Here is a 115,343-nt window from a genome sequence, read left to right as displayed (position 1 = left end):
GCCGCCCTCCTGGGCCTCGCGGCGGAGGCCAACGCCCAGGGCTGGTGGCACAACTACAACGACATCCTGCCGAGTTGGTTCCAGGTCTACGTGGGCCTGGAGGAGGCCGCCTCGGTGATCCGCACCTACGAGGTGCAGTTCGTCCCCGGCCTGCTCCAGACGCCGGAGTACGCGCGGGCCGTGGTGATCGCCGGACAACCCTCGGCATCGGCGGCCGAGGTCGACCGGCGCGTCGGTCTGCGGATGCAGCGCCAGTCGATCCTCTACCGCGACAAGCCGCCCAGGCTCTGGGTGGTGCTGGACGAGGCGGCCCTGCGTCGCCCGATCGGCGGCCGGGACGTGATGCGCGATCAGGTCCGGCACCTGATCGAGATGGCCGCCCTGCCCAACGTGACGATCCAGATCATGCCGTTCAGGTTCGGCGCGCACGCGGCCGAGGGTGGTCCGTTCCTGCTGCTGCGCTTCCCGGAGAGCGATCTCCCCGACGTGGTCTACCTGGAGCAGCTCACCAGCGCGCTCTATCTGGACAAGCGGGACGAGGTGGACGCGTACACCGAGGTGATGGACCGGCTGAGCGTGGACGGTATGCCGCCGGACAAGAGCGTGGATCTGCTCCAGCGCATCCTGAAGGAGAACTGACCGGCACGGTCGCCCCGTCCCTCGGCCGCCTCGGCCGGGGATACCCCCACCCGGGTGGAGCGCCCCGGGCGGGTCGTCACGCCAGCAGGTTGTCGAAGTCCCCGTCCTTGACCCCGAGGATGAGCGCTTCGATCTCGGCGCGCGTATAGATCAGCGCCGGCCCGTCGGGGTGGCGCGAATTGCGGACCGCGACGTCGCCGTCCGGCAGCGCGGCCATTTCGACGCAATTTCCCTGCGAGTTGCTGCGGCGGCTCTTCTGCCAGGTGACCCCGTCGAGCGCGGTCGCCGATACCCCGTTGTGCGTTGCCTGCATGACGCTTCTCCTGGACCTCTCGCCGAGCGACCCGACAGCGGTCGCCCGCCCCCGGTTGCGGCACGTGTCGTTCCTTCGTCCCGGTCCGTGGCAATTTCTTCCAAAACCGGTCCGACTTACGCATGCACGTGCATCTGACCATGCATTTGCAGCGTACAACGGCGATGATAGCGCAGCCGGAGTTCACCCACACGTGAGGGCTCATGCATTCCTCAAGGTTTCAAAGGAAGCGTAAAAGCTGCTTAAGCCGGCGGGGACGAAACGGGCGTAAGAATGCAGAAAACCCGTCGACGGGATCGACGGGTAAACGCTTGGCGCCGGGTGACTCGGATACCGCCCGCATTCGTTGCCGCCGGCGAATGTGAATTAAAACTCGCCGCTTCGCCGCAACACAATGTCGCCACGCAATGCGGTCCCCATATTGCGGAACGTGTGGATCAGCCGCGTATCTCGAACATGGCCCAGACGACCTTTCCGGTGCGTCGGCCCATACCGTTCAGCGGGAACCAGCCCCAGGAATCACTGAAGCAGCCCACCAGATACAGCCCGCGACCCGATTCCTCGTCCTCGCCGCCGGCCTGGGCCTCGGGCAGACTCTCGCCCGGATCCTGCACCGCGCACATGACACGTTCGCCCTTGCGCAGAAGCGCCAGTTGGATGTTGTGCGCGACATCCGTCGCGTCGTCGCGGCCCGCACCCAGGCCGTGACACAGTGCGTTCGTGACGAGTTCGGACACGACCAGGGCGAGGTCGTCCTCGAGACAGGCGGCGCCCCAGCCGGCGAGCACCGACTGCGTGAAGTCACGAGCGGCCTTGACCGACTCCCGACGTGCGGCGAGGGCTTGTATCGCGATATCGGATGTTGGGCCCATATCCCCGGCCAGAGGCTCCATCCACTGAAACGTCGACGTCCGGAACCCTGCGGGACTCGCGACGGTCATCCGTGCCTCCGAGCGGGTACTGGTCCCCGGCCTGTTGGGAACGCCGCCAGAGGACTCGCCTCACAGAGCGTCCATGCACATGCGCGTGCACATGCACACACTTCATTATGAGGATGCCGACCCCAACTGCAAGACCGGATGCACGTGCATCGACGATTTCTGCGTCTGCACCGCGCCGATGCACGTGCATTTCGATCGACCAAGGGCCGCTTTACACCCGGTTCCCGGACATTCAGGGAACCAGTCTTTTCTTTCTTTTGGTCCTACACCAGGAATAATCCGGACAACCTAGACACACGGTTGACGGACGCTTCCGCTGCGTGGCCGTCGAGTGGTCAGACCGCCGCACCGGACGGTTGCCTGGGCGCCCCCGTGTTCGGGTCGGTGGAGCCGTTGCCGCGCCCTGTGAATTGGATCACCAGCGCGACGCCGGCCAGCAGGAAGACCGCCGCACCCGGGCCGAGCAGCAGCCACGGCATGACCGAGACCTCGGTGTCCTTGTTGGGGATGCTGTCCGCCTTCTCGAACGTGTCGACGTTGGCGCCGATGTTCTCCACCAGGGCGTTGAACTTGGCCAGGATCCGGTCGGTCTCCGCGAGCCCCTTGCCGACCTTGGGGTACTGCGTGGCCAGCTCGGCGGTGAACTGCGGGACGGGCTTGCGCAGGAGCGCGGCCATCGACGGGATGGACTTGGTCTTCATCCCGACGGCCATCTTGCCCAGCGTGTCCAGGTCGTCGTGCGCCTGCTTGTACCCGGCGTCGGTGAAGGTCGGCCGGAACGCGGTGAACATCTTCTCGGAGGCCTTGGTCTTGCCGATCACGCCGGTGGCGAGGGTGCCCACCACCATGCCCAGGCCGACCACCGCGGCGATCACCAGGCACACCGTGCTCACCACGGCGCGCGATCCGACGAAGGAGAACAGCAGCCCGCCGGCACCCACCACGAGCAGCACGATGCCCGGGATCAGATAGAGATAGGTGACCGCGGTGTTCGGCGCGTCCGCGGTGGGGATGTCGTCGGCCTGGCGGAAGTTCCCGGCCTGCGCGTCCATGGTGCCCGCGAGCTTGTTGAACCGCGGCATGATCGTCGGGATCTCCTTGAGACCCTTGCCGACCTCGGGCGCGGTGGTGCCCATCAGGTTGATCAGCGAAGGTGTGGGGATCCCGGCCTGCTGGGCGAGTCCGGGCAGCGTCTCCGCCTGGAGCTGCTCCAGCATCTGGTTCATGGTGGCCAGGTCGGTCCGGCTCTGCTCGATGGCCTGCGGCGTGAAGGCGGGCCGGAAGGCATTGGTCAGGTCGTCGACGGCCTGCGTCTTCTTCGGCAGGCCGGCGGCCAGCGGGAAGATGATCAGGGCCGCACCCAGCAAGGCGATCAACACCAGCGCCACGTGGCGGTATGCACGCACAGCGGGTTCTCCCTTCGCTTTCCGTTATTCCTCGGATCGTATGGGTGATCGGCTCGATCCCCCAGGACCCGCACGGCGGAAAGCAGCTGTTCTCGTCGGATGTCACTCGGGCAGCCGATCTTCGCAAAGAGCAACCCGCCAGTCAGCTACCGGCAAGTAATGTCATGGGATCGAGATCTCCGGCACATCGGTCACTTCGCCCCCGCGATGCCATGGAAGGGTGCGGCGACACCGGCTAGCGTGCGCCGGCCGGCTCGTGCGAGCGGTGAGGTGTGAACGGAGGTCGCCGGTGGATCTTGAACCGACGGAAGATCAAAAGGCGGTACGGAGCGCCTTTTCGGAGTTCTTCACGGACCGATGTCCGATTTCCGTGGTACGCGCGGCCGAACCACTCGGCTTCGCGGCCGATCTGTGGCGGCGCCTGGCCGCGATGGGCGTACCCGGAATGGCGCTGCCGGAAGTCGCCGGTGGTGGCGGCGCGAGCCGCGCGGAGCTGATTCTGCTGCTGCACGAGGCCGGTCGGGTACTGGCGCCGGTGCCGCTCAGCGCACACCTGGCCGCGTCCCGGCTGCTGTTCGACACACCATGGTGCGCCGGGGTCGCCGACGGCACGCTGATCGCGGCGCCGGCGCTGCGGCCGACCGTGGACGGGCTGGCCCGACTGGTGCCCGGCGGCGCGGTGGCCGATGTGGTGGTGGCGCTCGACGAGGACGAACTGGTCGCGATACGGGGCGAGGCGCCGATGAGCGGGCCGGTCAACCACGCGGCGGCGCCGCTGGCCGACCGGTACGTGCGCGACGACCGGGGCGGGCGGGTGGTGCTGGCCCGCGGCGAGGACGCGGCCCGGCGACACGCCGCGCTGCGCCGGGAGTGGCAGCTGTATACGGCCGCCACACTGGTCGGGCTCGCCGAGCGGGCGCTGGAGTCGGCGGTGGCGTACACGCTGGAGCGCGAGCAGTTCGGCAGGCCGATCGGCGCGTTCCAGGCGGTCCAGCAGGGGCTGGCCGATCTGGTCGGGCCGATCGACGGGATCCGGCTGCTGACCGCGCGCGCCGCGTGGTGCGCGGACGAGGGCGACCCGGCCGAGGCGGGCCGGCTCGCGGTGATGGCGTTCCTGGCCGCGACGGAGGTGGCCCGGACCACGACCTATCGCGCGGTGCACTTCCACGGCGGATACGGCGTCACCCTCGAATACGACATCCAGCTCTACTTCCGGCGCGCCCGGGGCTGGCCGCTGGTCCTGGGTGATCCGGACGAGGAGTACCGGGCGTTGGCCGACGATCTCTTCGGAGCGGTGGGAGGCGTCTGATGGACTTTCGACCCAAGGAATCGGTCGAGGAGTTCCGGCGGTGGATCCGGGGCTTCGTCGCCGAGCACCTGACCGAGGACATGATCGAGCGGGCCCGGCGCACCGGCACCTTCCACGACTGGGAGTTCCACCGCGCGCTGGCCGCGACCGGGGTGATCGCCGAGGGCATGGCCGGGCCCGGGCGGGCCGGCGGGCGCGACCCGTTGGAGCTGTACGTCTTCTTCGACGAACTGGGGCTGGCCGACGCGCCGTTCTACGGGCTGGCCAACACCATGCTGGTTGCGGGGGTCGTGGAGCAGATCGGCAGCGCGTTCCATCTGGCCGAGGTACTGCCCCGGTTCCATCGGGGCGAGGCGATCGCGGCACTGGGCTACAGCGAACCCGGCTCGGGATCGGACGTCGCGGCGGCGGCCACCCGCGCGGAGCGGGTGCCCGGGGACCCGAAGGACGAGCCGGTGTGGCTGGTGAACGGGCAGAAGATGTTCACCACCCTCGTGCACGAGGCCGGCTATGTGATCCTGCTGACCCGCACCGACCCGGACGTGGCCAAACATCGCGGCCTGACCATGTTCCTGGTGCCGACCGACCTGCCCGGCATCTCCTTCCAGGCGGTGCAGACGATGGGCGGCGACCGCACCAACATCACCTACTTCGCCGACGTCCGCGTCCCCGACCGCTGGCGGCTCGGCGAGGTGCACGGCGGGTGGGAGGTGATGAAGGTGGCGCTGGCCTACGAGCGGGGCGTGTTCGGCAACATGAACCAGGGCGTGTCGCTGCTGCGCCGGTTCACCCGGTGGGCGGCCGAGACCGGGGCGATGGACGACACCGCGGTGCGCAAGCGGCTGGCCCGGATCGCGATCGACAACGAGATCACCGCGCTGCTCGCGCTGCGCCCGGCGCTGATCGCCAGCGCGGGCGGCCTGCCCACCACCGAGGGCTCGATCGCCAAGTTGTACGCGAGCGAGGCGTACAACCGGGCGGCGGAGGCGTGCCTGGACATGGCCGGACCCGAGGGGCTGCTGGGCGAGCCGGGCGACGCGTGGTTCGTCGACCACGCCGCGCGGGACGCGCCGGTGACCACGATCTACGGCGGGACCAGCGAGATCCAGCGCAACAACATCGCCGAGCACCGGCTGGGGCTGCCCCGGTCGCGATAGGTACGGCGGGACCCGCACGCGGGTCCCGTGCCGGGCGGGCGGGCCGCTCGCGGGCTCGCCGCCCGGTGTTTTACGGATATGACGGGCTCGGCGGGGGTACCGCCGAACGGGTGGCCGGAAGCGGGCGCGCTTCATGGCAGACTTCGGCACCGTTCACACCGGTGAGCGAAACGGAGTTTCTGCCATGCGGCCGCTGCACGACGAGGACCCTTCGAGCGTTGGCGCCTACCGATTGGTGGGCCGGCTCGGCGAAGGGACCACGGCTCGGACCTATCTGGGCGCCGCGCCCGACGACGCCCCCGTCGTCGTGCGGGTGATCCGGGCCGACCTCGGGCGTGATCCCGCCTTCCGCGCCCGCTTCGGCGAAGAGGTGGACGCCGCGCGGCGGTTGCCCGGCCCCGGCACCGCCGTGGTCCTGGACGCCGACACCACCGGCCGGCAACTCTGGTACGCCACCACGCACGTGCCCGGTCCGACGCTGGCCGAGACGGTCCGTCGGCACGGCCTGCTCCCCGGCCATTCGCTGCGCACGCTGGCCGGCGAACTCGCCGTCTCGCTCGACCTGTTGCACGCCGCCGGGCTGTACCACGGGCGGCTCGACCCCGGCGCGGTGCTGCTCGATCCGAACGGCCCCCGGCTGCCGCACGTCGGGATCGCGCACGCCTCGCTCGGCTCGTCGGTGACCTCCGACGGCGTGGTGATCGGCACCGTGCTCGACTCCCCCGGCTTTCGTTCGCCGGAGCAGGTACGGGATCTGACGGTGGGTCCGGCGAGCGATGTGTTCTCGCTCGGGTCGGTGCTGGTGTTCGCCGCGACCGGCGCGGGCCCGTTCGACCGGGGCGACGAGCGCTCGCCGGCCGATCGGGTCGCCGAGGGCGAGCCGGAACTGGGCGACGTGCCCGCGTCGTTGCGCGACCTGATCGCGGCCTGCCTGGTCAAGGACCCGGACCGGCGGCCCGCTCCGCAGGAGGTGGCCCGGGTCGCGGCCGGCACGCCCGGCCCGAGCTGGCTGCCCGCGGCCACCGCGACGTGGGTGGCCGAGCGGGTGGCCAACCCGTGGGAGCCGCCCGAGCCGATGCCCGGCAGCGAGCCGTACGCGGCCGACACCGTACCGGCCCCGCCGCCCGGCGCGACCCCGCCGGCCGAGCCCGAGCCCACGCCCACGCCCGTGCCCTCCCCCGCCGCGCCGCCCGCCCCCGAGCCGGAACCGGCGCCGGCCACCACCGCGGCCCGGACCCACCGCGCGGCCCGGACCGAACCCGCCGCGCCGCCCGCCGGGGGCGAACCGCCCACCCGCGCACACCGGGCCGCCGGCTCCTCCCGGGCCAAGTCCCGCCGCGGCTTCCTCGCCGTCGCGGCCGGCGCCGCGATCCTGGGCGGCGGCGGTGCGGCCTGGGCGCTGAGCCGGGGCGGCGACAAGACGCCCAAGTCCGCCCCGAAGCCGTCGGCACCGGCACCGAGTTCGGCGACGCACACACCCGGCCCGGCCGTACCCGGCGCGGTCCGCGAACTCACCGTCTGGACCACCGAGAGCCTGGTCCCCGCCGGACTGCTCGGCGAACTCGGCCTGGAATTCGGCAAAATGGGCACCACCGGCGCCGGAGTGCGGATCGGCACCCGGGTGCAGCCGAAGGCCGGCTACACCCAGGCGCTCGAACAGGCGCTGCGCGCCGGCCGCGGACCCGACGTGTTCGAACTCGACCTGCTCGCCCTGGCCCGGTTCAAGGCCGCCGACCTCGTGATGGACCTGACCCCGCTGCAGAGCCGGTTCGACGGCGGCAGCTGGTTCCCCGCCGTGCGGGCCGCGGTCACCTCGGGGGGCCGGATCATGGCGCTGCCCCTGGGCGCCGGTGTGCCCGTGGTGCTCTACGACAAGGGGCTGTTCCAGGCCGCGCAGGTGGGCGTGCCGACCGACCGGGTGACGTGGGTCGCGGACCTGGAGAAGTTGCGCCAGGCCAACGCGGCCAACCCCGACTACCGCGCGCTGTACGTACCCGGCGGGGCCTGGCCGGTGTTGGCCTCGTGCGTGTGGGAGGACGACGGGACCATCGCGGTGCAGGAGGGCGACGCCTGGCGCGGCACGCTCGACCTGCCCGGATCGGTCGAGGGGGCCCGGTTCTTCCGACACCTCCAGTCGTACGCGCCGGACGCGGTCGGGGCGGGCAACGACGACCCGGCGACCACGACCCGCGTCGCCAAGGGCGGGGTCGCGTCGGTGATCGCCGACGCGTCGCTGTACGACGCGGTGGTGGCGGCGAATCCGGCGCTGCGCCCGGTGCTGGGCGCGTTCGCGATCCCGGGCCGCACCGCGGGCAAGCCGGCCGCCGTCGGGGTGCGCGGCACTGTCCTGGCGGTGTCGGCGGCCAGCCTGTTCAAGGAGGCGGCGATCGACCTGCTCTCCCTGGTCGCCACCGACCGCTGGCGGGCCCGGATCGCGACGGAGGCCCGTCTGGTTCCGGTGCGCAGTGGCCTGGATCGAGCGGTGCCGTCGGACAATCCGATGATCCAGGCCGCACTGTCCGCGCTGCCCGTGGGCGGTCGGGCGTATCCGGTCGCCCCGGGGTGGTCGGAGCGTCCGCTGACCGAACTCTCCCGGCAGACGCTGGCGGGCACCGACCCGCTGGCGGCGGCGGCCGCGGCGAACACGATCGTGGCCCGCGAATTCGGCGTCGACCCCACCTGACGGATCTCCCCGGCGGCAACGATCACCGCGCGCCCTAAGGTTTGCGCAGGCATGGCATCCGGCCATGCCTGTCGCCCACTCTCGGAGGAGCCGCACCGTGTCGTCGTGGAACGAGGAACCACCCGCGTCGAGGGACGACGACCCGTCGGCCGAACCACCGCCTCGGCCCACGTACGCCCCGATGGCCGTGCCGCCGCCCCCGGGGCAGCCGGCCGGACCGCCCGCGCAGTACGCCGGCGGACCGGCGGGGCAACAGCCGGCGGGCCACCCGGCCGGCGCGGCCGCACAGTTCCCGGCCGGCCAGGCCCCCGGATACCCGGCGGGGGCGCAACCCCCGGCAGACACGGTGCCGCAACCGCCGGCGGGTGCGGCGCCGGGCTACCCGCCCGGCCAGGCTCCGCAATACCCGAACCAGGCACCCCAGTACCCGGCAGGGCAGCCCGCGCAGCCCCCCGGCCAGGCTCCGCAATACCCGAACCAGGCACCGCAGTACCCGGCAGCGCAATCCGCGCAGCCCCCCGCCCAGGGCGCGCCGTACGGCGCGGGCGCGTCGTACCCCGGGGCCGCCCCGCACTACCCAGGCGGGCCGCCGCAGTACCCGGGCGCGCCCGGCGGCTGGGGCCCGCAACCCCCGCAGCCCCCGCAGCCCGCCGGAGGCGACGGCACCTCCCGGCGCCGGGTGATCGTGGCCGGTTCGGTCGCGGCGGCCGTCGCGGCCGGCGGCGGGGTCGCGGCGTGGCTGCTCACCCGAGGCGACGACAAGAGCGCCGCCCCGCCGCCCGAGCCGAACCCGACCACCCCCGCACCGGTGCCGCCGGGGCCGCCGGCCGTCCCCGAACCGCCCACCACCGAGAGCGGCCCGTACACGCTCACCATGTGGCTGGACAAGATCTACACCCCGGGCGTCGACCAGGCGAAGACCAACACCGATGTGGCCGCCGCGCTGGTCAAGGCGGACCCGCTCGGCACCCTCCGCAGCGAGATCCAGGAGTTCGTCGATCCGGCGAAGCTGGACACCGCGCTCGCCACGGACAACGGCCCCGACCTCTTCCAGATGGACAGCCTGGTCCTGGCCCGCCGGGTCAAGCAGGGCACACTGCTCGACCTGACCCCGTACGCGAAGCGGTTGAACGCGGACTCCTGGCACCCGGCGGCCCGGGCCGCCTGCACCGTCGACGGCAAGCTGTACGCGCTGCCGATGGACGTGTACGCCCCGGTCGTGCTGTACGACAAGCGGCTGTGCGATCCGGCCGGGTTCGTGGTGCCCACCACGCGCGACGAGTGGATCACCCAGTTGGACAAGCTCAAGCAGCACTACGCGAGCGACCCGAAGTTCGAGGCGCTGCACCTGGTCGGCCGGGCCTGGCAGACGATCGCCGCGTGCCTGTTCGCGAGCGGCTGCGAGATAGCCGTGCCGCAGAACGAGCGCTGGGCCGGGCGCCTGAACACCGACGCGGGCCGCGCGGGCATCGCGTTCTTCCAAAAGCTCCAGTCCTATTCGAGCGCGCCGAAGAACGTCGAGGAGTACAAGGACCCGGCCGGCAGCATCATCGCCGTGCTCACCGCCGGCAAGTCGGCGATGGCGATCCAGCCGGACTGGGTGGTGGCCGAACTGCTGCGCACCTCCCCCGAGACGGCCCGCAACCTGGGCGCTTTCCCGATGCCCGGGACCACCGCCGGCAAGCCCGCGGCGGTCGGCGTGTGGGCCGGCGTGCTGGCCGTGTCGGCGAAGACCGAACATCCGGTGGGGGCGAGCAATCTGCTCCGGGTGATGTCCTCGTCGGTGTGGCAGGAGCGCTGGGCGAACGAAAACGAGACGATGCCGGCACTCGGCGGCCTGACCACCACCTCGGGCGCCGCGAACCCGGCTCGGGCCGCGACGCTGACCGCGCTCGCCCAGGGCAAGCCGTATCCGGCCGCACCGGGCTGGACGGCGGTTCCGATCAAGGACTTCGCGGAGAACGTGCTGGGCGGCGCCGACCCGGTCGTCGTCGGCGCCGACCAGGACGCGAAGATCGCGGGCACCTTCGGCCGATACCAGCCCTGACCCGAAGCCGGCGACCGCTCCTCGACCGGGCGGCCGAAGCCCGGCCGCCGTGTCACCCACACGGCGCAAGAAATCCTCAAGCGTAAGCCCGTCGCGGTTCCCCGCGGCGGGCTTACCGCATTACCCACCCTCCGCAGTCGGACCGGCGCATACCGTCGGGTCACTTCCCCTTCGGGCGACCGGCGGTTTCCGGCTTCGGTGGTACATGTCCGGCCTTCGGATCGCTCTCCGAGCACACGAGGATGCGGTCCGTCATGTCCGGAAGTCCCGATCCCTCCCGGGCCGATCTGCTCCGCGGCAGCCTGGAGGCCGTCGCGCCCGCCGCGCACGATCTGGTCTCGCACTTCTACGCGCTGTTGTTCCTGCGCCGCCCCGACCTGCGCGCGCTGTTCCCGCCGGCGATGGACCACCAGCGCGATCGCCTGCTCGCCGCGCTGCTCCGGGTCGGCGGGAGCAGCGACGAACCGCACGAGTTACGCCGCTATCTGCGCGGACTGGGCCGGGACCATCGCAAGTACGGGGTGCTGGACGAGCATTACGACGCGGTCGGCAGCGCGCTGATCGGCGCGCTGGCCCGCTACCTGGGCGAGCGCTGGACGCCGGAACTGCAGGCCGCGTGGGTGGAGGTGTACACGTGGGCGGCGGCGGTGATGATCGAGGCCGCCGCCGACGACGCCGAGGACGCGCCCGCGTGGTGGGACGCGGTGATCACCGCCCACGAGCCGCGCGGCCGGGACATCGCGGTGATCACCGTCGAGCCGGATCGCCCGCTGCCCTACCACCCCGGCCAGCACGTCACGGTGGAGACCCCGTGGTGGCCCAGGGTGTGGCGGCACTACTCGATCGCCAACGCCCCGCGCGTCGACGGCCGGCTGGAGCTGCACGTGCGCGCTGTGCCGGCGGGGTGGGTGAGCAGCGCGCTGGTACATCGGGCCCGGGTCGGCGACCGCATCCGGCTCGGCCCGGCGCGCGGCGGCCTGGTGTTGCGCGGCGAGACGCTGCGCCGGACGTTGTGCGTGGCCTACGGCACCGGCCTGGCGCCGATCAAGGCGCTGGTGGAGCACATGGCGCAGCGTCAGCTGGCGCACCGCGCGCATGTGTTCATCGGCGCCAAGTACCGGGCGGACCTGTACGACCTGGGCGCGCTGTCCGCGATGGCCGACGTGTACCCGTGGTTGAACGTGATCCCCGCGGTCACCCACGACCGCTCGTTCGCGGGCGACCAGGGCGCGCTGCCCGACGTGCTGGCCAGGTACGGCGACTGGGCGGACCACGACGTGTTCGTCAGCGGGTCGGCGGCCCTGGTCCAAGCCACCGCACACCGCCTGACCGGCGAATTGGGGGTGGCCCCGCAGCGCCTGCGTACCGAGAGCCTGGACGGGGCGGCCGGCGGGACGGTGCTGCTCCGGGGCCGCTGAGCTGCGGTGGGCGGGACCCGGGGGCGTAACGTACGGGTCATCAGGGTCGTGTCGAGTCGTGTCGATACGACCGCTTCGAGCCGCAGGAGCACCCGCATGGTCAGCAAGCCACCCGTGGACGACGTCGGCGACGAGGGGCTTGTGGTCGGGCCGCCCAAGGAGTACGCGGCCGGGCTGCCGGCCGTCGCCTGGTCGCTGCGCCACGCCGGCCGCCAGATGGGGGTCAAGCGCAGCCTGCTGACCCTGGTCCAGGTCAACCAGAAGCAGGGCTTCGACTGCCCCGGGTGTGCCTGGCCCGAGCCGGACCACCGCAGTGTCGCCGAGTTCTGCGAGAACGGCGCGAAGGCGGTCGCCGAGGAGGCCACGGTCCGCCGGGTGGGCGCCGACTTCTTCGCCGCGCACCCGGTGGCAGAGTTGGCCGACAAGTCGGACTACTGGCTGGGCCAGCAGGGTCGGTTGACCGAGCCGATGTATCTCGCCGAGGGCGCCACGCACTACGCGCCGATCTCGTGGGAGGGCGCGTTCGACGTGGTCGCCGAGGAGTTGGCGGCGCTGGACTCGCCGGACGCGGCGGCGTTCTACACCTCGGGCCGCACCAGCAACGAGGCCGCGTTCGTGTACCAGCTGTTCGTCCGCGCGTTCGGCACCAACAATCTGCCGGACTGCTCCAACATGTGCCACGAGTCGAGCGGTTCGGCGCTGACCCAGACGCTCGGGGTCGGCAAGGGCAGTGTCTCGCTCGAGGACCTGTACCGGTCCGACCTGATCTTCGTGGTGGGTCAGAACCCGGGGACCAACCACCCGAGGATGTTGTCCGCGCTGGAGAAGGCCAAGCAGGCGGGCGCCTCGATCGTGGCGGTCAACCCGCTGCCTGAGGCCGGTCTGCTGCGGTTCAAGAATCCGCAGAAGGTCTCCGGTGTGCTCGGCTCGGGTACCCAACTGACCGACGAGTTCGCGCAGATCCGGGTGAACGGCGACCTCGCGCTGTTCCGGGCGCTGAACCGGCTGCTGCTCGAAGCCGAGGACGCCGCGCCCGGCACCGTGCTCGATCGCGCCTTCATCGACGAATACGCGCACGGGTTCGAGGAGTTCGCGGCCGACGTGCGGACCACGCCGTGGGCCGACGTGCTGGAGGCGACCGGCCTGTCGCGCGAGCAGATCGAGCGCATCCATCGGCGGGTGCTGGACTCGCGGCGGATCGTGGTGTGCTGGGCGATGGGCCTGACCCAGCACAAGAACTCGGTGCCGACCATTCGCGAGGTGGTCAACTTCCTGCTCCTGCGCGGCAATGTGGGCCGGCCGGGCGCGGGGGTGTGCCCGGTGCGCGGGCACAGCAACGTGCAGGGCGACCGCACGATGGGCATCTACGAGAAGCCCGCGCCGGCGTTCCTGGACGCGCTGGAGCAGGAGTTCGGCTTCGCGCCGCCGCGCGCGCACGGGCACGACGTGGTGGACACGATCCGGGCGATGCGCGACGGGAACGTAAAGGTGTTCGTCGCGGTGGGCGGCAACTTCGTCTCGGCGACGCCGGACACCGCGGCCACCGAGGCGGCGCTGCGGGCCACCCGGCTGACCGTGCAGGTATCCACCAAGCTCAACCGTTCGCACGCGGTCACCGGGCGGCGGGCGCTGATCCTGCCCACCCTGGGGCGGACCGAGCGGGACCAGTTCGTCACGGTCGAGGACTCGATGAGCGCGGTGCACATGTCGCGCGGCAAACTGCCGCCGGCCTCGCCGCGGTTGCGCTCGGAGGTGGCGATCGTCTGCGGGCTGGCCGAACGGGTGCTCGGTGACCGGGTGTCGGTGCCGTGGCGCGACCTCGCGCGCGACTACGACCTGATCCGGGACCGGATCGAGCGGGTGATCCCGGGCTTCACCGACTTCAACCGCCGGGTGCGCGAGCCCGGCGGGTTCGTGTTGCCGCACGGGCCGCGCGACGCGCGGCGGTTCCCGACCACGACCGGGAAGGCCAACTTCTCCCGCAACGAACTCGCCGTATTGCGGGTGCCCGAGGGTCGGTTGATCCTCCAGACGGTGCGCTCGCACGACCAGTACAACACCACCATCTACGGTCTGGACGACCGTTATCGCGGGATCAAGCAGGGTCGCCGGGTGGTGTTCGTCAACCCCGTCGACCTGACCGCCCTTGGCCTGGCCGACGGCGCGCTGGTCGACCTGGTCAGCGAATGGCACGACGGGTCGGAGCGGCGGGCCGAGGCGTTCCGGGTGGTGTCCTACGACACCGCCGCGGGCTGCTGTGCGGCCTACTTCCCCGAGACCAACGTGCTGGTGCCGCTGGACAGCACGGCCGACGAGAGCAACACACCGACGTCCAAGTCGATCGTGGTCCGCCTGGAGCCGCACGCGCACTGATTGTTGGGCCCTTCGGGCCGGCTCGCGAGGGACCGCTTTTCTGCTCCCCCGCTTCGCTCCTCCGCAGAAAAGCGGCCCCTCGCTCGGGGTCGGCTGTCCCTCCGCGTCGCTCCGGGCCATCCGACCTGAACTTTGCGGCTCCGCCGCTCTCCGCGCTTCGCGCGTCGATCACGGGGGCGGCCCGAGTCGTGGGCGCTGACGCGCCACGGGGTCCGGCGGCGGTCAGCCCCGGAATCGGGCCGCCAGTACCGCCGCGAGGCGGCGGGAGGCGAAGTCGGCGCCGTGGACGAAGCGCAGCGCCGGGCCGAAGGTGGCGGCGGCGGGCGGGCCGGTGACGTACAGGCCGGGCACGGTGGTCTCGAACGACGCGTCGAGCGCGGGCAGTCCGCCCACCGTGGCGATCCGGCGCCGCACGGAGGGTGTCAGGAAGCCGAGGGCGGCCAGGTCGACCCGGTAGCCGGTCGCGGCGAGCACGTGGTCGGCGTGTACCTCGCGCTGGTAGCCGGTCCGGTCCCGCAGCCACATCCGCGCCCGCCCGTCGGGCTCGCGCCGGGCCCGGGTGACGGTCTGCGCGTCGCGAACCGGGACCCGTCCGTCCAGGCGATCGCGCAACCACCACGCGGCGGACGGGCCGAGGATGCGCCGGGCCAGGTCGACCCGGACGCAGGCGGGCAGCAGCCGGAACGCGGCCGGGCCCCGCGCGGCGGCGGCGATCGTCCAGCCGGCTCCCAGCGGCGAGTCCGGGGTGAGCCGCCGGGCCCGGGGCGGGGCTGCGAACCGGATGTGCTCGGCCCGGCCGAACACCCGGACCCGTGCGGCACCGCCCTCGTGCAGCAACGCGGCGCTCTCCAGGGCCGATTGGCCGGAGCCGATCACCACGATGTCCCGGTCCGCGCCGAGTTCGGCCAGGTCGGGGCGCTGCGCGGGGTGGGAGACCAGGTCGTCGCCGAGGTGTTCGAGCACGGCCGGCACGTAGCGGTGCGCGGCCAGACCGGTGGCCAGCACCACCGCGTCGACCGCCAGGTCCGGGCCGCCGTCCCGGGCGAGCACGAAGCCGTGCCCGGCCGGCTCGATGCCGGTGACGCGCTCGCGCTCCACGTCCGGGACCAGGCGCTCGGCGAACCACCGCCCGTAGGCCACGAACAACTCCAGGGGCACGGGCTGATCGCCCGTCAGCGGGCGTTCGCCGCGGGCGCGTTGGAAACAGGCCAGGGTGAATCCGGGCCTCGGCGCGGCGATCGAGGAGGCGTCGGGCCTGGATTTCAGCAGCATGCCGATCGGCATGTGCCGCCGCCAGCTCTCCAGCGGTTCGCCGAACACCCGGGCGCTCATCCCGAGTTGGCGCAGGTGGGCGGCGAGCGAGAGGCCGTAGGGGCCGGCTCCGACGATGGCCACGGTCATGGCGGTGCCCTTCGGATATTCGAGTGGATTATTGGCTTATTCGATGAAAAGTCGGTTCGCGCTGCTAGAAAGGTCCGGACGGGGAGGCGACGAAATGGTTGTCCGAGGAGTCGAGCTGGATCGTTCGGTGCCCGCGCTGCTGTTCAAGGTCGGCCGCTATCCGCTGCACCAGGGCTCGGTCGGCGCGGTGCGCTCGCTCGGGCGCGCGGGTGTGCCGGTGCACGCGGTGGTCGAGGACGCGTACACCCCCACCGCCCTGTCCCGGCACCTGAGTCGGCGGCACGTGTGGCCCACCACCGGCCTGGAGGACCCGCGGACGCTGGTGGAGCAACTGCTCGACATCGGCCGCCGGTTGCCCGCCCGCGCGGTCCTGGTGCCCACCGACGACGAGGCGGCGCTGCTGGCCGCCGGTGCCCAGGACCGCCTCGCGGAGTGTTTCCTGCTGCCCAAGATCGACCCGGACCTGCCCGCCGGGCTGGCGGGCAAGCGCGGGCTCTACCGGCGCTGCCTGGCCCACGGGGTGCCCGCGCCGGACACCCGCTTCCCCGCCGACCGCGAACAACTGATCGCGTTCGCGGCCGAGTTGGGCTACCCGGTGGTGGTCAAGAATCTCGCGCCGTGGGATCGGCTGCGGGCGCCGGTGGTGCCGGGCACCACGCTGGTCCGCGACCGGCGTGCGCTGCTCGCGCTGGTCGGCGAACCGCGCGGGGTGTTGTTGCAGGCGTACGTGCCGCGTGAAGCTGCGCAGGACTGGATCGTGCACCTGTACGCCGCGCCGGACGGTCGATGCGCGCCGGTGTTCACCGGCCTCAAGCTCCGCTCCTGGCCGCCGCACGCGGGGGTGACCACGTACGCCCGGGCGTTGGCCAACCCGGGTCTCGCCCGTCGTTCCGCGCGGCTGTGTCGGGCGCTCGGCTATCGGGGTCCGGCCGATCTGGACTGGCGGCTCGACCTGCGCGACGGGCGCTACAAGCTGGTCGACTTCAACCCGCGGGTGGGCGCCCAGTTCCGCATGTTCGAGACCGCGCGGGGCCTGGACGTGGTGCGTGCGCTGCATCTGGACCTGACCGGGCGGCCGATTCCCTTGGGTGGCCAGCGCGAGGGTCGGCGCTATGTCGCCGAGCATCTGGATCTCGCCGCGTTCGTGGCCTACCGGGGGCGCTGCGGCGTGGCCCGGCCACCGGGTCGGGCGCCGGGGTGGGGCGGGGTGGAGGCGGCCTGGCTGGCCCTGGACGATCCGCTGCCGGCGGCGGTCACGGCGGTGCGCACGCTCGCTCTGGCCGTGCGCCGGCGGTGGCACTGAGGAGAGTGGGTGGGTTCGATGGAGACGGGTCGGGCGATGCGGGTCCGCCGACGGCTGACCGCGGTGTTGCCGGTCGTGGTGCCGGTGCTGCTGCTCGCGGGGTGCGCGTCCGCGCCGCCGGCGGGGCCGCGGTTGTTGTTCGCCGACGACTTCGCCGGGTCGGCGCTCGCCGCCGAGCGCTGGGTGACGTGCTACGACTGGAACGTGGCCGGCTGTACCAACGCGGGCAACCACGAGCAGCAGTGGTACCTGCCCGAGCAGGTCCGGGTGCGGGACGGGCAGGCGATCCTGACCGCCGCGCGGCGACCCACCACCGGTTCGGACGGCGTGGCCTACCCGTGGGTCTCGGGCATGTTGTCCACCGGGCGGCCGAGTTGGTCGGGTCGGCCGAGGTTCACCTTCACCTATGGCCGGGTCGAGGCCGAACTGCGTTTGCCCCGCGAGCCGTTCTCGTTCCCGGCGTTCTGGCTGATGCCCGCCGCCAAACGCACCCCTCCCGAGCTGGACGTGGTCGAACTGATCGGCCTGGACGGCCTGGCCCGGGCCACGGTGCACTGGACCGGGCCCGACGGCCGGCCCGATGCACAGACGCACGCCTCCCCGGAGCGCGACTGGGCCGGCAGGTTCCACCGGTTCACCCTCGACTGGCGGCCGGATCGGGTGACGTGGTCGATCGACGGCGAGCAGGTGTTCGCCGTGACCGACCGGGCGCATGTTCCGCACGAGCCGATGGAGGTGTTGTTCACCCTCGCGATGGGCTACCCGGAGCCGGTCCCCGACACGGTGACCGGCGCGGAGATGCGGATCCGGGCGGTGCGGGTCTGGGAGCGCTGAACCCGCGCGCGCCGGCCCCGGTCGGGCGCTCACCTCAACCGGCCCGGCCGGCGACCGGGTCGGAGTGCTCGTGCCAGGGATCGGGCCGGCCGCGCCGGCGGGCCCTGATCCGGCGCCAGGCCCGCCAGCCGAGCGTGGGCAGCCCGTCCCGAAACGGCGCGACCCGGGGGCCGGCACCGGCCAGCCAGGCGTCCAGGCGGTCGAGCCCGGTGTCCGCGCGCACCATCAGCCGGGAGATCCGCCACGGATCGTCCTCGCGCGAGCTGTGCGCGTCGCGTACCGCCATCGCGGTACGAAAGCCCGCGTGCCGCACCGCGGCCCGCACGGCGGCGTCGTTGTAGCCGAACGGGTAGGCGAACGAGGTGACCGAGCGCTCCAGTTCGGCCTCCAGGCGCTGCCGCGAACAGGCGATCTCGCGGTGCATGGATTCGAGCGGGAGGGTGTCGAGTTCGCGGTGCGTGCAGCCATGCGCGCCGATGGTAAGGCCCGGCGCGTCGGCGATTTGGCGCAGTTCGCGCCAGGTGAGCATGGCGGCCGGCGGCAGTACCGGGTTCGGGGTGGGCCACAGCGCGTCGGTGGTGACGTAGAGCGTCACGGGCAGGTCGCGTTCGACCAGTTGCGGCAGCGCGTACCGGGCGAAGTCGGCGTAGCCGTCGTCGAAGGTGATCAGCACGCTCTCCCGGGGCAGGTCGCGACCGCCGTGCAGGGCCTCGGTGAACCGGTCCAGGCCGATCGGGACCCGGCCGCTCGCCGAGACCCGGTCCAGGTGTCGGCCGAACTGGGCCGGGGTGACGGTGAACGGCGCGATCCACGGCGGCGGGTCGTCCCGTACCGCGTGGTAGAGCAGGACCGGTACCGCGGCCTCGGATCTCATCGAAGCTCCTCTCGGGAGGTGTGCGTACGCACGACGGTGCGGATCAGCGCGGCGGTGGTGGTCAGGCCGGCGAGGGTGCCGATCACGCGCGGGGCGGAGAAGGCGCCGGCGAGCAGGTATGCCTCGGCGGTCAGCGCGCACAGCGCCGCGCTGCCGGCCGCCGAGGTCACCGCCGTGGCCAGGACGCTCGCGCCCTCGCCGGCGAGGGCGTAGCCGGGTCCGACGGCCAGGAAGGCGACCACGACCAGGACCCGCAGCGGGTGTTCGGCGGGCAGTTCGAGCGCGCCGAACGCCGACCACCCGGCGGCGGCGGGCCACAGGGCCCGGATCGGGCCGCTCATCGCACGGGCCCCGGTCGGGGGCCGATCCGGTAGATCACCGCGTCCCGGTCGCGCAGCAGCAGGGTGAATCGGGGCGCGGTGGACAGCGCTCGGTCGATGCGCCCGAGGGTGCCCGCCGGCAGCAGTCCGGTCTGTTCGCACTCGGCCCGCTGGCCGGCGGTCAGGAACAGGTACGCCGTGTCGCCCGGATACTCGTCGGCCAGCGCGCTCAGCCCGGCCACCGGGTCGCGCACCACCCCCTCGCGCAGCGCGGGCGTCTCCATCGCGAACCAGCGGTGTCGCTGTTGCTCGTAGTCGGCGTAGGCGCCGGGGAAGTTGTTGCTCGCCGCGACGATCAGGTCGCCGGGCGCGGACACCCGGGCCAGCCACTGCCGGGCGGCGATCTCGCCGTCGTCGAAGTGGTTCTGGCGCTCCTTGCCGTAGTAGCCGAACACGAATCCGGTGAGCAGCAGCGCGAAGAGCACGGGCAGCACCACCGCGCGCGGGCGCGGCCGGCCCCGGTCGCCGAACAGCGGCGCGAGCCGGCCGGCGATCAGGAACGCGGCGGCGGGCAGCGCGAACAGGTAGACCCGGAAGATGATTTCGCCGCCGTACGCGCCGGCCGCGAGCAGCGGCAGCGGCGCCAGGACCAGCGGCATGGCGGGCGAGCGGCGCAGGCGCGGACTGCGGATCGGCGCGACGGCGGTGAGCAGCGCGACACCGGCGGTCAGCGCCCGGTCCACCCGGGCGACCAGCACCTGGCCCGGTTCGGCGCTGCCCAGATTGACCATGCCGGCATGCGCGTTCGACTCGAAGTCGCCGAACTGGGCCCAGGCAGAACCGAATTGCTCGAACAGGAAGGGTCGGGCCACGGTCAGGTCCCAGCCGAGCACGACCACCGCGGTGAGCCCGAGCAGCGGGAGGGCGACGGGCCGATGGGCGCGCGAGCAGGCAAGCGCGGCCAGTGCGACGACGAGCATCAGCGGGGTGAGCTGATGCGCCGTCACCACGGCGAGCACCAGCGGCGCGCACAGTCCGACGGTGGCGAGCGGGCGCCGGTCGCGGTCCAGGACCAGCGCCAGGATGGTCACGTACAGGACGAACGCGAAGGTCTGCGGGGCGAAGTAGTCCTGGCCGACCCAGGCGGTGGCGAAGTAGATCCATACCGCCGCCCACACGATCCGCCGGTTGCGGGTCAGGGTGCGGTAAAGCAGGACCAGGGGGCCGATCAGCAGCAGGTCGAAGGCGAGCGGCGACCAGGTGGCCATGGTCAGCGCGTCGGGCGCGCCGGATGCGCGCACGGCCGTGGCGGCGGCGGAGAAGAACCCGGGCCACTGGTGGTAGGGCGCCAACTCGCCCGCGTCCGGCAGGGTTCGGCCGGTGCGCAGGAACTGGTCGACCACCTCGACGTGTTTCCAGGCCCACGCGTAGCGCAAGTGCTCGTAGAGCACCGCCGGTGTGGCGTGCAGCATGGTCACCAGGGCGCCGGTGTACAGCGCGTAGCGCCGGGTCCGGGCGGTGCGGTCGAGCAGGCTCACCGCGAAGCCGACGGTGAGCACGGCCAGTGCGCACCAGTACAGGGCGGGCAGCACGTCGAGCAGCCCGAGTCCGCCCATCCGGTCCACCGCGACCGGCATGCGCATCGCCAGGACCCACAGCAGTGCGGCGATCGGCAGGGCGAGCCGGCCGAACGCGCGGAACGCGAGCGCGGCGGGGGTGGGCAGCGGATCCCGGCCCAGACCGCGTGCCCGGCCCGCGGCGTAGCCGAGCGCGGTGGTGAGCACGCCCAGGACCAGCGCGGGGATGGTGGCCTTGGGCGGGCCGGGGTCCGGGGCGAGCGGGCGGACCAGGGCGCGCGGGATGGTCGAGGCCAGGTAGGAGCGTTCGGAGGCGAGCGCGCGGCCGGTGCCGGCGTGCCGGCTGACCACCGCCTTGGACAGGCCCTCGGCCCAGCAGCGGGCCCGGAAGTAGCGCCAGGTGGTGCGCGCGGCGGGCACGCGGTGGCGGACCACGGCGGCCGGTTCGTACCCGAGCACGCCGCCGCGGTGTCGGGCCGCGGCGCGGATGCACAGCTCGGTCTCCTCGCAGCCCAGCGGGCGGGTGCCGACGCGGCCCAGGTCGGTACGGAAGCCGCCGACGTCGAGCAGCACGCTGCGCCGGAAGGACATGTTGGCGCCGATCAGGTTCCTTACCGGCGCGGCCTGTTCGGGCATGCCCCGGTAGGTGCAGCCGACCACCCAGTCGAATTCGGCGGGGAACCAGATCGGGCGTGCGGTGTCCCAGTTCGGCCGGATCCGGCCGCCGACGCCGAGCACGTTCGGGTCGGCGTAGCCGTCGAGCAGGCGCATGGTCCAGTCGGGTTCGGCGACGGCGTCGTCGTCGAGGAACGCCACGACGTCGCCCCGCGCGCCCTCGACACCGGTGTTGCGGGCGCCGGAGAGACCGCGTCGGCCCCGGTTGCGCAGCACGGTGACGTCGGGGAACGCGGCGCTCGCGCGGGCGGCGAGTTCGTGGCAGTGGTCGGCGACCAGGATGATCTCGGCGGGTGCCTCGTCCTGGGCCCGGAGCGAGTCGAGCGCGGCGGTGAGGTCGGCCCAGCGTTCCATGGTGTACGCGCAGACCACCACGGTCAGGGTGGGGCGGGGCGGGGTGCGCTCGACGGCGGGGCCGGCGCCGCGGGCGCGGACCAGGGCCCGCCTGGCGGCGGCCTCCTCGGCGCGGATGGCCACCCAGGCCAGACGTCTGGTGCGCGGTGGGGTCTCCGTCATGCGGGCCTCCCGGAAACGGTGGGGAGCCAGATCCGGCGGGCCGCGAGCAGCACGAGCGCGGTCGCGGTCTGGGCGCCGAGCCAGGCGATGCCGGCGCCGAGCAGGCCGAGCGCGGGCAACAGGACGACGGTCAGGGTCAGTACGGTCGCCGCGAGGCCGGCCTGGATGGCGACCACGACGCGCATCCGGCGCAACACCCGGCAGGCGCTGATCGCGGTCGCGACCACCAGGTGCGGCAGCGCGGACAGGGCGAGCAGTTGCAGCAGCCCGGCGCCGTTGCGGGCGTAGCCGGGGCCGAACACCCGCAGCACCAGCGGCGCGCCCAGGACGAGGACGACGATCGCGAGCAGGAGCAGCGCCCCGGTGTGGCGCAACACCCGCCGGCAGCCGGCGGCGAGCCCGGCGGTGCCGCCGGCGGCCTCGACGAGCAGCGACGCCCCCATGTTGAGTCCGACCAGGTAGAGCGTGTTGGCCACCACCCAGGCCAGTGAGAAGTAGGCGCTCTCCCGGGCGCCGACGCGTTCGAGCACGATGATCGGCGGCACGGTGGTCGCCGCGAGCCAGCACAGCGTGCCGAGGTAGTCCGCCCCGGCGTACCGCACGAGCCTGGCTCCGGGCCGAAATCGCGCGCCGGGGTGGGGGGTTCGCTGCCGGGCCGGCGGGCGCGGGTCGTCGCCCGGGGCCGGACCCGAGGTGACGCGTGGGTCGGGGCCCGGGGTGACGCCCGCCGCCCGGGCGGACTTCCGGGCGGGCAGCAGGCGCGCGAACAGCCAGGTGTCGACAACCAGCAGGGTCGACACCAGGGCCAGCGTCCAGGACATCAGGATGCCGAGCGTGGGCAACAACGCGGCCAACGCGGCGACCAGGACCAGTTTGGCGATCGCGAAGCCGCTGTTCTTGCCCACCACCAGGCCGGGTCGGCGCAGGCCGGTGAGCGCGCCGTCCTGGAGCGCGAACAGCGCGTAGGCCACCGTGGTCGCCGCGAAGCAGCAGCCGGCCGCCGGTTCGCGCAGGAAGCCCAGGCCCGGCGCGCACAGCGGGATCAGCGCGAGGAAGCCGAGGACGGCCACCAGGGTCGCGCCGAACGCGGCGGCGTACGCGGCGCGGATCAGCCCGCGCCGGTCCGCGCCCGGTTGCGGCAGGAAGCGTACGAGCACGTTGGCCAGGCCGAGTTGGCCCAGCCCCGAGAGCAGCATCATCGCGGACACCGCCGCATAGGTGCGCCCCACCGTCGCGTCGCCGTACCAGCGGGTGGCGAGCGCCCAGTAGCCCGCGCCGAACGCCGAGGTCACCAGCGAACCGGCGGTCAGCACATGCCCGTTGCGCAGCAGCGGGTCCACCCGGGGTCGGGCGGATCGGCGCAGCCCGGCCTGGATCACCGGTCGGGCTCCGCCTGCTCCCAGGGCGTGCGCACGCCGTGCATCCGCACCCGCGAGCGCAGGTAGGCGAGCGGGCCGGCGGCCAGCGCGCGGCGCTCCAGCGCGGCCAGCCGGGCGGGCCAGGGGACATCGGGCCGCCCGGGCGCGCGGGTTCGGGCCAGCGCGTAGCGGATTCCGTCGGGGGCGCGTCTGGCGAGCGCGCCGAGGGTGCGCGGCTCGCGCAGTACGGCGGCGGTCAGGTAGGCGCCCAGGCCGGTGCCGTACCCGCGCACTTGGGCGGCCACCGCGGCCCGATCGGCCCGGTGTCGGTGCCAGATCAGCGCGCCGGGTTCGTAGCCGATCCGGTGTCCGCGCACGATGGTACGGAAGAAGGCGAGCAGGTCGTCGCCGCCGCACGCGGGGGTACCGGCGCCGGTGGCCGGGTCGAAGCCGCCCATCGCGCGCAGGACGTCGGCCCGGAAGGCCATGTTGGCGCCGGAGCCGAAGCGGCCGGCGGCGAACGGGAACAGCGGGTCGGCGGGCGGCGCCTGGGGGTCGTACAGGATCGGCTCGAAACCCTTGGCGAAGCCCCCGTGGTGATGGAGCATCAGTTGCGCGGGGGTGCGCAGTTCGGCGGGCAGGATCAGGCCGGTGACGCACGCGGGCCGGCCCGCGCGGGCGAAGCCGGCGACCAGGGCCGCGACCCAGCCGGGGTCGGCCAGGACGTCGTCGTCGGTGAACGCGAGCAACTCGCCCGTGGCCACCGCGATGCCGCGGTTGTGCGCGAGGGCCAGCCCGGGGCGCGGTTCGCGCACGTAGCGCACCAGGCCGGCGCAACCGCCCCGGACCACGCTCGCGGTGCGGTTGGTGGTGGGGGCGTTGTCCACCACGATCAGTTCGATGTCGGGGTAGGTCTGCCACAGCAGGGTGCGCAGGCACGCGGCGAGCAGTTCGGGCCGCTCGCGGGTGGCCACGATCACGCTGACCCGGGGTGTGCCGCGCGGGGCGGGTGGGCCGGGGGCGTGGTCGGGTGCGGCGGGGGCACCGAAGCGGGCCGTCGCGCAGGCGATCAGCCGGTCCGGGGCGGGGGTGGGCAGTTCGAGGTCGAGCAGGCCGACGGGGGTGCCGGCGTGCCGGACCAGGGCGAGCATGGCGCCGGCGGGGCAGTCGGCGGGGGTGCCGTCGGGGGTGCTCAACCTCGGCCCGGCGTCGGCGACGAGGTCGAGGACGCGGACGTGCGCGAGGTCGGGGGGTGGGGCGGGTGGAGCCGGGGCGGGCGCGGCGGGCCCGGCTGGTGGCGCGGACTCGGCCTGTGGCGCGGACTCGGCGGGCGTGGCGGCGGTCGGCGTGGCGGCCGTCGGCGAGGCCGGGCGCGGGATGGCGATCGGGGTCGGCGTGGCCGGTGGGCGCGGGCCGGGCAGCGGGGGGTTCGGTTCGGCCGGGCGCTGCCTCGGGATCAGCGGCCTCGGGTCGGGTTCGGGATCTCGGCGGGGCGTCAAGCGTCCTCCCCTGCTCGCTCCGGGCGGGCGCCGGCGTGCTCGCGCAGGACGGTGCGCAGCACCCGGCGTCCGTCGCGGAGCGCGTTGAGGTTGGATCGCCCGCTCCGGCGCGGCAGTTCGAGGCTGGGTACCTCGGCGATCCGCAGTCCGGCGCGCAGGGCCCGGACGATCATCTCGGCCTCGATCTCGAAGCCGGTCGAGCGCAGGTCCAGGTGTTCCAGGAAGCACCGGCGGAACGCGCAGAAGCCGTAGCACAGATCGGTGAGCCGATACCCGTACAGCCGGCTGACCAGGGCCATCAGCGCGTGGTTGCCGAGGCTGCGGACCGCGGTCAGGTCCAATGATCCGCCGCCGCCGACGAACCGGGAGCCCTTGACGAAGTCGTAGCCGTTGCTCAGGAAGTGCACGTAGTGCGGGATCTCGTGCGGCGACATGCTGCCGTCGGCGTCGATGGTGACGATGATGTCGCCGGTGGCGTGCCGGAATCCGGTGCGCAGGGCGCTGCCCTTGCCGGGGCCGCACTGCGGGATGACCCGGGCGGCCGGCAGGTAGCGGCGGGTGATCAGCGAGGTGGCGTCGGTGGAGTCCCCGTCGATCAGCAGGACTTCGTCGACGCCTTCGGGTATCTGCTGGAGCACCCAGGGCAGATTGCGGGCCTCGTTGCGGGCCGGCACGACCAGGGTGACCCGGTCCCGGGACACCGGGTCGGCCGGTGCCTGTCCGGCTCGTACCGGGGCGGCGCCGGGCAGTTCGGCAATCCGGGGCAATGGGCGTTTCGGGTGCGTCGCGTGCGTCGTGTCGTGCATGAACGGCCCCCTCCCGTCTGCCGCGTGCCCCGGAGAGCACCCGGCATCGGGCCGGCGGAACCGGCCCGAAATCGGTGACACCGGGTGCTGATAGCACGACACCCGGTCATCGCTGATCGTGGTTGGGTGGCGAAAGCAGGGTCAATCGGACCGAAGATGCTTTGCCAAGACGTTACGGTTGGGCGTTTTTCCCGTCGAATGCCAGTTCGGGGATTTTCTCGGCTTTCCGACGCCTTGTCGGATACGGCGCATCCGGTGGGAGCACCCGGGAGCGGGTCGGTGCGGGCGCCCGCGCGAAGATCGACGCGAGCGCCCGCGTGCGGTCGAGCGCGCTCAGCAACCGCAGTCGCACGAGCAACATTCGCCGCATTCGCAGCAGTTGCCACAGCAGTCGCATCCGTCGCAGCAGTCCCCACAGTCACACTTGTGGCAACACCCCTGCCGCTGTTGACCGGTGCACGGATCCTCGAAGGTCTCCCGGCAACACCACTGGCAGGTACAGCACAACCCGGCCCAGATCGCGCAGGCGACGAACACGTTGTGTCCGCCGGGCGGCGGCGGGGGCGGAGTGGGGCCGCCGGGCGGACCCCACGGGCTGTTCGGGTCGTACGGGCTGCCGGGCGGCGGCTGGGTGGGCGTCCGGTTCGGCGGCTGGTTCGGCCAGGACCCGTCGGGGCGTGCGGCGAGCCGGGGTTCGGCCCGCTCGCCGTGCTTGGCGCAGCCACTACCGTGCTTGCCGCCGACCGAGCAGGAGGGGTTCTCGACGGGGAAGCCCGCGTGCCGGAACGACCGGTCGATCGCCTCGTCGACCTCGTGCACGAGCAGCCGGTGAGCGAGCGCGCCCGTGACGAACTCGACCTCGGCCAGGGCCAGTCGGATACCGGTCGCCGCGTCGCGGCACAGCCGGTACGCCTCGTCCGGCCCGGTCCCGGTGGCCAACAGCGGGTTCCACGCGCCGGCCGCCCGGTCGGCGTGGATGTCCTCGACCGCGTCGAGCAGGTGCGCGAGCCGGCCGAACAACCGTCCCGCCTCGGCCAACGACTCGGCGTTGTCGGGCCGTTCGGCCAGCACCGCGGTGTGCGCGAACGCCGCGCCGGTGGCCGTCTCGGTCGGCTCGGTCACCACCAGCACCGACACGCCCGGTCCGGCCAGCGCCTCGACCTCGACCTGCCGGTCCACCGCCTCGACCATCACGGCCGTATCGAAGCCCACGTCGAGCGCGGTGCCCGCACCCTGCCGGGCCCAGCGCTCGGCGACCCGGCGCGCACCGCCCGCGACCGCGCGCCGCCGGTACACCCCGTCGCCGTCGTCGATGTGGTCGCGCATCTTCGCCGACGCGAGCACCAGGGACACCGCGCCCGCGAGCCGCGCCCCCTCGCCCATGGCCACCTCGGCCCGGCGCATCGCGCGCAGCGGACAGGGACCGGCCTTGCGCCGCCCGTCCGCGGTCGGCCGGGCGGACTGCGCCTCGACCAGGACCGAGATGATCAACCCGTCGTAGTTGGTGGCCACGCGCGCCGCCTGCCCGTGGTCGTCCCGCAGCGCCAGACACATGCCGCACAGGTGCGCCATCCACTCGCTCTGCAACTTCTCCGACAGTCGATGCCGGCACGGCCGGATGATCCCGAACAAGCCCTCGCCCCATTCACTGCGCCGATTCCTGGCCCCCTCAGCGCGGTCAGCCTACTGATCACCCGTCATCCCCGTACGGATCCGCCCGGGATCGGACCCCGGGGCGGCCCGAGGGCCGCGCTCGCGGCGTTCTAGGATCCGCAGCGTGACTGCATCGGTGCTGGTCGTATGTAGTGGAAACATCTGCCGCTCCCCCGTCGTCGAGGCCATGCTGCGCGACCGGTTGGCCGGGTCCGCGCTGCCGAGCGAGGTGTCCTCGGCGGGCACCATCGACTGGAACGCCCGGCCCATGGCGGACAACAGCGCGCTGGTGCTGATCGAGCACGGCATCGACCCGCCCGCGCACCGCAGCCGCAAGCTCACCGCCGACCTGCTGCGCGCCGCCGACCTGGTGATCGGCATGTCCCGCGAGCACCACTGGGCGATCGACGCGCTCGCCGCCGACGCCCTGCCGCGCACCTTCCTGCTCGGCGAACTGGTGCGCCTGGGCGAGGCGTTCGGCCCGCGCGGCGCGCTGCCGCTCGCCGACTGGGTGGCCGGGGTGGACGCGCGGCGACCGGCGAGCCGACTGGCCCGTCCCGCCGACGAACTCGACGACCCGATGGGCGAGCCGATCGAGTCGTTCCGGGTGATGGCGGCGCGGGCCGACGAGCTGACGAACCGGCTGGTGGCGCTCCTGACGACGTGATCCCGGGGCGTCCGCCTCGGGTCGCCGAGCGACTTCTTGTTCGAACAAGTGCGCTTTCCCCTCGACAACAAAAGGGCCTTGGCGCCCACCGACTCTTTGGCGGGACCGTAAACTCACGCCCCTGCCGCCGGAGCCGGCGGCACCGCATGGGGGTGGGCATGCACGACGCAGAGCACTACCGGAGCGAAGAGCGCGACGAGCGCGAGTACGGCGGCGGATTCGACGGCGGATTCGACGACTACGAGAACGCGGACCACGGCGGGGCCGGACGCCGGGGTGGTTGGATTTTCCTGGTTCTGGCCCTGGTGTTGGTCCTCGGCACCGGCTACGGGGCCTATTCGTTCCTGAAGGACGACGACGGCTCGGCCCCGACCGCGCGGTCGAGCGAGACCGCGGCTCGGGGCGAGCGGAGCCCGCTCGACGCCGCGCGATTATTCCTCGGCGAATGGCAGGCGGGCAATTGGACCCGCGCGGCCCGGCTCACCAGTGATGTGAGCGCCGCGTCCACGGCGCTGCCGGCCCTGAACGACGGGCTGAAGGTCACCGCCCGCACGCTGACCGTGGGCGAGCCCGCCCCCGCGCGGCCGGATGGGACGGTGCCGGTGCCGTTCACCGCCACGTTGACCCTCGGATCCGCCGGCGACTGGTCGTACACCGGCGCCCTCGACGTGGCCAAGAGCGCGGATCGCGGCTACCTGGTCGCCTGGTCCCCGGCCACCCCGCATCCGGAGCTGACCTCGGGCACCTCGCTCGAACTGGCGCCCAACCAGGGCGGAGTGGGCGGCGACGTGTTGCGGGCGAAGGACGGTACGGCGCTGTCCCCGACCGACAACCCGTCCCTGGCCGCGATCCGTACCGGCCTGGCGAGCAAGGCCAAGCCCGGCGAGCAGGCCAAGCCGGGCGGCGTGGTCCGGCTGGTCGACACGGCCACCCGGACCCCGGTCAAACAACTCGCCACGCTCGGCGAGCCGGTCACCGCCGCGCCCCGGGACGGCGGGATCCGCACCACACTCGACGCGAACCTCCAGACGGCGGCCGAGCGGGCGGTCAAGGGCGAGTCGCGGACCGCGTCGCTGGCGGCGGTGCGGATCAGTACCGGCGAGATCGTCGCGGTGGCCAACAACCCGGCCGCCGGCCCTAACAACGCCTTCCTGGCCACCACGCAGCCCGGCTCGACGTTCAAGATCGTCTCCGCCGCCACGCTGCTGTCCAAGGGCGCGGTCGGCCTCGACGAGAAGGTGGGCTGCCCCGAATCGGCCGACGCGGGCGGCATGCGGTTCACCAACTCCGAGGGCCGCGCGTTCCCGGAGGGCAGCTTCAAGCTGGCCTTCGCCCAGTCCTGCAACACCACCATGGCCAACCTTTCCGGCAAGCTCACCGGCGCGGACCTGTCCACCATGGCGCACGACTGCTTCGGCATCGGCGGCGACTGGAAGACCGGGATCGTCTCGTTCGACGGCCGGGTGCCCGCCGCGTCGAACGACACCATGAAGGCCGCGAACATGATCGGCCAGGGGCAGGTACAGATGAACCCGCTCACCATGGCCTCGGTGGTGGCCACCGCCAAGTCCGGCACCTTCCGCCAGCCGCACCTGCTCACCGACCAGGAGGGCCTGTGGCGGGCCCCGAACTCGTTGTCCCCCGCCGTGAGCGGGCAGTTGCGCACGCTGATGCGCGCGGTGGTCACCGAGGGCACCGCGCGCACCTCGCTCGGCGGCCTGAGCGGCGACGTGGGCGCCAAGACCGGCACCGCCGAGGTCGGCGGCGGTCGGCCCAACAACGGCTGGATGGTCGCCTACCGGGGGGACATCGCGGTGGCGGTCTGGGTCGAGGGCGGGGTGACCGGCGGGCAGTCGGCCGGGCCGATCGTGAAGGCGTTCCTGAGCGCGGCGGGCTGAGCGACGCGGCGGGCGGGCGTCGACGGGCTGGGCGACGGGCCAGGCGACGGGCGCGGCGGCCGGCCGGGCCGCGGCGCGGGCGGGCGTCGACGGGCTGGGCGACGGCCCGAGCGGCCGTAGTCCATCATGGGCAGGGTGAGCGAACACGATCTTGCCGACGAGGGCCCGGGCCGGGCCGAGACCTTCCTCGACCTGCTGCGGCTGGAGCAGATCGAGGAGAACATCTTCCGCGGCTGGTGCCACGCGGGCGCCCCGCTGCGCGCCTTCGGCGGCCAGGTCGCCGCACAGGCCCTGGTCGCGGCGGGCCGCACGGTGGTCCCGGAGCGGCACGTGCACTCGCTGCACAGCTACTTCCTGCGCCCCGGCAGCACCACGGCGCCGATCGTGTACCAGGTCGACCGGGTCCGCGACGGGCGCTCCTTCGCGACCCGGCGCGTGACCGGCGTACAGCACGGCGCGGCGATCTTCACCCTGTCGGCGTCCTTCAAGGTGGCCGAGGACACCCCCGGACACCGGCGCGCGATGCCCGACGTACCGCTGCCGGAGGACCTGCCGGACCCGTACGAGAAGTTGTCCGCCGAGGAGCGCGCGCACTACGAGGAGTCGCAGACCCGGCTCCTGATGGACCTGCGCTTCGTCCCGGAGGACCGCTCGCCGGGCACCCACATGGTCGACGGCATCCCGCACCAGCGGGTGTGGATGCGCGCCGCCAAGCAGCTGCCCGACGACCCGCTGCTGCACGTGTGCGGGCTGACCTACATGTCCGACCTGACCCTGGCCGGCACCGCCGCGAAGCCGTACATCACCAACCCGGCGACGCTCCAGATGGCCTCGCTCGACCACGCGGTGTGGTTCCTGCGTCCGTTCCGGGCCGACGAGTGGCTGCTGTTCGCCCAGGCGTCCCCGTCCGCGCAGGACGCGCGCGGGCTGGCGATGGGCGAGTTCTACAACCACGACGGCGTACTCGTGGCCTCGGTGGTGCAGGAGGCGGTGATCCGGCAGCGGTAGCGCCGGCCGCGCCGCTCAGCCCACCCAGACCGTCTTGGCGTTGCAGAACTCGCGGATGCCGAGTGCGGCGAGTTCGCGGCCGTAGCCGCTGGACTTGATCCCGCCGAAGGGCAGTTCGGGGTAGGACGTGACCATGCCGTTCACGAACACCGCCCCGGCGGCCAACTCGGCGATGCAGCGGGCCTGTTCGGCCTCGTCGGTGGTCCAGGCGTTGGCCCCGAGGCCGAACGCGGTGGCGTTGGCGAGGTCGATCGCCTCGTCGAGGTCGGCGACCCGGTACAGCCCGGCGACCGGCCCGAACACCTCCTCGGTGTACATCCGCATGTCCGGGGTCAGGTCGGCGACCACGGTCGGCGGGTAGTACCAGCCGGGGCCGGCCGGGCGCTCGCCGCCGCACCGGATCCGGGCGCCCTTGGCCCTGGCGTCCTCGACCTGCTCCATGACGTCGCGCAGCCCCTGCTCCTGGGCGAGCGGGCCGACGTCGGTGCCCTCGGCGGTGGGGTCCCCGACCCGGAGCGCCGCCATATTCGCCGTGAACGCCTCGGCGAACGCGTCGTACACATCGGTGTGCACGATGAACCGCTTGGCCGCGATGCAGCTCTGCCCGTTGTTCTGGGTCCGAGCCGTGGTCGCGGTCCGCGCGGCGGCCTCGACATCGGCGGAGGGCAACACCAGGAACGGGTCGGAGCCCCCCAGTTCGAGCACGGTCTTCTTCAACTCGCGCCCGGCGATCGCCGCGATCGACCGCCCGGCCCCCTCACTGCCGGTGAGCGTCGCGGCCACCACGCGCCGGTCCGACAACACCCGCTCGACCAGCTTCGACCCGATCAACAACGTCTGGAACGCCCCCTCGGGAAACCCGGCGCGGGTGAACAACTCCCCCATGTACAACGCAGTACGCGGCACGTTCGACGCGTGCTTGAGCAACCCGGTGTTGCCCGCCATCAACGCGGGCGCGGCAAACCGCATGGCCTGCCACAACGGAAAGTTCCACGGCATCACGGCCAGCACCGGCCCGAGCGGCTCATACCGCACATAGGCCCGCCGCGCCCCCACGGCATCGGCATCGGCCGGCTCATCCGCCAAAAACCCCGCCGCCCGCTCCGCATAGAACCGACAGAGCCGAGCACACTTGCCCACCTCGGCCCGAGCGGCACCCAGCGTCTTCCCCATCTCGGCGGTCATCACCGCCGCGACCTCATCCCGCTCCGCATCCAGCAGATCGGCAGCCCGCCGCATAAACCGAGCCCGAGACTCATACGAGTCCCCCCGATGCCCCCAAAACACCTCATCGGCCCGCCCGATCCGAGCATCGATCTCACCTTCCCCAATCTCGGCAAACTCCTCAATCGTCTCCCCGGTAGCCGGATTGACGGACGCGATGGCCATGGGTCCTCCAGGTAAAGATCACGACTGCGACAGGCGCTGAAACTGCTCACCCGTTACCCGCGTGACCTCGGCTGACACAACCGCCCGAATCATGTCCGCCGTGGCACGACACCCGCCCCGAGAACCGATGGCCGATCCGGATGGCATCAAGCCGGGGAGAGGCAGCGCTCGCGATGGTAGGCAAGGTGGGCCTCGTCGATCTCGTGCTGCGCATGGCGACGCAACGGTCCGATCGTTGCGTGGTCCTCGGTGCGTCGCACCGTTCCGTGCGGGTCCACGTAGATGGCCAGGCCGTCGAACAGCACGTGATGGTTCGGGCACAGGCACAGCAGGTTCGCCAACTCGTCGGGCCCGTTGTGCGGCCTCCCGAGCCCACGGATGTGCGCGGCCTGACTCGAGGCTCCCGAACGTATCTGCAGTTGCAGACCGCACACCTGGCACTTGTCGTGGTGCAGTGCCTTCACGTGCCGGGCCAGCGCAACATCGCGAATCAACTGCCACAACAACAGTTCGCGTCGGGTCACCGGCTCCGCCGCCGTCGGTGCGGCGACCGACGTCGTGCAGTCCAACAGGCCGAGGGCATCGTGCAATTCGTGCTCGGCAGCGGCGCTCGCATCCGTGATGGCGGTGATCGCCTCCAGGTGTTCGAAGAGTTCCTCGACCAGCACTTCGGCTTCGGTGATGAGCCGACCTCGTGCCACGCTCGGCTCGTCGATGTCCGTCGTGGCAGCCGGCGTGCCGACAGGTGCGTCCCCGCCCGAGCCCGGGGCACGCGCTCCCCTGGGGGCCGCGTCGGCCGACTCGGCAAACTCGGGTCTCGGTCGTCGAACCCGCGGGGGTGCAAGACGTCCTTCCTCGATCCATTCGCGCCAGGCCCGCGGGGCGGCGGACAGCGCTTGCTCCGAAGTCAACTTCGGATTGCGACGGTCGGCAATCCAACGCCACTCGAGGCGACCGTCGTCGAGCGGGATCAGCGAAATCTCGTACGCGTAGTTGGGGAACACCGGACCGTCCGGACCGCCACCTTGTTCGACGCGCTCGGCATGCGTAATGAGCCCGACGCCGTCGAACCGCACCTGGCCCTTTTGTTTGCCCTTGCGTATGCCGGTGCCGGGGACCGAACTGAAGACCAGCAGCGGTTCGGCGACGCGCCGGTCCGCGCCCACGAGCGCCAGTTGGCGCCCCCAGGCGGCGAGCAACGCGGCGTTGCCCTTGGTGGTTCCCACCCGCTGAAGCTGTTCGGGCTTGTGGTCACCGTAATACCGCAACCCCTCACCACCGGGATGGAACAGGTCGTGCCACGGGGTCTGCACGGTTCCGAACTTCCAGTGACTCGATCGGATCAGCACCGCCGGACGGCGTCTTCCGTCGACGGCCTTGATCGGGGCGATGCCATTGATCCCGGACTCGAGCATGGCGCGATTGCCACCCGGCGTATCCGTGACGTGCCAGAAGTTGGGCAGGCCCTCCACCGTCTGCGGACCGGGATCCTTCGTTTTGGCATACCTGTAGACCTCGCCGACCGTCAGAAACGAACCCACTTCACGCCCCCGCTCTCGCCGTCTTCGCTCGTGAGATCCGATCACCCTGCCATGCGGCTCGAGGCCGGTCGAGCACGATTGCAGGACGCGTCGAGGAACCGGCCGGATGTCGGGGCGGGGTGCGAGGGTGTGTGTCATGAGGGAACAAGTCATCCCGATCCTGCGTGTGGTCGATGCTGCCGTGTCCGTGGCCTGGTATGGCCGTTTGGGCTTTGTGAAGCAGTGGGAGCACCGGTTCGAGCCGCACCTCCCGGCCTTCGTCGAGGTTGCGAGGGGTGAGGTGAAGCTGTTTCTCAGCGAACACACGGGCGACGCGACCCCGGACACGCTGGTGTACATGTGGGTCGCCGACGTGGATGAGGTGGCCCGCGAATTCGGCGTGGTGGTGGAGGAGCAGGCTTGGGCGCGGGAGGTGCATCTGCGGGATCCGGACGGGAACCGGCTGCGGGTGGCGACGCCGTCGGAGGTTTAGGCGCCGGCTGCGGAGGTCAGCCGAAGTCCGCGCTCACGTCCAGTTCGAGTCGGCCTTCGGCGACCCGTTGGGTGAGCGCACCGAGGTTGTCCCGTTGTGTCTCGTCGATCCGCAGCCACTTCAGGGCCGGGAGGTCGGCCAAGGGGCTGAGGTCGGATATCGGGCATGCGGCGATGCCCAGGTGAGAAACCCGTGGCAGGTCGACCAATGGGGAGATGTCCGTCACCCGGGAGTCGTCGATGAACAATGTTTCGAGCGTGGGTGAATCGCGCAGCGCGCTCAGGTCGGTGGCGGGGGTGGAAACCATGCCCAGCGTGGTCAGGTTCGGGTACTTGGTCAGGCCCGACAGATCTCGAATGCCCGTGTCGTGCAGATAGATGTGGCTCAGGTTCGGCGCCTCCGGCAGGACACGCACACTCTCCACCGAGGGATCACCGTGAAAGGACAAGGTGGTGATCCACGGCAGAGGGGCCAACAGCGCCGGCTCCGCGCGCTGTGCGGGGCCGAGCGTCAACGAAGTCACCTGCGGCAGCTCGGTCAGCGGGCCGAGGTCCGTGATCGAGGTGTGGGCGACTCCGAGCGCATAAAGCCGCGGGAGCGCGGCGAGCGCCGACGAGGGAATCTCCGACAGTTCGGCCGGGAGGTTGATGCTCCGCACATCCCGACGTCCCGCGAGCAGTCCCAGAGCCGCCGGATCCGGGATCGGCACCTGACAGTCGTCGAGCCTGACGTGGGTCAGGACCGTTGTGTAGTAGCGCTCCCGATCCTTCAGGGTCTCCCACATTCCCAACAGTGGCAGGCGGATCCGCGTCGAATCCCGGTCCCGCAATCGACTCAGGAGCGGGATCGTCGCCTCGCCTCCGATCCGGCGCGCCACACGCACGATATTCGTCGCGATCTCGTCCGAGACTCGCTGCGTCCGGGTCAGGTCCGCGAGTAGATCGAGCACGAACTCCCCTGCGGTGGCCAGATCCTCCGCCGCACTCGCGTCCTGCGGGGGCAGGAGCTTGGCCGTTTCCTCCCGGAACCGGGCCGCCGGCTCCGGGTCCACCATGCCTGCCCCGGACACACACGCGACGCCCAGCAACCACAACCGTGCCCGATGCTCCTCGTCCGCTTCCGCTCGCGCGATCAAACCGTCCAGCAACTCCCGCTGCCGCGAAGGGTCGTCCTGGGTGCGGGCGACCGCCATGATCAAGACGTCGTGGTAGAGCGGGTCGTGGGCGTGGTTGATCAGATGGTCGACGTGTTCCGATCGGATGATCTCCAGTGCCGCCAGGTAGTCCTGGAAGCTTGCGTGTCGGAACTCGTGGACGTCCGCCTCCGGTTGTTGGAGCAGGCCGCTGCGGTCGACCAGGCTGTCCAGTACCTCCCGTGCGGTGTAGGGCGGTTCGACCGTCTGGCGGAATCGGGTGAGCACGTCGGCCACGCATGACGTCGCGACCCGATCCGGGATCGATCGGCGGCCGTTGAGGGTCATCCACATCGCCAACGCGGCCAGTACCTTCTCCATCTGCGTCGGCTGGAGACGCACCCGGCTCGTGGAGATGCGCCGCGCTCGTTCCCGGCCGCCGAGCAGCATCGCCATCGCCGATCGGTACAACTCGGTGCGGCCCTCGGGGAGGGCCTGGTCGGCGTGTCGGTGCAGGGCGCACATCAGCGCGCACAGCAGCGGGTTCGTGCCGAGTCGGGCCAGGTCCCGGCGGCTGTCCAGGGTGTGCTTCAACTGCTCCGCGCAGGAAGCGAGATCGTCCGGGTCTCCGGGCTGGGCGCGGTGCCAGCGGTCGACGAACAGCTCGACCTGCGCGCTCGACATGGGCTGGAGTTCACCGGCGACGAAGCCCGCCTCCCGGAACCGTCGATGCCGCCGCTCGGACAACACCCGGGGTCGGGAGGTGAGCAGGTAGGCCGCGTCCGGATAGTCCACACACAGCTGTTCCACCCAATCGAGCGCGTCCGCCCGGTGCTCCTCGGGCAGTTCGTCCAGGCCGTCGACGAAGACCGCGGCCCGCCCCGCCCGCAGCCGGCGGGCCGCCCACCCCGGCGGCTGCTCGCCGCCCAGCGTCGACCCGGACGCGGTGACGAAGTCGGCGACATTCGGGAGCACCAGCCGGTCGTCCACCACCATCGCCCGCAGCTTCAACAGGAACGGCACCCGCCCGGACCAGGACGCCAGCCGGTCCGGCAGATCGCCCGAGGCGACGTGCACCGCGAGCCGGCGCAGCAGCGTGCTCTTGCCCGATCCGGCCGGGCCTTCGAGGACCATGCGGTCGCGACGGGAGAGGGCATCTTCAAGGAGGCTGCGCGTGGTGTCCGCCTGCGCCGCCTCGTCGTCCCACCGCCGCAGTGGCCTCTGGTCGCGACGGGTCTGCACGACGAGGCTCACGTAAGCCGTGGTCAACTCGTATGTGCTGTCCTCCGGGTCGAGTTCGGTGACCCCGAACAGCCTGGCCTGGTCCAACTTCGCCCGCAGGCCGGCGCAGTAGCGTCGCGCGAACTCCTCGTCCACCGCCTCCGCTTCCGGCACCCGGCGTAACAACTCGGCCTGGCCCGCCGCCTGTTCGACCATGGTTCGGACCAGGAACTCCGGCTGCTTCGTGAAGAAGTCCACGATCTGCGCGCAACACTCGTCGAGCAACACGCCGTACAGCGGCGCCGCGCGCTCCGCCGACGCCTCGACACGGGCCTCCATCCGCATCCGCAGCGCGGCCGGATCCAGGCCCGCGGCCTGCACGTCGTCCATGGTCACCGTGCCGTCGAGGGTGCGCACGACCGCCGCGACGATGCGCTCACCCTCGGCCGGCGTCAGGCGGGCGAAGTCCGGCTCGGCATCGGCCAGTCGCAGGGTCAGCGTGCGGGTCAGCCGATCCACGTCGGCCGTACGCACCTCGCGCCGCTCCCGCCGCCGCGCCACCCGCCCACCCATCCGCACGGGTGCATCCACGAGCCGCGCCCCCGCCGGCGGCGCGGTCAACCGCCGCAACGCACCCCCGATCGCCGTCGCCAACAACCGCCCCTGCACCGGATCCACCGCGCTCCGCCCCGATCCCCACATCGACCGTGCACTCCACGCCGTGGCACCCAGTATGAGCGCCCAACGCTCGGGTCGCGCCGGCTTGACCGACCCCCGGATGGCCAGGTCGACGGGCGGCCCGTCACGTGGTCGGAACGTCCCGGCGCTGGTTCGCGAGTCGTCCTGGCCGGCGGCCGCAGGGGCAAAGGCGGCGCGGTCGGGGAGGGGATGGGCGCTTCGGGTGGAGGCATTCAGGGGCGACCTGGCCGCTGGTGGGCGGGGAGGGGCGGGGCGGGGAGGCGGAGTCGCGGGGTGAGCGGGGCGGGGAGCGGGGTCGTATGGGCGGCGTTGCTTTTTATTGGGCGCTTCGCGCCGGCTCGCGAGGCACCACTTTTTCTTTCCCCCGCTTCGCTCCTCCAAGAAAAAGCGGCCCCTCGCTCGGGGCTGGGTGCCCCTCCGCTTCGCTCCGGGTCACCCAGCCCAAGTTCTGCGGCTCCGCCGCTCTCCGCGCTGCGCGCGTCGATCGCGTGGGCGGCCCGAGTCGTGGGCGCTGACGCGCCACGCGGGCGGCGGTCGGGGACGCCCGGCCCCCGATACGACGCGGCTCCCCGAGATGGCCACCGTCGCGACACGGGCCTTCCCCGGTGACCGAGTCGTGGACGCACCCCTTCGGCGCGCCAGCGCCCCCGACCCGGGCCGCCCGCGTGATCGACGCGCGCAGCGCGGAGAGCGGCGGAGCCGCGAGTTTTGGGTCGGGTGGCCCGGAGCGAAGCGGAGGGACAGCCGGCCCCGAGCGAGGGGCCGCTTTTTTCTCGGAGGAGCGAAGCGGGGGAGAGAAAAAAGCGGCCCCTCGCGAGCCGGCGCGAAGCGCCCGATAAGAAGCAACGCCGCGAACACGACCCCGCCTCACCCCGACTTGCGTACGACTCCGGTTGCCCGACCGGCTCCCGCCGGCGACTCCGCCTCCCGGACCCGCGCACCTTGCATCCCCACCTCCGCGACACGCCCACCTTGCGACTCCGCCGCCCCGCCGCACTCACCTCGCGCCCCGGCCCGGGACTTGCCCGCCTGACCTGCACCCCCCGCCCCCGCTCACCCCGCAGCCCGGCCTCCCCCACCAGCCGCCGACAACATCGCGTACGCCAACCCCGCCAATGTCGCCTTGATCCGTGCCGGTTCGATGTCCTGGTCGCGCTGGCGGCGGTACAGCTCCGGGGCCAGTGGGGCGAGAAGCACGTCGGCGAGGGTTGTCGGGTCTGCGGTGTGCGCGGCCAGGATCCGTACGTGCGTATGCCAGAACGCGTACGCGCCCGTTCGGTAGCGGGCGCTGCCCGTTTCGGCGCCCAGGAGCAGGTGTACGTGCCGCTCCAGCAGGTCGACCATCGCCGCGTAGAAGGCCGCCAGGCGGGCCGCCGGGTCCGGCTCGTCCGGGCCCAACGGCGGTGCGCCGCGCAGGATTTCGTGTTGCAGCGCGCGCTCGTGTTCGTCGAGGAGGGCGCGGGCGATGGAGGCCCGGTCCGGATAGCGGCGGTAGAGCGTGCCGCGGCCGATGCCGGCCGCCTTGGCGATGTCCTCCATCGTGACCTCGGCCGGATCGCCGGTCGCGAACAGCTCCTCGGCCGCGGCCAGCACACGGGCCCGGTTGCGGGCGGCGTCCGCACGTTCCCGTGGCGGCGCCGCACCGTCCGCGGCGACCGGGAGACCGGTGAGCAAGTCGGTGCGTTTCGTCATGATCCCCACCCTAACCAGCAAGTGGACGTCGCGTCCATTTATCCCGAGGCGGTCCCAGCGGCGGCGCGATCGGTTAAGTGGACGACATGTCCGCTTACCTGTTACGGTCTCACCCATCAAGCGGACAGTCCGTCCGCTTACACCTCGGGAGTGACCATGCCTCGCCTGCTCCACCTCGACTCCAGCGCCCGCGCCGACTCGTTCTCGCGGACCCTGGGCGCCGCCTTCGCCGACGCCTGGCGCGGCGCGCGGTCGGACGCCGAGTACACCTACCGGGACCTCACCGCGCGGCCGGTCCCGCCGATCGACCAGGCGTGGACCGAGATCTGCGACACGATGTTGCGCGAGGGGATCACCGCGATCGCCGACTACCCGCAGGCCGTGCGTACGCCCGAGCAGCGCAAGGCATGGGCCACGGTCGAGCCGCTGTTGGCCGAACTGGTCGCCGCGGACGTCGTGTTGATCGGCGCGCCGATGTACAACTTCGGCGTGTCCGCGCAGCTCAAGGCGTGGATCGACCAGGTCACCTTCCCGAAGATGTCGCTCGCGCCGCGTCGTTTCGTGGTCGCCTCCGCGCGCGGCGGGTCTTACCTGCCGGGCACCCCCCGGGCGCCGTTCGACCACCAGACGCGCTATCTCCTGGACTTCTTCACCGGGCACTACGCCGTCACGGACGCGATCGTGCTCGGTACCGAACTGACCAACTCGCTCGTCGACCCGGCGCTGGCCGAGCGGCTGGAGCAGCACCGTTCCTCGCACGCGGAGGCGCTGGAGCGCGCCGCGGAGCTGGGACGCTCACTCGTGGAGGGGTACTGATGGCCTGGTTGATCCTGCTCGCGGCGGGCCTCGTCGAGGTCGTGTGGTCGCAGAGCATCAAGCCGACCGAGGGATTCACCAGGCCGCTGCCGACGGTGATCTGCTTCCTGCTCGGCGCGACGGCGGTGTATCTGCTGTCGGTGGCCATGCGGGACCTGCCGGTGGGCACCGCGTACGCCGCGTTCACCGGGATCGGCACCGTCGGCGCGATCACCCTCGGCATCACGATCCAGCACGACGCGCTGAGCGCGGGACGGATCGCGGCTCTGGTGCTGATCGTGGGCGGGTTGGTACTGGCCCGGCTGACGTCGACGGCGTGAGGGCGGGCGGCTGTTCGACAACAAAGGAAATCTTGGATGCAACTTTAGTGACAGCGGTGGCCACGTTCGCGGCTATCGGGCGCACCCGCCCGGGGCCAAGGCTGGGGAGGTAGCCAGGACCCCCATCGCAAGGAGCACCTCGCATGTCTCCCGGAAACCGCCGGCGCCCCCCGACCCCGACCTCCCCGTCGGGTGGGCCCGCCGAACCCGACGCGTACCGGCGCATCGATCACGAGGATCGGGCCAAGGGCAGTGCGGCCGGCTGCCGGGCGCTGAGCAAGTGGTACGGCGAGGGCGAGACCCGCGTGGTCGCGCTCGACGAGGTCGACGTGCAGATCGGCCGCGGCCGGTTCACCGCGATCATGGGCCCGTCCGGGTCGGGCAAGTCCACCCTCATGCACTGCCTGGCCGGCCTCGACTCGGTGACCTCCGGCCACAGCTGGATCGGGGACACCGAGATCACCGGACTCAAGGACCGGGACCTGACCCGGCTGCGGCGGGATCAGATCGGCTTCATCTTCCAGGCGTTCAACCTGCTGCCCACGCTCACCGCGCTGGAGAACATCACGCTCCCGATGGACATCGCGGGGGTCAAGCCGGACAAGGCCTGGCTCGACACCGTCATCGAGACCGTCGGGCTGCGCGACCGGCTCAGGCACCGGCCGAGCGAGTTGTCCGGCGGCCAGCAGCAGCGTGTCGCGTGCGCCCGCGCGCTGGCGAGCAAACCGCAGATCATCTTCGGCGACGAGCCGACCGGCAACCTCGACTCGCGCTCCGGCGCCGAGGTCTTGGGTTTCCTCCGCAGCAGCGTCAACGACCTGGGCCAGACCATCGTGATGGTCACCCACGACCCGAACGCGGCCTCCTACGCGGACCGGGTGTTGTTCCTGGCCGACGGTCGGGTCGTGGACGAGATGTTGTCGCCGACCTCCGACACGGTGCTCGCGCGCATGCAGCGCTTCGCCCGCTCCGCGAACTGAGGCGCCGACATGCTCAAGGCAACGCTCCGCAGCTTCCTGGCCCACAAGGCGCGCATGGTCCTTTCCGCGCTGGCGATCCTGCTCTCGGTCGCGTTCGTGGCCGGCACGCTGATGTTCACGGACACGATCAGCAAGACGTTTCACGACCTCTCGCGCACCGCCGCGGCCGATGTCACGGTCAAGCCGAAGAAGGAGTTCCGGGAGGACCGGCTCGGCAAGAGCGGCCAGCAGCCGACCGTGCCCGACTCGATCGTGGCCGCCGCCCGTTCGGTGCCGGGCGTGGCCGACGCGCATCCCGACATCACGGTCACCAACGTGATCGTGATCGACGGGAAGGGCAAGAAGGTCGGGCTGACCTCGGATCCCCAGGTGCAGGCCGCCGACTGGTTCCCCACCAAGCAGTCCCCCGTCGTGCTCGAGCGCGGGAAGGCGCCGCAGGGTCCCGGCGAGGTGATCCTGGACAGCGACTCGGCCGACCACAACAAGGTGCGGTTGGGCGACAAGGTGCACGTGGTCGCCGCGCCCGGCGCGTTCGACGCGACCGTGGTCGGCCTGGCCGACTTCAAGACGATCAACCCCGGCACGACCATGCTGTTCCTGGACGGCGCCGCCGCCCGTGATCGGCTGCTCGGCAAGCCGGGCATGGTGACGTCGGTATCGCTGACCGCCGAGCCCGGTGTGGACCAAAAGGAGCTGAAGGCGCGGGTCGCCGCCAAGCTGGGCGGCGACGTCGACGTCAGGACCCGCGCGGAGGAGGCCGACGCCTCCTCGGCCGACCTGGGCCAGGCGCTCGACGTGGTCAAGTACGCGCTGCTCGGCTTCGCCGGTGTCTCGCTCCTGGTCGGCACGTTCCTGATCTTCAACACCTTCTCGATGCTGGTCGCCCAGCGCACGCGCGAGTTGGGCCTGATGCGCGCGATCGGCGCCAGTCGGGCCGACGTGAACCGCTCCGTGCTGGTGGAGGCGACACTGCTCGCGGTGGTCGGCTCCACGCTGGGCCTGCTCGGCGGACTCGGCTTGGCACAGGGCCTGTTGACGCTGATGAAGTCCCTCGGAGTTGACCTCAAGGGCGCCCCGCTGGTGATCAAATCCGCGACGCCGATCATCGCCTACACGGTGGGGGTCGTGGTGACCCTGGTCGCCGCCTACCTGCCCGCGCGCCGGGCGGCCCGGGTCAGCCCGATGGCGGCGCTGCGCGAGGCCGGCGCACCGCCCGCGAAGTCGCTGCGCGGGCGCGCCGTCGGCGGCACCGCGGTCACCGCGCTCGGCGCGATCGGCCTGGCGGTCGGCGCCTCCGCGACCAAGCTGGACGCGGCGCACGGGATCGCCCTGGCCGGTGGCCTGGTCGCCACCCTGGTCGGCTTCATCGTGCTCGGGCCGGTGCTGGCCCGAGCGGTGATCCCGTGGCTGGCGGGGGCGTTCCCGCGCCTGTTCGGCACGGTCGGCCGGCTCAGCCGGGAAAACGCGCTGCGCAATCCGCGCCGCACCGGCGCCACCGCCGCCGCGCTGATGATCGGCGTGGCGCTGGTCGCCTCGCTGTCCGTGGTGGCCACGTCGATGAAGGACTCGGTCGGCAAGCAGATCGACCAGCGCCTGGGCGCCGACTACACCCTGGAAAGCGACGGCGGGCTCAACTTCACGCACGACGTGGCGGAGACGGTGCGCAAGGTGTCCGGCGTGAGCAATGTGGTGCGCCAGCGCGAGACCGAGGCCAAGGTGCTGTTCAACGGATCGTCCGAGACCATCACGGTGACCGGAGCCGATCCGGGCATCGACGCGATGCTGAAGCAGAAGTACACCGCCGGCAGCGCCCCCGACGGGCTCGCCCCGGGTCGGATCGCGCTGCCCAAGTCCTATGTGAAGAAGCACGACCTGGGCGTCGGCGGCACGGTGACGCTGCGCACGCCCAACGGTCGGACCGCCGAGTTGCGGGTCGGCGCTGTGATCAACGACGAGGGCATCGGCCTCGCGAACGCCGGCTCCGGCATAGTCGGCCTGGACACGCTGGCCAAGCTCGTCCCGGACCTGCTCGACTCGGTGATCATGGCCAACGTCGCCGACGGGGCGAAGAGTTCGACCGTGCGGGCCGCGCTGGAGACCGCGCTCAAGCCCTACCCGCAGGTGAAACTGCGCGATCAGGCCGACTACAAGCAGACCGTGCAGGATCAGACCAACATCATTCTGCGGCTCGTCTACGGCCTGCTCGGGTTGGCGATCATCATCGCGATCCTGGGGGTGGTGAACACCCTGGCGCTGTCCGTGATCGAGCGCACACGCGAGATCGGACTGCTGCGCGCGATCGGCATGTCGCGGATCCAATTGAGGCGGATGATCCGCCTGGAGTCGGCGGTGATCGCGGTGTTCGGCGCGGTCCTGGGACTGGCGCTCGGGGTGGGCTGGGGTGTCGCGGCGCAGCGCATGCTCGCCTCGCAGGGCCTCGACGTGCTGACCATCCCGTGGGGGACGATCGCCGCGGTGGTCGTCGGTGCCGGCGTGGTCGGCCTGCTCGCCGCCCTGCTGCCCGCACTGCGCGCCTCGCGGATGAACGTGTTGGCCGCGATCTCCACGGAATGACCGCCGGCCGATGATCGACGGTCCCATGACCTGCGGCGGTGCGTCGGGCTCCTGTGCCGGCGCACCGTCGGTGCCGTTCGTGCGACCCGCTCCCGGGGCCGGTTACCGTGACCTGGTGAGCATCCGCGCCTGGTGGGCGAGTCGCCGCTCGTTCGGGTTCGACGTGCTGGTCGCGGCGATCGGCGTCGCCCTGGGGCTGACGCTGCGCATGGGGCGCGACGCCGGCCTGGTCGGCTGGCCGTACCTGCACCAGGTGAGCGCGGTGCTGAGCGGTGCGCTGCTGCTGTACCGCAGACGTGCGCCGTTCGGCTCGGGCGCCGCGATCTGTGCGGTGGGGCTGGTGTATCCGACCCACGTGCTCTACTTCGCGGCCTACGCCGTGGGGGCCGGTGTCGAGGACCGACGGCGCGCGTGGGGGCTGATCGGGGCGCTGGTGGTGACGACCGCACAACCGTGGAGCCATCCGCGCCCGCTGAACATCGTCACCGGCGCGGGCCTCGCGCTGGTCCCCGTCCTCCTCGGCCTCTACGTCGCCGCGCGCCGCCGACTGCGCGCGGATCGGGCCGAACGGGAGGTTCGGGAGCGCCAGTTGGGCTTCGAACGGGTGCGGATGGAGGAGCGGGCCCGGATCGCGGGTGAGATGCACGACGTGATCACCCACCGGGTCAGCCTGATGGTGCTCCAGGCGGGCGCGCTGCGCACCCGCGCTCGGGACGAGGACGTACGGGCGTCGGCCGAGGAGTTGCGCCTGGTGGGCTGCAAGGCGTTGGAGGAGTTGCGCGGGCTGGTCGCGGTGACCCGATCGGAGCGGCAAGTGGGCTCGGTGGTGGTCGGCCCGCGTGCCGTGCTCGACGTATCGGACCTGGTGGCCGATTCGCGCTCGGCGGGCATCCCGGTCGACCTGGTCACGCTCGGCGAGCCGCACCCGACCTCGCCCGTGGTCGGCCGGGCCGCCTACCGGGTGGTCCAGGAAGCGCTGACCAACGTGCACAAACACGCGCCGGGGGCGGGGGTGGACATCCGCCTGCACTACGTGGGCGACGAGGTCCGGATCACCGTGCGAAACTCGGCTCCCACCCGGGCGGTCGACGTCGCCCTGGGTTCGGGCGGCAGCGGCCTGCTCGGTCTGCGCAAGCGGGTCGAGCTGGTGGCCGGGACGTTGCGCACACGCCCACTGCCCGACGGCGGCTACGAGTTGCTGGCCATACTGCCCGCCGGCGCCACGACCACGACCACGACCACCGGAGAGCCCGCATGATCCGCGTCCTGCTCGTCGACGACGAACGTATGGTGTGCGCCCACTTGCGCACGATTCTCGGCGTGGCCGACGACATCGAGGTGATCGGCGAGGCGTACGACGGCGCCGAGGCGGTCGAGTCGGTCCTGCGCCATCGGCCCGACGTGGTCCTGATGGACCTGCACATGCCGGGCGTGGACGGCCTGACCGCCATCGAACAGATCGTCGACCTGCCGGGTGCGCCCAGGGTGATCGTGCTGACCACGTTCGGGCTGGAGCAGTACATCCTGCGCGTCCTACACGCGGGCGCGGCCGGGTTCCTGCTCAAGGACACCCCGCCGGAGGACCTGATCGGCCTGGTCCGGGTAGCCATGGACGGCCACACCGTCCTGTCCCCGGCGGTGACCCGCGACCTGGTGACCGCCTCCTCCGGCCGCAACGCCGCCCGCGAACGCGCCGCCCTCGCCGTCGCGTCCCTGACCGAACGCGAGATCGAGGTGCTGACCTGCATCGGAGAGGGCCTGTCCAACGCCCAAACGGCGGAGCGCCTGTTCCTCAGCGAAACCACGGTAAAGAGCTACGTCTCCCGAATGCTCACCAAACTCGCCTGCACCAACCGAACCCAGGCAGGCCTACTGGCATACGACGCGGGCCTGATCCGGCGATAGCGACGGGGCGGGCCGACCGACGGCGTGAGCGGGCGGCGGGCGGGCCGGCAGGCGGGAGGTGGGCGAGCAGGCGTCGGAGGAAAGCGGGCGCCAGTGCGTGAGGGGCGACGAGCCGGCAGGCGGGCAAACGGCGAGCGGATGGCGGGCGAGCAGGCGTCGGCGGGGTGCCGGTGGCAGGTGAGCGGACATCGGCGCCGGTGGTTGAGGGGCTGCGGGTGAGTGGGCGGCCGGTGAGCGGGTTGTGGGGCCGGCCGGGGTGTGGGTGGTGAGCGCCGCCGGTGGTTTGGTGGTGGGTGCCGGAGGGCGGGGGGCGGTGTGCGGTGGAGGTGGTTGGGGGTCGAACGGCTGGGGTTCGGGTCGGGGGCCGTGGGTGGTTCGCTGCGGTGGGCGGGCCCGCGTCGGTAGTGTCGTACCGGCCGGCTCGGTGGGGTCCGGGGAGCGGAGGGGTGCGCATGTCGGTGACGCTCTCGAAGGGTGGCAACTGCCCGCTGGCGGTGGCCGCCGTGGTGGTGGAGGTCGCCTTCGCGGCGCCGGTGGACGTATCGGCGCTGCTGCTCGCCGGGACCGGAAAGGTGCGCTCCGACGCCGACTTCGTCTTCTACAACCAGCCGAACGGACCAGGTGTCCGTTATCTGGCGGCCGGCCCCGGTCGACCGGCCGCGGTGCATGTGGACACCGCCGCGGTGCCGGCCGACGTGCAGACGATCATGGTGACGCTGAGCCTGGACGGCCGCCCCGGCACACCGGTCACCTTCGGCGGCACCACCCCGCCCACCGCGACCGTGCGCGACCCGTCCGGCGAGGCGCTGGTCACGTTCACCCCGCACGGCCTGGGCCGCGAGACCGCGCTGGTGCTGCTCGAGCTGTACCGGCGCGGCGGCGCGTGGAAGGTGCGCGCGGTCGGCCAGGGCTACGCCAACGGACTCGCGGGCATCGCCACCGACTTCGGCGTCTCCGTCGACGACGACCCGGCCCCGCCGCCGCCCACCCGCCCGCAGCCGGCGCCGCCCACCCGCCCCGAGCCCCCCGCGTACGACGACACCCCGACCGCGCCCGTCGCCCCGCTGCTGCCACACGAGCCGCCCAGGCCCGCGCCGATCCCGCCGCCGATCCCCCGCCGCCCGGTGACGACGCCGCCCCCGCCGCCCCCGCCCCCGACACCCGCCCCCGCCCCCGCCGAGGCCCGTACCGCCCCCCTGCCCACCGGCACCGGCACCGCCACCCGCACCGACACCCCCATCAATCTCGACAAGGGCCGCGTCAGCCTGCGCAAGGACCAGTCGGTGTCGTTGGTCAAGACCGGCGCGCCGCCGTTGACCCGGGTGCGCATGGGACTGGGCTGGGACCCGGCCAAGTCCGGCGGCAGCATCGACCTGGACGCCTCCTGCATCGCCTTCGACGCGCACGGCCGGAAGGTGGTCGCGGTCTGGTTCATGAAACTGTCCGGCCTGGGCGGCGCGATCAAGCACACCGGCGACAACCTGACCGGCGAGGGCGAGGGCGACGACGAGTCGATCGTGGTCCGCCTCGACGCACTCCCGCCGCACGTCACCGGCCTCGTCTTCACCGTGAACTCGTTCCTGGGCCAGAAGTTCACCCAGGTCTCGCGCGCCTTCTGCCGCCTGGTCGACGACACCACCGACACCGAACTGGTGCGCTTCGAGTTGTCCGGCTCCGAACCGCGCACGGGTGTGCTGATGTGCAAGCTCGTCCGCGAGGGACCGATCTGGACGATGACCGCGCTGGGCCGATTCGCCGACGGTCGCACGGTACAAAAGCTGGTGGACCCGGCCCGCGAAGCACTGGGACTCTGACCGACGGCGGCGCGGCCCCCCGGGCCTCAACCCGGGCAGCGTTCCCCGTACTTCACCACGCCCACCCCCACCGTGTCCGGCACCGGCTGCCCCTCGGCCGGCCGCTGGGTACAGACGACCCAGTGCGTCTCGATCAGCACCGGCCGCCCGCCGCCGAGGTCGTCCACGTCGACGTGGGCGTCACCGCGCAGGCCGCGCCGGACGACCATGACGCTGCGCCCGACCAGGTTCGGCATCCGGCCGTCGACCACCTTGGGCTCGGCGGTCGGCGCCGCGCCGGTGGGGCACTTCTCGTCGTGCCGGACCACGCCCAACTCGACCCGGAGTCCCTTGTCCAGCGGCCCCGGATCGGGACTCTGGTCGCACACCTTCCAACTGCTGAAGATGAACTGCCGCCGCCCCCGCCCGCTCGCGTCGTGCGAGGTGACGAACCGGTAGCCGGCCCGGCGCGCACCGTCCCACGCCTCCTGCAGGTCCGCACCGACCAGATCGGGCAGCACGTTCCTGGGCACGGACGAGAGCTTCGTCGCCCGAGGACTCGCGGACGCCGCGTGGCTCGGAACCGCCGAAACCACCGGGGTACTCGGAGCCACCTCCGCGACCGCGCCGACCGGTGCCCCCTCGCCCGACGCCGGACCGGTCCCGGCCGGCCCGTCACGATGGGCCAGACCCACGGCCACCAGCACCGCCACCACCGCGCCGAGCACCGCGAGCAGCTTCGGGTTCCGCCACCACTTCATCCGTCCACGATGCGACCGGTCCGCGCCGAACGGGAGGAATTCGGCCCCCGATCACCTGTCCGTGTGGTTCGTACGGGAATCCGCCCCCGGCCCGACGCCCGGATCCGCGCCCGGCTCGGCCCCCGGCTCGACACCCGCCTCACGTACCGCGAACCCGGTCGCCTGCCGAACCATCTCGTCGCGAGACGGCCCGGGCGCGCCGATCACGATCCGAGTGGCCAGCCCGTCGAGCAGCGCGTGCAGGCGCAACACGTACCCGTCGGGATCCGGGTGTGGCGCGATCATCGCCCTCAGATCGGCCATCCACGGGCCCTCGATCTCCACGCTCGCGGCGAGCACGTCCGGGTCGGCCAGGGAGCGCGTCCACACCTCCAGCCACAACGTCCAGCGCGGGTCGGCGCGCTCGTCGGGCAGGTACAGGTCGATGTAGCCGGCCAGCCGCTCGGCGCGCGGCACCTCGGTCGCGCCCAGCAGGGCCCGTCGCCGCTCGGCGAATCCCTGTTCGCTCCAGCGCAGCGTCTCGACCAGGAGTTGTTCCTTGGACCCGAAGTAGTAGGCGACATGGCCGCCGCTGATCCCGATCCGCTTGCCCAGGCCCGCCATGGTCAGCTGCGTCAGCCCGTGCTCGGCGATCGCGTCCATCGCGGCCTGGAGCACCACCTCCCGGGGCTGCTCCAGCCGTTTGCGCCGTGTCCCCGCCATGCTCAGCACCCCTGGTTCGTTCGACGGCGGACCTCGCCTGCCGCCATGTTAGAACGTCGTTCAATACCGCGCCCGGCGAACCGACGCCGCCATACTGGCGGGAGCCGGTGCCGCGACCGGAGCCGGTTCCCGGTCCGCGACCCCGGCGTCCGCGCCCACGTCCGACGAGAGGACCCCCCGTGGCACCCCAGCCGCTCACCGACGCCGAACTGACCAAGGCCCTCGCCGACCTCCCGGGCTGGCAGGTCACCGACGGCGAACTGACCGCGACATACGCCTGCGCCCGCGCCGATGTACCCGCCTTCTACGCGACCGTCGCCGCCGCCGAGGACCAGGCGAACCACCACGCCCGGATCACCATCCTCTACGGCACCCTGACCTTCGCCCTGACCACCCACGACGCCGGCGACCGAATCACCGCCGCCGACACGGATTTCGCCACCCGGATCGCCGCCTTCGCAGCCGCACACGGCGCGACGCCCAAGACCTGACCCGACCGCCCGGCGGGGGCGGGAGGCAGAGGGCCGAGGGGCCGGGATCGACCCACCACGGCCGGTCCGGAACCCCGAACCGCTCCATTCCGGTCCGATCCCGCCCCGTCCCTGCCCCGTCCCGGTCGCTTGCGTCCCCCACCCGGTCCGCCCGTCCGCCGGGCCACGCAGCCTTCACTCCACGCTTCCTGGCCGTTCATCCGCGCGTCCCGCACGCCGCCTAGCCTCCGACCATGAGCACCGACGCACCGGCGTCCCACCCCGTCCCGGCCGCCCTTCGGGGGTGGCTCCTCCCGTTCGCCGGCGCGACCTCGGCGGGCTGGCTGATCGGGACCTACGCGATCCGCGCCGCCGCCCTGGGCTCGTGCGACGACTTCGGACAACGCGGCTGCACCGGGGACGACTTCGGGCCGTCCCTGATCGGCCTGTCCGGCCTGCTGCTCCTGCTCGCGCTGATCGCGGGCGCGGTCGCCGCCGGCGCCGGTCGGCGCGGCATACCCGCCTTCGCGGGCGCCCTCCTCTACGCGGGCGGGATAGCAACGCTGGCCGCACTCACCGAACCTGCGACCGACGCCGGCTGGTACATCCCGACCGTCACCACCGTCGCCCTGGCCATACTCCTGCTCGCCCTCGCCGCATTCGGCGCCGGCGAGCGCGCCCACCCCACCACCCGGCCGCCGAAGCCGACCGAACCGCCCACCACCCCGGGCGAACCCGCGGCCGTTCTCGGCAACACACCACCGCCGCCAGGGCGCTGACCACCGTCCGGCCACGCGCCGACCGGACGCCCGCCACCGTGCCCGTCAGACCCTCGGCTGCTGCTGGGTGATGCAGTGGATGCCACCGCCGTTGGCGAAGATGTCGCGGGCGTCCACGAGTTCGATGGCGCGGCCCGGGAAGAGCTTGCCGAAGGTCGCGGCGTTCTCCTCGTCCCGAGGGTCGTCGAACGCGCACAGGATCACCGCGCCGTTGGCCACATAGTGGTTGATGTAGCTGAAGTCGACCCAGTCGTCGTGGGCTTCGAGGACCGTCGGCGCCGGGATCTCCACGACCTCGAGCGAACGCCCCTGCGCATCGGTGGCCGCGCGCAGCAGGGCCGCGTTCTCCTTGCCCACCTCGTGGTCCGGGTGCGCCGGATCGGGCTGCACGTGGACGAGGACCACGCCGGGTCGGGCGAACGACGCGACGATGTCGATGTGACCCCGGGTGCCGTACAGGCCGTAGTCGCGGGTGAGTCCGCGCGGCAGCCAAATCACCTTCCGCGCCCCGAGGAACGCCTTCAGCTCGGCCTCGACCTGCTCCCTGGTCCACCCGGGGTTGCGGCCCTCGTCGAGTTGCACGGTCTCGGTGATCAGCACCGTTCCCTCGCCGTCGACGTGGATGCCGCCACCCTCGTTGACCATCCGCGACGCGTAACGACGTACGCCGGCCGCCTCGATCACATGCTCCGCGATGTGCCGGTCGTGCTCCCACGAGGCCCACTCCTGGGCGCCCCACCCGTTGAACACCCAGTCGGCGGCGGCGATGCCACCTCGGCCGTCGGTCAGGAAGGTCGGCCCGATGTCGCGCATCCACGCGTCGTCGAGCGGCTTCTCCAGCACGGTCAGCGGCCGGTCGACGTAGCGCGCCACGGTGTCCGACTCGCCCAGGTCGGTGATCAGCGTGACCGGCTCGTAGCGGGCGATCGTCCCGGCCACCCGGCCCCACGCGGCGCGCGCGGTGTGCAGGTCCTCTTCGGCGAAGGTCTCGTTGCGGCTGGGCCAGGCCATCCAGGTGCGCTCGTGCGGCACCCACTCCGCCGGCATCGAAAAGCCGTCGGCGACGGGGGTGTTCGTCATGTCATTGCTTCTTTCGTCCTTCGTCGGGAACCACGGGGCAGCACGTGACATCAATGGACATCACGGGACCTACGACCGCTACAGGAAATACAGCCGGTTCAACGACACCGATTCGGCGGCCTCCGACATCACGGGCTCGCCGTCCATCGTCACCAGACCGGTGTCCGCGGCGACCCGGACCTCCGCCAGGCGGTTGTTGTGGATCATCGCCGCGGGGCCGATGCCCCGGGTGCCCCGTACGCCCACCCGGCGCCGCCGGGTCGGCATCAGGTCGCCGCCCGTCGCCGCGGCGGCCTGCGAGGTGAACGCCACCGACAACTCGGCCGGCGCCGCCCCGTGCGCGCCGAACTGCGGGCCCATGACCAGCGGTTCGCAGTTGTCGGTGGAGGCGTTCGGATCGCCCACCACGCCGTACGCCGGGAATCCGCTCTTGAGCACCAACTGCGGCTTGGCGCCGAACCATTGCGGCTGCCACAACACGATGTCGGCCATCTTGCCCACCTCGATCGAGCCGACCTCGTGGGCGAGGCCGTGCGCGATCGCCGGGTTGATGGTGAGCTTGGCGATATAGCGCATGACCCGCGCGTTGTCGTGCCGTTCGTGCTCGGCGCCGCGCTCCAGCTTCATCTTCCCGGCCATCGCGAACGTCCGCCGCACGGTCTCCCCCGCACGCCCCATGCCCTGCGCGTCCGACGAGGTGATCGGGATGACCCCGAGGTCGTGAAGTACGTCCTCGGCGCCCATCGTCCCGGCCCGAATCCGGTCCCGGGCCATCGCGGCGTCGCCCGGCAGGTCGGTCTTGAGCCCGTGCGCGGAGACGATCATGCCGAAGTGCTCGCCGAGCGCGTCCCGCCCGAACGGCAGCGTCGGGTTGGTCGAGGAGCCGATCACGTTGGCCACCCCGGCCATCCGCATCACGTTCGGCACGTGGCCGCCGCCGCAACCCTCGATGTGGTACGCGTGGATCGTGCGCCCGTCCAGCACGGAGAGCGTGTCGTCCACGGACAGGCACTCGTTGAGGCCGTCGGTGTGCAACGCGACCTGTACGTCGTGGTCTTCGGCCACCCGCAACGCGGTGTCCAGGGCGCGGGCGTGCGCGCCCATGTCCTCGTGCACCTTGAAGCCGGACGCCCCGCCCTCGATCAACGCCTCGTCCAGCGGCCCCCGACCCGACGACGAACCCCGGGCCAGGAAGGCGATGTTGACCGGCCAGGCATCGAACGCCGCGAACGCGTTCCGCAGCGCCCAGGGCGAGTTCACCCCGACACCCCAGACCGGCCCGAACTCCTGGCCGACCAGCGTGGTCACCCCGGAGGCCAGCGACGCCTCCATGATCCGCGGCGAAAGCAGGTGCACGTGCGTGTCGATCGCGCCGGCGGTGGCGATCAGCCCCTCGCCGCTGACGATCGTGGTGCCGGTGCCGACGACCACCTCGACGCCGTCCTGGGTATCGGGGTTGCCGGCTCGCCCGATCGAGGCGATCCGCCCCTCGCGAATGCCGATCGAGACCTTACGAATGCCCTGGATCGCATCGATCACCACGACGTTGGAGATCACCACGTCGCAGGTGTCGCGCACCGGGATCGCCCGCAGATGCAGCCCGTCCCGGGCGGTCTTGCCGAAGCCCGCGAGAAACTCGTCACCCGGCAGCGCCGAGTCGTGCTCGATCTCGATCACCAGCCCGGAATCCCCGAGCCGCATGCGATCCCCGGCCCGCGGACCGTACGTGGACGCGTAGTCACGCGGATCCATCACATCACCACCACCACCACTCACAGCGCACCCCGCTCCCCACCGTCACCGAAACCCCACGTCGCATCGGAGCCGGACGCTTTCCCGGAACCCGCCGCCGGATCGGACCCGGAGCCCGAAGCCGCACCGCCGACCGGCTCCGCGCCCAGATACCCGCACGCGTACGCCCGACGCAACGCCTCCTCACGCGCGCCCGGCGCGTCCAACGGCCCGTCCACCAGCCCCGCGAAGCCGATCGCGACCCGCGCGCCGGCGATCGGCACCAGCCGTACCTCGACCGTCGCGCCCGGATCGAACCGCACGGTGGAGCCGGCCGGGATGGCCAATCGACGGCCGTACCCCGCCGCCCGGTCGAAGCGCAGGCGCGGGTTGGTCTCGAAGAAGTGGAAGTGCGAGGTGACGCTGATCGGCACCTCGGACGTATTGGTCACCGGCACCCGGACCAGATCGGCGTCCACGTACGGGTCGACCGCCGGCCCACCGGGAATCACCGCCCCCGGCGCGTCGTCCCCCAACGAGCCGGGCCCGGACACCGGCGCGGCAACCGCCCCCGAGCGCGAACCGTGCCCGTGACAGTGCACCTCACCCGCACCGACCGGCAGGCCCTCGCCGGAGCGGAACGGGTCGGTCACCACGGCCAGCCGCGTCGCGTCGTCGAACACCGCCTCGACCTTGACGTCGGCCAACACGTCCACCACCCCGGGCAGCACATCGGCGACACCGAGCACCGACCGCCCCGCCTCGATCGCGTCGGCGAGCCGCGCCCCGTCCCGAGCCGCCTCACACACCGTGTCCGCGATCAACGCGGCCGCCTCGGGCACGTTCAAAAGCAGCCCCCGGGCACGCCGCGCCCGGGCCAACTCGGCGGCTGTGAAGATCAGCAACCGATCCCGCTCGGTGGGCGTCAGCCGCATACGAACCTCCGTATTGAATGCCGTTCAATCCAGATTGAACGGCATTCAATAGAGCGGTGTCAACGCCCCGCGCCCGACGCCGACGCCACGGCTCCCGCCCCGACACCACGGCCCCCGCCCCGCCCGCCTCGATCGGCGGCCCTCCGGATCAGTTCTCCAGGCGGGCGGCCAGGCCGTCCAGGAGGAGTCGCAGGCCCGTGTCGAAGCCGCGGGCGTTGAGGGTGTCGCGGTCGCCGGCGGCCAGGGAGCGGGCCAGCGACGGGTACTCGGCCCCGTACTCCTCGGCCGGCCGGGTGAAGCCCTCCTCGTACGTCTCGATCACCGACCCGACCACCAGGTAGTCGAGCGCCGCCGAGAATTCGGCCGCCTCGGCCGGAGGGAGGCCGATCCGGATCAGCGTGCGGGCGACGGCGTCGTAGGCCGACAGGGCCTGCTCCGTGGACACCGGTCGGCGGGCGATCACCGGGAGCGCGTCGGGGTGGCGCAGGTAGGCGGCGCGGTAGCCGCGAGCGAAGGCGGTGATGCCGACCCGCCAGTCCGGATCGTCCAGCGGGGCGCGGTCTATCTCCCTCGTGATCACCACGGTGATCGCGTCGAGCAGTTCCTCCTTCGACGACACGTGGTTGTACAGCGACGGCCCCCGCACGTCCAACCGGGTGGCCAGTGCCCGCATGGTGAGCGCGCCCATGCCGTGTTCGTCGACGAGCTCCACCGCCGCGCGGGCGATCAGTTCCCGGTCGAGTTTGGGGCGGTTGGGTCGACCCATCGTGCGCTCACCTCGTGCCGTTCGCGAGCGCCGTCGTCGGTCACTCCGCGTCGCCAACCTAGCCGGAATCGACCTCTTCCCCTACACCCGGCCGGGAGCTATGGTCCTCAAACTAACTAAGTAAGTTTTATTCGTTCCCGTTGCGAGGTCCCGATGAACCACGGCACTTCTCGCCCACCGACCCCCACCGGCAAGGCGCCCGACCACGACGCCGCGCGGCTCGGCGAGCTGGGCTACGAGCAGGAGCTCAAGCGCGGTCTAGGCGTGCTGGGCAACCTCGCCATCGGCTTCGCGACGGTCTCCCCCGTGGTGGGCCTGTACGCCGTCGTCCAGGTCGGCGCCACCGTCGCCGGCCCCGCCTGGGTGTGGGTGCTCCTGGTGGCGCTGCTCGGCCAGGCGCTGCTGATGTGCGTGTACTCCGAGCTGGCCTCGCAGTATCCGATCGCCGGCGGCGCCTACCAGTGGGCCCGTCGCCTGCTCGGGCCCACCTACGCGTGGCTCGCCGGATGGGTGGCGCTGTGCGCGGTGGTCTTCGCCAACACCACGATCGTCTACCTGGGCGCACCCTGGTTCTTCGCCCTGTTCGACGCCGAGCCCACGCCCGGCCGCATCGTCGCGGTGGCCGCGATCTTCCTGCTCTGCTGTACCGCCGTCAACGTGCTCGGCATCGACGTACTGCGCCTGGTACTCGCCGCCGGCATCGCGGCCGAGGCGGTGGCCTCGCTCGGCGTGGGTCTGGCACTGCTTCTGCTCTTCCGGGAGAACGGGTTCGGCATCCTCACCGAGACGATGGGCGCACAGGCACTGTCCGGGGGCTCGACCCCCTCGGCCCTGCTCACCGTGCTCGCGGTCGGCGGCTGGGCGTTCATCGGCTTCGACGCGTGCGTGGCCTCCTCCGAGGAGACCAGGGACGCCGCCCGGCAGGTACCCCGCGCGATCTGGTGGACGCTGATCAGCGTCGGCGGCCTGGTCGTACTGAACGCCGTCGCCGTGCAGTTGGCCCATCCCGATCCGGCCGAGGTGGTGCACGGCGAGGACTTGGACCCGGTCACCACCGCGGTGGTGAACTCGTTCGGCTCGTGGTCGGCCAAACCCTTCGTGGTGGTGGTGATCATCGCCTTCATCGCGTGCGCGCTCGCCTCCCAGGCGTCCGCCGCCCGCGCGGTGTACTCGGTCTCCCGCGACGACGTACTGCCCGCCTCGCGCGCACTGCGAAAGATCAACAGGCGCCAGGCCCCGGTGGGCGCGCTGCTGATCACCTCCGCGATCAGCTGTTCGGCCCTGCTCCTCGCGCTGGACAGCTCCGCGATCGGCAGCCTGATCACCTTCGGCAGCGCCGCCATCTATCTCCAGTTCCTGCTGATCGCGGTGGCCGCGCTGATCGCCCGACTGCGCGGCACCTGGACACCCGCGGGACTGGTCCGGCTCGGCCGGTGGGGCACCCCGCTGAACGTGCTCGCCGTCGCCTGGCTCGCCTTCGAATTCGTGAACATCGCCTGGCCGCGCAGGATCCTCGCGCCGCCGGACGCCCCCGCCTATCAGGTGTGGGCCGCCGTCATCGGCATCGCCATTGTGGTCGGCACCGGCGTGCTGTACCTGCTGATCAAGCGCCCCCAGGACAAGGTGCGGATCAGCGTGAGCTTCGCCGACGGCGGCACCGATCCCGAACCCTCGACCCCCGTGGAGAGCACCGCATGACCACCGCCGACCTCGTCGTCCCGGACGCGCACGTACTGACCATGGATCGGGACCGACCGGTCACGGACACGATCGCCGTCCGGGACGGGGTGATCGTCGCGCTCGGCGCCGACGCCCGGGCGCTGATCGGCCCGCGTACCGAGGTGATCGAGGCGACCGGACACACCGTCACACCCGGCCTGACGGATTGTCACCAGCACTCCGTGATGGGCGCCGGCAGCACCCGCGGGGCCGACCTGGTCGGCGCGGTCACCCTGGCCGAGGTACAGCGCCGCCTCGCCGAACAGGCAGCGCCGTGCGGTCCGGACGACTGGGTGGTCGGTTTCGGCGGCGAGTACGCGGCGTTCGCCGGCCGGGCCATCCACCGCGACCTGATCGACGCCGCCGTGGACGGTCGGCCCGCGTTCGTCTGGATGGCGGACAGCCACACCGCGCTGCTGAGCACGGCCGCGCTGCGCCTGGCCGGGCTGACCGGGCCGCGCGAGTTCGCCGACCGAAGCGAGATCGTCTGCGACGAGCGTGGTCCGACCGGCGAGTTGCACGAGATGACCGCGTGCTTCCTGGGCTACCGCGCGGTACCGCCGATGCCGCGCGGCGAAATGCTTGCCCGGGTCGAGGAGTTGTTCGCCGAACAGAACCGACACGGGGTCACCGGCGTACACATCCTCGACGACGCGCCGGGCACGGTCGACACGCTCGCGGGCCTCGACGCCGAGCGGCGGCTGAGCATGCGGGTACACCTCGCGCCGTGGTGTCCGCCGGGCGAGGTGGACGACCTGGCCCAGCGCATCGGCGAACTGCGGTCCCTGGGCGGGCCGGACGCGCTGGTCAGGCTCGCGGCGATCAAGTTCTTCGCCGACGGCGCGATCGACGGCGGCGGCGCGTGGCTGCACGAGCCGGACTGCTGCGGCCAGTCGCACCGATCCCAGTGGAAGGACTTCGACCGCTACGCCGATGCCGTCGCCATCGCGGCCCGCGCGGGCCTGCCGGCCTGGACACACGCGATCGGCGACCGGGCGGTGGCCCGCGCCCTGGACGTATACGCCAGGCACACCGCGCCGTTCGGCACCCGGCATCGCATCGAGCACGCCGAGGTGTTGAGCGACGCCGACGTACCGCGCTTCGCCGCGCTTGACGTGGTGGCGTCGATGCAACCGACGCACATGGACTGGTCGTTGCCCGACCACTCCGACAACTGGTCGCGCCGGGTGGGTCCGGAGCGGGCGGCCCGGGCCTGGCGCTGTGCGGACATCCTGGCCGCCGGCGGACACGTCGCGCTCGGCTCGGACTGGCCGGTCGCCGCGTTCGACCCGCGACGCACCCTGGCCGGCGCCCAACTGCGGCGCCCGGCGGGCGAGATCGACCGCGCCGCGTACGGGGCCTCGGCCGGCCTCACCGCCCGCCAGGCCCTGGCCGGCTACACCACGCAGGCGGCCTACGCGGCGGGCGAGGAGAGGGTGGCCGGCCGGATCGCCGTCGGCTGCCGGGCCGACCTGACCGTATTCGGCGGCGACCCGCTGACCTGCCCACCCGACGACCTACCGGAACTCCCCGTCACCGCGACGGTGGTCGCGGGCCGCGTCGTACACCGGGCGTAACCCCTCGAAGCACCCCACGCGGGCGACCCGGCCCGGCCCGACCGTCCCCGATCGGGCCGGGTCGCCCGCGCCCTCAGCGACCCTCGAACGGCCACTCCCCCGTGTCCAGTTCGCGCCGCTCATACGCCGCCACGATCTCCTTCTCCGCGGCGTCCCGCCCCTCCCAGTGCGAACCCTCCACCGACTTGCCGCGTTCGAGGTCCTTGTACACCTCGAAGAAGTGCGCGATCTCGTTCAATTGGAAGGCCGGCACATCGGCGATGTCCTCTATCGCGTGCCGCCGCGGATCGCGGGCGGGTACACACAACACCTTCTCGTCCGGACCCTTCTCGTCGCTCATCACGAACATCCCGACCGTGCGACAGCGGATCACACAGCCCGGAAAGGTCGGTTCGTCCAGCAGCACCAGCACGTCGAGCGGGCCGCCGTCGCCGCCCAGGGTGCGATGTACGAAGCCGTAGTCGGCGGGATAGGCGGTGGACGTGAACAACATGCGGTCGAGCCTGATCCGTCCCGTGCGGCGATCCATCTCGTACTTGTTCCGACTGCCCGCAGGAATTTCCACAACGACGTCGAACTCCACGACGGCTCCTTAGCGGCTATGGATCAAGACCCGATATGCGCGGCATTCCGTATTCCCGACGTACCGTCCGAGGACTTTCCCACGTCACCGGGCCGTTACGCACGTGAAGCACGGGACAACCGACCCATTCGAAGTGCCCCGACCACCCGATCGCCGAGACACTTGACTCGGTCAACTAAGTAAGGTTTCCTGTCCATCGAACCCGAGACCGCATCCACCCCACCCCGTCACCAGGAGCACCCGTGATCCGGATCGAGGACGCCGACCGCGTCCGGACCCTCACCCTCGACCGCCCCGAGGCACTCAACGCGTTCAACGAGGCGCTGTACGACGCGACCGCCGACGCGCTGATCGACGCCGCCGCCGACCCCGCGGTCGCCGTCGTGGTGCTCACCGGCGCGGGTCGGGCCTTCTCGGCGGGGACCGACCTGATCGAGATGGCGCAGCTCAACAGCGGCACCAAGGTCAAGGGCCGACACGGCTTCGGCGGCATGGTCGATCGTCTCCAGGCGTTCCCCAAGCCGTTCCTGGTCGCGGTCAACGGACTCGGGCTCGGCATCGGGGCGACCGTCCTGGGCTTCGCCGATCTCGCCTTCATGGCCGACACCGCCCGGCTCAAGTGCCCGTTCACCTCGCTCGCGGTCGCACCGGAGGCGGGCAGCAGCGTGACCTTCCCGCAGCTGATCGGCCGGCAGAACGCGATGTGGGCGCTGCTGAGCAGCGAGTGGCTGAGCGCCGCGGAGTGCCTGGAGATGGGCCTGGTGTTCAAGGTCTGTCCGGCCGACGAGCTGATGGCGGTGACCATGCGGCACGCCCGGATCCTGGCCGCCAAGTCGATCCCGTCGCTGATCGAGGCCAAGCGCACCGTCCTGGACGGCCTCGGGGACACGGTCGCCCGGGCCCGCCGCCGTGAGGACGCGGCCTTCGGCCGACTGCTCGGCAGCCCCGCCAACATCGAGGCGCTGACCGCCTTCGCCGAGCGCCGCGAGCCCGACTTCGCCGCGATCGACGCCCGGGAGGCGTGAGGGGGCGCCGAGGCCGGGACAGGCGCTCGAACATCGAGGGGTTGTCCGGGTTTGCCGGGGGCGATGTGGGCTAGGCCATACTGACCGTCGCACGCCCGTTCCCGTCCCCAGGATCAGCGCCAACCATGAGCAACCCAGACACCTCGGACACCTCGGGCACCGCAGGCACCGCAGGCACCGCAGGTAGGGCAGGCAAGGCAGCCAAGGCCATCCCACCCGACCCCGCCTCGGCCCACCCCGCCCCCGCCGACACCCATCACCTCGGCCACGCCCTCAAGCCCCGCCACATGACCATGCTCGCGCTCGGCGGCGCGATCGGCGCGGGCCTGTTCGTCGGCACCGGCGCCGGCATCCATACCGCCGGCCCCGGCATCCTGATCTCCTATGCGCTGGCCTCGGTGCTGGTGTTGCTGGTGATGCGGATGCTCGGCGAGATGGCCGCGGCCGTCCCGCGCAGCGGCTCGTTCTCCGAGTACGCCGGGGCCGCGTTCGGGCGGTGGGCCGGTTTCACCGTCGGCTGGCTGTACTGGTGGATGGTCACCATCGTGCTCGCCGTCGAGGCGTCGGGAGCGGCGGCGATCGCGCACGGGTGGGTGCCGGGTGTACCGATCTGGGTGTTCTCACTGGCGATCATGCTGGTGTTCACCGGCGCGAACCTGCTCACGGTGCGGTCCTTCGGCGAGACCGAGTTCTGGTTCGCGACGGTCAAGGTCCTGGCCATCGTCGGCTTCCTGGTGCTGGGCGTGCTGGCCATCATGGGGTGGCTCCCGGACACCGACGCCCCGGGGCTCGACAACCTCACCGGCAACGGCGGTTTCCTGCCCAACGGCTGGGACGGGGTGATCGCCGGCCTGCTCGCGGTCGCCTTCTCCTTCGGCGGTCTGGAGATCGTCACCATCGCCGCCGCCGAGTCGGACGACCCCACCCGCAACGTGGCCCGCGCGGTGCGTACCGCGGTCTGGCGCATCCTGCTCTTCTACATCGGATCGGTGGCGGTCATCGCCACGCTGCTCCCGTGGGACTCGGACCGGCTGGGCAGCCCGTACGTGTCCGTCCTGGAGGACATCGGCATCCCGGGCGCGGCCCACGTGATGGACGTCGTGGTGTTCACCGCGCTGCTGTCCGCGCTGAACTCGATGTTGTACGGGGCGTCCCGGATGGCGTTCTCGCTGTCCCGGCGCGGCGAGGGTCCGCGCGGGTTGTCCCGCCTGGCCGGCAACGGCGTGCCGCGGACGGCCGTGCTGGCCTCCTCGGCGTTCGGCTTCCTCGCCGCGCTGCTCAACGTGTGGTGGCCGGAGCAGGTGTTCAAGCACCTGCTGAACTCGGTCGGCGCGATGTTGCTCTTCGTCTGGTTCGCCATCGCCGCCGCGCAACTGGTGTTGCGCCGGCGGATGGAGCGCGAGGATCCGGAGCGGCTGATCATCCGGATGTGGGGCTTCCCGTATCTGACCTGGTTCGTGATGCTCGCGCTCGCGGCGGTGTCGATCCTGATGTTGTTCGACGCCGACGCCCGGCCGCAGCTGTTGTCCTCGGTCGTGGTGGTGGCCGTGGTCCTCGGCTTCGCCCTGGTCCGCGAGGCGCGTCGGCGCGATCTGCGCAGGCGGGCCGAGGGCCGCTTCTGAGCCGGCCCGCCGCTCACAGCCCGGCCCGCGCCAGCGCCCGCAGGTGTTCGCTGGTGGGGCACCAGTTGGAGCGCAGTTCGTCGGTCGGCCAGCCGGCCAGGGTCGCGCTCGCGGCGAAGTTGGACTGGAGGTAACCGAGCAGGGTGCGGCGCGGGTCCTCGGCCCGGCGGACCACGTCGTATTCCAGCGTGGAGCGCGAACCGTCCGGCAGCCAGACCGCCTCGCGCGGGGACAGTGGTTGCCGTTCGACGCCGTCCGGTCTGGGCGCGGCGTACGAGTAGTAGGCGGGGTAGGTGACGGTCGGGTCGCCCGCCCAGAAGCCGAACGAGATCACCTCGTGCGAGTACGCCTCGGCGGTGACCGGGTCGACCCCGCTCATCGGCGGCTCGACCCGCTTGCCGGAGAAACGGGTGAGCGCGAGGTCGAAGGAGTGCCAGAACAGCTGGACCGGCGAGCTCTTGCCGTCGAACCAGCCCATGAACTCCTCGAACACGTCCGCCGACCAGGTCAGGATGCGCCAGAACCGCTGCGCGTACTCGGCCCGGTAGGTGCGGTGCTCGGTGTCCTCGCGAAACGGCGTGGTCAGGTGCGGCACCCCGAAGGGTTTCTCCAGCAGCGGTACGTCGATCCCGAGGTCGGCGAGCACGCCGTGGACGGCGAGGTCGAACGCGGCCACGCTCAGCCCGTCCACGAGCGCGATCTCGCGCACCTCGCCGCGATCGGTACGAAAGACCACACGATGGTCGATGAAGTCGAACGCGATGTCGAACGCGATCCCGGCCACGTTCAACCGGCGGGTGGTCAGGCCGCGGGCGTCGACCGTGAAGGTGATGTTCCACCAGTGATTCTGCGGATGGCTCGCGGCCAGCTTCACCTTGCCCACGATCTGCGCGAACAGGTGCAGCGTGTCCAAGGTGTCCGCCCATGCCGCATAAGGGAGTTCGGGCAGGTCGGGACGGGGTTCGGGGGATCCGGAGGGATTCGCGCGGTTGCTCGAAGCGATGGCCATGCACCGATTCTCGCCGCCTTGTGGCCCATGCGTCCCGTTATGCTCCGCCGTCCGGGCCCGCGCGCACGATCCGCGGCACGGTTCGGCGAGACCCCCCGAACGGGCGAGCGCGGTCGACGCGTACCCTGCGTGCGACAACATCCCTTCCACCTGTACAGGGGCACTCGTGCGCGTTGTCGTCGCCGGAGCCGGCATCGGTGGGCTGGCCACCGCCCTGAGTCTGCACGCGGCGGGTATCGCCGACGTGACCGTGTACGAGGCGGTCGAGGAGATCCGCCCGCACGGGGTCGGGATCGACCTGCCCCCACCCGCCGTTCGCGAACTGGCCGCGCTGGGCCTGTACGACGACCTCGCCGAGATCTCGGTGGCCACCACGGAACTGATCCACCACGACCGTTTCGGCGGCCGGATCCACACCGAGCCGCGCGGTCTGGCCGCCGGCCACGCCTGGCCACACCTGTCGGTCCATCGCGGCGAATTGCAGATGCTCCTGGTGCGCGCCCAACTGGCCTGGCTGGGCGCCGAGTCGCTGCGCACCGGTCTGCGGCTGAGCGGATACGCACAGACCGCGGCCGGGGTCACGGTCGAACTGACCGACCGGGACGGGAACATCGTCATCGACGAGGCCGACGTGCTGATCGCGGCCGACGGGATCGACTCGGCCGGGCGGGCGCTGATGTATCCGGGCGAGGGGCCGCCGTCGTGGCACGGCCGGGTGCAGTGGCGCGGGATCTCGCCCGCGCCGGACCTGCTCACCGGGCACACCACGATCGTCGCCGGGGACGGCGTGCGGACGTTCGTCGCGCACCCGCTGCGGGCGGCCGAGGGGGAGCGGCCCGCGCTGCTGAACTGGGTCGCCGAGCGGCCGTCGGCCGGACCGCCGCCCGAGCGCGGCGATTGGCAGCGGCCGGCCGAACCGGACACGGTGGTGGGCTATTTCGCCGACTGGGAGTTCGACTGGCTGGACGTGCCGGCGGTGATCGCCGACGCGGACGTGGCGTACGAGTACCCGCTGATCGACCGCGACCCGCTGCCGAGTTGGTCGGACGGGCGGGTGACCCTGCTCGGCGACGCCGCGCACGCGACCTTCCCGAGGGGCGCCCACGGCGCGGCGCAGGCGATCCTGGACGCGGCGGTGCTCGCGCACGAACTGGCCGCCCACGCGGACCCGATCGACGCGCTCGCCCGGTACGAGGAGCGGCGCCGACCGGCGACGACGGCGCTCCAGGCGGCGAATCGTGCACCCGGTCCGGGCATCCTGCTCACGCTCGCGCACGAGCGGGAGCCCGAGGGGTTCGCCGACCTCGATGCGGTGATCCCGCCCGACGAGCAGGCGGAACTCGCGGCTTTGGAGCGGGAGATCGGCGCGGCGAACCGGGACACGTCGGGCTGACCCGCACCACCGCGACGGCCCGCCGCTCGAACGGCGGGCCTGCGGCGGGGGTGCGGCCGTTCGACGATCGAGCGGCGTCAGGGGATCAGGACGACCTTCCCGACGGTCTGCCGGTCGCTCAGCGCGGTGTGTGCGGCGGCGGCCTCGGCCAGCGGGAACGTGGTGACCGCCGGGGTGAGTTCGCCCGCCGCGGCGGCGGCCAGGGCCTGTTCGGCGAGGGCCTTGATGCCGCCCGGACGGTTCATCATGCGCGGGCCCAGCGGGTTCTCCACGCTCACCCCGGCCGCCGCGGCGACCTCGTCCAGGTCGGCGACGGCCGCGCCCGAGGACCAGCCGTAGGTCACCACCCGACCGCCTCGGCGGACCAGGTCGAGCCCGGTGCGGCCGATCTCGCCGCCGACGCTCTCCAGCAGCACCGTCACCGGCCTCCCGCCGAAGCCCTCGCGCACCCGGTCGGCCCAGTCGGCGGCGTTGTAGTCCACCGCGAGGTCGACGCCGGTCTTCGCCACCGCCTCGACCTTGGCGGGTCCGCCGGCCGCCCCGATCACCACCGCGCCGAGCCGGTGCGCGGCCTGGACCAGCAGCGTGCCCAGGCCGCCCGCCGCGGCGGTGACCAGCACCACGTCGTCGGCGCCGATCGCGGCCACCTCCAGGATGCCCATCGCGGTGCGCCCGGTGCCGACCATCGCCACCGCGACCTCGGCCGCGAGGTCGTCGGGCAGGGGCAGCAGGGCCTGGTCGTCGACGATCGCGAACTCCGCGTAGCCGCCGCCCCGGTTGCCCAGGTGCGCCACCACGCGGCGACCGACCAGGGTCGGATCCACCCCGGCGCCGACCGCGTCCACCGTGCCGGCCACCTCGCGGCCGAGGGTGGTGGGCAACTCCGGCTCCGGGAACGGCCCTTCCACCCGCCCCGTGCGCAGCATCACGTCGACCAGGTGTACCCCGGCCGCGGCGACCGCGATGCGCACCTCGCCGGGGCCCGGCTCCGGCGTCGCCACCTCTTCGAAGCGAAGGTTCTCGGCCGGACCGAACTCGTTCAATCGCATCGCGCGCATCGTGCACTCCTGGGTTCTGTGCCGGCCCATTCGGGACGGGCCGGTGCCGACGGGGCCAACGGAGACCGGACCGGAGCGCATTCCCCCCGATCGCGTTGCGAGAATTCTCGAACTTCAAGCCGACTTCATGTCAAGTGCGCCGAACCCCCTGCGCACATCCGCACACCGTGACGCGCACCACCTACGGTGGGCCCATGTTCGATCCCGACGAAGCCACCACGGCCCTGCTCGCCGACCTCGCGGCGCTCGGCACACCGGCACGCGCCGAGGCCGAGAAGGCGTATCTCAAGAGCGATCTCGACTTCCTCGGCGTCACGGTCCCGGTGCTGCGCAGGACGGTGACCGCCGCGACGCGCGCCCGGCCCGCGCCGACCCGGGCCGAACTGCTCGCCTGGGTCGAGGCATTGTGGGCCCGGCGGCTGCACGAGAGCCGCTTCGCGGCGATCGAACTGTTGCGGATCCATCTGCGCGTGCTCACCCGCGCCGACCTGCCGCGGATCGAGCGGCTGATCCGGGAGGCGGCCGGCTGGGTGTACGTGGACACGCTCGCGGAGAAGGTCGCGGGCCCGCTGATGGGCCGTACGCCCGCCGACTTCGGCGCCGCCGACGCCTGGGCCGCAGACGCCGACTTCTGGGTGCGTCGCTCGGCGCTGCTCGCCCTGCTGCCCGGCGTCCGGGCCGGCGCGCCCGACCTGGTCCGCTTCGACCGCTACGCGGATTCGATGCTGGACGAGAAGGAGTTCTTCGTCCGGAAGGCGATCGGCTGGGTGCTTCGGGAGATCTCCAAGCGGGATCCGGCCTACGTGATCGCGTGGACCGAGGCGCACCGGTCCCGGATGTCCGGGGTGACGTTCCGCGAGGCGGTGCGCCGGCTCCCCGAGGCGGACGCCGCCCGGCTGCGGGCCGGGTGATCGGCGCGCCGGCCCGCGCCCTACCGGGGGAAAATTCCTCGTCGCGGGCGGTGCGCACGCGGCAGGATGAGCCGATGACGACACACCTGGTGGCCATGGGCGGCGGCGGATTCTCGATGAACGACGGGGCGACGGCGCTGGACCGCTACGTCCTCGACCTGACCGGCCGCGCCCGTCCCAACGTGTGCTTCGTACCGACCGCCTCCGGCGACGCCGACAGCTACGTCGAGCGGTTTCGCGGCGCGTTCGCCTCGTGGGACTGTTCGCTCGACCACCTGAGCCTGTTCAAGCGCACCGACACCGAACTCGCCGACGTACTGGCCGAGTCGGACGTGATCTACGTCGGCGGGGGCTCCACCCTCAACCTGCTCGCGCTGTGGCGCCTGCACGGCCTCGACGCCGCGCTCTCCGCCCGCGCCGCCCGGCGCGACCTGGTGGTGTGCGGGCTGAGCGCGGGCGCGCTGTGCTGGTTCGAGGGCGGGATCACCGACTCCTACGGACCTCGGCTGCGCCCGCTCGCGGACGGCCTCGGCTGGGCCCGGGGCAGCGTGTGTCCGCACTACGACGGCGAGCCCGGCCGCCGCCCGGCCTACCACGCGGCGGTGGCGGCGGGCACCCTCGCGCCCGGCTACGCGCTGGACGACGGCGCGGCGATCCACCTCGTCGACGGCGAGCCGTACCGGTTCGTGACCGAACTCCCCAAGGCTCGGGCGTATCGCGTCGAGGCGGGTCCGAGCGGCGTCAGCGAGTCGGAGCTGCCGATGGTGGGGCTCTGACCTGGATGCTTACCCTTGATCCGGTGGGTGACTTTCAAGTGGGTACTTGAGCGGCGGTCGGTGCCCGAGCAACATCGGGAACGCGCGCCGAGCTTCCCGGGGCGGTCGCGACGACCCCCGGACGGTCTCGCCGCGCGTTCCCGTCACCGCCATGGAATGAGACCGACATGTCCGCCGCCGCATCCTCGTCCGCCACTCCCGTGACCGTCCTCGGCCTGGGCGCGATGGGTACCGCGCTCGCCGGCGCGCTGCTGACCGCCGGGCATCCGGTCACCGTCTGGAACCGCTCCCCCGGCCGCGCCGACACCCTGATCGCGCGCGGCGCCGTGCGGGCCGAGTCGCCCGCCGCCGCGGTCGCCGCGAGCGCGCTGGTGATCGTATGCGTGACCGACTACGCCGTCGCGGACTCGATCCTGGCCGCCGCGACCGAGGCCGGCGGCGCCGACATGTGGGCGGGCCGCACGCTGGTCAACCTGACCTCGGACACCCCCGAGCGGGCCCGGCGCACCGCCGAGTGGGCCGCGGGCGTGGGCGTCCCGTATCTCGACGGCGCGGTCGTGGTGCCGACCTCCGTCGTGGGCACCCCGGGCGGCCTCCTGCTGTACAGCGGGACGCGTGCCGGGTACGACGAGCACGCGGCGACACTGCGCGTACTCGGCCCGAACTCCCCTTTCCTGGGCGAGGATCACGGCCTGGCCGCGCTCTACGACCTGGGCCTGCTGGACTTCTTCTACACCACGATGGCCGGCCTGGTGCACTCCTTCGCGCTGGTCGGCGCCGATCGGGTGTCGGCGGGCGAGTTCCTGCCGTTCGCCCGGGGCATCCTCGGCATCCTGCCGGACATCATGACCCGGGTGGCCGGCGCGATCGACGCGGGCGAGTTCCCCGGGGACCAGGGCAGCCTGGCGATGGAGGCGGCCGGCATCGGGCACATCGTGGACGCCGCCGGAGCGCGCGGCCTCGACGTCGGCGTGCTCGAAGCGCTCGCCTCGGTGGTCGGCCGGGCGATCTCCCGGGGCCACGGCGCCGACGCCTTCGCGAGCATGATCGACGCGATCCGAAACCCGGCTTGAGACGTACAAGCCGGCCAACCGGACCGGCCCGTCGGCCCGTTGCGCGCGTCGGGCGGGCGGCGACGAGCGGACCGGTCTACTCGGCGACGTCGCGGGCGAGCAGGTCGGCGATGCCCTCGCGGCGCAGCAGGACCCGGGCCCGGCCGGCGCGGACGGCCACCACCGGGGGGCGGCCGACCAGGTTGTAGGTCGAGGCCATCGACTGCTGGTACGCCCCGGCGGCCGGCATCGCGAGCAGGTCGCCCGGACGCACGTCCTCGGGCAGTTCGACATCGGCGGCCAATACGTCGCCCGACTCGCAGTAACGGCCCACCACGGTGACCTGCCGGGTGTCGGGCGCGCCGACGCGGCCGACCAGGCGCACGGTGGTGCGCGCGCCGTACAGGGCCGGCCGGGGATTGTCCGCCATGCCGCCGTCCACCGCGACGAACACGCGGTGCGCGGTGCGCTTGACCACCAGCACGCGGTACAGCGCCACCCCGGCCGGACCGGTGATCGCCCGGCCCGGCTCGACGATCAGGCGCGGCACGGGCAGTTCGTACAGCGCGCACTGCCGGGCCAGCCGGCGGCGCACGTCGATCGCGAACGACTCGATGTCAAGCGGGTGTTCGCCGCTCCGGTAGGCGATTGCGTGGCCACCGCCCAGGTTCAGCTCGGGCAGTACGATCCCGTGCCGGTCGCGCAGCCCGGCCAGGAACGCGGCGAGCGTGCCGATGGCCGCCAGCCAGGGTCGTACCGAGCCGATCTGCGAGCCCAGGTGGCAGTGCAGGCCGGTGAGTTCGAGGTGCGGTTGGGCCACCGCCCGCAGCACCGCGTCCTCGGCGTCGCCCCGGGCGATGGACAGACCGAACTTCTGGTCCTCGCCGCCGGTACGGATCGCGTGGTGCGCGCCGGCCTCGATCCCGGGCACCACGCGCACCATCACCCGCTGCCGCTGCCGGGGCGCCACCAGCGCGGCCAGCCGGGCGATCTCGGCCGGGTTGTCCAGCACGATCCGCCCCACACCCAGGCGCAGCGCCGCACGCAGTTCGTCGCCCGACTTGGCGTTGCCGTGCAGGATGATCCGCTCCCCGGGCATGCCGGCGAGGGCGGCCGACTCCAACTCCCCGGCCGAGCAGACGTCGAGCCCGAAGCCCTCCTCGCGCAGCCAGGCGACCAGACCGCGGCACAGGAACGCCTTGGCCGCGTAGGCGATCTCGACGCCGGGCAGCGCGCGGCGATAGGCCCGGCAGGTGTCCCGCACGTGTTGTTCGTCCAGCAGGTACAGCGGCGTCCCGAACCGCTCGGCGAGTTCGGCCGCGGGCAACCCGCCGACCGCGAGATCCGCCCCCAGCGCCTGCGCCGAACGAGGCCACACACCCGCGTCGAGAACCGGCTCCGCAAGCGATATGGACATGGCAACTCCCGTGTGCGCGTATATGGCTGACGAAGATTCAGGCGAAGAGGGAAACCGTGCCCGTGCCCGGGTCGGGGTCGGCCGAGAAGTGGTGGGATCCGCAGGCGACCCCGGCGCCTCGCGCGGTGGCCGTACTCGGTTCGGCCCCTTCGCCCTCCTGCCGCGCCTCGCCCCGCGCCCGGCGCACCGGTGGCGCCGACAAGCGCGGGTCGACCAGCATGCGCTCGACGCCGGTCTCGGCCGCGAGCGAGCGGGCCGCGCCGGTGCCGAGGCGGATCCACTCCTGGTCGACGCCCAGCACCGCCCGCAGCCGTGCCACCGAGGTGAACGCCACCAGGACCCGGGCGCCCAGGGGGTCGCGGCACCACCGCACCACCCGCACGCCGGCGTCGGCCCGCACCGGCACGATCAGCACGCGCCGGGCGGTGGTCGCAGCAGCAGGTTCCTCATCGGTGATCAACACGTCCGACACGACAGCCTCCGAAGTCCGGCCCCGCCACCCTGCGCGAGCCCTGAGTCCGACGCTACGACCACCGCATACCGGGCAACCCCGCCCCTACCGCGCCCTTGATCGTCGATGAACCCATGTTGACGCCCCGTTGACGCGGGACGCCCCCCGGCGCCCGCTCACGCCCCGACGGAGGCCCACGTCCAGGTCGTCGTGGCGATCAGCGGCTCCCCGGGGCGGACCAGGTGGGTGGTGGGCGCGGTCAGCCCGTTCGGCGGGCCGGTCTCCGGCTCCACGCACACGTGGTCCACCGGCATGTCGTACACCACCGTGTAATCGCAGTCCGACGTCATCCGCAACCGCAGCGCGCCCGGCCAGAGCAGTGTCGCGTCCAGCCCGCCGGGCGTTCCGTAGCAGTCGTCCCGGGGCCCCGGGACGACCGGTATCCGCCGGCCGGTGGGCAGGTAATCCGGCCCGCGCTCCTCCTGCCAGGCGGGCTCGAAGGACAACTCCAGCGGCTCGCCGACCGCCAACCGCCGCCGAAACCAAGGATGCCAGCCCGCCTGGGCCGGAAACGCCTGCGCCTCCGACTCGATCCGCAGCACCGTGGTCAGCCCGTCGGGCCGGATCGTGAAGGTCTGCTCGACCCGTCCCGCGAACGGCCACGGATCGGTCAACGCGAGCTCGAAGGCCGCCGACCCGGCGTCTCCCGCGACCTGCTTCCACGCCGCCCGATAGCCGAGCCCGTGCAACGCGTGCGGAGGCGCGTCGGCGGGAAACTCGTGGACCGCACCGGCGAATTCGAACCGGGCCCCGCCCATCCGACCCACCCACGGCACCATCGGATAGCTGCCCCACTCCTCGGGCCGCTCCCCCCGTGTCCGGAGCAGTTCGAGCCCGTACGCCCGCAGCGAGCCGAGCCGGCACCCGGCGTCCGGCAGAATCCGCGCCTCGGCGCCTTCGGAACGCAACCACACTTCGCCGTCGATCATGGGCGGCAGATTACGCGCAGCGCTCCCGCCCCCGACCCGCCCGCCCCGGCGGCCTCAGATGTACAGGAAGTGCGGCGACAACACGATCACCGACGGTACGAGCAGCGCCGCCGCCGTGAGCACCCGCAACCCCGCCGACGCGACCGGAGCGCCCACCCGCACCCCCGCGACGGCCACCTCGGGGTGTGCCGCGGCGTGCGTCTGGTGCACGATCAGCTCCTCCTGGCGCTGCTGCGGCCAAGCGAAGCACGGGCAGAACGGCCCGCCCGCCTGGCCCGGCCCGGACAGCTTGACGATGGCCCGGCGCAGATTGGCCCGCGCGATGGACCCGCGCACGTCGGCGTCGGCGGCCTTCTCCGACAGTTCGGCCGCGTGATCGGCCCAGTCGGCGAAGAAGCGCACCCCCGGGTACGCGTCGGCCAACGTGTCGGCGCAGACCATCCATTGCGCGTCGCGCCGGCGCAGGTGCCCGGCCATGTGGGTCAGGACCGCGTTCAACTCCTCCGGGCGCAGCAGGTCCAACGCCCGGGTGGTGGCCTCCACGCGCGGCGGCCGGGACGGCAGCAGCACCAGGCGCGGCGCCTCGTCCTCGACGATCACCAGGCGCGGTCGGCCGCCGTCCTCCTCGTCGAGCAGCGGCGCCGAGTTCTCCAGCCGGTCCAGCTGCACCCGCAGCGCGCGCCGATAGTCGCGCATCGCGCCCGCGCCCCGATGCCAGCCGAACGCCACGAGCAGCAGCGCGAGGATCGCGACGGTGATCTGCGCGGGCAGCGGCACGTGCGGCATGCCGATCCGCGGGTCGAATCCGGCCGCGCGCATCGGCGCCTGCCACAGGTCGGGGGTGTAGACGGGGACGGCGAGCACGAACGAGGCGAGCACTCCGCCCGCGGCGGCCCGCCAGGCACGCTGCACGTGTCGGGGGCTGAAGCCGCTGCGTTCGGCCCGGCGCAATACGCGCGGGGCGGTCACCAGGATGGCCGCCGCGAAAGCCGTCAGCACAAGTCCGTACAACACGTCCCCGCCGCCCCTTTCCGGCCTCGTCCGTTCGGTGACCCGTCCGGCCCTGCAACGGTTCTAGGCGCCAAGTGGTTTCCGCGTCCAGGAGACAGGCCACATCGGGCGGGTGATTTATTCGGCCGACACCAACCACCCGGTGGTATTGCGGACCCGCCACGGACCCGGATCGAATCGTGGTCGAAACCGCGTCCGAAAGCGCGCCGAATCGCATCGTCGCACCTCCACGCGCGTAATTCCGAACCGACAGGAGTTCGTTCATGCACGAGTTTTCGCGTTCCGCTGTGATCGCCGCCACACCCGACCGGGTCTGGGCGGTGATCGGCGACTTCGGCGCCCTGGGCGATTGGCACCCGGTGGTGCCGCCGAGCACGATCGAGGGCGGCGGCGACGCCAACACCCCGGGCGCGATACGGGCGTTCGCGATCGACGGCGAGGTGCTCTCGCGCGAGGAACTGCTCAGCCACGACGACGCCGCGCACCGGATGAGCTACCGGCTGATCCAGGTGCCGCTGGCCGTGACGGACTACGTCGGCACACTGGCGGTACATCCGCACGCGGACGGCAGCGAGGTGGTCTGGTCGGCGACCTACGAGGGCGAGCCGGACGTGGTGGAGACGGTGGACGCGGTCTTCGCCGAGGGCACGTACGGAGCGGGCCTGGCCGCACTCCGGGAGCGCTTCGCCTAGGCCCTGTCCGGCGGATCTTGGCGAGCCGCCACCCACAGGGCCACGCCGGCCGCCCCGACCCCGCTCCCCGGGCGGCCGGGGCTCGGCCGCGCCCACCCGCCGCCCCCGGCGCGCGTATCGCATGGTGAGACGATCGCCGTATGCTTCGGCCACCCCGACCGATCTTGAGGTGACCATGCACCGCAGCGACACGGACCACGCCGCGTCCGCTCTCGGCATCGACCTGTCCGTCCTCGAAGCCGTCCAGCGCCGCGTCCTGTGGCTCGCGACGCGCATCGTCGACTCGGCCAACCACGACCGGCCGAACGCCGACGGCATCAAGGTCGGCGGCCACCAGGCGTCCTCCGCGTCGCTGGTCTCGGCGATGACCGCGCTGTGGTTCGCCCACCTCGACGGCCCCGACCGGATCAGCGTCAAGCCGCACGCCTCGCCGGTCTTCCACGCGATCCAGTACCTCCTGGGCAACCTGGACCGGTCCTACCTGACCACGCTGCGCGCCAAGGGCGGCCTCCAGTCGTACCCCTCCCGGACCAAGGACCCGGACCGCGAATGGGTGGACTTCTCCACCGGCTCGGTCGGCCTGGGCGCGGCGGCGCCGCTGTTCGGCGCGGCCGCCCGCCGCTACGTCGACGCGCATTTCGGCGCGCGTCCGGCCTCGCGCTTCGTCGCGCTGCTCGGCGACGCCGAGTTGGACGAGGGCAACATCTGGGAAGCCATCGCCGACCCGGCCACCCAGGGCCTGGGCAACGTGATGTGGCTGGTCGACTTCAACCGGCAGTCGCTCGACCGGGTGGTCCCCGGGGTCCGGATCGACCAGTGGCGCGGCCAGTTCGAGGCGGCCGGCTGGCATGTGGTGGAGGTCAAGTACGGTCGCCGGCTCCAGGCCGCGTTCGACCGGCCCGGCGGCGCGGCGCTGCGGGCCTGGCTCGACGCGATGCCCAACGAGCAGTACCAGGCGCTGTTCGGCCTCGCCGACGCGGACGTGCGCGCGCACTTCCTGGACGGCGCGCCGGCCGACGTCGCGGCCACGGTCGCGGACGTACCTGACGCCGAGCTGCACACGCTGGTCACCGACCTCGGCGGGCACGACATCGCCGCCCTGCTCGACGCCTACCGGCGCTGCGACGCGGTCACCGACCGGCCCAGCGTGGTCTTCGCCTACACGGTCAAGGGCTGGGGCCTGCCGCTCGCGGGCAACCCGCGCAACCACTCCGCGCTGCTGACCACCGATCAGGTCGCGACGCTGCGCACGGAGTTCGGCCTGAGCGAGCGCACCGAGTGGGATCGCTTCGACGCCGCCACACCCGAGGGCATCCTGGCCGGGCAGCGCCGCGAGCACCTGGCCCGCGCGCCCAGGCCGGGTCCGCTGGGCGTGCCGGTCGCCGCCTCGACGAATCAGCGCATGGGCAAGCCGGTGTCCACCCAGGAGACCTTCGGCCGGGTCCTGGTCGACCTCTCCCGCGACCCGGCGCTCGCGCCGTACCTGGTGACCACCGCCCCCGACGTGGCCACCTCGACCAACCTGGCCGGCTTCATCAACCGCACCGGCGTGTTCTCCCCCACCGAGCGCCGGGCCTGGTCGGGCGAGGGCGCGCTGAAGTGGATCGAGGGCCCCGGCGGGCAGCACATCGAGCTGGGCATCTCCGAGATGAACCTGTTCCTGCTGCTCGAACAGCTCGGCCTGGCGGGCGACCTGTCCGGCCAGCCGCTGATCCCGATCGGTACGGTCTACGACCCGTTCGTTTGCCGCGGCCTGGACGCGTTCATCCACGCCGTCTACTCCGGCTCGCGCTTCATCGTGGCCGGCACCCCCTCCGGGGTCACCCTGGCCCCCGAGGGCGGCGCGCACCAGTCCACCATCACCGCCTCGATCGGCCTGGAGCTGCCCGGCACCACGCTGATCGAGCCCGCCTACGGCTCGGCCCTCGACTGGCTGCTGTGCGACGCGGTCGGGCGGATCGCCGGCGGCCCGGACCACGGGGTCGAACCGGACAACGGCGCCTACTACTTCCGGCTCACCACCCGCCCGATCGATCAGGCGCCGTTCGAGGCCGCCCGGACCCGGCTCGGCGACGCGGTGTTGCGCCGGCAGGTGCTCGCGGGCGGCTACCGGCTCCTGGAGGCGCCCGACCTGCCCGGCGCGCCGAGTGTGTACCTGGCCGCGTCCGGCGCGGTGTTGCCCGAGGTGCTGACCGCCGCCCACGAACTGCGCGACGAGGGCATCGCGGCGCATGTCGTGGACATCACCTCGGCGGACCGGCTCTACGCCGCCTGGCAGCGCACGCTGCGCCAGGGGGTGCGCACCGCGACCACGCCGTCCGCGCCCGGCGCGCTGCGTACCGCGTTCCCGTACCGCGCGCCGGTGGTCACCGTGCACGACTCCTCCTCGCACACCCTGGCCTGGCTCGGCTCGGCGCTCGGTGTGCCGTGTGTACCGCTGGGTGTGGACCAGTTCGGCCAGACCGGCCGGATCGAGGACCTGTACGAACTGCACGACCTGCTGCCGGGTTCGATCGTCAACGCGGCGCTGGCCGCACTGTCCCTGGCCTGAGCACCCCCGCCGGGCGGGGCCGCCCCCGCTCCGCCCGGCTCGCTCACGCGTACGGTATGCGTGCTGACGCAGCGTTCGACCGGACCGAGGCGAGGAGTGGTGGATGCGACACGGGGGCGTGGGACGACGGTGGAGCGCCTGGGCGGCGGCGGCCCTGACCGCCGCCGTCGTGCTGACGGGGTGCTCGTCCGACTCCGGCGGCGGCAAGGACGACAAGGGCGGGGACAAGGCGGGCGGCACCGGGGGGCCGTCGTCCGGCGCCCCGGCGCCCGGCGGGGCGGGCGACAAGGACCCCAGGGCGGTCTGGGCCGCGCTCGTCGCCGCGACCACCACGCAGCGGGTGGTCGAGTACCACGGGGTGCGTACCGCGGCCGGCGACACCGCCAAGGAGGCGACGGTCAAGGAGGAGTTGTGGTCCTGGTACGACGCGGGCGCGGGGTCCGCGTTCACCGACCGCGCCTACCAGGTCGCCGCCGACGCGCCGATCAAGCGCTCCCAGTGCGAGGCGGGCCGGGAGTGGAGCTATAACAACGCGCTCAAGCAGTGGAGCGACACGAAACGCACGTGTGTCGTGGACATGGCCCACGAGGGCAAGTACGTCGGCGACGGCATCCTGCCGACCGGACTGACCGCCGAGCAGGCGAAGACCTTCGCCGCCCAACTCGAGGCCACCCCGGGCTGGTTGACCCCCTCGGCGGTGGAACCGGCGCAGCAGGGCGGCAAGTCCTGGCTGCGCCTGACGGTGGATCTCAAGCCGCAGCAGAACGGCGGCGCGGCGGCCAACACCGATCTGTTGCTCCGGGCGTTCCGGGCCACGATCCCCGACTTCACCAAGGGGCCGTACCAGATCGAGAACTTCGGTCAGCAGAGCGGCTCGCCGGTGCGCGCGGTGTTCTGGCTGGACCCGGCCACGCACCTGCCCGCGTACTCCGAGGTGAGCACGACGGTGGTGGACAAGGGTGTGGCCACCGGCGCGACGCGGCACCTGCGCACCGAGTACGTCTTCGGCGGCGCCGCGCCCAAGCCGGATCGCGCCACGCTCGTCCCGGCGCCCGCGCCGACTTGGCCGGACCAGGGCACCAAGCCGCCCCAGGCCTGACGGGGCGGGACGGACGCAAAACGAGAGGGCGACGAGCGAGAGGGCGGGTCCGGTGTTCCGGACCCGCCCTCTCGCTCGGGTGTTCGCTCAGCGTGCGGCCAGCGCCGCCAGCGGTGCGCGCACCGGTTCGAGCACCGCGCTCAGCCACGCGGTGTGATCGTGCTCGGCCAGCCACGCGTCGAGTTCGTCGAGCGGCACGTACGCGACGTCGTCGACCTCCTCGGCGTTGAGCCCGAGTTCGCCGCCGACCAGGCCGACGAAGAGGTGGTTGAACTCCTTCTCGACCAGGCCCGAGACCTCGTCGGTGACGTCGTAGGTCACCAGACCGGCCGGTTCGAGGACGGTGGGCTTGGCGCCCAGCTCCTCGGTCAGCCGGCGCAGCACCGCCTCCCGGGGCTCCTCGCCCGGGAACGGGTGGCTGCAACACGTGTTGGACCAGCGTCCCGGCGAGTGGTATTTCGTCAGTGCCCGGCGCTGCATCAGTACCCGGCCCTGCTCGTCGAGGAGGAAAACCGAGAACGCCCGGTGCAGCAGACCCGGCGGCTGGTGTGCCTCCAGTTTCTCCGCGAGGCCGATGGTGTTCCCCTGCGGGTCCACCAGTTCGACCATGACCCGACCGTCCGGCTGCTCCTGCGCCATGTGCTCTCCCTGCTGTTCGGCCTTGCTCAGCACACTATCCGGCACGCGCGGCGCGGATCCGCCGATCCCGGGCCGGGCCCACCCCAACGTGTCGTGCGCCGCCTACATCGTTGTCTGTACGGCGGGATCCGCCCTGTCGACGATCCGCCGCGGGCGCGCCCGGGAGAGGCTGGTGGGGTCCGTTCGAGACCGCCGTCGCCCGCCCGGGCCCGGGGTCGGAGGGGCCCGCAACCGCCCGAGGGAGAGATCGCCGTGGTCGTCGCCATGATCGTGGCCTGCGAGGTGGGCTTTTGGGTGCTGATCGCCCTGGGCCTGCTCAGCCGCTACGTGCTGCACCGCCGGCGGCTGAGCAACGTGTTCCTGTACGCCACCCCGCTGTTGGAGGTGATCCTGCTCGTGGTCGCCGTGGTGGACCTGCGCGGCGGCGCCACCGCCGGGTCGCGGCACGGGATCGCCGCGCTGTACATCGGGACGACCGCGGTCTTCGGGCATCGGGCGATCCGCTGGGTGGACCAGCGGGTGGGCTACCACTTCCTGGGCGGCCCACTGCCCTGGCGACCGCCGCGGCGGGGCCCGGAGCGGGTCCGCTACGAGGTCGTCGAGTTCGCCCGCGCGGTGGCCGCGATGGCGATCGCCGGGGCGCTGCTCGGCGTGCTGATCCTGATCACCGGCGACGCCGACCGCACCGAGGCGCTGCGCGGGTTCTTCGGGGTGCTGGGCGGATTCACCCTGATCTGCCTGGTGATCGGCGTGTACGGCGTCTGCGAGGCGTTCGGGAAGCCGCCGAAGGACAAGCCCGCGCCGCGCCGGCTGCGCGAGCCCGGCCCGGTGGAGCGCACCCCGGTGGGCTGACCCACCCGCACCGGCCCGGAAACCGGCCGCGGCCCCGGCACACCTGGGAGGTGTGCCGGGGCCGCGGCCGGTACGGCCGTGATGTGGGTGCTCAGCCCATCATCGAGCCGGCGGCACCGCTCGCCAGGGCGGCCAGACCGGTCGGGTCCGAGCAGTCGTCGGTCGGCGGCACGTGCGGCGGCGGGGGCAGCTCCGGCGGGCAGTCGTCGACCGGCGGGGCCGGCGGCGGGCAGTCGTCGGTCGGCGGGACGTGGTGCGTCGGCGGGGCCGGGTGGCCCGGGTGACCCGGCTTCGGCAGCTCCACCCCGTCACCGTTCACGCAGGTGTTGCCGAACGTCGGGTTGATCGCCGCGATGACGTTCACGGTGTTGCCACAGACGTTGACCGGCACGTGCACGGGCACCTGGATGTTGTTGCCGGAGAGCACGCCGGGCGAGTCGACGGCGGCGCCATCCGCCTGGGCGGACGCGAACGCCTGGCCCCCAACCGAAACCGAACCGCCGAGAATGGCGGCGGTGACGACCGCACCCTTGGTGAGCTTGTTCACTGGTAGTTATTCCCATCGATCGATAGACGGTGGAACCGGGGTTCCGCGACATCCAACGCGCGAGGGTGATGCCGGTGACGGTGAGCGCGCGATCTTCCCCCGTAAGTAGCAAGCCGCGCAGGGGAGAACGCCGGACCGCACCGACGCGGGGACCGCGGACGTCCGCGATCGATTCAACGAGCCGGACGGCGATCGATCACGCGATCACGCGCCGGCGATCGCCTTGTGGTGGTGAATCACCTCGGCGACCAGGAAGTTGAGGAACTTCTCCGCGAAGTCCGGGTCGAGCTTGGCGCTCTCGGCCAGCGCGCGCAGCCGGCGGATCTGTACCGCCTCGCGCGCCGGGTCGGCCGGCGGCAGCCGGTGCTCGGCCTTGAGCACGCCGACCCGCTGGGTGCACTTGAACCGCTCGGCCAGCAGGTGGATCAGGGCCGCGTCGATGTTGTCGATGCTGTCCCGCAGGTCCAGCAGCTCGGCGGGCTTGTCGGGCGCCTCGCCCGACCTTTCGTCAGTGGTTCCGTTGGCCATAACGGGTGACCCTACCCGGCGCCCTCGCGCGCGCGGAGGCACGCACGCCCACGGGCCCGCCGCGGCTCCCCCCGGACGCCCCGTGCCCGGGCCCGCCCGGCGATCCGAGGAAATGTCACCACCTGTCATCTCTCGTTCTGCCAGGTGTCACATCGCCACCTGCGGGGGACCCTCTGAGTACGGTCCGCGCCGTCGGCTGTCCCTGCCGTGTCGCGACGACCGTTCGGCCGTACTCGTGGGATGCGGGCGGAACTGCGGTAGGGGGCGAACGACATGATGGAGGAAGTGCGTCTGACGCCGAACGAGCGGCGGATGCTGGAGGAGATCGAGTACGAGCTGCGCAAGGACGAGGAGTTGGACCTCGCGCTGCGCACGATGCGTCCTTCCCGCAACCGTCGGCGCGGTCGTGCGCGCGGCCGGGTCGTCCCGGGCGCGGGCTCGATGCCGGCCTCGGGGCGCGCCCGCCGAAGGATGCGCCGCCCGACGCTCTCCGGCACCTGGCACGTGCTGTTGCTCGTCGTGCTGTTCGCGGCGGTGTTCGCGGCGCTGATCACCACTTCCGGCGCCTACCTGGTGGTGATCGCGTTCGCGCTGATCATCATGGGCTGCACCACCACGCTGGTCTGGCTGTGCGTGTCCTTCCTCCTGCGTCGCGGTGGCGGCGGCCGGACCTGATCGGTCACGGGAGGCGGATCACCGGGCTCGATGGTCGCGACCGGCGGTCGTGCGGCCGAGGCCGCGACCGCGGGCCGCGACCGCCAGCGTGCCCGCCGGGGCGGCCACACCGAGCAGCAGCGCGGCGTCCAGCGCGCCCATCCCGCCCGGCCCGATCGAGTAGAACACCAGCGCGAGCGACGCGAACATGCACATCAGCACCGCGGCCGTCATGCGCTCGGCGCGGCGCGCCCGGGTGAGCAGCCACAGGCAGCCGCCGAGGCCGACGAACAACGTCGCCAGAGCGGCGATCGCGGTGGTGGTCATCGCGTCTCCTGTCTTCCTGCTGCGTTCGAACGGGCCCTGTTTCGGCGGTCTACCCGAGGCGACCGCGATGATGCGCGACCCCACCGGAATCGAATCCTAACCGCCATGTACCCCCATGGGGTATATGATCGAGCCATGACACCCACCACCGCCCCCTGCGGCGGCACCGCGCGCCTGGATCTGCTCCGACGCGCGGGGTCCGCGACCGTTCGAGTGACGCTCGCCGTCGAACGTTGCCGACGCGCCTGCGTCCGGCGACGCGGGTAGTACCGCCCGACCGGGACCCGCGCGGGCTCGATCGGCCCGCGCCGGACACCGTGCGTAACACCGCCGTTACGCTCGCGTCGAAAGCCGGAAACGGTCGGGCTGTTCACTCCGGGCGAGATCGGTTCCACTCCCGGGACCGGGCCCCCGACCCAGGTGACGGCGCGAGATGACGACACAGGACCGTACGACGGCGCCCCCGCGCCCCGGCCGACCGCCGCGCCCGGGGGCGATCCGATGACGCCGGACTCGCCGGTGGCCGACGTGGTGATCGTCGGGTCCGGCCCCGTGGCCATGGCGATCGGCTACGCGTTCACCCAGCGCGGGATGCGCGACGTGCTGGTGTGCCCGGCCGGGAGCGACGACGCGGCGGCGCTCGGCGTCTTCGGGGCCTTCGGGGCCTTCGGCGGCCCCGGACCGGGCGGCGGCGCCGTGTACCGCCCCGCGACCGCGCCCGCGCTCGCGGCGATGGCCGCGGCGGGCATCCGGCTGTTCGAGAACGCCGCGGAGGAACTCGGCGAGGACGTGGGATTCCGTCGCTGCGGTCGACTGGTCGCGGTGGCCGCCGCCGATTCGGACGCGCCCGACGCGGGTGGCGGGATGCCCCGCGCCCTCGGCATCGGCGTGCGGCGGATCTCACCCGAGGAGGCCGGTACACACTGGCCCGAACTGATCGTCGACGTGTCCACCGACTTCACCCACGACCCCGGCGCCGGCTACGCCGACACCCGACGCACCGCCCGCGCCTTCGCCCGCGCGGCCCGCCGCGCCGGCGCCGCGTTCCTGCCCCGCACGCCGGCGGTGGGCCTGTCGGCGCGCCGGGACCGGATCACCGGGGTGCGCCTGGGCGACGGCCGCGAGGTGGTGTGCGGCACGGTCGTGGTGGCCGCCGGGGTCGACGCGCCGGCCCTGCTCGCACCGCTCGGGGTGAGCCTGGCGCTGCGGGCCGCCCGCGAGGTGGCGGTCCGGGTCCGGGTCGGCCGGGCGCTCGGCGAACGACCGGTCCTGGTCGACCCGTCCGGCCGCTGGCTGCGCCCGGACGGTCCGGACCGACTGCTCGTCGGGATCCCCGACCCGGGCGCGGCCGACGCCGACGCGGCCGCGCACGCCCTCGCCCTCCTGGCGGCGCGGCTGCCGGACCTGCCCGACCCCGTCCCGGAGGCCGTGTTCGACATCCGGTGCGACGCCGGGCCCGATCACCTGCCGCTGATCGGACCGACCGGCCCCGACGGGCTGTTCGTCGCGGCCGGCTGCGACGAGCACGGACTCGGCGTGGTGCCGGCGGTCGGCATGCTGACGGCCGATCTGCTGTGCGACGGCGCGAGCGGTCGGCCGGACATCCCGGCCGGCGACTTCCGCCCGGACCGCGCGGCGGGAATCCTCAGCCCCGGTCGGGCGTGAAGAACGGCAACACGCGTTCCTCTCCCGTCGGTCGCAGGTCCACCCGCACCCGCATCCCCGAATGGATCTCCGCCGGTTCGACCTCGACCAGATTGGTGAGCATGCGATAGCCCTCGTCCAGATCCACGATCGCCACCGCGTACGCGCCGCCGAACGAGCGCGCCTCGGGCCGGCGCACCACGGTCCAGCTGTACACGCTCCCGCGCCCGGCGCTGGTGGCCCACTGGAGCGCGCGCGACGAGCAGCCCCGGCACATCTCGGTGGGGGCGAAGTTCGCCGTATCGCACGCCCCGCACCGCTGATAGCGCAACTCGCCCGATTCGGGCGGGATCCGCACCGACGCGGCAGGAGTGACGGGTACACCGATCTGCGGTCCCAACACGGGTGTCACGGCCTTTCTGGTCGAACATGCCTCGTCGAGTTCTGCGGGCCCGCCGGCGGTCGAACACGAGCCCCGGCTGCATGCTCGCGCACCAAGCGCCCGGTTGCCGAATCGACCGCACATCCGTTCCCGTTCCGAAATCGAGCCACTCGAAGAGAGGACGTCGACAGGACTTCTCGGCCAAGTCAAAGACATGGCTTGCGTGATTGGCGCAGGATGGGTAGCGCAAGTGATCCGCCACGGCGCGTAATCGATCCGCGCGGGCTCGGGGTGGGGACGCACGGCAGAGAGGTTGCGCGATGACGGCAGGACGCACGGCAGCGCGCCCGGAAGGCACGGGGCGCGAGCACACACCCGATCCCGCTTCCGTCGCGGAGCCCATGCCGCTGTTCGAGCGCGAGCCTTTGCAGCGCGAACTCCGCGAAAACATGGCCGCGGTGCGCCGAACCGGCACGGGCCGCGTCGCGGTCGTCAAGGGTGTGGCCGGCATGGGCAAGTCGGCCGTGCTGGACTGGACCGAGGCCACGGCGCGGACGGAGGGCTTCGAAACGCTCGCCGTGACCGGCTACGACCTGGAGAAGGTCCGCGTCTACGGCCTGGTGAAGCGGCTGTTCGTCAAAATCCATCGGCTCGACGACGCCGGCCGACGGCAGCGACTCGGCGAATGGTACGGCGTCCTCGCCCCCATCCTGGGCACACAACCGCGCCAGCCCGAGGCGCCGCCGGACCCGGACAACGTGCGCGCCGGCCTCGACGCGGTCATGCGCAGCCACCTGCCGGCGCATGGCGGACCGCTGCTCCTGGTGGTGAACGACGCGCACTGGGCCGACTCCTCCTCGCTCGACTGGCTCGCCCGCTTCGCGCTGGAGATCGACGGGTTGCCGATCCTGTTGGTGATCTCGTATCGACCCGACGAGATCGAGGAGCCGTTGCGCCCGTCGCTGCGGGCGCTGGACAAGGTCGCGGCCACCGAGTTCGGACAACTCGCTCCACTCACCGTCGACGGCGTCGGCTCGGTGATCCGCCGGCGATTCGCCGACCGGCACGTCGACGACGAGTTCGTCCGCCGCTGCCACCGCTACGTCAACGGTCTGCCGCAGACCCTGCGCGAACTCCTGCGCTACGTCGAGGAGAACGGGATCCCGCCAACGGCCGCCGGCATCGCGCGGTACGGCACCGAGATGGCGGACCACGCCGTTTACGCCTACCACAAGGACCAGTTCGAGGAGCGCTTCAACCGACTCGCGCCCGCGGCGCGCAGGGTGGCGATGGCAGCCGCGATCCTGACGCCGCACATGAACATCGAGCGCATCGCGACGCTGACCGGACTGAGCCCGCAGACCGTCATGAAGGCGGCGGCGGACCTGTACGGACAGGAGATCCTGACCGCCGTCGACGACGAGCGATCGGCTTGGGGGTTCACCCACTCGCTGGTGCAACGCGCGGTCTACAGCCACTGCTTCGCCCTCAGCGACCGCTGCGCGATGCACCTTCGAGCGGCCCGCATGTTGCGCGAGGACGGGTTTTCCGCGCAGAGCGCCGCCACCCACCTCCTGAAGGTGTTCGGCACCATCAACGAGTGGGCCGCCGAAACCGCGGTGAGCGCCGCGCGCGAATGTCTCGCGTCGGGTGTGCCCGAGGCGGGTGTGCGCTATCTCGAACACGCGCTCGTCCAGCTCGCGCCGAAGGAAATGCACGCCAAGATCCACTACAACATCGGCCGCGCCCACTTCGTGAACAACCCCCCGGCCAGCCTGGAACCGCTGCGGCGGGCCCTCGCCGCGTGCGCGCCGGGCACCGAACTGCGCACCAACATCGTCTGCGAACTGGGGCGTTCGCTCGCGTTCAATGGGCAACTCCGCAAAAGCATCGAACTCCTGGACGAGGAGATCAAGAAGACCCCGGTCGGCCGAACCCGCCACCGGCTGTACGCCGATCTGTTCATGTGGGCCGCGTTCTGGGAGGACGACACCAGCTTCGCCTCGCGGGCGCACGACCTCCAGCGGCTGACCGTGCGCCTGAGCACCGAGCAGGCCACCACACGCACGAACTGCTCGCTGTTCGCGCTGGTCGCCTGGTACGGCGTGCTCAGCGGGCGCCGGTTGCAGACCACCACCAAGTTCGCCCGTGCGGCGCTCGGTCCCGAAGGGCCGAACGGGGAGCGCAAGGGGTTCAGTTGGATCGAGGACGGTTGGGGTTTCGAGATCCCGATGGTGCTCATTCTGACGTTCATCCACTGCGACCTGTTCAAGGAAGCCCGCGCGCTCTTGGACACGGGCATGGCCGAACTGCGCGACAACGGTCGCCAGCGCTCGCATCTGTCCTACGGCCACGCCTTCCAGGCGATGCTGTTCTATCGGATGGGTCGGCTCAACGACGCTCGGGAACAGGCCGAGATCGGGCTGGAGATGGCCATGCAACTCGGGGAGGACACTCCCTCGAAGTGGTACGCGGCGGGAGTACTGATCCAGACCCTGATCGCCCAAGGCAATCTCGAACTGGCCGAACACACCTCCAAGCGCATCGGCTTCGACGACGCGGTGAAGGCCGATCAGGCGGCCCGAGTATTGCCGGTGCCCGCGATCGTGCTCGCCGAACTGCGGATCGCGCAGGGCAGGCACACCGAGGTGATCCGGCCCCTGACCGACCTCGGCGAAAAGCTCCGCGCTCGCGGCATGGACAACCCCGCGTGGTGCCCGTGGGGTCTGCTGCTCGCGCAGGCGCTGAGCCTCGAGGGCCCATTGCAGGACCAGGAGGCGGCCAGGAAGGCGGCGAAGCAGGCGGTCGCCCGGGCCGACGCGTGTTATGCCCCGGTGGCCGCCGGCCAGGCCAAGCGGGTGGCCGCGGAACTGGACGACAATCCGAACGCGCTCCAGATGTTGTGGGACGCGGCGGTCGCCCTGGAGGGCGTCGGCGCCAACTACGAATACGCCAAGGCGCTGCTCGCATACGGTGACCGGCTGCGCAAGGACGGCCACAAACAGGACGCGATCGGAGAATTGGAGCGGGCCCGCCGAACCGCGATGGCCTGCGGTGCGATCCCGCTTCAGGCCCGGGCGACCGAGATGGTCAACGCCCTGGCCGGCAGCACGGCGCTGCCGCCGGTCGACCACGAACGCGCCGATTTCGCCGACTGGACCGAGGAATACCCGGGCGGTTACAGCCCGTACGGCATCCCACACGGCGGCAACTCCCGTCCGGACGCGGACGACGACCGTACCGAGACGTGGCCGTTCCGGGACGGGATCACGCGCGGGTCGGAGATCTGACGGAAGGCGTACAACGCGTCGGGGCGCGGTCGACCGGCGCTCGGTGTCGGCCCGGGCCTTCGGTACGGTAGCGGGGTGATCGACACTGCTGCTTCCTCCCCCGTTGGTGCCGTCGCCGCCGGCCTCGCCACGATCGCCGCCGATGGCACCGTCCTGGACACCTGGTACCCCGCACCCGAGCTGACCTCGGGCGATGTCGACGGCAAGGCCGAGACGGTGCGGCTGTCGGCCGACGAGGCCCTGGCCGCGCTCGGCCCCGACGCGATCGCGGGCCTCGGCGCCGACGCTGTGCGCGGGGTCGAGGTCGTCGCCGTGCGCACGGTGATCGCCTCGCTGGCCGCCGCGCCGGTGGACACCCACGACGCGTACCTGCGCCTGCACCTGCTCAGCCACTGCCTGGTCCGCCCGCACGGGCAGAGCCTGGAGGGCCTGTTCGGCCTGCTCCCGAACATCGCCTGGACCAACCTGGGCGCGGTGCCGGTGGACGGCCTCGCCGCCGCCCGGCTGCGCGCCCGCGCCGCGCGGGTGCCGTTCGAGGTGGCCGGGGTGGACAAGTTCCCCCGGATGACCGAGTTCGTGGTGCCCCCCGGCGTCCGGATCGCCGACACCACCCGGGTCCGCCTGGGCGCGCACCTGGCGCCCGGCACCACCGTGATGCACGAGGGCTTCTGCAACTTCAACGCGGGCACCCTCGGCGCGTCCATGGTCGAGGGCCGGATCAGCGCCGGCGTCGTGGTCGGCGACCACAGCGACATCGGCGGCGGCTCGTCGATCATGGGCACGCTGTCCGGCGGCGGCAAGGAGACCATCTCGGTCGGCGAGCGCTGCCTGCTCGGCGCCAACGCCGGCATCGGCATCTCGCTCGGCGACGACTGCGTGGTGGAGGCGGGCTGCTACATCACCGCCGGCACCCGGGTGACCACCCCGGACGGCACGGTGGTCAAGGTCGCGGAACTCTCCGGTCGCGACGGCCTGCTCTTCCGCCGCAACTCGGTCACCGGCACGATCGAGGCGATCGCCCGGACCAAGTCGTGGGGCGCGCTGAACGAGGATCTGCACAAGAACGACTGACCGGGCGCCGCGTTGCGCGGCAGCCCGACGGGGGATCGAAGACACGTCCGAGCGGGGCCGGCGCCGACCACGGCCGCCGGCCCCGCTCGCGTCGTTCACTCCTCGACGAGGTCGGCGGGACGGCCGCCCGTGGCCACCGCGCGGATCACCTTGCCGGTCGGCGTCCGGGGCAGCGGCTCGGCGCGCAACTCCCAGTGCGCCGGCACCTTGAAGTGGGCCAGCCGCTCGGCCACATAGGCGCCCAGCTCGGCGGCGGTGATCGGGCTGCCCTGGGCCGGGACCACGATCGCCTTGACCTCCTCGCCCCACTCCGGATGCGGTACGCCGACCACCACCGACTCGGCGACGTCCGGGTGCGCGTCCAGGCAGTGCTCGATCTCGGCCGGGTAGACGTTCTCGCCGCCGCGCAGGATCAGGTCGCTGCGCCGGGTGGCGAGGTGGAAGCGACCGGCGCGGGCGAAGCCGAGGTCGCCGGTGCGCAACCACCGGTCCGGCGTGAGTGCCTTCGCTGTGGCCTCCTCGTTGCGCCAGTAGCCGCGCATCACCAGCGGGCTGCGGATCCACAACTCGCCCTCGACGCCGTCGGGCTGTTCGCCGCCGTCCTCGTGACGGATCGTCACCTCCACGGTGGGCACCGCCGTCCCGATCGCCCCCGGCTCGTCCTCCAGTTGCGCGGCGCCCGCCGTGGTGGCCACCCCACCGGACTCGGTCAGCCCGTACCCGACGCCGAGCGCGCCCTTGGCGCCCGGGAACACCTCCTGGAGCCGGCGCACCAGTTCGGGCGAGAACGCCGCGCTGCCGCCGCCCAGGCGCACGATCGAGGACAGGTCGTGCCGCGCGGTGTCGGGATGGTTGACCACCCGCCAGCCGAGCGTGGGCACCAGCGACCACGTGGTGCACCGCTCGCGCTCGATCAGCTCCAGGAGCCGCGGCACCTCGAAGCGCCCGGCGTAGAGCACCATCGTCTGCCCGCCGGCCAACGCCGCCACGGCGCCCGCCAGCAGGCCCGAGACGTGGAAGAAGGGACTGTTGACCAGCCATCTCCCGGGCGGCGCCTGGACCCGTGCGGCGGCGGGCAGGTGCGCGCTCGCCCGGGCGGCGAGCAGCGCCTGGAGGTTCTGCATGGCCACCACGTTGCGATGGGTGAGCACGGCGCCCTTGGGTCGGCCGGTGGTACCGGAGGTGTACAGGATCAGGGCGGGGTCGTCCTCGTCGGCGGCGCCCGGCGGCAGGTCGGCGTCGGGGGCGTACTCGGTCAGCGCGGCGAAGTCGCGCTCCATCTCCACCACGGGCAGGCCCAGTTCGCCCGCGGCGGCGACCGCGCCGCCCAGCCGCTCCAACCGGCGCCGGTCGGCGATCAGCACGGTGGGCGCGCAGTCCGCGACGGCGTAGCGGATCTCGTCGGCGGCCCACCACCCGTTCATGCCCACCGCGATCGCGCCGAGCGCCGCGGCGGCCTGGAAGGCGGTCAACCACTCGGGCCGATTCGCCGCCAGGATCGCCACCCGGTCCCCCGGCCCGACCCCGAACCGCTCGCGCAACGCGTGCGCGGTCGAGGCGACGTCACGCACGTGTCGAGTGAAGGTGATCCTGCGGTCCTCGTGGACCAGATACTCGCGATCGCCGAAGCCGCGCGCCCGCTCGACGAAGGTGGTGATCGAGCGGGGCCGTTCGGCCAGGACGCGCAGCGGGACGCCGAGCACGTCCTCCTCGACGAGCGCGAAGGGGCCGTCGGGGGCGGTCAGGGCGGCGAGTACGGGATCGGGCGCGGCTGCTGCGGGCCCGGCGGAGCTGGAGGTGGCCATGGCGGGGACCCTAGGATCCTTGACCGAGTCATTCAAGCGATCCGCGATGTGATCTGCGCATGGATGCGGCGAGCTCGCGACAACGCACGAGGGCGACCCGCCCTTCGGCGGATCGCCCTCGTGACCCCTCCCCCATCCCCCCGGATGAAAGTTTCATCCCCCGTCGGGCCGCACGCGGCGAGCGAGCCGGTCGGGGCGATCGTCGCGGCGACCGCCACGGTGGTGATCAGCCCCCGGCGCCGGCCCCCCGGGGTCGCGGTCGAAGCGGACTGCCGGAGAACCTTCGGAAGCACTGCATGGAGTCACTGCTCGGAGGCACTGCGAAAACAGGCGGGCGGTGCGGGTGTCTCCGGGGTTGCACCATGCTGCCGGGGTCAATAGAAACAGCAGCTGTGAATAGTGTCAACAGGCATTCTCGGCGCCGTAGCGTTGCTTCTCTATGATCGACTTTTTGCGGTTCACACCCCAGGTCATGAGGAGGAGACGGTGCCCACCAGCCCCCAGGTCACCGCTGCCGAGATCGCCCGCATCGCGGGTGTCGGACGCGCCGCCGTGAGCAACTGGCGTCGGCGCTTCGACGACTTCCCGCGACCCGTGGGCGGCAGCGACGCGAGCCCCACCTTCGCGCTCGCCGACGTGGAGGGCTGGTTGCGCGCCCAGGGCAAGATCGCCGAGGTCGCGCCCGAGGAGCGGCTGTGGCGCCTGATCGCGGCCGACGGCGAGGTGGCCGACCGGCTCGCGGACATCGGCGAATACCTGCTCGCGGGCGCGCCCGCGCCGGTCGGCCCGCACGCCGATCGACTGCGCGCCGCCGGCGACCTGGCCGCGACCCGGGGCGCGCCCGCCGTGTTCGCCGACCTGTACGCCCGCTTCGCCGAGTCGCCCGCCGGCCCCGGCGGCGCCACCCCCGCGGCCACCGTCGCGCTGATCGCCGAACTCGCGGGCGCCGGACGGGAGAAGCCGGTCACCGTACTCGACCTCGCGACCACCCACGGTGACCTGCTGCTCGGCTTCGTCCGCTCGGCACGCACACTGCGCGGGCAGACCGAGGCACCGGCCCTGGCCCGGTTGATCCGGGTCCGCCTGGCGCTGCATCCGAACGCCGCACCGGACATCGACGTCGCCATCGCCGAGGGCGACGGACTGCGCGCCGACGCGTGGCCCGGCAGCCGCTTCGACGCCGTCGTGGGCAACCCCCCGTTCAACGACCGCAACTGGGGGCACGACGAACTGGCCTACGACCAGCGCTGGGAGTACGGGCTGCCGCCGCGCACCGAATCCGAGCTGGCCTGGGTGCAACACGCGCTCGGGCACACCGAGGCGGGCGGGCGGGTGGTGCTGTTGATGCCGCCGGCGGTGGCGGCCCGCGGCTCGGGGCGCCGGATCCGGGCCGAACTGCTGCGCAGGGGCGCGCTGCGCGCGGTGTTCGGCCTGCCCGCCGGCGCCGCGCCGCCGTTCGGGGTGGCGCTGCACCTGTGGATCCTGGAGCGGCGGCCCTCGGGCGAGCGCATGCCCACACACGTGCTGTTCGCCGAGCTCGACGACCTGGCGGACGCCGTCGCGGCGCACACCGCGCTGCGCGCCTGGCACGACTTCCGCGCCGACCCGGCCGGCCTGGCCGAGATCCCGGGCCGACATCGCGCGGTACCGCTGATCGAACTCCTCGACGACAACGTCGACCTGACCCCGGCGCACAACCTGCCGGCGCAGACCGACGCGAACGTGGCCGAGCGGGTACAGGACACCCGCGCCCGGCTGCTCGCCCTGCTGGCCCGGCTGCCGCACCTGGTGCCCGCCGTACCGGCCGCCGAGGAGGGCGCCGGGACCTGGCGCCCGGTCGCGCTCGCCGACCTGGCCCGTACCGGCGCGGTCACCCTGTACCGCAGCGCGTCGCGGGGCGGGCGGGTCGGCCACGAGACGCCCCCCGGCCCGACCGTGCCGATGCTCACCACCACCGACCTGGCCGCCGCCGTACCGCCGAGCGCGCGCCTGTCCGCGGCCGAGGCGGACGAGGCGCAGCACCCCCGGATCCACGCCGGCGACGTGATCGTGCCGACCCTGCTCGGCGGCGACGAGCACGGCTGGGCGAGCGCGGTCCGGGTCGCCGGGGCGGCCGAGCAGGACGCGGTCCTGGGGCCCAACCTGCACCTGCTGCGCCCCGACCCGGCCGCGCTGGATCCGTGGTTCCTGGCCGGATTCCTGACCGACCCGGCGCACGCGCGGCGGGCCGGCTACGGCTCCAGCATCGTGCGCGTCGACGTGCGGCGGATCGAGATCCCGCTGCTGCCGCCGGACCGCCAGCGCGCGTACGGGGAGACCTTCCGCGCGCTGCGCACGTTCGTCACCGACCTGCGCGGCGCCGCCGCGCTCGGCGAGGACCTGGGCCGGGGCCTGCTGGAGGGCCTGACCGCGGGCCTGCTGCGACCGCCGGGGTAGCCGCGACGGCGGGCTCTCAGCGCCCCTCCAGGGCCCGCAGCACGCCCCGGGAGCGGTCGGCGGGCGCGGCGGCGCGGAGCGGGCCCGACGGGGTCAGCCCGGTCGCCGCGGCGGTCCAGTCGGGGCCGGTGTAGCAGCGCACCAGGGCCTCGGCGGCGGTGCGGTGCACGTCGCCCATCGAGTACAGCTCCTCGCCCGGGACGATGCGGTGCCGCCGCCGCCCGGCCGAGCGCGCCTCCCGTTCCGGCCACCGCGCGTGCACCACCACGCGCGGCTCGTCGGCCGGCTCCGGCGCGGCCAGCGTGGAGAAGGACAGCGTGTACGGCAGCAGTGGGCCGACCAGTTCGCACAGGCCCCACAACACCGCCTCCGGGTCCGGCACGCCGTCCGCCTCGGACAGCGCGAAGGTCTCGTCGGGCCGGGCCAGCAGCGCCGCGACCACGTCCGTCAGCACGTCGGCGTGTTTGCCGGCGCGGGTCCGCAGGCGGGGCGCGCAGCGGGCCAGTTCGGCGTCGAGCACCTTCGGGTCGATCCGCGGCGAGGGCCGACCGGTGGGCTGCTCCAACGCGGCCGGGTCCCCCGAGGCGGCGAGGGCGAGCGCGTGCCGGGGGCCGGCGAGCGAGACCGCGGCGGGGTCGGAGCGGGCCGGGGCCATCAGCACCAGTGCCCGGCCGGGGGTGCGCCGGATCAGCGTGGGCCGGCCCCTCAGCAGGCCGAACCGGACCGCCGGCCGGCCCGCCGTGCGCCCTCCGCCGGGTTCGGGGTCGATCATCGGCGCCAGCACGGGGTGCCACCGGCGCAGGTCGGCGTCGGCCAGGGACGAGGCGAGCACGCCGGCCGGTCCCGATCCGGGCAGGTCGTACAGGATCCGGTCCAACATCGGGGCCCGCGCCGAGCGGTACGGCTCGCGCGTGTAGGGCCGGGTGGGGCCGGGTGCGGGCATCGGCCGGGTCGGCTCGGCGGGCGTCGGCCGGTCCGGTCCGGTGCGGTGGGCCCCACCCGGGCGCGGCCGCTCGGGCGTGGGCGCGCGCACCGCCTCGGGCTCCGGCGCGGGGCGCGGGGCGCACGGCCGGGGCGCGTCCACGGCGGGCCGGATCCGCCGCTCGTGCTCGTGCAGCAGGTCCAGCACCGGCCGGGGCAACCACGCGGCGGCCTCGTACGGGCGCCGGCGGCCGGTCAGCAGCTCGGCGAAGTCGGCCACCACCCGCTCCGGTGTCGGCCGCCGATCGGCCCGGCGGCGCAGGCACGACTCGACCAGCGGCAGCAGCTCCGGCGGCAGCCCGCTCAGGTCCGGGTCGCGGTTGCGCACGGCGCTCATCACCCGCATCGCGCTGCCCTGGTACGGCGCGTGCCCGGTGCCCGCGAACAGCAGCGTGGCGCCCATCGCGTACACGTCGGAGCGGACCGTGCCGGATTCGCCCTCGACCTGCTCGGGGGCCATGTAGGCGATCGTGCCGACCAGGTTGACGGTGTCCTGGTCCTGGGCGAGGGCGAGCCCGAAGTCGATCACCTTCGGCCCGTCCAGGGTGACGAGGATGTTGCCCGGGGCCAGGTCACGGTGCACCAGGCCCGCCCCGTGGATCGCGCCCAGCGCCTCGGCCACCCCGGCGGCCAGCCAGCGCACCGCGTCCGGCGGCAGCGGACCGCACTCGTCGACCACCTCGCGCAGCGACGGCGCCGGCACATAGGCGGTGGCCAGCCAGGGCCGCGCGGCCGCCGGGTCGGCGGCCACCACCGCGGCCGTGAACACCCCGCTCACCAGCCGCGCCGCCTGCACCTCGCGGGCGAACCGCCGCCGGAAGTCCTCGTCGTGGTCCAACTCGGCCAGGATCGTCTTGATCGCCACCAGCCGACCCGCCGGGGACAGCCCCAGGAAGACCCGGGCCATGCCGCCGCGGCCGAGCCGGGACAACACCCGGTAGGGCCCGATCCGGCGCGGATCGTAGGCGTCGAGGGGCGCCGGCCCCCGTCGTCCGTCGTCGGTCACGCAACGTCCCCCCGGCTGCCCGATCGTGTGCCCCTCATCATGACGCCGCATGGGTGACCCTCGAAGCGGGAAGCCGAAACACAGGGCACCGTCGCGACCCGAGCCGGCGGTGACCAAGGGCGTGGCGACCCGGCACCCTGGGTCAGGTGACGCGGCTCACGGTTTGTCGCCCAGGTGGGAGGTGGCTGCGAGGCCGCCTCGTGCGCCTGCTATTCGTACTGATGCACACATGTCACAAAGACCGGAACCGCACGGACACGATCCGGGTGGCTGCCGGAGCCTGAGCCGAGAAGTAGGGGACCCCCATGAGCGAGGACTCGGTAGTACTGCGCCACCAAGGAAACGAGCACACCTTCCCGCTGATCGAGGGCACCATCGGCGACACCGCCATGGACATCTCGACGCTGCGCGCAAAGACGGGGCTGGTGACCTACGACGGAGGGTTCGTCAACACCGCCGCGTGTAAATCGGCGATCACCTTCATCGACGGCGAGGAGGGCATCCTCCGCTACCGCGGCTACCCGATCGAGCAGATCGCGGAGCAGGGGACCTTCCTGGAGACGGCGTATCTGCTGATCTACGGCGAGTTGCCGTCGGTGAGCGCGCTGGACAACTTCCGCGACGAGATAACCCAGCACACGCTGCTGCACGAGGACGTCAAGCGGTTCTACGACGGCTTCCCGCGCGACGCGCACCCGATGGCGATGTTGTCGTCCGTGGTGTCCGCGCTGTCGACGTTCTACCAGGACAGCCACAACCCGTTCGACGAGGAGCAGGTCCGGCTCTCGGCGATAAGGCTGCTGGCCAAGCTGCCGACGATCGCGGCCTACGCGTTCAAGAAGTCGGTCGGCCAGCCGATGCTGTACCCGGACAACTCGCTCGGCTACGTCGAGAACTTCCTGCGGATGACCTTCGCCGTCCCGGCCGAGTCCTACAAGGCGGACCCGGTCGTGGTGGACGCGCTGGACAAGCTGCTCATCCTGCACGGCGACCACGAGCAGAACTGCTCGACCTCGACGGTGCGCCTCGTCGGCTCCAGCCAGGCGAACATGTTCGCGTCCATCTCGGCCGGGATCAACGCGCTGTGGGGCCCGCTGCACGGCGGCGCCAACCAGCAGGTCCTCGAGATGCTGGAGCAGATCAAGAACGACGGCGGCGACATCGACGCCTTCGTGAACAAGGTGAAGAACAAGGAGGACGGCGTCCGCCTGATGGGCTTCGGCCACCGGGTGTACAAGAGCCGCGACCCGCGCGCCACGATCATCAAGAAGGCCGCCGACGACGTCCTGTCCCGGATGGGCAAGAAGGACGAACTGCTGGACCTCGCGATGCAGTTGGAGGAGCGCGCGCTGGCCGACGACTACTTCGTCGAGCGCAAGCTCTACCCGAACGTGGACTTCTACACCGGGCTGATCTACCGGGCGATGGGCTTCCCCACCGAGATGTTCACGGTGCTGTTCGCGATCGGCCGGCTGCCGGGCTGGATCGCGCACTGGCAGGAGATGATCGCGGACCCGAAGGCCAAGATCGGCCGTCCGCGCCAGGTGTACACGGGCGTCGCGCTGCGCGACTACACCCCCATCGGTGCCCGCTGACCCGAATCGAACACCCGACGACGATCCCGGAGTCGAAGGTCGCGAACCGCGGTTCGCGAGCGACGGCTCCGGGATCGTTGCGTGTCGGGGGTGTCGGGGGTGTCGGGGGTGTCAGGGGTGTCGGGGGTGTCAGGGGGGTCGGGGGTGTCAGGGGGGTCGGGCGGGCGCGTTCGCCCGCCCCGCGCTCAGCCGTTGGTCCCGGCCGACGGGCCCTTGCCGGTGACCGCGTCCAGGACGTACAGGTGGCGGTCGGCGCTGCCCACGAAGAGCAGGCCGTCGGCCACGATCGGGGAGGTCACCCGACCGCCGGTGGTGAACCGCCAGCGGGGCTCGCCGCCCATGCCGACCGCGAGCACCGAGCCGTTGCTGCTGCCCGCGTACACCATGTCCTCGGCGACCACGGGCGAGGTCACCCAGCCCTCGGCGCCGTAACGCCACACGCAGCGCGTGGTGTTGACGTCGACCGCGTACAGGCCGCCGTCGCCGCTGCCGAAGAAGGACAGGTTGCCCGAGGTGGCCGGTTGGGCGACCGGGCCGCCCGCGCCGAACCAGCCGCGCATCGCGCCGTCGCCGGCGTTGAGCAGGTACAGGTACTGGTCGGTGCTGCCGACGTGCACGATCCCGTTGGCCACCGTCGGCGAGGACACCCAGCCGCCGGTGGGGAAGCGCCAGCGGCACCAGCCGGTGGCCGCGTCCAGCGCGTAGACGCAGCGGTCGCTGGAGCCGAAGTAGACCGTGCCGTCCACGACGGTCGGCGAGGTGGCCCAGCCCCCGGTGGGGAACCGCCAGCGACAGCGCCCGGTGGCCGCGTCCACGGCGTAGAGCGCGTTGTCGCTGGACCCGAAGTAGACGGTGCCGTCGGCGACCACGGGGGCGGCCACGACCTCGCCGCCGGTGGGGAAGCTCCAGCGCCACTGCCGCGAGGTCAGCTCCAGGGCGTAGACGTGGTTGTCCTGGCTGCTGAGGTACATCAGCTCGCCGTCCACGGCGGGCGGGTGCGACCAGCCCGAGGAGTCGAACCGCCACTCCCGCGTGGCCAGATGCAGGGTGTGCAGCCCGTTGTCGTTGCTGTGCACGTGTACGCGGGCGGTCCGCCCGGAGCCCGCGCGCACCGGCGGGGTCAGGATCTCGCCGGTCGCGGCGAACCGCCACACCGGCGCGGCCTCCATGCCGCCGGTGGGGGTGCGCGGCGGCGTGGGGTGCTGGCGGGGCACGTCGGGACCGCTCTCCGGCCACGTGACCGGAGAGTTGGGTATCGGGGCGGGCGGTCGGGCCACCCGCTCGGTCGGCAATGCCGGCGAGGGGGAGGACGTGGACACCGGTCGTCCCGAGACCGGTCGCGAGCCGCCCGGCGGACCGCCCGTCGGCGAGTTCGTCGGCGGGGCCGGCGGCCGGGGCGGCGGCTTGCGGGTCGGGTTCGTCGGCGGGCGCTGCGGCGGTGGCGGCCGGTGGGTCTCCGGGCGCGGCGCCGGACGCGGCTCCTGGCGGACCTGGTTGGGCAGTTTGCCCATGTTGTTCGGGTCCGGGCGCACGTTCTCCGGCAGTTCGGGCCGCTGCTCGCCGTCGGGCTCGACGAGTTCGCGGACCGGCGGCGTGCGCGGGCCCATCGTCGGCCGGTACTGGCTCTCGAACCGTTGCACCATCGCCGACGCGTTGTCGGGCAGTTGGCTGTCCGCGTCGCTGTCGTCCAGGAGCGGGGCGAGCTGGTTGAGCAGCTGGGTCGGGCTCGGCCGGTGTTCGGCGGCGCGCTGCATGCACAGGTTGACCAGGCCGGTCAGCTCGGTCGGCAGCCCCTCCAGGTCCGGCGAGCCGGTGACCAGGCGCAACAGCGCCTCGGCGGGCTTGCGGTCGGGGTAGGGCGAGTGCCCGGTGGCCGCGTACACCAGCGTGGCGCCGAGCGAGAACATGTCGCTGGCGGGGGTGATGTCGCGCACGCCCTGCGCCTGTTCGGGCGACATGTACGCCGGGGTGCCGACGGCGACGCCGGTCATGGTGAGCGAGCCGAAGTCGGCGGCGCGCGAGATGCCGAAGTCGATCACCTTGGGGCCGTCGCTGGCGACCAGCACGTTGGACGGCTTCAGGTCGCGGTGTACCAGGCCGGCGGCGTGTACGGACTCCAGCGCCTCGGCGATGCCGGCGGCCATCCAGCGCACGGCGCGCGGTGGCAGCGGACCGCAGGCGCGGACCAGCGACTCCAGCGAGGGCGCGGGCACGTACGCGGTGGCCAGCCACGGCACCGCGGCGTCGGGATCGGCGTTGACCACGGCGGCGGTGAACACGCCGCTGACCCGGCGGGCCGCGGCCACCTCCTGGGCGAAGCGCGCGCGAAAACCCGGGTCGCCGCCCAGCTCCGAGCGGATGGTCTTGATCGCGACCAGTCGCCCGAAGGGCGAACGCCCCAGATAGATACGGCCCATGCCGCCGGCACCGAGTCGGCCGAGCACCGCGTAGGGGCCGATCCGTTCCGGATCCCCCTTGGCCGGTGGCTCACCCGGCCATCCGTGTTCCGTCACAATCCCCCCGAAGTCGCTCCACCGCCCATCATCCCCGCCGAGCGGCTGTTTCGACAGGAACAGGCGGGAGGAGTGCCACGGCGCCGGTCGTCCCGTCGTCGCGATAGAGGTGCCCCGGGGCGGAGCACCCGCTGCCTGTCGCAGGGTACCCGCCTGCTCGCTCTGCCGCCCACGCCGCGTCCCGCTTGGACCGAAACACGGGGGAATCCCCCAGGCGTCGATCACGAAGAGTGGCCGCCGAAGCGGCATTTACTCCACTGATCGGTGTTTTTCGGACGTGTCGCACCTCCGGACCGCGAACACCCGGACCGGTTCGCGGGAACCGGTCCGGGTGACGAGGTGTCGACGGGCGAGCGGAGGACCGCCCGGCGGCGACGGCCGACGCCGTCCTAGTGCAGACCGCCGGTGGTCTCGGCGGGCAGCTCCGACTTGTCCACCCGCAGCACCGCGACCGCGATCACTGCGGCGACGGCGAGCAGGATGCCGGCGGTCATGAAGCCCGCCGTGTAGCCCTCGGTCAGGGCGACCTTGATCGCGTGCAGGTCGGGGGCCTTGCCGCCGAGCTTGGCCACCTCGTCCCGCAGCTTGTCGTCCTTGGCGCTGGAGTAGATCGTGGTCAGCACCGCGATCGCCACGGCGCCGCCCACCTGCTGGGTGACGTTGAGCATCGCGGAGCCGATGCCCGCGTCCTCCGGGGCGATGCCGGCCACCGCGGTGGCCATGATCGCGACGAAGATCAGGCCCATGCCCAGACCGAAGATGATCATCGCGGGCAGCAGGCCGGTGACGTAGCTCGAGTCGACGTCGAGCATCGCGTAGTAGAACAGGCCGACCGCGGCCAGGACCGGACCCACGGTCAGCAGCACCTGCGGGCCGATCTTCGGCAACATCACGCTGGTGAACTGGGCCGAGACCATCACGCCCGCGCACAGCGGGAGATAGGCGAGACCGGACTTGATCGGCGAGTAGCCCGCGACGAGCTGCATGTAGAGGGTGATGAAGAAGAACGAACCCATCATGCCGCCGGCGGCGAGCGCCATCACCACGTAGCTGGCGGAGCGGTTGCGGTTGCGGAACAGCCGCATCGGCATGAGCGGTCGCTCGACCTTGAGTTCGATCACGATGAAGGCGGCGATCAGCACCGCGGACAGGGTCAGCGAGCCGATGGTCAGCCCGTCGCCCCAACTCTTGTCCGCGGCCCGGATCACGCCGTAGACCAGCGCGGTCACACCGAGCGTGGAGGTGAGCGCGCCGGGGATGTCCAACCGGCCGCGCCAGATGGCCTTCTCGCCGGTCTTCGCGTCGTCCGGGATGGCCAGCGGGAGCGCGGCCACCAGGGCTATTCCGATCGGCACGTTGACGAACATGACCCAGCGCCAGGACAGGTACTCCACGAGCAGGCCGCCCATGAGCAGGCCGACCGCCGAACCCATGCCCGACACCGCGGCGTAGACGCCGAACGCCTTGTTGCGTTCCGGCCCTTCCTCGAAGGTGGTGGTCACCAACGACAGGACCGCGGGGGCCACCATCGCGCCGCCCACGCCCTGGAGGGCGCGCGAGGCGAGCAGCATGGCCTCGTTTCCGGCGAACCCACCGAGCAGGCTCGCGACCGTGAACACGATCAGGCCGAGCGCCAGGAGCCGGCGTCGGCCGAAGAGGTCACCGAGTCGACCACCGAGCAGCAGCAGGCCGCCGAAGGTCAGCATGTAGGCGTTCATCACCCAGGAGAGCGATGTTTCGCTGATGTCGAGCGCCTTGCCCATGTCGGGAAGGGCGATGTTCACGATGGTCGCGTCGAGCACGATCATCAACTGGGCCCCTGCGAGCAGGGCCAGGGCCAGTCCGCGACGCGCGTGCGGCGCCTCGGCGGACGGGGATCCGGTCGAACCGGCCACCTCGGGAGGTGCCGTCGTCATGGATTGCCTCGCATTGCTAGTGGACGTGAGCGTTCTCTACGTGAATCTAGAGGTTATGCCTTAGAGAACGCAAACGTTTTCTGTAGCATGGCAGGCGGAGGTGACAGTGAGCACAGGAGTACGCGCCGGTCACGTCGAGACAGCCCTGCTGGTCACCGACTACCGACAGCGCCCCCGCAAGCGCGGCGTCACGCTGGAGCGGGCGATCACCGAGGCCGTGGTCGCCGAGCTGGGTGAACGCGGCTACGCCGGGGTCACCTTCGAGGGCGTCGCGACCAGGGCCGGCACCGGCAAGTCGGCGCTGTACCGGCGCTGGCCGGACAAGGTGGGCATGGTCGCCGACGCGCTCTCCGCCACGCTGCCCGACCCGGAATCCCTGTCCTTCCCGGGCACATTGCGCGGCGACCTGATCGTCTACCTGGAGGCCATCGCGCGCGGCATGCTCGGCCCGCTGGGCCTGGGCACGCGGATGTTGTGCGGCGAACTGAGCCGACACCACGAGTTCGCCGAGATGTGGGAGCAGCGGGTGGTCGGCCCGTGGACGGCGCTGCTGACCGACGTGATCGCCGACGCCATCGCCCGCGGCGAGGCCCGCCAGGGTGCCCTGGCCCAGGAATGTGTGCTGGCCGGACCCACGTTCCTGTGCCAGCGCTTCACCGTCTCGGGCGTGCCGATGACCGGCGCCGAGATCGAGTCCCTGGTGGACAACGCGCTGATCCCGATGCTGGCCTTCCGCGACTGAGGGCGGGCTCGCTCCGACGCATGCCGAAAGCGGGGAAGGCGACGGCCGACGCCTCCCCCGCTCCCGGCCGCGGCCTGCGGCTGGGCTACGGCGACCGCGTCGTCGCCGACGACATCGACCTGCACGTTCCCGCCGGCAAGGTCACCGCGCTCGTCGGCCCCAACGCGTGCGGCAAGTCCACCGCGCCGCGCGCCTTGGCCCGCCTGCTCAAACCGGCCGCCGGCGTCGTGCACTTGGACGGGAGCGACATCGCCGACCTGCCCGGGCGCGAACACGCCCTGCGCCTGGCCCTGTTGCCGCAGACGCCGAGCGCGCCCGGCGGGATCGCGGTGCGCGACCTCGTGGCCCGCGGCCGGACGCCCCACCAGCGCTGGTGGCGGCAGTGGTCCTCGGCCGACGAAGCCGTGGTCGACCGTGCCCTCCAGGTCACCGGCGCCGCCGCCCTCGCCGATCGTTCCATCGACGAGCTCTCCGGCGGCGAGCGGCAGCGCGTATGGATCGCGGTGGCGCTCGCCCAGGACACCGAGGTGCTGCCGCTCGACGAGCCCACGACCTGCCTCGACCCCGCCTACCAGGTCGACGTGCTCGAACTCGTCGCCGACCTCAACCGCACCGACGGGCGCACCGTGGTGATGGTGCTGCACGAGCTCAACCACGCGTGCCGCTACGCCGACCATCTCGTCGCGATGCGCGCCGGCCGGGTCGTGGCGGCGGGCAAGGCGTAGCGGGGCAGGCCGGGCCACCCGCTGTCGCGGCCCGTGGCTGCTACTCCCAGGGCAGGTCGGCCAGGGCCGGGGCGGCGTCGTCGCGCAGGACCGTGCCCTCGATCAGGCCGTACGGCCGGTCCGTGACCTGGTACACCTCCCCCGGGTTGGTTTGGCCGAACGGGCTCAGGTCGACCTCGACGTGGTGGCGGTTGGGCAGGGTCAGGCGTACCTCGGCCAGGTGTTCGTGCTCCGCCAGGACCGCCTCGCCCATCGTGTACAGGGTGTGCTGGAGCGAGAGGCTGTGCGTCTCGGCGAAGGTGCGCAGCAGGGTGTCCCGGGCGGCGCGGAACGAGGCGTCCCAGTCGGCCGGTGGGTCGCCGTCGCGGCGATGGCGCCAACGCGCCCGCACGGTGGTGGCCAGGATGCGATCCCGGGTCGGTGCGAGCGTCGTGTAACGGTCCGTCGGGAAGCCGTGGAACTCGGATCCGGTGGACTTGAGCACGGCCACGTCCGCCAGGCCGGAGCAGACCTCGACGCCCTCCGGTCCGTGCACGACCCCGGCGCAGCGCGCCCCCGCCGCCCGGGTCCACGCGTGCGGGTGCGGACCGTGCGTGCCGGCGATCCGGACCCAGGGGTATTCGAGCAGGCGCACCCGGGCGGTGTCGATCGAGGGGTGCGCGTCGACGAAGTGTCCGGCCAGGCGCAGGCCGAACTCCTCGATCGGGGGCAGCGGTCGGTCCTGGGCGAAGGCGTACACCACGGCGCGCATCGTGTCCGTGGGCACCACCCGGGCGTTGTCGCCGCGCAGATGGGTGTCGGCGAGATCGCCGGACAGGGACACCGAGACGTCGAGATCGCACAGTTCGTGATCGGTCGCGGTGGTCCGGGTCACCCGGGCCAGGCGCACCTCCGCCTTGCCATATCGATTCGGCCCCAGAACGATCGCCATCGGTCCGACTCCCTCGTCATATCGGGGTGTGGTTGCCGCGAAGCCAGTGTGCCCACACGGTCCGGCAGAACGTCGGAATCCGGACATGTGCCGTTGTTCCGGCGCCCGTCCGGAGTCGGTAACAGGAGATCGACGGGGCGGTCCGGGTCCTCGGTGACACCCCGACCCGAGGGGTAGGCTGCGGCGAAGTCCGCGGGGAGGCGAGACCGACAGGGCCGTCGGCATGCCCTGGGGCCACTCCCCGCCTTGGCACAGAACGTACGTACGTGGAGGGGGCGGCAGTCATGGATCCGCTGAAGCCGGGCGATCCCGGGGTTGTCGGGCGGTACCGACTGTCGGCCCGACTCGGTCGGGCCGGCCTGGGGACCGTTTTCCTCGGTCGTGCGCCCGGTGGTGAGCAGGTCGCGGTCAAACTGGTGCGGTCGGACCTGGCGGCCGACAAGAAGTTCCTCGAACGGTTCCGTACGGACATGGCGGCCGCGCGCGAGGTCGGCGGCGCGCATGTCGCCCACGTTCTGGACGCCGACGCCGACGGCACGCCCCCGTGGCTGGTGGTCGAGCATGTCGCGGGCCCGTCCCTGGAAGCGGCCATCGAGGCGCACGGGGCGTTTCCGGAGCGGACGTTGCGGGTGCTGGGTGCCGGGTTGGCCGAGGGCCTGGCGGCCGTGCACGAGGCGGGACTGACGCACCGTGACCTGAAGCCGGCGAACGTCCTGCTTGCCGCCGACGGGCCCCGGGTGGCGGACTACGCGCTGGCCCGGGCGCTGGGTGCGGCCGGGCTGAACCGGACCGGCGTGGTGGAGACACCGGGGTTGCCCGCGCCGGAGCAGGTCACCGGCGGGTCCATCGGTCCGGCGATCGACGTGTTCGCCCTCGGCGGTGTGCTCTGCCATGCGGCGGGCGTGGCGCCGTTCGGTACGGGGTCGGCCGCCGAACTCGCCCAGCGGGTGGTCCGGGAGACGCCGGACCTGACCGAACTCCCGGACTGGCTGCGCGAGATCGTTACCGACTGCCTGAAGAAGCGGCCCACCGCGCGACCCACCGCGGCCGACCTGGTGGCCCGTTTCGCGGCGGCCGACCCGGCGACGGACTGGCTGCCGAAGGCGACGGCGGCCCTGCTCGCGACCCACGCGGCGGAGGCGGCAGCGGCCTCGGCCAAGCAGGTGGAGATACCGGACGCCGACGAGGCGGACACGGTGGAACCGGGCGACGCGGACGGCTCGGACAGCTCGGACGGCTCGGACTCGGCGGAGGAGCCGGAGACGGCCGAGGTCGCGGCATTGGCCGCGCTCGCGGCACCTGCGGCGCCGCCGCCGGCCGCGGGGGCCAAGGCGACCGGGAAGACCAAGCCGCGCACCGGCGCGGCGGCGGCTCGGAAGACGGCCGACGAGGCGGACCGGCCCGATGCGGCGGCCGACGACACCGAGGCCAAGCCCGCTCGACCGGCGGCCAAGGCCACGAAGACGAAGCCGGGCAACTCGGCGGCCGACAACGATGACGACGCGGACGACGCAACTCCCGTAACCACCCCGGCAATCCGCAGCGGCAAGCCCGGCAGGCCCACGGCAGCCGCGAGTTCCGCGGCGGACGCTCCCGAGGACGACGCAACGCCCGTCACCACCCCGGCGGCACGAGGCAACAAGGTCGGCAAGGCCAAGCCCGCCACCGAAGCGGCTTCCGACACGGAAGCGCCCGAGGACGACGGAGCCCCGGTTGCCACCCCGGCGGCGCGAAGCGGCAAGGCCAAACCCACCAAGGCCGCCACCGAGGCGAGTTCGGACACGGACGACGCCGAAGACGACGCGACCCCCGTCGCCACACCAGCGGTCCGGGACGGCAAGGCCAAGCCCACCGAGGCGAGTTCGGGCGCGAGCGCCGCCGAGGACGACGCCACGCCCGTCGCCACCCCGGCGGCGCGAAGCGGCAAGGCCAAACCCACCAAGGCCGCCACCGAGGCGAGTTCGGACGCGGACGACGCCGATGACGACGCGACCACGCCCGTACCCGCCGCGCGCGACGACAAGCCGAAGGGCAAGGCCGGAGCAAAGGCCGCGGACGACGACGCGACCACCCCCGTGGCGGTGCCCGCCGTCCGCATCGGCAAGGACGAGGACGACGCGCCGGCCGCCGATCCCGCGCCGCCCGCGCCCGAGTCGGGCAAGCCGAAGGGCAGCTACGACGGCGGCGAGCCGGTCAAGGTGCCGGTCGTCCGGCGCGGCAACAACGCCGAGACGGTCAAGGTCCCGCGCAAGCCCGACGGCCCCGCACCGGCGGGGGCCGGCGCCGAGACGGTCAAGGTGGAGCATCCGCCCGCGAGCCCGGTGGGCGCGACCACGGTGCTGCCCGCCCCCGCGCCACCGGTCGCCGCACCGCCACTCCCGACCGCGACTCCCGCAGCCGCCGCGACGTCGGCCCCGCAACCGGGCTCCGGCCTGCCCTTCCCGCTCGGCCTGACCGAGCAGCGCCCCACTCCCGAGCAGCGTCCGGCCAATCCGCTGCTCTGGCACGCGGTGATCGCGCTGCTCGGGGTGACCGCCGTCGGAATAGGGCTGTTCCGGCTCACTGACTCCGCGTGGCGCGACGCCCAGAACACGATCCTGGGCATGGTGCTCCCCGGCATCTCGGTACTGGCCGGCCTCGCCGGCCTGGGCACGCTGGTCCTCGCCGTCATCGACGCCCGCAAGCGCACCCCCCAGGGCGTACCCCCGCTCGCCACCACCCCCCACCACCCCACCGAGGCGGACTCACCCCGCTAGGTCCACCCCGCTAGGTCCCATCACGCGCCACCCGCGATCCGCCGGTCGTCCACCCGACGACCGGCGGGCCCGTTTCCGGGCTCAGTACGAGCCGGCGCAACTGCCCGACGTATCCGGGTAGCTGCCGTAGTTCCGGAACGTGGAGCTGTAGCCGCTGCTCGGGTCGTACATCTCCCGCCCACCCTCGTCCGCCGGGCGCTTGCGGCGCTTCCCCTCCCGCAGCCGCCGGATCCGCGCGTCGGACAAACGGAAGGCGGCGCCCGTTTCGTCGTCGTGCAGCCCGCGTCGCCCGAACAGCGCCGCTCCCCCGATCACGTCGGGCGGGCCCTCCCCCGCCCAGTCGACCCGGCCCCACTCCCTGCGCGCCGCCCCCAGGCACCGCACACCGGCCGGCGTCACCGTCATCCCCCGCCGGCCGAACGGTCGCGTAGCCCGCCGCAGCAATCCGGCCGCGACCAGGCGACCCCGCACCGCGAGGATCGCCGGAGCCTCGGCCGCGGCCAGCCGTACCTCGGTGAGATCGGCTCCGCTCTCGGCCGGCACCAGGGCCAGGATCGTGTCCTCGATCGGCCCCTCCCCCACGCGCGCCGTCGCGGTCAACCGGCCCTCCCGGGCCACGAGCAGCAGTTCGCGGACCCGCAGGCCGACGATCGTGGTGTCCACCACGCGTCCGGGGCCACCGGCCAGGAAGGCGAGTTCGTGGATGCCGACGGAGACGGGAGCCGACCCGGAAGTCTTCATGGATCAGGTGTACCGCCCCACCCGCCGTGCTCGAACATCCGGACGGCCATCGTGGGCAACTCCCTCATCGTCCCCGCCCGTTCAAGCGCGGGCCGCGCCTGCGGGCCACACCACGTGGACCTGCTTGCCGGCCGCGCGGGCCCGGGTCACCGCTTCGGCGGTGCCGCCCCGGTTGTCGTCGGGCCGGCCGTCCCAGACGGCGAAGAGCACGTCGGCCGCCGCGATCAGGTTCTCGTTGGCCGCCGCGTAGGCGTCCCGCGAGGCGTGGGGGTACGGCATCACCCGAACCTCGTCGGCCTCCGCCAGCAGGTGATCGAAGGTCGTGCGATAGGCCGCGCCGACCCTGGACTCGCCGTAGTCGGCCGACGGCAGCACCACCACCAGCCTGCCGCCCAGGTCGAGCACGGCCCGGGCGAAGATCGCGTCCGCGCCGGCCGCCAGGCAGCTGTAGCCGACCAGTTCGTCCGGCGCGACACCGGCGAGCAGGTCCCGGAGCGCACGGTCGACCAACGGCGCCGTTCCCGCCGCGAGGTTGATGTGCCCGGTGATGCCATAGCTGGTCACACGCGCTCCAAAAGTTGATCGATCACACCGAGGGAACCCCCCATTATTTGGGCAGTCGGTCCCGATTTCCGGCGGATCCGATCGATAATCGGACCGCACCGGCACTCGCGAACACCGGCCCACGGGGAGTGGCATGCACTGGGGAGCCCGCCGCACGGCGACCGCGGCGGCAGCCGTCGCCCTGGCCGCAACGCTGGCCGCCTGTACCGGCTCGTCGGGCGCGCCGCCGGCGGAGGTCCGTACCGCCGCCGACCCGGTCGTCTCGGGAGCACATCCGGCCGGCCCGGACGACTACCCGAAACCGTCCACCGCCGCGCCGTGCGACCCGCGCCGGAGCCTGGCCCCGCCCGACCCGCTGCCCGCCGGCGGTCGCATGCCGGCCGGGTCGACGATGGAGACCATCCAGCGGCGCGGCTACCTGATCGTCGGGGTGGACCAGAACACCCGCTACTTCGCCGAGTTGGATCGGCGCAGCGGCCGGATCCAGGGCTTCGACATCGATATGGCCAAGACCCTCGCGCAGGCGATCTTCGGCGGCCCCGACGACCCCGCGCACATCCGGTACAAGGTGATCACCCAGGCCCAGCGGCCCGAGGTGCTCCGGTCCGGGGTGGTCGACGTGGTGATCGACACGATGACCATCACGTGCGAGCGCAAGCACGAGGTGGCGTTCAGCAGCGACTACTACACCGACGGCCAGCGGGTGCTGGTCCGCAGCGACTCCGACGTGCATTCGCTCGCCGATCTGCGCGGCAGGCGGGTGTGTACGGTGCGGGCGACCACCTCGATCGTGTTCCTGCGCGACGATCCGGCGGGCGTGCTGCCCTACGCGGTGGAGAACTGGACGGACTGCCTGGTCGCGTTGCAGCAGGGCGAGGTGGACGCGGTCTCGACGACCTCCGCGCTGCTGCACGGACTGCGTGCGCAGGACTCGGACACCGTCGTGGTCGGGCCGGCGTTCAGCGACGAACCGCACGGCATGGCCTTCCCGTTGGCGCACGAGGACTTCGTGCGCTTCGCCAACGGGCTGCTGGAGCGGATGAAGCGCGACGGGTCGTGGCAGCGGTTGTACGACACCTGGCTGGCCGGGCCGCTGGGCCCGCAGTCGCCGCCGCGCGCGTCCTACGCGAACTGATCGCGCCGCGATCCGCCGCTGCTACTCGTCGACCAGCGTTGGCCGCAGGGCGTCGAGCACGGCGGGATCCTCGATCGTGGACGGCGGTTCGGGTCGTTTGCCGTCGGCGATGTCGCGCATCGTGCGGCGCAGGATCTTGCCGGACCGGGTCTTGGGCAGAGCGGGCACCACGTCCACCCGGCGCAGCGCGGCCACCGCGCCGATCGTGTCCCGGACCCGGCGGACCAACTCCTCGGCGACCTCGGCCGGTTCCCGGTCCACGCCGGCCTTGAGCACGACCAGGCCGCGCGGCACCTGGCCCTTGAGTTCGTCGGCCACCCCGATCACCGCGCACTCCGCCACGTCCGGATGGCCCGCCAGGACCTCCTCCATCGAGCCGGTGGACAGCCGGTGTCCGGCCACGTTGATCACGTCGTCGGTGCGGCCCATCACGTAGACGTAGCCGTCGGCGTCCTTGCGCCCCCCGTCGCCGGTCAGGTAGTGGCCGGGGAAGGCGGTCAGGTAGGAGGCGACATAACGCGCGTCGTCGCCCCACAGGCCGGTCAACGTGCCCGGCGGCATGGGCAGTTTGAGCACCACGGACCCGTCCGTGCCGGGCGGCACCTCGACGCCGTCCGGGTCCAGGATCCGCACGTCGTAGCCGGGTACCGGCAGGGTCGGCGAGCCGGGCCGGGTCGGCTGCGGCTCCAGGCCGATCGGGTCGGCCACGATCGGCCATCCGGTCTCGGTCTGCCACCAGTTGTCCACCACGGGCACGCCGAGCAGGTCCCCGGCCCAGCGGTAGGTCTCCGGGTCGAGGCGCTCGCCGGCCAGGAACAGGGCGCGCAGGGCGGACAGATCGTGTCCGGCGAGCAGTTTCCCCTCCGGATCCGCCTTGCGGATCGCGCGGAACGCCGTCGGCGCGGTGAACAGCATGGTGGTCCGGTGCTCGGCGGCCACTCGCCAGAACGCGCCCGCGTCGGGGGTACCGACCGGTTTGCCCTCGTACAGCACGGAGGTGCAGCCGGTGAGCAGCGGCGCGTAGACGATGTACGAGTGGCCGACCACCCAGCCCACGTCGGAGGCGGTCCAGCTCACCTCGCCCGGCCGCACGCCGTAGATGTTCTCCATCGACCAGCGCAGCGCCACCGCGTGCCCGCCGTTGTCCCGGACGATGCCCTTGGGCGGGCCGGTGGTGCCGGAGGTGTAGAGGATGTAGAGCGGGTCGGTGGCCGCCACCGGCACACACGCGACCGGCTCTGCGCTCGCCATCGCGGTGTGCCAGTCGAGGTCGGTGTCCGTCAACTCGGCAGTGAGCTGCGGGCGCTGCAGGATCACCACGTGGTCCGGGCGGTGTGTGGCCTCGGCCAGGGCGGCGTCCACGAGCGGTTTGTAGGCGATGGTGCGGGTCGGCTCGATGCCGCAGGACGCGGCCACCACCACGGTGGGCCGGGCGTCGTCGATCCGCACCGCCAACTCGTGGGCGGCGAAGCCGCCGAACACCACGGAGTGCACCGCGCCGAGCCGGGCGCAGGCGAGCATCGCCACCACCGCCTCGGGCACCATCGGCAGGTAGAGCACGACCCGATCGCCCCTGCCGACCCCGAGGCCGCGCAACACGCCGGCGAACCTCGCGGTCAGGTCGAGGAGTTCGGCGTAGCTCAACCGGCGCCGGGTGTCGGTGACGGGCGAGTCGTACACGATGGCCGCCTGGTCGCCGCGGCCGGCCGCCACGTGCCGGTCCAGGGCGTTGAAGCAGGTGTTCAGCACGCCGTCGGGGAACCAGCGGTACAGCGGCGCGGCACAGTCGTCCAGGGCCCGGGTGGGCGCGGTGATCCAGTCGATCGCCTCGGCCGCCGCCAGCCAGAATCCGTCCGGGTCGTCGAGGCTTCGCCGGTACGCCGACGCGTACGCCCCGCCCTGGTCGCGACTCATCCGCGGTTCCTCTCGGTGGTTGCGGCAGGGCGCGGTGTGACGATGCCGCCCCGCCGGCAGGATCCCGACGGAGCGGCACGAAGTCAAGACGCGCGAACGGACGTTCGGACACGCCTCGGCGGGTCGGGGCGACCGGGTCGGGTCGCCCGTGCGGGCCGCCGACGCGAGCCGGTTCGGACCGCCCGGCTCAGGCCACCGGGTTCAGCGTGGTGACGATGCTCGACGCGGTCGGCATGGCGTCCCGGCCGCTCTGCCTGCCGGCGTCGATCGCGGCGTCCAGGTCGTAGCCGTTGCGCGCGCCGAGTTCGTTCTCCACCAGTTGGGACAGCAGTTCGTTGGCGGTGCCTTCGAGAGCGGCCACGGCGGGTGCGGTGGCGATCTCGATCACCCGGGCCATCAGCTCTTCCTCGAGTTCCTTGAAGATGCGTTTGACCGCGGTGCGCACGATGCCGACCTCGGCCAGGCCGGCGATCGCGGACAGGCCCAGGGTGAAGGTGGCCGCCGCAGCGGCGGCGGCGATCGCATCGGCCAGGATGATCAGTTGGGCGATGGCTCTGCCCTTGGCCACCTCGATCACCACCGCCGCCGCGTCCAGCGCCTTGGCCAACATCCGGGCGCCCTCGGCCAGGTCGTGCAGATGTTCGTTGTTCAGCTTGCCGTAGTGCGCCTCGAACGCCTCGGCGGCCATCCCGCTGGTACCGGAGAGGATCCACGCCGCGCCGTTCTTGCCGTCAGCCCGCGCCTCGTCGATCTCGTCCGCGAACTCGCGGTAGGCGACCGCCAGTTCCTTGAACTCGTCCTCGTCGAGATTGGGCCAGTCGATCCCGATGACGTCCAGTGCCGTGTCCAGATAGCCCGGTACGGTGATGCCCACAGTCGACCCCCGTCGTCGTCGCCCACGCCCGAACCGGCGGGGCGCGTCCTGTCGACGCTACGCACCGATTCCGGCCTTGTACATGCTTTTCGGGCCGGGTCGGCCCGTCCCACGCCCGCGCCGAACATCCGAACAACCGTCATCCGGCGGCTCGTTCGAGGCGCAGTCCGATCACCCCCGCGGCCGTGCCCAGCACGATGTGGCCCTCCACCGATACCGCGATCCCGGTCACCGGCAGACCCGGGTTCAGGTCCACCGTCGTGTCGTCGCCCGGTCGGCGCAGCCGGACCGGGCCGTCCGCCCAGGCCACCGCGATCAGCAGGCCATCGGTGGTCTGTTCGCAGGCGAGCGCGGTCACCGGGGCGGCGCGCGCGTCCAGCGCGTCCGGGCCCGGCTCGGCGCCCGGGCTCCACATCCGCACCCGGCCGTCGCGCCCGCCGCTGATCACCAGCGTCGGCGCTCCGGCGGTGCCGGTGCGGACCGCGCCCAGCGCGGTGACCGGGCCGGTGTGCAGCGGCGCGGAGAACACACCGCGCGGCGGCGGCTCGTCGCCGGCCGGGGCGGAGGCCGGGGTCGGCGCCGGGGCGTAGCACCACACGGCGCCCTCGGCGTCGCCGAGCGCGGGCAGCGGATGCGCGCACAGCACGGTCGGCTCGGCACCGCAGGTGTTGACCAGGCGCTGGAATCCGGCCTCCAAGGCGCCGCGCGGGCCGTGATAGGCGGCGTCCAGGACGTCCACGCCGCCCCATCGGTTCAGCGTGGCGACCCGGCCGCCGTAGGTACTCGCGAGCGCGCGCAGCGGAATCGGCCCGAAGGAGGCGCCGACCCGGCCGACGATGCCGCCGTCGGCGCCGCGCACGGTGCGGATCGTGCCGGTGTCGTCCACGAGGAGCGCCTGTCCCGCCAGCGCGCCGCGGCCCGATGCGGCGGCGAGCACCGGTCCCGGCCACCGGTCGGGCCGCTGCGGGTCGCCCTCGCTCCACCGGGCCCACTCGGCCCGCCAGCCCGGCGCCGCGGCCCGGTCCGCGAGTCGGCGCGCGGCGTCGTCGTCGCGGCCGAGTCGGTGCATCGCGAGCAGGGCCGCCCGCATCCCCGGCGCGGGCTCCGCGACCAGCGCGCCGTACGCGCCGCGAAACGCCGCCTGCGCCGGGTCCGCCCACTGCCCGGTGGCCACCAGCGCGCCGGCCACCACGTGCGGCCGGGCCAGCGCCTGCACGATCGGGTCGACCGCGAGCGCCGCCGCGTCCCCGATCCGCACACTGTGCTCCAGGATCGCCGACAGCCGCTCCTCGCCCGCGTCGTAGAGCCCGGCCAGGTCCACGATGCCCGCGTCCGCGTCCCGCCGTAGTGCCGTGTGCACCCGGGCCGCCCGGCCGGGATCGCGGCATTCCCGGCGCTGCCCCGCCACGAAGTCGGCGAGCGGCCCGGCCGGCAGCGCCCAGGTGTCGCCGCCGTCGAGCAGCGGGGGCAGCGCGCGGGTCGCCGCCGCGATCGGCGCATCCGTCGCGGCGCCGCCGGGGCCCGGCGCCGGGCCCGGATACAAGGTCGAACAGGCGATCGCCCACTGCCGCGCGGTCAGCGGCAGGTCGAGGCCGTACAGGGCGGCCACCGCCGAGCGCACGTCCTCGCCCAGGCCCGCCCACCACGCCCGGTGGATCCGGGCGAACCGCTCCGCCGCGCCGGCCGGGTCGACCGCCGAGACCGCCGAGACCGCCGAGACCCCCGAAACCGCAAAGGCGGGCGGCGCCGAGGCCCCGTCCACCCGCGCGGTGAGCCGGGCCAGGCCGGGGTGCGGGTAGGCGACCTCGGCGTCGAGCGGCGCCGTGCCCGGTGCGGCGGCGAGCAGTTCGGCGTACCAGCGGGCGAACCGGCCCGGATGGGTCCACCTGGGTTCGTCCAGATCCAGCGCGGCCGGCCCCGCGACCCGGGTGAACGCGGCCCGGGTCGCGGCGTCCGCGCACTCCACGAGCAGCCGTACGTGCGGCAGGTCGAGCAGCGGGTCGAGCAGCTCGGTGACGATCCGGGCGCCCTCCCCAGGGCGTCCCGGCACGCCCGCGTGGTCGAGATCGGCGATCGTGATCACCGTGCGCCGGGGGTCCAGGGCCGTCCCGGCGACGAGGTGGCGGGGTGTCCGGGCCGCGATCCCCAGATGCCGCGCCAGTTCGACGGTGACCCCGTGCAGGGTCGATCCGCCGGCCGGGACGAACGCGTGCAGTCGGCGCGCGGGCGGCGTGTCGTGCCCGGCGGTGGCCGCGTACAGCCAGGCCAGCAGGTGCGACTTGCCCACCCCCGGCGAGCCGCCGACCAGGCACAATCGGGGCGAGCGCGGATCGTCGAGCCAACCGAGCAGCGCGCGGGCGGCGAGGTGGCGCCCACCCGTCATGTGCGGCAGCCGATGCCCGTCCTGGTCGACCACGGTCTCCGTCCCCCGATTCCCACCGCTCGTAGCGCTGTGTGCCGCTCGTACCGTGCCCGGTCGGTGTGGCGCTCCGTCAGTGGTTGCCCGCCTGCTCGGCGATGTGCGTCATCAGCGCCCGTACGCCGTCCTCCCGGGACTGCGCGGTCTCCCCGTAGCCGAAGCCGTGGGTGAACTCGGCGTCGGGGAACAGGCGGCCCATCCACAGCGCGCAGTAGTGGCCGGGCATCAGGCAGGGTTCGAGTTCGCAGTAGACCCGCCGAACGTCCTCGGCGTCCACTCCCGCGGCCGCCAGCCGGTACCACAGCAGTTCCTCCGGATGCGGCAGCCCCGGGCGCGACGACTCGGTCACGATCTTCGATTCGCCGCCGGCGTCCACGATCTCGAAGGCGGCCGAACTGCCGATGTTCAGCGGGAGTCGCACGTCGTCCAGGACCCTGGGCCACCATGCCTCGCGCTCGACGAACGCGGCGGGATCGGCCGCCGTCAACGTCTCGCGAAGCTCCCGGTACAGCGGGAACCCCTCCATCGGCTCGTCCACGGCGGCGATCCGGGGCAACATCTGATCGAGCGTCAACAACCCGTCGGCGAACGCCTCCACACTGCTCGCCACGGACATCGCGGGCAGGTCGACGCCGAGGAACATGGCCCGCACCGACCCGTCGCCGGCGACGTACAGCTCCGCCCCCTGGTCGGTCCCGAGCCGAACCCGGTCCCGAAGCCCGGCATCGGGCAGCACCTCACCGACCGCATCGGCGAACGCCCCCATCGTGAGCGGGTGTTCGTCCTCCGCGGCGATGAAGTACGCGCCGACCTGCACGGGCAGCGGCAGGCCGTCGAGGTCCGGCGACGCGTACGTGCGCAGCCCGTCCCGGCCGAAGCGCTGGTGGAGGTCGGCGGAGAGGTCGACGTTCATGGCGGTGCGGGTTTCCTTCCCGATCGCTCGGCTCGATCGCTCAGCTCAGTGGATACAGGCCGTCGACGTACGAGCCGAAATAGAAGACCCACAGGCTGTCCCCCTGCCAGGGAAGCGGGTCGCGCGGCTCGATCCGGGCCCGAACGGAGTCGGCCACATGCGCGTATTCGTCGTTGCTCGGGCCCCGGGTTCCCGGTGCGGTGCGCGGGGTCTCCTGCTCCAGCAGGCACAACATGGTGCACAGCGAGGACAGATCCCCGTTGATCGTGCAGTAGTCCGCCCCGTCCTCCGGGAACGCGTGGATCCGGCCGGTTTCCAGGTGCAGGAAGACGTACCAGTACTGGATTCCGCCCAGCAGGAGTACCGGGCCGACGCCGTCCAGCTCGGGCAGGTCCACACCCTCGTCCGGATCGCCGAGATCCAGCAGCCGCGATGGCTGTGCGCCCTCCTCGCCGGCCAGCGCGGGGGCGATCCGGAACAGCCCCTGCGGCAGGCCCACGTCGCACAGGAAGTCCAGATCCTCGGCCCGAGCCTCCACCCCGGCGAGCGCGGCGCGTGAGGCACGCACGACCCGTCGCTCGGGAAACGCCTCCAGGAGCCGGCCCCGGTCGATGTCGAAGATCATCCACTACTCCAGCGTCGGGCTCAGGGATACCGGTACGTGTATACACCGGCGAGCGGACTCGTGTTGCCGGCCCGGTGCTGCTGCTCCAGGTCGAACATGTACAGGTTGAACGGACCGTTGCGGTCCGCCCCGTCGAGCCGACTCGAATCGAAGTCCGCGACGTGGCTGACCTCCAGCGGGGAGCTGCGACCCGGACCGTTGAGATGCATGTCGACCCACAGGTCGCAGCCGGCCCCGCCGGTCTGCGGGAAGACCTGGCAGGGCGCACGTTCGGTATACAGCCGGGTCACATCGTTCTGCATGCCGTTGTGCACCATCGGCAACCCGATCGCTCGTTCCGAGTGACCGCCGTTCTGGCCGCTGCTGCCCACCAGGATGAAGTCTCCGGCGGCTTGTCCGGAAGGGTCCCGATAGTACAGCGACGCATAGTTGTTCCCGCCGTAGTCGTTGCCCGCCCGACGCACGTCCTCCACCGCCTGGGACAGATCCGTGGGGTGTTCCAGACGCTGCGATTGCACGGGAGTGCGCGGACCGGCGCCGTCGTCCGCCTGCTCCTTCGAGAACCGTTTGTATCTTCCCTTGCCACCCGGCACCGGGACACGTTTCGGTTTGCCCTTGGGGGTGAGATCGGGATTGCCGGCGTCGTCGGTCTTGATCTTGACCTTGATCGTGCCGTCCGGATTGAGCACCCGGTCGATGCCGCTGTTCGTGCCACCGGCGGTGACGGGCACGAGTTGGCCGTTCACCAATTGATGGACCCGGCCGTTCTCGTCGACGAAGTACACCGGGGTGCGGTTCGAGCCGGGCTTTTGCGCGGCGTTGCCCGACGGGCCCTTGCCGTCGCGCTCGGCGTCGCCGATCTTCTTCGGGTCGCCGTCGATGCGCTGCCCGAACTTCTTGAGGTTGGCCTCCTCGGTGGCGGCCGTCTTCTTGGCGCTGACCCGCACGTTCCCGGCGGTCTTGGCGACCGCCTGCTGGAGCGCCCCGCCGGCCCGGGAATGGCCGGTGGACAGCGGCTCGAAGACCTTGCCGAAGGTCTGGCCCAGGCTGTCCTTGTTCCAAAACGAACCCTTGGCCTGGAGTACGCCGCTCAACTTCGTATGCGCGGCCTCGATCCGGGCGGCGGAGGCGTCGATGCCCCGGGCGCCGGACTCGACGTGTTCCGGCTTGTGGCTGAAGCCGTTGCCGCCCCTGGGCGGCGGTCCGGCGGGCGCGCCGGACTTGGCGGTGGTGGTCGCCGGCGGGCCGCCGGGGGCGCCGCCGGTGTCGCCGCCGGGACGTTTGGGTGCCTTGGGTACGGTCGCGGTCGGTGCCCCGCCGCTCGGCTTGGTCGTGTCGTGGCCGGTGCCCGAGGCGCCCGAATCGCCGCCTTTCGGGCCGGTCTTCGTCTTGCCCATCCCCGATCGCCTCCCCGTAGGACGTCGTGTGCGTACGACGTTCGGGGAGACGGCGAACCGATGCCGCCGAGGTGGACGCGAGGCGCGCCCGCCCGTTCGATGCGGGGCGACCCGCTCGCGGGCGCCGCGCGCCACTGCCCCCGTAGTGATCGAACGACGCCGACCAACCTACGTTCGATGCGCGTGGGAACCAACCGGATTCGGGTCAAGTAATGGAAATCCTGGGGCAGTCGAGGGTGTTTCCGCACGGACGTGTCGCTCGACCGATCCGGGTCGCGGCCTCAACCGCGTGCCCCTGCCGCGCGGTTCGTCCGCACCAGGACCGCCGCGACGGTGGCCGCGCCGATCAGGGCGATCGCGAACGCCGTGGTTCCGGTACGCAGGCCCACCGCGTCGCTCAGGTAGCCGACAGCGACCGGAAGCAGGCCGGCGGGCAGGTAACCGCCCACGCTCAGCGCCGCGTTGGCCTCGGCGGCGCGCTCGCGCGGGACATGCGCGCCGAGGAGGGTGAGGCCGCCGAGTTGGCCGAGGCCCTGACCGGCGCCGGCGAGGATCGCGGCCGTGATCAACAGGGGCGCGGACGCGAGGTAAACGGCGGCGATCAGCACGATCATGCCGGCGGCGATCGCGGCGGCCCCTGCGCGCAGCACCGTGCGAACCGCCCACCGGCGCACCGCGAACTGCACGCCGGTCGCGGCGGCGAACATCACGAACGCCGTGGAGCCCGCGACGATCCGGCTCGACGTGTCGAGGAGGTCGGCCAGGAGGGCGGGGCCGAGCGAGAGCACGAACGAGGTGGCCGTGATGCCGGGGGCGAACACCGCGATTCCCAGAAGCAGTTGGCCGCGATTCGCGGCGGGCACGGACGGCAGGCGGAACCACCGGGCGGCGGTGGGTGCGGCGACCGGTCGGGCGAGCGGCAGCCGGTACACGACCACGAACGCCGTGGCGAGCAGCACCGCCTCGACCACGAACACGGTGGTCGTCGGCCCGGGCACGGTCTCGGACAACACGCCCGCGAGCATCGGCCCGAGCCCGGCGCCGAGCACCATCGCGGACGAGGCCGCCAACGCCCCGAGCCGCCGGTGCGTCGCCCCGGCGACATCGGCGACCGCGGCCATCCCGGCCGACACGGTCGCGCCGACGGCGATGCCGGTGAGCAGGCGCGCGACGACGAGCGCGGGCACCGAGGCGGCGGTGGCGAAGACGAGGCAGGCGAGCGCGGCCAGACCGAGGGCGGGCAGCAGTACCGGTTTGCGGCCGATCCGGTCGGAGAGCGCGCCGGCGACGGTGAGCGCGCCGAGCAGGCCGACGATGTAGGCCGCGAAGATCACGGTCGACGTGCCGGAGGAGAAGCCGAGTTCGCGCCTCCAGACGACATAGAGCGGGGTCGCCGCGTTGGAGAGCACGAACACGGCGGTCACCGGCCAGGCGGCGAGCCGGATCCGGGCGGGCGACACGGGCGCGGGCGGAAGAGGCGCGGGCGGGACGGAGGTGGGCGCGGCGGGCACGGGCGCAGGGCGGACGTCGGTCGGTGACATGGAACCCCCAGGACACGGCTGTACGAATCGAGTCGTACTGACTGTACGAGTGAATTCGAACATGAAGTGCAGTACGATGCAACTCGTACAGCAGCGGCCGGCGCCGGCCGCCCACGGCGAGGAGAGATGCCCAGTGGTCCACAATGCGGTCGTCCGCCCGGTCCCCGACGACGCCCCCGAGCCGCTGCCGGAGCCTGCGGCCGGGGAGTTGCGCCTCGAAGTGGTCATGGGTGCGCTGAGCACCCCGCTCCGGATGGGCATCGTGCGCACGCTGCTCCTGGACTCGACCGAGTTCGACCACACGTGCGGCTGGTTCGGCCTCGCCCAACCCAAGTCCTCGCTCACCCACCACTTCCGCGCCCTGCGCGAGGCCGGCCTGATCCGGCAGCGCCAGTACGGTCTGGAACGCCGCAGCCACGTCCGCGTCGACGACCTGGACCACCGCTTCCCGGGCCTGCTCGACCTCGTCGCCGCGTGGACCCCCGCCCCCCAACCGAGCGACGCCTGAGCGT

At 72.5% G+C, this 115,343-nt stretch carries 92 protein-coding genes (1 of these 92 cut by a window edge); 45 read left to right on the top strand and 47 right to left on the bottom strand.

Features of this window, described 5'->3' with window-relative positions:
- Positions 1 to 639, top strand: the 3' portion of a protein-coding gene (locus ACH4XV_RS00925) for a helix-turn-helix transcriptional regulator (RefSeq protein ID WP_126643644.1). 228 nt of this gene lie to the left of the window's left edge; 639 of the gene's 867 nt are visible here — the last part of the coding sequence; its start codon lies beyond the left edge, outside the window; it ends in the stop codon at positions 637 to 639.
- Between the two features lie 76 nt (positions 640 to 715).
- On the opposite strand, the gene ACH4XV_RS00920 is transcribed toward ACH4XV_RS00925, so the two are convergent.
- The 3 genes from ACH4XV_RS00920 to ACH4XV_RS00910 all read right to left on the bottom strand — a co-directional run bounded on the left by ACH4XV_RS00920 (position 716) and on the right by ACH4XV_RS00910 (position 3,299).
- Positions 716 to 952, bottom strand: a complete 237-nt coding sequence (locus tag ACH4XV_RS00920; RefSeq protein WP_020554482.1) for a DUF397 domain-containing protein — start codon at positions 950 to 952, stop codon at positions 716 to 718.
- 437 nt (positions 953 to 1,389) lie between these two features.
- A complete protein-coding gene (locus ACH4XV_RS00915) occupies positions 1,390 to 1,845 on the bottom strand; it encodes an ATP-binding protein (RefSeq protein ID WP_235618757.1) in 456 nt (151 codons plus the stop codon).
- A 383-nt stretch (positions 1,846 to 2,228) separates the two neighbouring features.
- Entirely contained in the window at positions 2,229 to 3,299 is a 1,071-nt protein-coding gene (locus ACH4XV_RS00910; protein ID WP_395785836.1) for a hypothetical protein, read from the bottom strand.
- 220 nt (positions 3,300 to 3,519) lie between these two features.
- Between ACH4XV_RS00910 and ACH4XV_RS00905 the strand changes: the two genes are divergently transcribed.
- From ACH4XV_RS00905 to ACH4XV_RS00880, 6 genes are all read left to right on the top strand, one after another.
- The gene (locus ACH4XV_RS00905) at positions 3,520 to 4,608 is read left to right on the top strand and encodes an acyl-CoA dehydrogenase family protein (protein WP_395785834.1); all 1,089 of its coding nucleotides are present in this window, start codon (positions 3,520 to 3,522) and stop codon (positions 4,606 to 4,608) included.
- Complete coding sequence (locus ACH4XV_RS00900) at positions 4,608 to 5,765, top strand: acyl-CoA dehydrogenase family protein (RefSeq protein ID WP_395785832.1); 1,158 nt, start codon at positions 4,608 to 4,610, stop codon at positions 5,763 to 5,765. The genes ACH4XV_RS00905 and ACH4XV_RS00900 overlap by 1 nt, the downstream gene beginning before the upstream one ends.
- 184 nt (positions 5,766 to 5,949) lie before the next feature.
- The gene (locus tag ACH4XV_RS00895; protein WP_395785830.1) at positions 5,950 to 8,448 is read left to right on the top strand and encodes a protein kinase; all 2,499 of its coding nucleotides are present in this window, start codon (positions 5,950 to 5,952) and stop codon (positions 8,446 to 8,448) included.
- Between the two features lie 97 nt (positions 8,449 to 8,545).
- Positions 8,546 to 10,495, top strand: a complete 1,950-nt coding sequence (locus ACH4XV_RS00890; protein ID WP_395785828.1) for a hypothetical protein — start codon at positions 8,546 to 8,548, stop codon at positions 10,493 to 10,495.
- Positions 10,496 to 10,749: 254 nt separating this feature from the next.
- Positions 10,750 to 11,913, top strand: coding sequence for a globin domain-containing protein (locus tag ACH4XV_RS00885; RefSeq protein WP_395785826.1), 1,164 nt, complete (start codon positions 10,750 to 10,752; stop codon positions 11,911 to 11,913).
- A gap of 96 nt (positions 11,914 to 12,009) precedes the next feature.
- Positions 12,010 to 14,286: an FdhF/YdeP family oxidoreductase gene (locus ACH4XV_RS00880; protein WP_395785824.1), complete on the top strand. Its 2,277-nt coding sequence runs from the start codon at positions 12,010 to 12,012 to the stop codon at positions 14,284 to 14,286.
- A gap of 222 nt (positions 14,287 to 14,508) precedes the next feature.
- Here the strand turns inward: ACH4XV_RS00880 and ACH4XV_RS00875 are convergent, their stop codons facing one another.
- Positions 14,509 to 15,687, bottom strand: coding sequence for an FAD-dependent oxidoreductase (locus ACH4XV_RS00875; protein ID WP_395785822.1), 1,179 nt, complete (start codon positions 15,685 to 15,687; stop codon positions 14,509 to 14,511).
- A gap of 94 nt (positions 15,688 to 15,781) precedes the next feature.
- On the opposite strand from ACH4XV_RS00875, the gene ACH4XV_RS00870 reads away from it, so the two are divergent.
- Both ACH4XV_RS00870 and ACH4XV_RS00865 read left to right on the top strand, forming a co-directional pair.
- Entirely contained in the window at positions 15,782 to 16,990 is a 1,209-nt protein-coding gene (locus tag ACH4XV_RS00870; RefSeq protein WP_395785820.1) for an ATP-grasp domain-containing protein, read from the top strand.
- Positions 16,991 to 17,008: 18 nt separating this feature from the next.
- A complete protein-coding gene (locus tag ACH4XV_RS00865; RefSeq protein ID WP_395787029.1) occupies positions 17,009 to 17,824 on the top strand; it encodes a family 16 glycosylhydrolase in 816 nt (271 codons plus the stop codon).
- Between the two features lie 34 nt (positions 17,825 to 17,858).
- Here the strand turns inward: ACH4XV_RS00865 and ACH4XV_RS00860 are convergent, their stop codons facing one another.
- The 7 genes from ACH4XV_RS00860 to ACH4XV_RS00830 all read right to left on the bottom strand — a co-directional run bounded on the left by ACH4XV_RS00860 (position 17,859) and on the right by ACH4XV_RS00830 (position 27,081).
- Positions 17,859 to 18,698, bottom strand: a complete 840-nt coding sequence (locus ACH4XV_RS00860; RefSeq protein WP_395785818.1) for a polysaccharide deacetylase family protein — start codon at positions 18,696 to 18,698, stop codon at positions 17,859 to 17,861.
- A complete protein-coding gene (locus tag ACH4XV_RS00855; protein ID WP_395785816.1) occupies positions 18,695 to 19,039 on the bottom strand; it encodes a hypothetical protein in 345 nt (114 codons plus the stop codon). Before ACH4XV_RS00855 ends, ACH4XV_RS00860 begins: the two co-directional genes overlap by 4 nt.
- Complete coding sequence (locus tag ACH4XV_RS00850; protein WP_395785814.1) at positions 19,036 to 21,786, bottom strand: glycosyltransferase family 2 protein; 2,751 nt, start codon at positions 21,784 to 21,786, stop codon at positions 19,036 to 19,038. The genes ACH4XV_RS00855 and ACH4XV_RS00850 overlap by 4 nt, the downstream gene beginning before the upstream one ends.
- The gene (locus ACH4XV_RS00845; RefSeq protein WP_395785812.1) at positions 21,783 to 23,165 is read right to left on the bottom strand and encodes a hypothetical protein; all 1,383 of its coding nucleotides are present in this window, start codon (positions 23,163 to 23,165) and stop codon (positions 21,783 to 21,785) included. The genes ACH4XV_RS00850 and ACH4XV_RS00845 overlap by 4 nt, the downstream gene beginning before the upstream one ends.
- Positions 23,162 to 24,643: a glycosyltransferase family 2 protein gene (locus ACH4XV_RS00840; protein WP_395785810.1), complete on the bottom strand. Its 1,482-nt coding sequence runs from the start codon at positions 24,641 to 24,643 to the stop codon at positions 23,162 to 23,164. The genes ACH4XV_RS00845 and ACH4XV_RS00840 overlap by 4 nt, the downstream gene beginning before the upstream one ends.
- Positions 24,640 to 25,449 (bottom strand): glycosyltransferase family 2 protein, encoded by an 810-nt coding sequence (locus ACH4XV_RS00835; RefSeq protein ID WP_395785808.1) that lies wholly within the window; start codon positions 25,447 to 25,449, stop codon positions 24,640 to 24,642. Before ACH4XV_RS00835 ends, ACH4XV_RS00840 begins: the two co-directional genes overlap by 4 nt.
- Positions 25,450 to 25,782: 333 nt before the next feature.
- Entirely contained in the window at positions 25,783 to 27,081 is a 1,299-nt protein-coding gene (locus ACH4XV_RS00830; protein WP_395785806.1) for a DUF5685 family protein, read from the bottom strand.
- Between the two features lie 145 nt (positions 27,082 to 27,226).
- Between ACH4XV_RS00830 and ACH4XV_RS00825 the strand changes: the two genes are divergently transcribed.
- The 3 genes from ACH4XV_RS00825 to ACH4XV_RS00815 all read left to right on the top strand — a co-directional run bounded on the left by ACH4XV_RS00825 (position 27,227) and on the right by ACH4XV_RS00815 (position 30,675).
- Positions 27,227 to 27,769 carry a low molecular weight phosphatase family protein gene (locus ACH4XV_RS00825; protein WP_395785804.1) on the top strand — a complete coding sequence of 181 codons (543 nt, stop codon included), beginning with the start codon at positions 27,227 to 27,229 and terminating at the stop codon, positions 27,767 to 27,769.
- Positions 27,770 to 27,927: 158 nt separating this feature from the next.
- Positions 27,928 to 29,667: a penicillin-binding transpeptidase domain-containing protein gene (locus ACH4XV_RS00820; RefSeq protein ID WP_395785802.1), complete on the top strand. Its 1,740-nt coding sequence runs from the start codon at positions 27,928 to 27,930 to the stop codon at positions 29,665 to 29,667.
- Positions 29,668 to 29,793: 126 nt separating this feature from the next.
- Positions 29,794 to 30,675 (top strand): acyl-CoA thioesterase II, encoded by an 882-nt coding sequence (locus tag ACH4XV_RS00815; RefSeq protein ID WP_126643663.1) that lies wholly within the window; start codon positions 29,794 to 29,796, stop codon positions 30,673 to 30,675.
- Positions 30,676 to 30,690: 15 nt separating this feature from the next.
- On the opposite strand, the gene ACH4XV_RS00810 is transcribed toward ACH4XV_RS00815, so the two are convergent.
- Together ACH4XV_RS00810 and ACH4XV_RS00805 are read right to left on the bottom strand one after the other, a co-directional pair.
- The gene (locus ACH4XV_RS00810; protein ID WP_395785800.1) at positions 30,691 to 32,064 is read right to left on the bottom strand and encodes an NADP-dependent succinic semialdehyde dehydrogenase; all 1,374 of its coding nucleotides are present in this window, start codon (positions 32,062 to 32,064) and stop codon (positions 30,691 to 30,693) included.
- A gap of 146 nt (positions 32,065 to 32,210) precedes the next feature.
- A complete protein-coding gene (locus ACH4XV_RS00805) occupies positions 32,211 to 33,605 on the bottom strand; it encodes an HNH endonuclease (protein WP_395785798.1) in 1,395 nt (464 codons plus the stop codon).
- A gap of 136 nt (positions 33,606 to 33,741) precedes the next feature.
- On the opposite strand from ACH4XV_RS00805, the gene ACH4XV_RS00800 reads away from it, so the two are divergent.
- Entirely contained in the window at positions 33,742 to 34,077 is a 336-nt protein-coding gene (locus ACH4XV_RS00800; RefSeq protein ID WP_395785796.1) for a glyoxalase superfamily protein, read from the top strand.
- Positions 34,078 to 34,093: 16 nt separating this feature from the next.
- Here the strand turns inward: ACH4XV_RS00800 and ACH4XV_RS00795 are convergent, their stop codons facing one another.
- A complete protein-coding gene (locus ACH4XV_RS00795; protein WP_395785794.1) occupies positions 34,094 to 37,108 on the bottom strand; it encodes an NACHT domain-containing protein in 3,015 nt (1,004 codons plus the stop codon).
- Between the two features lie 1,074 nt (positions 37,109 to 38,182).
- Complete coding sequence (locus tag ACH4XV_RS00790) at positions 38,183 to 38,821, bottom strand: TetR/AcrR family transcriptional regulator (RefSeq protein ID WP_395785792.1); 639 nt, start codon at positions 38,819 to 38,821, stop codon at positions 38,183 to 38,185.
- Between the two features lie 156 nt (positions 38,822 to 38,977).
- On the opposite strand from ACH4XV_RS00790, the gene ACH4XV_RS00785 reads away from it, so the two are divergent.
- The 7 genes from ACH4XV_RS00785 to ACH4XV_RS00755 all read left to right on the top strand — a co-directional run bounded on the left by ACH4XV_RS00785 (position 38,978) and on the right by ACH4XV_RS00755 (position 47,230).
- On the top strand, positions 38,978 to 39,637 hold the full coding sequence (locus ACH4XV_RS00785; RefSeq protein ID WP_380008209.1) for an FMN-dependent NADH-azoreductase: 660 nt from the start codon (positions 38,978 to 38,980) through the stop codon (positions 39,635 to 39,637).
- A complete protein-coding gene (locus tag ACH4XV_RS00780; RefSeq protein WP_395785790.1) occupies positions 39,637 to 39,957 on the top strand; it encodes a DMT family transporter in 321 nt (106 codons plus the stop codon). Before ACH4XV_RS00785 ends, ACH4XV_RS00780 begins: the two co-directional genes overlap by 1 nt.
- A 143-nt stretch (positions 39,958 to 40,100) precedes the next feature.
- Positions 40,101 to 40,937 (top strand): ABC transporter ATP-binding protein, encoded by an 837-nt coding sequence (locus tag ACH4XV_RS00775; protein WP_395785788.1) that lies wholly within the window; start codon positions 40,101 to 40,103, stop codon positions 40,935 to 40,937.
- A 9-nt stretch (positions 40,938 to 40,946) separates the two neighbouring features.
- Complete coding sequence (locus ACH4XV_RS00770; protein ID WP_395785786.1) at positions 40,947 to 43,511, top strand: ABC transporter permease; 2,565 nt, start codon at positions 40,947 to 40,949, stop codon at positions 43,509 to 43,511.
- Between the two features lie 115 nt (positions 43,512 to 43,626).
- Positions 43,627 to 44,769, top strand: coding sequence for a sensor histidine kinase (locus ACH4XV_RS00765; protein ID WP_395785784.1), 1,143 nt, complete (start codon positions 43,627 to 43,629; stop codon positions 44,767 to 44,769).
- The gene (locus ACH4XV_RS00760; RefSeq protein WP_395785782.1) at positions 44,766 to 45,416 is read left to right on the top strand and encodes a response regulator; all 651 of its coding nucleotides are present in this window, start codon (positions 44,766 to 44,768) and stop codon (positions 45,414 to 45,416) included. The genes ACH4XV_RS00765 and ACH4XV_RS00760 overlap by 4 nt, the downstream gene beginning before the upstream one ends.
- 452 nt (positions 45,417 to 45,868) lie before the next feature.
- Positions 45,869 to 47,230 carry a TerD family protein gene (locus tag ACH4XV_RS00755; RefSeq protein WP_395785780.1) on the top strand — a complete coding sequence of 454 codons (1,362 nt, stop codon included), beginning with the start codon at positions 45,869 to 45,871 and terminating at the stop codon, positions 47,228 to 47,230.
- Positions 47,231 to 47,256: 26 nt separating this feature from the next.
- Here ACH4XV_RS00755 and ACH4XV_RS00750 read toward each other — a convergent pair whose 3' ends face one another.
- Positions 47,257 to 47,970: a hypothetical protein gene (locus ACH4XV_RS00750; RefSeq protein ID WP_395785778.1), complete on the bottom strand. Its 714-nt coding sequence runs from the start codon at positions 47,968 to 47,970 to the stop codon at positions 47,257 to 47,259.
- Positions 47,971 to 48,021: 51 nt separating this feature from the next.
- Entirely contained in the window at positions 48,022 to 48,672 is a 651-nt protein-coding gene (locus ACH4XV_RS00745) for a TetR/AcrR family transcriptional regulator (protein ID WP_395785776.1), read from the bottom strand.
- Between the two features lie 179 nt (positions 48,673 to 48,851).
- On the opposite strand from ACH4XV_RS00745, the gene ACH4XV_RS00740 reads away from it, so the two are divergent.
- Positions 48,852 to 49,163, top strand: a complete 312-nt coding sequence (locus ACH4XV_RS00740) for a 4a-hydroxytetrahydrobiopterin dehydratase (RefSeq protein ID WP_395785774.1) — start codon at positions 48,852 to 48,854, stop codon at positions 49,161 to 49,163.
- Positions 49,164 to 49,396: 233 nt separating this feature from the next.
- Positions 49,397 to 49,921, top strand: a complete 525-nt coding sequence (locus ACH4XV_RS00735; RefSeq protein ID WP_395785772.1) for a hypothetical protein — start codon at positions 49,397 to 49,399, stop codon at positions 49,919 to 49,921.
- A gap of 45 nt (positions 49,922 to 49,966) precedes the next feature.
- On the opposite strand, the gene ACH4XV_RS00730 is transcribed toward ACH4XV_RS00735, so the two are convergent.
- The 4 genes from ACH4XV_RS00730 to ACH4XV_RS00715 all read right to left on the bottom strand — a co-directional run bounded on the left by ACH4XV_RS00730 (position 49,967) and on the right by ACH4XV_RS00715 (position 54,433).
- Entirely contained in the window at positions 49,967 to 51,001 is a 1,035-nt protein-coding gene (locus ACH4XV_RS00730) for an agmatine/peptidylarginine deiminase (RefSeq protein ID WP_395785770.1), read from the bottom strand.
- Between the two features lie 78 nt (positions 51,002 to 51,079).
- On the bottom strand, positions 51,080 to 52,753 hold the full coding sequence (locus tag ACH4XV_RS00725) for an urease subunit alpha (RefSeq protein WP_395785768.1): 1,674 nt from the start codon (positions 52,751 to 52,753) through the stop codon (positions 51,080 to 51,082).
- Between the two features lie 20 nt (positions 52,754 to 52,773).
- On the bottom strand, positions 52,774 to 53,667 hold the full coding sequence (gene ureA, locus ACH4XV_RS00720) for an urease subunit gamma (RefSeq protein WP_395785766.1): 894 nt from the start codon (positions 53,665 to 53,667) through the stop codon (positions 52,774 to 52,776).
- Positions 53,668 to 53,815: 148 nt separating this feature from the next.
- Positions 53,816 to 54,433: a TetR/AcrR family transcriptional regulator C-terminal domain-containing protein gene (locus tag ACH4XV_RS00715; RefSeq protein WP_395785764.1), complete on the bottom strand. Its 618-nt coding sequence runs from the start codon at positions 54,431 to 54,433 to the stop codon at positions 53,816 to 53,818.
- A 153-nt stretch (positions 54,434 to 54,586) separates the two neighbouring features.
- Between ACH4XV_RS00715 and ACH4XV_RS00710 the strand changes: the two genes are divergently transcribed.
- Complete coding sequence (locus tag ACH4XV_RS00710) at positions 54,587 to 56,131, top strand: APC family permease (protein WP_395785762.1); 1,545 nt, start codon at positions 54,587 to 54,589, stop codon at positions 56,129 to 56,131.
- Positions 56,128 to 57,729: an amidohydrolase gene (locus ACH4XV_RS00705; RefSeq protein WP_395785760.1), complete on the top strand. Its 1,602-nt coding sequence runs from the start codon at positions 56,128 to 56,130 to the stop codon at positions 57,727 to 57,729. Before ACH4XV_RS00710 ends, ACH4XV_RS00705 begins: the two co-directional genes overlap by 4 nt.
- Before the next feature lie 73 nt (positions 57,730 to 57,802).
- Here ACH4XV_RS00705 and ACH4XV_RS00700 read toward each other — a convergent pair whose 3' ends face one another.
- A complete protein-coding gene (locus tag ACH4XV_RS00700; protein ID WP_395785758.1) occupies positions 57,803 to 58,312 on the bottom strand; it encodes an inorganic diphosphatase in 510 nt (169 codons plus the stop codon).
- Positions 58,313 to 58,554: 242 nt separating this feature from the next.
- Here ACH4XV_RS00700 and ACH4XV_RS00695 point away from each other — a divergent pair, with 242 nt between their 5' ends.
- Both ACH4XV_RS00695 and ACH4XV_RS00690 read left to right on the top strand, forming a co-directional pair.
- Positions 58,555 to 59,337: an enoyl-CoA hydratase/isomerase family protein gene (locus tag ACH4XV_RS00695; RefSeq protein WP_395785756.1), complete on the top strand. Its 783-nt coding sequence runs from the start codon at positions 58,555 to 58,557 to the stop codon at positions 59,335 to 59,337.
- 125 nt (positions 59,338 to 59,462) lie between these two features.
- The gene (locus tag ACH4XV_RS00690) at positions 59,463 to 60,959 is read left to right on the top strand and encodes an amino acid permease (protein ID WP_395785754.1); all 1,497 of its coding nucleotides are present in this window, start codon (positions 59,463 to 59,465) and stop codon (positions 60,957 to 60,959) included.
- Positions 60,960 to 60,972: 13 nt separating this feature from the next.
- On the opposite strand, the gene ACH4XV_RS00685 is transcribed toward ACH4XV_RS00690, so the two are convergent.
- A complete protein-coding gene (locus ACH4XV_RS00685; RefSeq protein ID WP_395785752.1) occupies positions 60,973 to 61,968 on the bottom strand; it encodes a DUF5996 family protein in 996 nt (331 codons plus the stop codon).
- 166 nt (positions 61,969 to 62,134) lie between these two features.
- Here ACH4XV_RS00685 and ACH4XV_RS00680 point away from each other — a divergent pair, with 166 nt between their 5' ends.
- The gene (locus ACH4XV_RS00680) at positions 62,135 to 63,361 is read left to right on the top strand and encodes an FAD-dependent monooxygenase (protein WP_395785750.1); all 1,227 of its coding nucleotides are present in this window, start codon (positions 62,135 to 62,137) and stop codon (positions 63,359 to 63,361) included.
- A gap of 77 nt (positions 63,362 to 63,438) precedes the next feature.
- On the opposite strand, the gene ACH4XV_RS00675 is transcribed toward ACH4XV_RS00680, so the two are convergent.
- Positions 63,439 to 64,419, bottom strand: coding sequence for a zinc-binding dehydrogenase (locus ACH4XV_RS00675; protein WP_395785748.1), 981 nt, complete (start codon positions 64,417 to 64,419; stop codon positions 63,439 to 63,441).
- A gap of 194 nt (positions 64,420 to 64,613) precedes the next feature.
- Here ACH4XV_RS00675 and ACH4XV_RS00670 point away from each other — a divergent pair, with 194 nt between their 5' ends.
- The 3 genes from ACH4XV_RS00670 to ACH4XV_RS00660 all read left to right on the top strand — a co-directional run bounded on the left by ACH4XV_RS00670 (position 64,614) and on the right by ACH4XV_RS00660 (position 67,179).
- The gene (locus ACH4XV_RS00670) at positions 64,614 to 65,330 is read left to right on the top strand and encodes a DNA alkylation repair protein (protein ID WP_395785746.1); all 717 of its coding nucleotides are present in this window, start codon (positions 64,614 to 64,616) and stop codon (positions 65,328 to 65,330) included.
- A gap of 74 nt (positions 65,331 to 65,404) precedes the next feature.
- On the top strand, positions 65,405 to 66,106 hold the full coding sequence (locus ACH4XV_RS00665) for a Type 1 glutamine amidotransferase-like domain-containing protein (protein ID WP_395785744.1): 702 nt from the start codon (positions 65,405 to 65,407) through the stop codon (positions 66,104 to 66,106).
- Positions 66,107 to 66,273: 167 nt separating this feature from the next.
- Positions 66,274 to 67,179 carry an NAD(P)-dependent oxidoreductase gene (locus ACH4XV_RS00660; protein WP_395785742.1) on the top strand — a complete coding sequence of 302 codons (906 nt, stop codon included), beginning with the start codon at positions 66,274 to 66,276 and terminating at the stop codon, positions 67,177 to 67,179.
- Between the two features lie 76 nt (positions 67,180 to 67,255).
- Here the strand turns inward: ACH4XV_RS00660 and lysA are convergent, their stop codons facing one another.
- The 4 genes from lysA to ACH4XV_RS00640 form a co-directional block, all read right to left on the bottom strand.
- Entirely contained in the window at positions 67,256 to 68,575 is a 1,320-nt protein-coding gene (gene lysA, locus ACH4XV_RS00655; protein WP_395785740.1) for a diaminopimelate decarboxylase, read from the bottom strand.
- Between the two features lie 37 nt (positions 68,576 to 68,612).
- Entirely contained in the window at positions 68,613 to 69,038 is a 426-nt protein-coding gene (locus tag ACH4XV_RS00650) for an SAV_915 family protein (RefSeq protein ID WP_395785738.1), read from the bottom strand.
- Positions 69,039 to 69,202: 164 nt separating this feature from the next.
- Positions 69,203 to 70,015 carry an aldose 1-epimerase gene (locus ACH4XV_RS00645; protein ID WP_395785736.1) on the bottom strand — a complete coding sequence of 271 codons (813 nt, stop codon included), beginning with the start codon at positions 70,013 to 70,015 and terminating at the stop codon, positions 69,203 to 69,205.
- A 54-nt stretch (positions 70,016 to 70,069) separates the two neighbouring features.
- Positions 70,070 to 71,029, bottom strand: a complete 960-nt coding sequence (locus ACH4XV_RS00640; RefSeq protein WP_395785734.1) for a hypothetical protein — start codon at positions 71,027 to 71,029, stop codon at positions 70,070 to 70,072.
- 260 nt (positions 71,030 to 71,289) lie between these two features.
- Here ACH4XV_RS00640 and ACH4XV_RS00635 point away from each other — a divergent pair, with 260 nt between their 5' ends.
- From ACH4XV_RS00635 to ACH4XV_RS00625, 3 genes are all read left to right on the top strand, one after another.
- Complete coding sequence (locus ACH4XV_RS00635; RefSeq protein ID WP_380008286.1) at positions 71,290 to 71,718, top strand: SRPBCC family protein; 429 nt, start codon at positions 71,290 to 71,292, stop codon at positions 71,716 to 71,718.
- A 175-nt stretch (positions 71,719 to 71,893) separates the two neighbouring features.
- Complete coding sequence (locus ACH4XV_RS00630; RefSeq protein WP_395785732.1) at positions 71,894 to 74,269, top strand: transketolase-like TK C-terminal-containing protein; 2,376 nt, start codon at positions 71,894 to 71,896, stop codon at positions 74,267 to 74,269.
- 103 nt (positions 74,270 to 74,372) lie between these two features.
- On the top strand, positions 74,373 to 75,368 hold the full coding sequence (locus tag ACH4XV_RS00625; RefSeq protein ID WP_395785730.1) for a hypothetical protein: 996 nt from the start codon (positions 74,373 to 74,375) through the stop codon (positions 75,366 to 75,368).
- An 87-nt stretch (positions 75,369 to 75,455) separates the two neighbouring features.
- Here ACH4XV_RS00625 and idi read toward each other — a convergent pair whose 3' ends face one another.
- A complete protein-coding gene (gene idi / locus ACH4XV_RS00620) occupies positions 75,456 to 76,007 on the bottom strand; it encodes an isopentenyl-diphosphate Delta-isomerase (protein ID WP_380008622.1) in 552 nt (183 codons plus the stop codon).
- Positions 76,008 to 76,259: 252 nt separating this feature from the next.
- On the opposite strand from idi, the gene ACH4XV_RS00615 reads away from it, so the two are divergent.
- Positions 76,260 to 76,859 carry a hypothetical protein gene (locus ACH4XV_RS00615; protein WP_395785728.1) on the top strand — a complete coding sequence of 200 codons (600 nt, stop codon included), beginning with the start codon at positions 76,260 to 76,262 and terminating at the stop codon, positions 76,857 to 76,859.
- Between the two features lie 91 nt (positions 76,860 to 76,950).
- Here the strand turns inward: ACH4XV_RS00615 and ACH4XV_RS00610 are convergent, their stop codons facing one another.
- Both ACH4XV_RS00610 and ACH4XV_RS00605 read right to left on the bottom strand, forming a co-directional pair.
- Positions 76,951 to 77,406 (bottom strand): chaplin, encoded by a 456-nt coding sequence (locus ACH4XV_RS00610; RefSeq protein ID WP_395785726.1) that lies wholly within the window; start codon positions 77,404 to 77,406, stop codon positions 76,951 to 76,953.
- 204 nt (positions 77,407 to 77,610) lie between these two features.
- Positions 77,611 to 77,934: a chorismate mutase gene (locus ACH4XV_RS00605; RefSeq protein WP_126642106.1), complete on the bottom strand. Its 324-nt coding sequence runs from the start codon at positions 77,932 to 77,934 to the stop codon at positions 77,611 to 77,613.
- 273 nt (positions 77,935 to 78,207) lie between these two features.
- On the opposite strand from ACH4XV_RS00605, the gene ACH4XV_RS00600 reads away from it, so the two are divergent.
- Positions 78,208 to 78,609, top strand: coding sequence for a hypothetical protein (locus tag ACH4XV_RS00600; protein ID WP_395785724.1), 402 nt, complete (start codon positions 78,208 to 78,210; stop codon positions 78,607 to 78,609).
- An 18-nt stretch (positions 78,610 to 78,627) separates the two neighbouring features.
- On the opposite strand, the gene ACH4XV_RS00595 is transcribed toward ACH4XV_RS00600, so the two are convergent.
- Positions 78,628 to 78,915, bottom strand: coding sequence for a hypothetical protein (locus tag ACH4XV_RS00595; RefSeq protein ID WP_395785722.1), 288 nt, complete (start codon positions 78,913 to 78,915; stop codon positions 78,628 to 78,630).
- 501 nt (positions 78,916 to 79,416) lie between these two features.
- Here ACH4XV_RS00595 and ACH4XV_RS00590 point away from each other — a divergent pair.
- Positions 79,417 to 80,580, top strand: coding sequence for an NAD(P)/FAD-dependent oxidoreductase (locus ACH4XV_RS00590; protein WP_395785720.1), 1,164 nt, complete (start codon positions 79,417 to 79,419; stop codon positions 80,578 to 80,580).
- Here ACH4XV_RS00590 and ACH4XV_RS00585 read toward each other — a convergent pair.
- Positions 80,561 to 80,971 carry a Zn-ribbon domain-containing OB-fold protein gene (locus ACH4XV_RS00585; RefSeq protein WP_395785718.1) on the bottom strand — a complete coding sequence of 137 codons (411 nt, stop codon included), beginning with the start codon at positions 80,969 to 80,971 and terminating at the stop codon, positions 80,561 to 80,563. The two genes, ACH4XV_RS00590 and ACH4XV_RS00585, sit on opposite strands and share 20 nt — an antisense overlap.
- A gap of 371 nt (positions 80,972 to 81,342) precedes the next feature.
- Here ACH4XV_RS00585 and ACH4XV_RS00580 point away from each other — a divergent pair, with 371 nt between their 5' ends.
- Both ACH4XV_RS00580 and dapD read left to right on the top strand, forming a co-directional pair.
- Complete coding sequence (locus tag ACH4XV_RS00580; RefSeq protein WP_395785716.1) at positions 81,343 to 84,231, top strand: ATP-binding protein; 2,889 nt, start codon at positions 81,343 to 81,345, stop codon at positions 84,229 to 84,231.
- Positions 84,232 to 84,306: 75 nt separating this feature from the next.
- A complete protein-coding gene (gene dapD, locus ACH4XV_RS00575) occupies positions 84,307 to 85,302 on the top strand; it encodes a 2,3,4,5-tetrahydropyridine-2,6-dicarboxylate N-succinyltransferase (protein ID WP_395785714.1) in 996 nt (331 codons plus the stop codon).
- A 95-nt stretch (positions 85,303 to 85,397) separates the two neighbouring features.
- Here the strand turns inward: dapD and ACH4XV_RS00570 are convergent, their stop codons facing one another.
- On the bottom strand, positions 85,398 to 87,107 hold the full coding sequence (locus ACH4XV_RS00570; RefSeq protein ID WP_395785713.1) for a class I adenylate-forming enzyme family protein: 1,710 nt from the start codon (positions 87,105 to 87,107) through the stop codon (positions 85,398 to 85,400).
- Positions 87,108 to 87,593: 486 nt separating this feature from the next.
- Between ACH4XV_RS00570 and ACH4XV_RS00565 the strand changes: the two genes are divergently transcribed.
- A complete protein-coding gene (locus ACH4XV_RS00565; RefSeq protein WP_395785711.1) occupies positions 87,594 to 89,543 on the top strand; it encodes an N-6 DNA methylase in 1,950 nt (649 codons plus the stop codon).
- 16 nt (positions 89,544 to 89,559) lie between these two features.
- On the opposite strand, the gene ACH4XV_RS00560 is transcribed toward ACH4XV_RS00565, so the two are convergent.
- Complete coding sequence (locus ACH4XV_RS00560; protein WP_395785710.1) at positions 89,560 to 91,530, bottom strand: protein kinase; 1,971 nt, start codon at positions 91,528 to 91,530, stop codon at positions 89,560 to 89,562.
- Positions 91,531 to 91,835: 305 nt separating this feature from the next.
- Here ACH4XV_RS00560 and ACH4XV_RS00555 point away from each other — a divergent pair, with 305 nt between their 5' ends.
- Positions 91,836 to 93,125, top strand: a complete 1,290-nt coding sequence (locus ACH4XV_RS00555) for a citrate synthase (protein ID WP_380008331.1) — start codon at positions 91,836 to 91,838, stop codon at positions 93,123 to 93,125.
- Between the two features lie 185 nt (positions 93,126 to 93,310).
- Here the strand turns inward: ACH4XV_RS00555 and ACH4XV_RS00550 are convergent, their stop codons facing one another.
- Both ACH4XV_RS00550 and ACH4XV_RS00545 read right to left on the bottom strand, forming a co-directional pair.
- Entirely contained in the window at positions 93,311 to 95,638 is a 2,328-nt protein-coding gene (locus ACH4XV_RS00550; protein WP_078977853.1) for a PQQ-binding-like beta-propeller repeat protein, read from the bottom strand.
- Positions 95,639 to 96,027: 389 nt separating this feature from the next.
- Positions 96,028 to 97,554, bottom strand: a complete 1,527-nt coding sequence (locus ACH4XV_RS00545) for an MFS transporter (protein ID WP_395785707.1) — start codon at positions 97,552 to 97,554, stop codon at positions 96,028 to 96,030.
- Positions 97,555 to 97,660: 106 nt separating this feature from the next.
- Between ACH4XV_RS00545 and ACH4XV_RS00540 the strand changes: the two genes are divergently transcribed.
- Entirely contained in the window at positions 97,661 to 98,296 is a 636-nt protein-coding gene (locus tag ACH4XV_RS00540; protein ID WP_395785705.1) for a TetR/AcrR family transcriptional regulator, read from the top strand.
- Between the two features lie 20 nt (positions 98,297 to 98,316).
- Complete coding sequence (locus tag ACH4XV_RS00535) at positions 98,317 to 99,021, top strand: ABC transporter ATP-binding protein (RefSeq protein WP_395785703.1); 705 nt, start codon at positions 98,317 to 98,319, stop codon at positions 99,019 to 99,021.
- A 40-nt stretch (positions 99,022 to 99,061) separates the two neighbouring features.
- Here ACH4XV_RS00535 and pucL read toward each other — a convergent pair whose 3' ends face one another.
- Entirely contained in the window at positions 99,062 to 99,952 is an 891-nt protein-coding gene (gene pucL / locus ACH4XV_RS00530; RefSeq protein ID WP_395785701.1) for a factor-independent urate hydroxylase, read from the bottom strand.
- Positions 99,953 to 100,236: 284 nt separating this feature from the next.
- Here pucL and ACH4XV_RS00525 point away from each other — a divergent pair, with 284 nt between their 5' ends.
- Positions 100,237 to 102,708 (top strand): protein kinase, encoded by a 2,472-nt coding sequence (locus tag ACH4XV_RS00525; RefSeq protein ID WP_395785699.1) that lies wholly within the window; start codon positions 100,237 to 100,239, stop codon positions 102,706 to 102,708.
- 81 nt (positions 102,709 to 102,789) lie between these two features.
- Here ACH4XV_RS00525 and ACH4XV_RS00520 read toward each other — a convergent pair whose 3' ends face one another.
- Entirely contained in the window at positions 102,790 to 103,449 is a 660-nt protein-coding gene (locus tag ACH4XV_RS00520; protein WP_395785697.1) for a TIGR04222 domain-containing membrane protein, read from the bottom strand.
- 81 nt (positions 103,450 to 103,530) lie between these two features.
- On the bottom strand, positions 103,531 to 104,013 hold the full coding sequence (locus ACH4XV_RS00515; RefSeq protein WP_395785695.1) for a hypothetical protein: 483 nt from the start codon (positions 104,011 to 104,013) through the stop codon (positions 103,531 to 103,533).
- Positions 104,014 to 104,146: 133 nt separating this feature from the next.
- Here ACH4XV_RS00515 and ACH4XV_RS00510 point away from each other — a divergent pair, with 133 nt between their 5' ends.
- Positions 104,147 to 105,148 carry a glutamate ABC transporter substrate-binding protein gene (locus ACH4XV_RS00510; protein WP_395785693.1) on the top strand — a complete coding sequence of 334 codons (1,002 nt, stop codon included), beginning with the start codon at positions 104,147 to 104,149 and terminating at the stop codon, positions 105,146 to 105,148.
- A 21-nt stretch (positions 105,149 to 105,169) separates the two neighbouring features.
- On the opposite strand, the gene ACH4XV_RS00505 is transcribed toward ACH4XV_RS00510, so the two are convergent.
- The 7 genes from ACH4XV_RS00505 to ACH4XV_RS00475 form a co-directional block, all read right to left on the bottom strand.
- The gene (locus ACH4XV_RS00505) at positions 105,170 to 107,062 is read right to left on the bottom strand and encodes a propionyl-CoA synthetase (RefSeq protein WP_395785691.1); all 1,893 of its coding nucleotides are present in this window, start codon (positions 107,060 to 107,062) and stop codon (positions 105,170 to 105,172) included.
- 187 nt (positions 107,063 to 107,249) lie between these two features.
- A complete protein-coding gene (locus ACH4XV_RS00500) occupies positions 107,250 to 107,936 on the bottom strand; it encodes a hypothetical protein (protein ID WP_395785689.1) in 687 nt (228 codons plus the stop codon).
- 139 nt (positions 107,937 to 108,075) lie between these two features.
- A complete protein-coding gene (locus ACH4XV_RS00495; RefSeq protein ID WP_395785687.1) occupies positions 108,076 to 110,352 on the bottom strand; it encodes a hypothetical protein in 2,277 nt (758 codons plus the stop codon).
- A gap of 76 nt (positions 110,353 to 110,428) precedes the next feature.
- Entirely contained in the window at positions 110,429 to 111,268 is an 840-nt protein-coding gene (locus tag ACH4XV_RS00490) for a nucleic acid/nucleotide deaminase domain-containing protein (protein ID WP_395785685.1), read from the bottom strand.
- 40 nt (positions 111,269 to 111,308) lie between these two features.
- The gene (locus ACH4XV_RS00485; protein WP_395785683.1) at positions 111,309 to 111,893 is read right to left on the bottom strand and encodes an SUKH-4 family immunity protein; all 585 of its coding nucleotides are present in this window, start codon (positions 111,891 to 111,893) and stop codon (positions 111,309 to 111,311) included.
- A gap of 20 nt (positions 111,894 to 111,913) precedes the next feature.
- Complete coding sequence (locus ACH4XV_RS00480; protein WP_395785681.1) at positions 111,914 to 113,290, bottom strand: hypothetical protein; 1,377 nt, start codon at positions 113,288 to 113,290, stop codon at positions 111,914 to 111,916.
- Between the two features lie 281 nt (positions 113,291 to 113,571).
- On the bottom strand, positions 113,572 to 114,831 hold the full coding sequence (locus ACH4XV_RS00475; protein WP_395785679.1) for an MFS transporter: 1,260 nt from the start codon (positions 114,829 to 114,831) through the stop codon (positions 113,572 to 113,574).
- Between the two features lie 133 nt (positions 114,832 to 114,964).
- Between ACH4XV_RS00475 and ACH4XV_RS00470 the strand changes: the two genes are divergently transcribed.
- Positions 114,965 to 115,339, top strand: coding sequence for an ArsR family transcriptional regulator (locus ACH4XV_RS00470; protein ID WP_395785677.1), 375 nt, complete (start codon positions 114,965 to 114,967; stop codon positions 115,337 to 115,339).
- Positions 115,340 to 115,343 lie beyond the last annotated feature (4 nt).

Source organism: Embleya sp. NPDC020630 (assembly GCF_044334985.1).
Lineage (GTDB): Bacteria > Actinomycetota > Actinomycetes > Streptomycetales > Streptomycetaceae > Embleya.
The sequence above is the reverse complement of the archived record's forward strand: the minus strand, read 5'-3'. Positions and strand labels throughout refer to the sequence as shown.

Coding starts and splice junctions, on each gene's coding strand:
- ACH4XV_RS00800 (WP_395785796.1), top strand. CDS start 33,742: ATGAGGGAACAAGTCATCCCGATCCTGCGTGTGGTCGATGCTGCCGTG.
- ACH4XV_RS00710 (WP_395785762.1), top strand. CDS start 54,587: ATGAACCACGGCACTTCTCGCCCACCGACCCCCACCGGCAAGGCGCCC.
- ACH4XV_RS00685 (WP_395785752.1), bottom strand. CDS start 61,968: ATGGCCATCGCTTCGAGCAACCGCGCGAATCCCTCCGGATCCCCCGAA.
- ACH4XV_RS00730 (WP_395785770.1), bottom strand. CDS start 51,001: ATGACGAACACCCCCGTCGCCGACGGCTTTTCGATGCCGGCGGAGTGG.
- ACH4XV_RS00815 (WP_126643663.1), top strand. CDS start 29,794: ATGGGCAGGGTGAGCGAACACGATCTTGCCGACGAGGGCCCGGGCCGG.
- ACH4XV_RS00595 (WP_395785722.1), bottom strand. CDS start 78,915: ATGACCACCACCGCGATCGCCGCTCTGGCGACGTTGTTCGTCGGCCTC.
- ACH4XV_RS00605 (WP_126642106.1), bottom strand. CDS start 77,934: ATGGCCAACGGAACCACTGACGAAAGGTCGGGCGAGGCGCCCGACAAG.
- ACH4XV_RS00785 (WP_380008209.1), top strand. CDS start 38,978: ATGCCTCGCCTGCTCCACCTCGACTCCAGCGCCCGCGCCGACTCGTTC.
- ACH4XV_RS00770 (WP_395785786.1), top strand. CDS start 40,947: ATGCTCAAGGCAACGCTCCGCAGCTTCCTGGCCCACAAGGCGCGCATG.
- ACH4XV_RS00630 (WP_395785732.1), top strand. CDS start 71,894: ATGCACCGCAGCGACACGGACCACGCCGCGTCCGCTCTCGGCATCGAC.
- lysA (WP_395785740.1), bottom strand. CDS start 68,575: ATGTCCATATCGCTTGCGGAGCCGGTTCTCGACGCGGGTGTGTGGCCT.
- ACH4XV_RS00810 (WP_395785800.1), bottom strand. CDS start 32,064: ATGGCCATCGCGTCCGTCAATCCGGCTACCGGGGAGACGATTGAGGAG.
- ACH4XV_RS00875 (WP_395785822.1), bottom strand. CDS start 15,687: ATGACCGTGGCCATCGTCGGAGCCGGCCCCTACGGCCTCTCGCTCGCC.
- ACH4XV_RS00545 (WP_395785707.1), bottom strand. CDS start 97,554: ATGACGACGGCACCTCCCGAGGTGGCCGGTTCGACCGGATCCCCGTCC.
- ACH4XV_RS00490 (WP_395785685.1), bottom strand. CDS start 111,268: ATGAACGTCGACCTCTCCGCCGACCTCCACCAGCGCTTCGGCCGGGAC.
- ACH4XV_RS00505 (WP_395785691.1), bottom strand. CDS start 107,062: ATGAGTCGCGACCAGGGCGGGGCGTACGCGTCGGCGTACCGGCGAAGC.
- ACH4XV_RS00885 (WP_395785826.1), top strand. CDS start 10,750: ATGTCCGGAAGTCCCGATCCCTCCCGGGCCGATCTGCTCCGCGGCAGC.
- ACH4XV_RS00580 (WP_395785716.1), top strand. CDS start 81,343: ATGCCGCTGTTCGAGCGCGAGCCTTTGCAGCGCGAACTCCGCGAAAAC.
- ACH4XV_RS00660 (WP_395785742.1), top strand. CDS start 66,274: ATGTCCGCCGCCGCATCCTCGTCCGCCACTCCCGTGACCGTCCTCGGC.
- ACH4XV_RS00870 (WP_395785820.1), top strand. CDS start 15,782: ATGGTTGTCCGAGGAGTCGAGCTGGATCGTTCGGTGCCCGCGCTGCTG.
- ACH4XV_RS00750 (WP_395785778.1), bottom strand. CDS start 47,970: ATGAAGTGGTGGCGGAACCCGAAGCTGCTCGCGGTGCTCGGCGCGGTG.
- ACH4XV_RS00690 (WP_395785754.1), top strand. CDS start 59,463: ATGAGCAACCCAGACACCTCGGACACCTCGGGCACCGCAGGCACCGCA.
- ACH4XV_RS00475 (WP_395785679.1), bottom strand. CDS start 114,831: ATGTCACCGACCGACGTCCGCCCTGCGCCCGTGCCCGCCGCGCCCACC.
- ACH4XV_RS00570 (WP_395785713.1), bottom strand. CDS start 87,107: ATGGCCACCTCCAGCTCCGCCGGGCCCGCAGCAGCCGCGCCCGATCCC.
- ACH4XV_RS00635 (WP_380008286.1), top strand. CDS start 71,290: ATGCACGAGTTTTCGCGTTCCGCTGTGATCGCCGCCACACCCGACCGG.
- ACH4XV_RS00775 (WP_395785788.1), top strand. CDS start 40,101: ATGTCTCCCGGAAACCGCCGGCGCCCCCCGACCCCGACCTCCCCGTCG.
- ACH4XV_RS00820 (WP_395785802.1), top strand. CDS start 27,928: ATGCACGACGCAGAGCACTACCGGAGCGAAGAGCGCGACGAGCGCGAG.
- ACH4XV_RS00895 (WP_395785830.1), top strand. CDS start 5,950: ATGCGGCCGCTGCACGACGAGGACCCTTCGAGCGTTGGCGCCTACCGA.
- ACH4XV_RS00625 (WP_395785730.1), top strand. CDS start 74,373: ATGCGACACGGGGGCGTGGGACGACGGTGGAGCGCCTGGGCGGCGGCG.
- ACH4XV_RS00510 (WP_395785693.1), top strand. CDS start 104,147: ATGCACTGGGGAGCCCGCCGCACGGCGACCGCGGCGGCAGCCGTCGCC.
- ACH4XV_RS00835 (WP_395785808.1), bottom strand. CDS start 25,449: ATGCACGACACGACGCACGCGACGCACCCGAAACGCCCATTGCCCCGG.
- ACH4XV_RS00535 (WP_395785703.1), top strand. CDS start 98,317: ATGCCGAAAGCGGGGAAGGCGACGGCCGACGCCTCCCCCGCTCCCGGC.
- ACH4XV_RS00920 (WP_020554482.1), bottom strand. CDS start 952: ATGCAGGCAACGCACAACGGGGTATCGGCGACCGCGCTCGACGGGGTC.
- ACH4XV_RS00855 (WP_395785816.1), bottom strand. CDS start 19,039: ATGAGCGGCCCGATCCGGGCCCTGTGGCCCGCCGCCGCCGGGTGGTCG.
- ACH4XV_RS00705 (WP_395785760.1), top strand. CDS start 56,128: ATGACCACCGCCGACCTCGTCGTCCCGGACGCGCACGTACTGACCATG.
- idi (WP_380008622.1), bottom strand. CDS start 76,007: ATGGCGCAGGAGCAGCCGGACGGTCGGGTCATGGTCGAACTGGTGGAC.
- ACH4XV_RS00520 (WP_395785697.1), bottom strand. CDS start 103,449: ATGAAGACTTCCGGGTCGGCTCCCGTCTCCGTCGGCATCCACGAACTC.
- ACH4XV_RS00725 (WP_395785768.1), bottom strand. CDS start 52,753: ATGGATCCGCGTGACTACGCGTCCACGTACGGTCCGCGGGCCGGGGAT.
- ACH4XV_RS00880 (WP_395785824.1), top strand. CDS start 12,010: ATGGTCAGCAAGCCACCCGTGGACGACGTCGGCGACGAGGGGCTTGTG.
- ACH4XV_RS00780 (WP_395785790.1), top strand. CDS start 39,637: ATGGCCTGGTTGATCCTGCTCGCGGCGGGCCTCGTCGAGGTCGTGTGG.
- ACH4XV_RS00675 (WP_395785748.1), bottom strand. CDS start 64,419: ATGCGCGCGATGCGATTGAACGAGTTCGGTCCGGCCGAGAACCTTCGC.
- ACH4XV_RS00645 (WP_395785736.1), bottom strand. CDS start 70,015: ATGATCGACGGCGAAGTGTGGTTGCGTTCCGAAGGCGCCGAGGCGCGG.
- ACH4XV_RS00865 (WP_395787029.1), top strand. CDS start 17,009: ATGGAGACGGGTCGGGCGATGCGGGTCCGCCGACGGCTGACCGCGGTG.
- ACH4XV_RS00915 (WP_235618757.1), bottom strand. CDS start 1,845: ATGGAGCCTCTGGCCGGGGATATGGGCCCAACATCCGATATCGCGATA.
- ACH4XV_RS00755 (WP_395785780.1), top strand. CDS start 45,869: ATGTCGGTGACGCTCTCGAAGGGTGGCAACTGCCCGCTGGCGGTGGCC.
- pucL (WP_395785701.1), bottom strand. CDS start 99,952: ATGGCGATCGTTCTGGGGCCGAATCGATATGGCAAGGCGGAGGTGCGC.
- ACH4XV_RS00665 (WP_395785744.1), top strand. CDS start 65,405: ATGACGACACACCTGGTGGCCATGGGCGGCGGCGGATTCTCGATGAAC.
- ACH4XV_RS00760 (WP_395785782.1), top strand. CDS start 44,766: ATGATCCGCGTCCTGCTCGTCGACGACGAACGTATGGTGTGCGCCCAC.
- ACH4XV_RS00600 (WP_395785724.1), top strand. CDS start 78,208: ATGATGGAGGAAGTGCGTCTGACGCCGAACGAGCGGCGGATGCTGGAG.
- ACH4XV_RS00485 (WP_395785683.1), bottom strand. CDS start 111,893: ATGATCTTCGACATCGACCGGGGCCGGCTCCTGGAGGCGTTTCCCGAG.
- ACH4XV_RS00670 (WP_395785746.1), top strand. CDS start 64,614: ATGTTCGATCCCGACGAAGCCACCACGGCCCTGCTCGCCGACCTCGCG.
- ACH4XV_RS00715 (WP_395785764.1), bottom strand. CDS start 54,433: ATGGGTCGACCCAACCGCCCCAAACTCGACCGGGAACTGATCGCCCGC.
- ACH4XV_RS00850 (WP_395785814.1), bottom strand. CDS start 21,786: ATGACGGAGACCCCACCGCGCACCAGACGTCTGGCCTGGGTGGCCATC.
- ACH4XV_RS00790 (WP_395785792.1), bottom strand. CDS start 38,821: ATGACGAAACGCACCGACTTGCTCACCGGTCTCCCGGTCGCCGCGGAC.
- ACH4XV_RS00590 (WP_395785720.1), top strand. CDS start 79,417: ATGACGCCGGACTCGCCGGTGGCCGACGTGGTGATCGTCGGGTCCGGC.
- ACH4XV_RS00525 (WP_395785699.1), top strand. CDS start 100,237: ATGGATCCGCTGAAGCCGGGCGATCCCGGGGTTGTCGGGCGGTACCGA.
- ACH4XV_RS00555 (WP_380008331.1), top strand. CDS start 91,836: ATGAGCGAGGACTCGGTAGTACTGCGCCACCAAGGAAACGAGCACACC.
- ureA (WP_395785766.1), bottom strand. CDS start 53,667: ATGCGGCTGACGCCCACCGAGCGGGATCGGTTGCTGATCTTCACAGCC.
- ACH4XV_RS00745 (WP_395785776.1), bottom strand. CDS start 48,672: ATGGCGGGGACACGGCGCAAACGGCTGGAGCAGCCCCGGGAGGTGGTG.
- ACH4XV_RS00860 (WP_395785818.1), bottom strand. CDS start 18,698: ATGAGATCCGAGGCCGCGGTACCGGTCCTGCTCTACCACGCGGTACGG.
- ACH4XV_RS00735 (WP_395785772.1), top strand. CDS start 49,397: ATGAGCACCGACGCACCGGCGTCCCACCCCGTCCCGGCCGCCCTTCGG.
- ACH4XV_RS00900 (WP_395785832.1), top strand. CDS start 4,608: ATGGACTTTCGACCCAAGGAATCGGTCGAGGAGTTCCGGCGGTGGATC.
- ACH4XV_RS00480 (WP_395785681.1), bottom strand. CDS start 113,290: ATGGGCAAGACGAAGACCGGCCCGAAAGGCGGCGATTCGGGCGCCTCG.